Source organism: Nocardioides sp. YIM B13467, assembly GCF_042788075.1.
GTDB lineage: Bacteria > Actinomycetota > Actinomycetes > Propionibacteriales > Nocardioidaceae > Nocardioides.
Map to the genome: position 1 here is coordinate 1 of NZ_JBHZPJ010000007.1, position 114,788 is coordinate 114,788.

The 114,788-nt window shown below is 68.4% G+C and carries 102 protein-coding genes and 3 tRNA genes (1 of these 105 running past the window's edge); 50 read left to right on the forward strand and 55 right to left on the reverse strand.

Features of this window, described 5'->3' with window-relative positions; all coding sequences use genetic code 11:
- The 8 genes from ACFX43_RS01545 to ACFX43_RS01580 form a co-directional block, all read right to left on the reverse strand.
- The coding region (locus ACFX43_RS01545) for an alpha-hydroxy-acid oxidizing protein (protein ID WP_378816149.1) at positions 1-286 on the reverse strand (286 nt) is incomplete at its 3' end.
- Positions 283-1,515, reverse strand: a complete 1,233-nt coding sequence (gene mftC, locus ACFX43_RS01550; RefSeq protein WP_378816152.1) for a mycofactocin radical SAM maturase — start codon at positions 1,513-1,515, stop codon at positions 283-285. The genes ACFX43_RS01545 and mftC, both read right to left, overlap by 4 nt.
- Entirely contained in the window at positions 1,512-1,796 is a 285-nt protein-coding gene (mftB, locus tag ACFX43_RS01555; protein WP_378816155.1) for a mycofactocin biosynthesis chaperone MftB, read from the reverse strand. Before mftB ends, mftC begins: the two co-directional genes overlap by 4 nt.
- Entirely contained in the window at positions 1,796-1,900 is a 105-nt protein-coding gene (gene mftA, locus ACFX43_RS01560; protein ID WP_008355686.1) for a mycofactocin precursor MftA, read from the reverse strand. The genes mftB and mftA overlap by 1 nt, the downstream gene beginning before the upstream one ends.
- Before the next feature lie 89 nt (positions 1,901-1,989).
- Positions 1,990-2,919, reverse strand: coding sequence for a 2-hydroxyacid dehydrogenase (locus ACFX43_RS01565; RefSeq protein WP_378816159.1), 930 nt, complete (start codon positions 2,917-2,919; stop codon positions 1,990-1,992).
- Positions 2,920-2,942: 23 nt separating this feature from the next.
- Positions 2,943-3,908, reverse strand: coding sequence for a sugar kinase (locus ACFX43_RS01570; protein ID WP_378816161.1), 966 nt, complete (start codon positions 3,906-3,908; stop codon positions 2,943-2,945).
- The gene (locus ACFX43_RS01575) at positions 3,905-4,648 is read right to left on the reverse strand and encodes a fumarylacetoacetate hydrolase family protein (RefSeq protein WP_378816164.1); all 744 of its coding nucleotides are present in this window, start codon (positions 4,646-4,648) and stop codon (positions 3,905-3,907) included. The genes ACFX43_RS01570 and ACFX43_RS01575 overlap by 4 nt, the downstream gene beginning before the upstream one ends.
- Positions 4,645-5,931, reverse strand: a complete 1,287-nt coding sequence (locus ACFX43_RS01580) for an MFS transporter (RefSeq protein ID WP_378816167.1) — start codon at positions 5,929-5,931, stop codon at positions 4,645-4,647. Before ACFX43_RS01580 ends, ACFX43_RS01575 begins: the two co-directional genes overlap by 4 nt.
- Before the next feature lie 149 nt (positions 5,932-6,080).
- Here ACFX43_RS01580 and ACFX43_RS01585 point away from each other — a divergent pair, with 149 nt between their 5' ends.
- The gene (locus ACFX43_RS01585) at positions 6,081-6,872 is read left to right on the forward strand and encodes an IclR family transcriptional regulator (RefSeq protein WP_378816169.1); all 792 of its coding nucleotides are present in this window, start codon (positions 6,081-6,083) and stop codon (positions 6,870-6,872) included.
- Between the two features lie 10 nt (positions 6,873-6,882).
- Here the strand turns inward: ACFX43_RS01585 and ACFX43_RS01590 are convergent, their stop codons facing one another.
- Entirely contained in the window at positions 6,883-7,698 is an 816-nt protein-coding gene (locus ACFX43_RS01590) for an alpha/beta hydrolase (protein WP_378816172.1), read from the reverse strand.
- Between the two features lie 16 nt (positions 7,699-7,714).
- Between ACFX43_RS01590 and ACFX43_RS01595 the strand changes: the two genes are divergently transcribed.
- Positions 7,715-8,293, forward strand: coding sequence for a PadR family transcriptional regulator (locus tag ACFX43_RS01595; protein ID WP_378816175.1), 579 nt, complete (start codon positions 7,715-7,717; stop codon positions 8,291-8,293).
- A gap of 25 nt (positions 8,294-8,318) precedes the next feature.
- Here the strand turns inward: ACFX43_RS01595 and ACFX43_RS01600 are convergent, their stop codons facing one another.
- Entirely contained in the window at positions 8,319-8,867 is a 549-nt protein-coding gene (locus ACFX43_RS01600; RefSeq protein ID WP_378816176.1) for a TetR/AcrR family transcriptional regulator, read from the reverse strand.
- Entirely contained in the window at positions 8,867-10,057 is a 1,191-nt protein-coding gene (locus ACFX43_RS01605) for a cytochrome P450 (protein WP_378816179.1), read from the reverse strand. Before ACFX43_RS01605 ends, ACFX43_RS01600 begins: the two co-directional genes overlap by 1 nt.
- 186 nt (positions 10,058-10,243) lie before the next feature.
- On the opposite strand from ACFX43_RS01605, the gene ACFX43_RS01610 reads away from it, so the two are divergent.
- Together ACFX43_RS01610 and ACFX43_RS01615 are read left to right on the forward strand one after the other, a co-directional pair.
- Entirely contained in the window at positions 10,244-11,800 is a 1,557-nt protein-coding gene (locus ACFX43_RS01610) for a sodium-dependent transporter (RefSeq protein WP_378816181.1), read from the forward strand.
- Positions 11,797-11,928, forward strand: a complete 132-nt coding sequence (locus tag ACFX43_RS01615; protein WP_378816182.1) for a methionine/alanine import family NSS transporter small subunit — start codon at positions 11,797-11,799, stop codon at positions 11,926-11,928. Before ACFX43_RS01610 ends, ACFX43_RS01615 begins: the two co-directional genes overlap by 4 nt.
- A 93-nt stretch (positions 11,929-12,021) precedes the next feature.
- Here ACFX43_RS01615 and ACFX43_RS01620 read toward each other — a convergent pair whose 3' ends face one another.
- From ACFX43_RS01620 to ACFX43_RS01650, 7 genes are all read right to left on the reverse strand, one after another.
- Entirely contained in the window at positions 12,022-12,468 is a 447-nt protein-coding gene (locus ACFX43_RS01620; RefSeq protein WP_378816185.1) for a cupin domain-containing protein, read from the reverse strand.
- A 65-nt stretch (positions 12,469-12,533) separates the two neighbouring features.
- Positions 12,534-15,086 carry a LuxR C-terminal-related transcriptional regulator gene (locus ACFX43_RS01625; RefSeq protein WP_378816188.1) on the reverse strand — a complete coding sequence of 851 codons (2,553 nt, stop codon included), beginning with the start codon at positions 15,084-15,086 and terminating at the stop codon, positions 12,534-12,536.
- Between the two features lie 73 nt (positions 15,087-15,159).
- Positions 15,160-16,476 carry an erythromycin esterase family protein gene (locus ACFX43_RS01630; protein ID WP_378816190.1) on the reverse strand — a complete coding sequence of 439 codons (1,317 nt, stop codon included), beginning with the start codon at positions 16,474-16,476 and terminating at the stop codon, positions 15,160-15,162.
- The gene (locus ACFX43_RS01635) at positions 16,473-17,831 is read right to left on the reverse strand and encodes a phosphoribosyltransferase family protein (RefSeq protein WP_378816193.1); all 1,359 of its coding nucleotides are present in this window, start codon (positions 17,829-17,831) and stop codon (positions 16,473-16,475) included. The genes ACFX43_RS01630 and ACFX43_RS01635 overlap by 4 nt, the downstream gene beginning before the upstream one ends.
- 139 nt (positions 17,832-17,970) lie before the next feature.
- A complete protein-coding gene (locus ACFX43_RS01640; protein ID WP_378816195.1) occupies positions 17,971-18,342 on the reverse strand; it encodes a DoxX family protein in 372 nt (123 codons plus the stop codon).
- Positions 18,343-18,416: 74 nt separating this feature from the next.
- Complete coding sequence (locus ACFX43_RS01645; RefSeq protein WP_378816198.1) at positions 18,417-20,756, reverse strand: sulfatase-like hydrolase/transferase; 2,340 nt, start codon at positions 20,754-20,756, stop codon at positions 18,417-18,419.
- 196 nt (positions 20,757-20,952) lie between these two features.
- On the reverse strand, positions 20,953-23,964 hold the full coding sequence (locus tag ACFX43_RS01650) for a glycoside hydrolase family 3 C-terminal domain-containing protein (RefSeq protein ID WP_378816201.1): 3,012 nt from the start codon (positions 23,962-23,964) through the stop codon (positions 20,953-20,955).
- 231 nt (positions 23,965-24,195) lie between these two features.
- Between ACFX43_RS01650 and ACFX43_RS01655 the strand changes: the two genes are divergently transcribed.
- Positions 24,196-25,200: a LacI family DNA-binding transcriptional regulator gene (locus ACFX43_RS01655; RefSeq protein ID WP_378816204.1), complete on the forward strand. Its 1,005-nt coding sequence runs from the start codon at positions 24,196-24,198 to the stop codon at positions 25,198-25,200.
- A gap of 79 nt (positions 25,201-25,279) precedes the next feature.
- On the opposite strand, the gene ACFX43_RS01660 is transcribed toward ACFX43_RS01655, so the two are convergent.
- Positions 25,280-25,366, reverse strand: a tRNA-Leu gene (locus tag ACFX43_RS01660).
- Between the two features lie 244 nt (positions 25,367-25,610).
- Here ACFX43_RS01660 and ACFX43_RS01665 point away from each other — a divergent pair.
- Genes ACFX43_RS01665 through pknB form a run of 7 tightly spaced genes read left to right on the forward strand, consistent with a single transcriptional unit; the run spans position 25,611 to position 34,360 of the window.
- Positions 25,611-26,318: a DUF3662 and FHA domain-containing protein gene (locus ACFX43_RS01665; RefSeq protein WP_045550788.1), complete on the forward strand. Its 708-nt coding sequence runs from the start codon at positions 25,611-25,613 to the stop codon at positions 26,316-26,318.
- Complete coding sequence (locus ACFX43_RS01670; protein WP_141802030.1) at positions 26,315-26,797, forward strand: FHA domain-containing protein; 483 nt, start codon at positions 26,315-26,317, stop codon at positions 26,795-26,797. Before ACFX43_RS01665 ends, ACFX43_RS01670 begins: the two co-directional genes overlap by 4 nt.
- On the forward strand, positions 26,794-28,128 hold the full coding sequence (locus tag ACFX43_RS01675) for a PP2C family protein-serine/threonine phosphatase (protein ID WP_378816210.1): 1,335 nt from the start codon (positions 26,794-26,796) through the stop codon (positions 28,126-28,128). The genes ACFX43_RS01670 and ACFX43_RS01675 overlap by 4 nt, the downstream gene beginning before the upstream one ends.
- Positions 28,129-28,151: 23 nt before the next feature.
- Positions 28,152-29,555: an FtsW/RodA/SpoVE family cell cycle protein gene (locus ACFX43_RS01680; RefSeq protein WP_378816213.1), complete on the forward strand. Its 1,404-nt coding sequence runs from the start codon at positions 28,152-28,154 to the stop codon at positions 29,553-29,555.
- Complete coding sequence (locus tag ACFX43_RS01685; protein WP_378816215.1) at positions 29,552-31,018, forward strand: peptidoglycan D,D-transpeptidase FtsI family protein; 1,467 nt, start codon at positions 29,552-29,554, stop codon at positions 31,016-31,018. The genes ACFX43_RS01680 and ACFX43_RS01685 overlap by 4 nt, the downstream gene beginning before the upstream one ends.
- Positions 31,015-32,559 carry a serine/threonine protein kinase gene (locus tag ACFX43_RS01690; RefSeq protein WP_378816218.1) on the forward strand — a complete coding sequence of 515 codons (1,545 nt, stop codon included), beginning with the start codon at positions 31,015-31,017 and terminating at the stop codon, positions 32,557-32,559. Before ACFX43_RS01685 ends, ACFX43_RS01690 begins: the two co-directional genes overlap by 4 nt.
- Entirely contained in the window at positions 32,552-34,360 is a 1,809-nt protein-coding gene (pknB, locus tag ACFX43_RS01695) for a Stk1 family PASTA domain-containing Ser/Thr kinase (RefSeq protein WP_378816221.1), read from the forward strand. Before ACFX43_RS01690 ends, pknB begins: the two co-directional genes overlap by 8 nt.
- Before the next feature lie 26 nt (positions 34,361-34,386).
- Here pknB and ACFX43_RS01700 read toward each other — a convergent pair whose 3' ends face one another.
- The gene (locus ACFX43_RS01700; protein WP_378816224.1) at positions 34,387-35,115 is read right to left on the reverse strand and encodes a DUF881 domain-containing protein; all 729 of its coding nucleotides are present in this window, start codon (positions 35,113-35,115) and stop codon (positions 34,387-34,389) included.
- 103 nt (positions 35,116-35,218) lie between these two features.
- Between ACFX43_RS01700 and ACFX43_RS01705 the strand changes: the two genes are divergently transcribed.
- On the forward strand, positions 35,219-35,680 hold the full coding sequence (locus ACFX43_RS01705; protein ID WP_378816227.1) for a cell division protein CrgA: 462 nt from the start codon (positions 35,219-35,221) through the stop codon (positions 35,678-35,680).
- A gap of 144 nt (positions 35,681-35,824) precedes the next feature.
- Here the strand turns inward: ACFX43_RS01705 and ACFX43_RS01710 are convergent, their stop codons facing one another.
- From ACFX43_RS01710 to ACFX43_RS01735, 6 genes are all read right to left on the reverse strand, one after another.
- A complete protein-coding gene (locus tag ACFX43_RS01710) occupies positions 35,825-36,631 on the reverse strand; it encodes a rhomboid family intramembrane serine protease (RefSeq protein ID WP_378816229.1) in 807 nt (268 codons plus the stop codon).
- A gap of 105 nt (positions 36,632-36,736) precedes the next feature.
- A complete protein-coding gene (locus ACFX43_RS01715) occupies positions 36,737-37,246 on the reverse strand; it encodes a peptidylprolyl isomerase (RefSeq protein WP_378816232.1) in 510 nt (169 codons plus the stop codon).
- Between the two features lie 122 nt (positions 37,247-37,368).
- Positions 37,369-37,695 carry a DUF3817 domain-containing protein gene (locus ACFX43_RS01720; protein ID WP_378816235.1) on the reverse strand — a complete coding sequence of 109 codons (327 nt, stop codon included), beginning with the start codon at positions 37,693-37,695 and terminating at the stop codon, positions 37,369-37,371.
- Entirely contained in the window at positions 37,692-38,552 is an 861-nt protein-coding gene (locus ACFX43_RS01725; RefSeq protein WP_378816238.1) for an SURF1 family protein, read from the reverse strand. The genes ACFX43_RS01720 and ACFX43_RS01725 overlap by 4 nt, the downstream gene beginning before the upstream one ends.
- A gap of 22 nt (positions 38,553-38,574) precedes the next feature.
- Entirely contained in the window at positions 38,575-39,456 is an 882-nt protein-coding gene (locus ACFX43_RS01730; RefSeq protein ID WP_378816241.1) for a hypothetical protein, read from the reverse strand.
- A gap of 116 nt (positions 39,457-39,572) precedes the next feature.
- The gene (locus ACFX43_RS01735; protein WP_378816243.1) at positions 39,573-40,610 is read right to left on the reverse strand and encodes a TauD/TfdA family dioxygenase; all 1,038 of its coding nucleotides are present in this window, start codon (positions 40,608-40,610) and stop codon (positions 39,573-39,575) included.
- Positions 40,611-40,896: 286 nt separating this feature from the next.
- On the opposite strand from ACFX43_RS01735, the gene ACFX43_RS01740 reads away from it, so the two are divergent.
- Positions 40,897-41,268 (forward strand): hypothetical protein, encoded by a 372-nt coding sequence (locus tag ACFX43_RS01740; protein WP_378816246.1) that lies wholly within the window; start codon positions 40,897-40,899, stop codon positions 41,266-41,268.
- A gap of 3 nt (positions 41,269-41,271) precedes the next feature.
- On the opposite strand, the gene ACFX43_RS01745 is transcribed toward ACFX43_RS01740, so the two are convergent.
- The gene (locus ACFX43_RS01745) at positions 41,272-41,691 is read right to left on the reverse strand and encodes a MarR family winged helix-turn-helix transcriptional regulator (RefSeq protein WP_378816248.1); all 420 of its coding nucleotides are present in this window, start codon (positions 41,689-41,691) and stop codon (positions 41,272-41,274) included.
- Positions 41,692-41,860: 169 nt separating this feature from the next.
- On the opposite strand from ACFX43_RS01745, the gene ACFX43_RS01750 reads away from it, so the two are divergent.
- From ACFX43_RS01750 to ACFX43_RS01770, 5 genes are all read left to right on the forward strand, one after another.
- Complete coding sequence (locus ACFX43_RS01750) at positions 41,861-42,262, forward strand: DUF1304 family protein (RefSeq protein ID WP_378816250.1); 402 nt, start codon at positions 41,861-41,863, stop codon at positions 42,260-42,262.
- A 33-nt stretch (positions 42,263-42,295) separates the two neighbouring features.
- A complete protein-coding gene (locus ACFX43_RS01755) occupies positions 42,296-42,799 on the forward strand; it encodes a hypothetical protein (RefSeq protein WP_378816253.1) in 504 nt (167 codons plus the stop codon).
- 42 nt (positions 42,800-42,841) lie between these two features.
- Positions 42,842-43,174 (forward strand): ArsR/SmtB family transcription factor, encoded by a 333-nt coding sequence (locus ACFX43_RS01760; RefSeq protein WP_378816255.1) that lies wholly within the window; start codon positions 42,842-42,844, stop codon positions 43,172-43,174.
- Positions 43,175-43,176: 2 nt separating this feature from the next.
- Positions 43,177-43,773, forward strand: a complete 597-nt coding sequence (locus ACFX43_RS01765) for an SRPBCC domain-containing protein (RefSeq protein ID WP_378816258.1) — start codon at positions 43,177-43,179, stop codon at positions 43,771-43,773.
- Positions 43,774-44,032: 259 nt separating this feature from the next.
- Complete coding sequence (locus tag ACFX43_RS01770) at positions 44,033-44,740, forward strand: hypothetical protein (RefSeq protein ID WP_378816261.1); 708 nt, start codon at positions 44,033-44,035, stop codon at positions 44,738-44,740.
- Positions 44,741-44,884: 144 nt separating this feature from the next.
- On the opposite strand, the gene ACFX43_RS01775 is transcribed toward ACFX43_RS01770, so the two are convergent.
- The 3 genes from ACFX43_RS01775 to ACFX43_RS01785 all read right to left on the reverse strand — a co-directional run bounded on the left by ACFX43_RS01775 (position 44,885) and on the right by ACFX43_RS01785 (position 46,122).
- Positions 44,885-44,957: transfer RNA gene (locus tag ACFX43_RS01775), tRNA-Ala, on the reverse strand.
- 17 nt (positions 44,958-44,974) lie between these two features.
- A complete protein-coding gene (locus ACFX43_RS01780; protein ID WP_218131262.1) occupies positions 44,975-45,094 on the reverse strand; it encodes a DLW-39 family protein in 120 nt (39 codons plus the stop codon).
- An 80-nt stretch (positions 45,095-45,174) separates the two neighbouring features.
- On the reverse strand, positions 45,175-46,122 hold the full coding sequence (locus ACFX43_RS01785) for a hypothetical protein (RefSeq protein WP_378816264.1): 948 nt from the start codon (positions 46,120-46,122) through the stop codon (positions 45,175-45,177).
- 72 nt (positions 46,123-46,194) lie between these two features.
- Here ACFX43_RS01785 and ACFX43_RS01790 point away from each other — a divergent pair, with 72 nt between their 5' ends.
- Positions 46,195-47,124: an MBL fold metallo-hydrolase gene (locus tag ACFX43_RS01790; protein WP_378816267.1), complete on the forward strand. Its 930-nt coding sequence runs from the start codon at positions 46,195-46,197 to the stop codon at positions 47,122-47,124.
- Between the two features lie 340 nt (positions 47,125-47,464).
- Here ACFX43_RS01790 and ACFX43_RS01795 read toward each other — a convergent pair.
- Positions 47,465-47,538: transfer RNA gene (locus ACFX43_RS01795), tRNA-Ile, on the reverse strand.
- 109 nt (positions 47,539-47,647) lie between these two features.
- Between ACFX43_RS01795 and ACFX43_RS01800 the strand changes: the two genes are divergently transcribed.
- Positions 47,648-47,953 carry a hypothetical protein gene (locus ACFX43_RS01800; RefSeq protein ID WP_378816269.1) on the forward strand — a complete coding sequence of 102 codons (306 nt, stop codon included), beginning with the start codon at positions 47,648-47,650 and terminating at the stop codon, positions 47,951-47,953.
- Positions 47,954-48,130: 177 nt separating this feature from the next.
- On the opposite strand, the gene ACFX43_RS01805 is transcribed toward ACFX43_RS01800, so the two are convergent.
- The 6 genes from ACFX43_RS01805 to recF all read right to left on the reverse strand — a co-directional run bounded on the left by ACFX43_RS01805 (position 48,131) and on the right by recF (position 59,875).
- Positions 48,131-48,688 (reverse strand): DUF3566 domain-containing protein, encoded by a 558-nt coding sequence (locus ACFX43_RS01805; protein WP_378816272.1) that lies wholly within the window; start codon positions 48,686-48,688, stop codon positions 48,131-48,133.
- Positions 48,688-51,387 (reverse strand): DNA gyrase subunit A, encoded by a 2,700-nt coding sequence (gene gyrA, locus ACFX43_RS01810; protein WP_378816275.1) that lies wholly within the window; start codon positions 51,385-51,387, stop codon positions 48,688-48,690. Before gyrA ends, ACFX43_RS01805 begins: the two co-directional genes overlap by 1 nt.
- Positions 51,388-51,436: 49 nt before the next feature.
- A complete protein-coding gene (gyrB, locus tag ACFX43_RS01815; protein WP_378816416.1) occupies positions 51,437-53,500 on the reverse strand; it encodes a DNA topoisomerase (ATP-hydrolyzing) subunit B in 2,064 nt (687 codons plus the stop codon).
- Positions 53,501-53,840: 340 nt separating this feature from the next.
- Positions 53,841-58,064, reverse strand: a complete 4,224-nt coding sequence (locus ACFX43_RS01820; protein WP_378816278.1) for a hypothetical protein — start codon at positions 58,062-58,064, stop codon at positions 53,841-53,843.
- Positions 58,065-58,167: 103 nt separating this feature from the next.
- Positions 58,168-58,737, reverse strand: a complete 570-nt coding sequence (locus tag ACFX43_RS01825; RefSeq protein WP_378816280.1) for a DUF721 domain-containing protein — start codon at positions 58,735-58,737, stop codon at positions 58,168-58,170.
- On the reverse strand, positions 58,730-59,875 hold the full coding sequence (gene recF, locus ACFX43_RS01830) for a DNA replication/repair protein RecF (protein ID WP_378816283.1): 1,146 nt from the start codon (positions 59,873-59,875) through the stop codon (positions 58,730-58,732). Before recF ends, ACFX43_RS01825 begins: the two co-directional genes overlap by 8 nt.
- Positions 59,876-59,904: 29 nt before the next feature.
- Here recF and ACFX43_RS01835 point away from each other — a divergent pair, with 29 nt between their 5' ends.
- The gene (locus ACFX43_RS01835; RefSeq protein WP_378816286.1) at positions 59,905-60,327 is read left to right on the forward strand and encodes an NINE protein; all 423 of its coding nucleotides are present in this window, start codon (positions 59,905-59,907) and stop codon (positions 60,325-60,327) included.
- Positions 60,328-60,349: 22 nt separating this feature from the next.
- Positions 60,350-60,748, forward strand: a complete 399-nt coding sequence (locus ACFX43_RS01840; RefSeq protein ID WP_378816288.1) for a DUF2752 domain-containing protein — start codon at positions 60,350-60,352, stop codon at positions 60,746-60,748.
- Between the two features lie 52 nt (positions 60,749-60,800).
- On the opposite strand, the gene gnd is transcribed toward ACFX43_RS01840, so the two are convergent.
- The 3 genes from gnd to dnaA all read right to left on the reverse strand — a co-directional run bounded on the left by gnd (position 60,801) and on the right by dnaA (position 65,329).
- Positions 60,801-61,691 (reverse strand): phosphogluconate dehydrogenase (NAD(+)-dependent, decarboxylating), encoded by an 891-nt coding sequence (gnd, locus tag ACFX43_RS01845; RefSeq protein ID WP_355231285.1) that lies wholly within the window; start codon positions 61,689-61,691, stop codon positions 60,801-60,803.
- 83 nt (positions 61,692-61,774) lie between these two features.
- Entirely contained in the window at positions 61,775-62,914 is a 1,140-nt protein-coding gene (gene dnaN, locus ACFX43_RS01850; RefSeq protein ID WP_378816292.1) for a DNA polymerase III subunit beta, read from the reverse strand.
- A gap of 624 nt (positions 62,915-63,538) precedes the next feature.
- The gene (gene dnaA / locus ACFX43_RS01855; protein WP_378816294.1) at positions 63,539-65,329 is read right to left on the reverse strand and encodes a chromosomal replication initiator protein DnaA; all 1,791 of its coding nucleotides are present in this window, start codon (positions 65,327-65,329) and stop codon (positions 63,539-63,541) included.
- Positions 65,330-65,771: 442 nt separating this feature from the next.
- On the opposite strand from dnaA, the gene rpmH reads away from it, so the two are divergent.
- The 5 genes from rpmH (at position 65,772) to ACFX43_RS01880 (ending at position 68,123) form a co-directional block, all read left to right on the forward strand.
- Positions 65,772-65,909, forward strand: a complete 138-nt coding sequence (gene rpmH, locus ACFX43_RS01860) for a 50S ribosomal protein L34 (protein WP_091044043.1) — start codon at positions 65,772-65,774, stop codon at positions 65,907-65,909.
- Positions 65,910-65,934: 25 nt separating this feature from the next.
- Positions 65,935-66,288, forward strand: a complete 354-nt coding sequence (gene rnpA / locus ACFX43_RS01865) for a ribonuclease P protein component (protein WP_378816297.1) — start codon at positions 65,935-65,937, stop codon at positions 66,286-66,288.
- Positions 66,285-66,554, forward strand: a complete 270-nt coding sequence (gene yidD / locus ACFX43_RS01870; RefSeq protein WP_378816300.1) for a membrane protein insertion efficiency factor YidD — start codon at positions 66,285-66,287, stop codon at positions 66,552-66,554. The genes rnpA and yidD overlap by 4 nt, the downstream gene beginning before the upstream one ends.
- Positions 66,555-66,615: 61 nt before the next feature.
- Positions 66,616-67,605, forward strand: coding sequence for a membrane protein insertase YidC (gene yidC, locus ACFX43_RS01875; protein WP_378816303.1), 990 nt, complete (start codon positions 66,616-66,618; stop codon positions 67,603-67,605).
- 23 nt (positions 67,606-67,628) lie between these two features.
- Positions 67,629-68,123, forward strand: coding sequence for a protein jag (locus ACFX43_RS01880; protein ID WP_378816306.1), 495 nt, complete (start codon positions 67,629-67,631; stop codon positions 68,121-68,123).
- 113 nt (positions 68,124-68,236) lie between these two features.
- Here the strand turns inward: ACFX43_RS01880 and ACFX43_RS01885 are convergent, their stop codons facing one another.
- Positions 68,237-68,992: a L,D-transpeptidase family protein gene (locus ACFX43_RS01885; protein WP_378816309.1), complete on the reverse strand. Its 756-nt coding sequence runs from the start codon at positions 68,990-68,992 to the stop codon at positions 68,237-68,239.
- A 416-nt stretch (positions 68,993-69,408) separates the two neighbouring features.
- Positions 69,409-69,885 carry a GIY-YIG nuclease family protein gene (locus ACFX43_RS01890; protein ID WP_378816311.1) on the reverse strand — a complete coding sequence of 159 codons (477 nt, stop codon included), beginning with the start codon at positions 69,883-69,885 and terminating at the stop codon, positions 69,409-69,411.
- A gap of 178 nt (positions 69,886-70,063) precedes the next feature.
- Between ACFX43_RS01890 and rsmG the strand changes: the two genes are divergently transcribed.
- The 3 genes from rsmG (at position 70,064) to ACFX43_RS01905 (ending at position 73,050) form a co-directional block, all read left to right on the forward strand.
- A complete protein-coding gene (rsmG, locus tag ACFX43_RS01895; protein ID WP_378816312.1) occupies positions 70,064-70,804 on the forward strand; it encodes a 16S rRNA (guanine(527)-N(7))-methyltransferase RsmG in 741 nt (246 codons plus the stop codon).
- Positions 70,805-70,917: 113 nt separating this feature from the next.
- On the forward strand, positions 70,918-71,910 hold the full coding sequence (locus tag ACFX43_RS01900; protein WP_378816314.1) for a ParA family protein: 993 nt from the start codon (positions 70,918-70,920) through the stop codon (positions 71,908-71,910).
- Positions 71,911-72,009: 99 nt separating this feature from the next.
- Entirely contained in the window at positions 72,010-73,050 is a 1,041-nt protein-coding gene (locus ACFX43_RS01905) for a ParB/RepB/Spo0J family partition protein (RefSeq protein WP_378816316.1), read from the forward strand.
- Positions 73,051-73,210: 160 nt separating this feature from the next.
- Here the strand turns inward: ACFX43_RS01905 and ACFX43_RS01910 are convergent, their stop codons facing one another.
- Positions 73,211-74,527 carry a PLP-dependent aminotransferase family protein gene (locus tag ACFX43_RS01910; RefSeq protein ID WP_378816319.1) on the reverse strand — a complete coding sequence of 439 codons (1,317 nt, stop codon included), beginning with the start codon at positions 74,525-74,527 and terminating at the stop codon, positions 73,211-73,213.
- Positions 74,528-74,594: 67 nt separating this feature from the next.
- Here ACFX43_RS01910 and ACFX43_RS01915 point away from each other — a divergent pair, with 67 nt between their 5' ends.
- Positions 74,595-75,251 carry a GNAT family N-acetyltransferase gene (locus ACFX43_RS01915; protein WP_378816322.1) on the forward strand — a complete coding sequence of 219 codons (657 nt, stop codon included), beginning with the start codon at positions 74,595-74,597 and terminating at the stop codon, positions 75,249-75,251.
- Between the two features lie 201 nt (positions 75,252-75,452).
- On the opposite strand, the gene trxA is transcribed toward ACFX43_RS01915, so the two are convergent.
- From trxA to ACFX43_RS01940, 5 genes are all read right to left on the reverse strand, one after another.
- Positions 75,453-75,782 (reverse strand): thioredoxin, encoded by a 330-nt coding sequence (gene trxA, locus ACFX43_RS01920; RefSeq protein ID WP_141801993.1) that lies wholly within the window; start codon positions 75,780-75,782, stop codon positions 75,453-75,455.
- A gap of 115 nt (positions 75,783-75,897) precedes the next feature.
- Positions 75,898-76,872 (reverse strand): thioredoxin-disulfide reductase, encoded by a 975-nt coding sequence (gene trxB / locus ACFX43_RS01925; protein WP_378816325.1) that lies wholly within the window; start codon positions 76,870-76,872, stop codon positions 75,898-75,900.
- A 205-nt stretch (positions 76,873-77,077) separates the two neighbouring features.
- Positions 77,078-78,820, reverse strand: coding sequence for a hypothetical protein (locus ACFX43_RS01930; protein WP_378816326.1), 1,743 nt, complete (start codon positions 78,818-78,820; stop codon positions 77,078-77,080).
- Between the two features lie 69 nt (positions 78,821-78,889).
- Positions 78,890-80,527, reverse strand: a complete 1,638-nt coding sequence (murJ, locus tag ACFX43_RS01935; protein ID WP_378816328.1) for a murein biosynthesis integral membrane protein MurJ — start codon at positions 80,525-80,527, stop codon at positions 78,890-78,892.
- On the reverse strand, positions 80,524-82,713 hold the full coding sequence (locus ACFX43_RS01940; RefSeq protein WP_378816330.1) for a DUF6049 family protein: 2,190 nt from the start codon (positions 82,711-82,713) through the stop codon (positions 80,524-80,526). Before ACFX43_RS01940 ends, murJ begins: the two co-directional genes overlap by 4 nt.
- A 50-nt stretch (positions 82,714-82,763) precedes the next feature.
- Here ACFX43_RS01940 and ACFX43_RS01945 point away from each other — a divergent pair, with 50 nt between their 5' ends.
- The 3 genes from ACFX43_RS01945 (at position 82,764) to ACFX43_RS01955 (ending at position 87,921) form a co-directional block, all read left to right on the forward strand.
- Positions 82,764-84,215, forward strand: coding sequence for a CCA tRNA nucleotidyltransferase (locus ACFX43_RS01945; RefSeq protein ID WP_378816333.1), 1,452 nt, complete (start codon positions 82,764-82,766; stop codon positions 84,213-84,215).
- A gap of 116 nt (positions 84,216-84,331) precedes the next feature.
- Positions 84,332-87,403 carry a hypothetical protein gene (locus tag ACFX43_RS01950; RefSeq protein WP_378816335.1) on the forward strand — a complete coding sequence of 1,024 codons (3,072 nt, stop codon included), beginning with the start codon at positions 84,332-84,334 and terminating at the stop codon, positions 87,401-87,403.
- Between the two features lie 62 nt (positions 87,404-87,465).
- Positions 87,466-87,921 carry an SRPBCC family protein gene (locus tag ACFX43_RS01955; RefSeq protein ID WP_378816338.1) on the forward strand — a complete coding sequence of 152 codons (456 nt, stop codon included), beginning with the start codon at positions 87,466-87,468 and terminating at the stop codon, positions 87,919-87,921.
- Positions 87,922-87,928: 7 nt separating this feature from the next.
- Here ACFX43_RS01955 and ACFX43_RS01960 read toward each other — a convergent pair whose 3' ends face one another.
- Positions 87,929-89,227: a helix-turn-helix domain-containing protein gene (locus tag ACFX43_RS01960; RefSeq protein WP_378816341.1), complete on the reverse strand. Its 1,299-nt coding sequence runs from the start codon at positions 89,225-89,227 to the stop codon at positions 87,929-87,931.
- A 152-nt stretch (positions 89,228-89,379) separates the two neighbouring features.
- Between ACFX43_RS01960 and ACFX43_RS01965 the strand changes: the two genes are divergently transcribed.
- From ACFX43_RS01965 to ACFX43_RS01975, 3 genes are read left to right on the forward strand one after another with little or no spacing between them, the layout of a single operon-like run.
- On the forward strand, positions 89,380-90,501 hold the full coding sequence (locus tag ACFX43_RS01965; RefSeq protein WP_378816343.1) for an efflux RND transporter periplasmic adaptor subunit: 1,122 nt from the start codon (positions 89,380-89,382) through the stop codon (positions 90,499-90,501).
- On the forward strand, positions 90,498-91,205 hold the full coding sequence (locus ACFX43_RS01970) for an ABC transporter ATP-binding protein (protein WP_378816346.1): 708 nt from the start codon (positions 90,498-90,500) through the stop codon (positions 91,203-91,205). Before ACFX43_RS01965 ends, ACFX43_RS01970 begins: the two co-directional genes overlap by 4 nt.
- Positions 91,202-92,425 carry an ABC transporter permease gene (locus ACFX43_RS01975; protein ID WP_378816349.1) on the forward strand — a complete coding sequence of 408 codons (1,224 nt, stop codon included), beginning with the start codon at positions 91,202-91,204 and terminating at the stop codon, positions 92,423-92,425. Before ACFX43_RS01970 ends, ACFX43_RS01975 begins: the two co-directional genes overlap by 4 nt.
- A gap of 75 nt (positions 92,426-92,500) precedes the next feature.
- Here ACFX43_RS01975 and ACFX43_RS01980 read toward each other — a convergent pair whose 3' ends face one another.
- The gene (locus tag ACFX43_RS01980) at positions 92,501-93,583 is read right to left on the reverse strand and encodes an inositol-3-phosphate synthase (protein WP_160026126.1); all 1,083 of its coding nucleotides are present in this window, start codon (positions 93,581-93,583) and stop codon (positions 92,501-92,503) included.
- Positions 93,584-93,628: 45 nt separating this feature from the next.
- Positions 93,629-94,279, reverse strand: coding sequence for a PadR family transcriptional regulator (locus tag ACFX43_RS01985; protein ID WP_350665392.1), 651 nt, complete (start codon positions 94,277-94,279; stop codon positions 93,629-93,631).
- Positions 94,280-94,829: 550 nt separating this feature from the next.
- Between ACFX43_RS01985 and ACFX43_RS01990 the strand changes: the two genes are divergently transcribed.
- Together ACFX43_RS01990 and ACFX43_RS01995 are read left to right on the forward strand one after the other, a co-directional pair.
- Positions 94,830-97,385 (forward strand): transglycosylase domain-containing protein, encoded by a 2,556-nt coding sequence (locus ACFX43_RS01990; RefSeq protein ID WP_378816352.1) that lies wholly within the window; start codon positions 94,830-94,832, stop codon positions 97,383-97,385.
- Positions 97,382-98,818 carry a glycosyltransferase family 87 protein gene (locus ACFX43_RS01995; protein WP_378816355.1) on the forward strand — a complete coding sequence of 479 codons (1,437 nt, stop codon included), beginning with the start codon at positions 97,382-97,384 and terminating at the stop codon, positions 98,816-98,818. The genes ACFX43_RS01990 and ACFX43_RS01995 overlap by 4 nt, the downstream gene beginning before the upstream one ends.
- On the opposite strand, the gene ACFX43_RS02000 is transcribed toward ACFX43_RS01995, so the two are convergent.
- On the reverse strand, positions 98,776-99,828 hold the full coding sequence (locus tag ACFX43_RS02000) for an alanine racemase (RefSeq protein WP_378816358.1): 1,053 nt from the start codon (positions 99,826-99,828) through the stop codon (positions 98,776-98,778). The genes ACFX43_RS01995 and ACFX43_RS02000 overlap by 43 nt on opposite strands.
- Before the next feature lie 7 nt (positions 99,829-99,835).
- Positions 99,836-100,999 (reverse strand): lipid II:glycine glycyltransferase FemX, encoded by a 1,164-nt coding sequence (locus tag ACFX43_RS02005; RefSeq protein ID WP_378816361.1) that lies wholly within the window; start codon positions 100,997-100,999, stop codon positions 99,836-99,838.
- Between the two features lie 290 nt (positions 101,000-101,289).
- Between ACFX43_RS02005 and ACFX43_RS02010 the strand changes: the two genes are divergently transcribed.
- The 4 genes from ACFX43_RS02010 (at position 101,290) to ACFX43_RS02025 (ending at position 106,348) form a co-directional block, all read left to right on the forward strand.
- Positions 101,290-101,889 carry an RNA polymerase sigma factor gene (locus tag ACFX43_RS02010; protein WP_378816364.1) on the forward strand — a complete coding sequence of 200 codons (600 nt, stop codon included), beginning with the start codon at positions 101,290-101,292 and terminating at the stop codon, positions 101,887-101,889.
- Complete coding sequence (locus ACFX43_RS02015; protein WP_378816366.1) at positions 101,889-102,398, forward strand: hypothetical protein; 510 nt, start codon at positions 101,889-101,891, stop codon at positions 102,396-102,398. Before ACFX43_RS02010 ends, ACFX43_RS02015 begins: the two co-directional genes overlap by 1 nt.
- A 12-nt stretch (positions 102,399-102,410) precedes the next feature.
- A complete protein-coding gene (locus tag ACFX43_RS02020) occupies positions 102,411-103,925 on the forward strand; it encodes a S8 family serine peptidase (protein ID WP_378816369.1) in 1,515 nt (504 codons plus the stop codon).
- Between the two features lie 644 nt (positions 103,926-104,569).
- Positions 104,570-106,348 (forward strand): CHAT domain-containing protein, encoded by a 1,779-nt coding sequence (locus tag ACFX43_RS02025; RefSeq protein WP_378816372.1) that lies wholly within the window; start codon positions 104,570-104,572, stop codon positions 106,346-106,348.
- 366 nt (positions 106,349-106,714) lie between these two features.
- Here ACFX43_RS02025 and ACFX43_RS02030 read toward each other — a convergent pair whose 3' ends face one another.
- A complete protein-coding gene (locus tag ACFX43_RS02030; protein WP_378816375.1) occupies positions 106,715-108,772 on the reverse strand; it encodes an acyltransferase family protein in 2,058 nt (685 codons plus the stop codon).
- 203 nt (positions 108,773-108,975) lie between these two features.
- The gene (locus tag ACFX43_RS02035) at positions 108,976-109,770 is read right to left on the reverse strand and encodes a deoxyribonuclease IV (protein ID WP_378816377.1); all 795 of its coding nucleotides are present in this window, start codon (positions 109,768-109,770) and stop codon (positions 108,976-108,978) included.
- A 72-nt stretch (positions 109,771-109,842) separates the two neighbouring features.
- Between ACFX43_RS02035 and ACFX43_RS02040 the strand changes: the two genes are divergently transcribed.
- From ACFX43_RS02040 to rpsR, 6 genes are all read left to right on the forward strand, one after another.
- Positions 109,843-110,163 carry a metal-sensitive transcriptional regulator gene (locus ACFX43_RS02040; RefSeq protein WP_008355454.1) on the forward strand — a complete coding sequence of 107 codons (321 nt, stop codon included), beginning with the start codon at positions 109,843-109,845 and terminating at the stop codon, positions 110,161-110,163.
- A 33-nt stretch (positions 110,164-110,196) separates the two neighbouring features.
- A complete protein-coding gene (locus ACFX43_RS02045) occupies positions 110,197-110,400 on the forward strand; it encodes a heavy-metal-associated domain-containing protein (RefSeq protein WP_141801970.1) in 204 nt (67 codons plus the stop codon).
- Between the two features lie 5 nt (positions 110,401-110,405).
- Positions 110,406-113,564, forward strand: coding sequence for a heavy metal translocating P-type ATPase (locus tag ACFX43_RS02050; RefSeq protein ID WP_378816379.1), 3,159 nt, complete (start codon positions 110,406-110,408; stop codon positions 113,562-113,564).
- A gap of 103 nt (positions 113,565-113,667) precedes the next feature.
- Positions 113,668-113,955, forward strand: coding sequence for a 30S ribosomal protein S6 (rpsF, locus tag ACFX43_RS02055; RefSeq protein WP_091044123.1), 288 nt, complete (start codon positions 113,668-113,670; stop codon positions 113,953-113,955).
- 124 nt (positions 113,956-114,079) lie between these two features.
- Positions 114,080-114,679 carry a single-stranded DNA-binding protein gene (locus tag ACFX43_RS02060; RefSeq protein WP_378816382.1) on the forward strand — a complete coding sequence of 200 codons (600 nt, stop codon included), beginning with the start codon at positions 114,080-114,082 and terminating at the stop codon, positions 114,677-114,679.
- A gap of 97 nt (positions 114,680-114,776) precedes the next feature.
- A protein-coding gene (gene rpsR / locus ACFX43_RS02065; protein ID WP_008355445.1) for a 30S ribosomal protein S18 crosses the window boundary here: on the forward strand, positions 114,777-114,788 show its 5' end (the start). 225 nt of this gene lie beyond the right edge of the window; only the first 12 of its 237 coding nucleotides appear in the window; it begins with the start codon at positions 114,777-114,779; the stop codon falls past the right edge of the window.

Sequence of the window (114,788 nt, forward strand, 5' to 3'; positions counted from 1 at the left end):
CGGGATGTACGGCCTGGACCCCGGTCGGGCTGATCAGGACCGGCAGCGGGACGGAGTGGCCGAAGACGGTCGTTCCCAGGTCACGCTTGGCGTGCTGTCCGACGACATGGGGCGCCCAGCCGAGCTCGGCGAAGGCCGCCTGGTTGTCGGTCATGCTCTGGCCCCGCTCGGAGCCGGCGACCAGCGCGCCGTAGACCGGCTTGGGCAGCCGGCGCCGGGCTCGTTCCTGGGCCACCGCGACCGACTCGAACCACGGGTTCTTCTTCCAGGGGTTCTCGAGCTTCACGACAGGTCACCTCCGGCGAGCGGGTCTTCGTTGCAGGCGGAGACGGGGCGCCGCCTGGTGGCACCGAGATTGAGCAGCACCGGTGCGTTGCGGCTGGCCTGGCTGCGAGAGTGGTCCTGGCTCGCCGTCGGCACGAGTCGGTCGCCCGCGAGCGCCGCCTCGCCGTAGCCCTGGACGCACTCCGGGTCCGGGCCGTCCAGCGGCAGGCCGGTGAAGAACTTGGCCGCCATGCAGCCACCGCGGCACGCGTCGAAGTGCTGGCACTTCGTGCAGGCTCCGCCGGTCTGCGGCGAGCGCAGCTCGGTGAACAGCGGTGAGGACTGCCACACCTCGCCGAAGCCGCCCTCACCGAGCAGGTTGCCGGCCAGGAACTGGTCGTGGATCGCGAACGGGCAGGCGTAGACGTCGCCGATCGGGTCGATCAGGCACACCACCCGCCCGGCGCCGCACAGGTTGAGCCCCGGCAGGGACTCGCCGTAGGCGGCCAGGTGGAAGAAGGAGTCGCCGGTGAGGACGTCCTCTCCGTGCGCCATCAGCCAGTCGTAGAGCTCGCGCTGCTGCTCGGGCAGCGGGTGCAGCTCGTCCCAGACGTCCGCGCCACGACCCGACGGGCGCAGCCGGGTGAGGCGCAGGGTCGCGCCGTACTCGTCGGCGATGGCCTTGAAGTCGTCGAGCTGGCCGATGTTCTCCCGGGTGCAGACGACGGAGATCTTGGCGTCAGAGAAGCCGGCATCACGGAGATTCCGCAGCGCCTTGAGCGCGGTGTCGTACGAACCCGCTCCACGGACCCGGTCATTGACCTCCGCCGTCGCGCCGTCCAGGGAGATCTGTACGTCGACGTAGTCGGTCGAAGCCAGGAAGGCGGCGCGCTCGGGGGTGATTCGGAAGCCGTTGGTGGAGAACTTCACGCCGACCTGGTGGTCGACGGCGTACTCCACGAGCTCCCAGAAGTCGGGGCGGATCGTCGGCTCTCCGCCGCCGATGTTGACGTAGAAGATCTGCATGCGCTGCAGCTCGTCGATGACCGCCTTGCACTGCTCCGTGCTGAGCTCGCGCGGGTCGCGCCGGCCCGAGCTCGACAGGCAATGGGCGCACTCGAGGTTGCAGGCGTACGTCAGCTCCCAGGTCAGGCAGATCGGGGCGTCGAGGCCGAACTCGAACTGCTCGACGAGGCTGCCGCCTGCGGGACGGCCCGTGGGAGTGGTGGGGCGTTCTGGTGCGAGGGTCACACTGCCTCCTCATGGCGGGGGCGGATCATGTCGGTCTCGGCGAGGGCGCGGAGCGCCGCTGCGTAGGCGTCGTGCTGATCCGGCGGGATGCCGGCGGCGTCGAGCGCGCTGCCGAGACGAGGGTGCTGCTCGAGGAGCCGGACCACCTCGACCAGCTCCGGCCGCTTGAGGAAGGTCAGCTTCCGGTTGCCGAAGTGGTAGGCGAGGGCACCGAAGGGCTCAGGACGCAGCGCCACCGAGGGCGAGAGTGTCCACGGCTCCTCGAGCATGCGATCGGGCATCAGTAGACGCCGCACATTCCGTCGATCGAGACCTCCTCGATGAGGTCCTCGGTGGCGACGTCGCTGGCGATGTCCACCGGGTTCGACTCGTTCTGGGGTTCCATCTGCTGCTCCTCTCACGGGGTGACCGTTCGCACGTTAATCACGGCGTGAGCGGAGCAACCTCCCCGATCGGAGAGTCTTGCGGGCAGGATCAGGGAGGTGTGGCCGGGCCCGGGCGGGGCACGACGTTGAGCAGCCGGCGACCTTCGGCGAAGCGCCGCAGCTGCTCGGCCACCAGGCGCTCGGCCCGCGGGTAGAAGGTCGCCGCACCGCCGCCGACGTGAGGTGTGACGATCGCGCCCGCGATCGACCACAGCGGGTGATCGGCGGGGAGCGGCTCGGGATCGACGACGTCGAGCGCCGCTCGCAACCGCCCGGTGGCGAGCTCGGCGAGGAGCGCGCCGGTGTCGAGCGTGCGGCCCCGGCCGATGTTGACCACGAGCGCGCCGTCGGGCATCAGGGCGAGCTGCTCGGCGCCGATCAGACCGATGGTGCCGGGCTTCTCGGGGAGCGTGAGCACGACGATGTCGGCGGTGGGCAGCAGGCTCGGCAGCTCGCCCACACCGTGGACGTCGCGCGCCGGATCAGCCCTCGACGCGACCCGCACCACCTCGGCCTCGCAGGCGAGCAGGCGCTGCTCGAGCGCGGTGCCGATCGAGCCGTACCCGACGATCACCACCCGCGAGTCGGCCAGCGACCTGGTGTGCTCCGGCAGCCAGCGGGCGGCATCCTGATCGCGCACCCAGCGGGGCAGCTCCCGTTGGGCGGCGAGGATCAGGCCGAGCCCGTGCTCGGCGGCGCTGGCGTCGTGCAGGCCACGCCCGTTGCACAGGGTGACCTCGGGGCCGATGAGCGGGAGCACCTTCTCCACGCCCGCACTCAGGCTCTGTACGGCACGGAGCGCAGGCATCCTCGGCAGCAGGTCTCGCCCGGCGCTCCGGCCGTACGGCAGCACGTAGAACGCCACGTCGGAGACGTCGGCCGGCGGGGAGCCGGTGCCATCGAACACCTCCACCTCCAGGCCGTCGGGCCAGCCGCCCATCTGGCCCTCCAGGTGGGCCCACGGCACGAGTACGCGCATCGAGTCGTTTCCTTTCGCTGATGTCATGCGGCCACCGAGCTGGTCGCCAGGAAGCGCTCCAGCTGTTCTCGGTCGGGAAGGCCGTCCTTGTCGCCCACGGATGTGGTGGCCAACGCACCCACCGCAGCGGCCCGCTCGAGCGCCGGCCCGAGCTCCAGACCGTCAAGATGGGCACTGATCAGCCCGGCGGCGAAGCCGTCGCCTGCGCCGACGGTGTCCACCGCCTCGACCTGGAACGCACGCTGCCGGACGGTGCCTTCCGGACCGAATGCGACGGCGCCGGCACAGCCGTTCTTGACGACCACGCGCGCGACGCCCGCGGCGAGATAGTGCTCGGCGATGCGAGCAGGGTCGCTGTGCCCGGTCAGCACCCGCCCCTCCTCGACGCCCGGGAGCACCCAGTCGGCGAGCGCCGCCACTTCGTTCACGACGGAGACCATCTCCTGCTCGCTGGCCCACAGCGACGGCCGCAGGTTCGGATCGAACGAGACGCTCGCACCGCTCGCCCGAGCCGCGGCCACCGCCCGGAACGCGAAGTCGCGCGCCGTCTCGGAGATCGCCAGCGGGATGCCGGTCAGGTGGAGATGACGGGCAGAGGAGACGTACGCCCCCATCGCATCGCTCCACGCCAGCCGGCTCCCCGCGGACCCACGCCGGAAGTAGACCACCTCCGGGTCGCCGCCGTCGGCCCGCGACTTCAGCTGGAAACCGGTCGGCGCTTCACGGTCGATCTCGACCCGCGACAGGTCGATGCCGCAGCGGCCGAGCTCCTCCTCGATGAACAGGCCCAGCGGGTCCTTGCCCAGGCGTCCGATCCAGCCGGAGCGATGGCCCAGCCGGGCCAGCCCGGTCGCCACGTTGGTCTCGGCCCCGGCCGTCGCCTGCGCGAAGGTCGACGCCCGATGCAGCGGTCCGCTCTCCTGGGCCACGAACATGGCCATCGCCTCTCCGAAGGTGACCGCGTCGATTCCGGTGTCGATGCCGGTCATGCCACACCCCTCTCCGTACGCCTCTCCCGATTGCCCTCAGCCACCGGACTGACCAGCTCTCCGATACCCGCGACGCTCGCGGTGACCTGCTGTCCCGGCCGGATCGGAAGGCTGGCCCCCGGGGCGCCGGTCAGGATCACGTCGCCCGGGCCCAGCGGGAGGAACTCGCTGACCCATGCGACCACCTCGGCGACGCTTCGGGCCAGCTGATCAGTGCCCGCCCGCGGCGCGGTCGCGTCGTCGACCGCGAGTCCGACCATCGCACGGGCCGGGTCGAGATCGGTCTCGATCCAGGGACCGATCGGGGTGAACCCGCGCTGTCCCTTTGCCCGGGTCCACAGCGGGTCCTCGGTCTGCAGGTCGCGCCCGGTGACGTCGTTGGCGACCGTGTAGCCCAGCACCGTGCCCGAGCGTCCGATCACGACCGCGAGCTCGGCCTCGGCATGGACCAGTCCGAGGTCGGCCGGCACCGGCACCGGCTCGCCGGGTCCGATCACGGACCTGGCCGGCTTGAGGAACGCCTGCGGCGGCAGGAGCCGGTCTCCCGGCCCGGTGTTGTGGGCCATCCCGACCACCGTGCGCGGCTCGACCGGAGCGAGCAGGCGGGCGTCGGCGAGCGCCACCCACCGGTCCCGGCACCGGATCTCGTCAGCGAACAGGTCCTCGATCAGCCGGTAGCCGTCGGTCTCGACGACCGCATGGTCGATCCCGTGCGGATGCTCGATCCGGGCGATCCTCATCGAGCCGTCTCCGCGGCCGGCGCCTTGACCAGCAGCATGACCACTGCGGCCAGCGCCAGGCAGCCCGCCATCAGCAGGAACGACGCGTCGGTGCTCCCGGTCGTGCCGTTCAGCCAGCCGACGAGGTAGCTGCCGGCGAACCCGCCGAGCGCACCGAAAGAGTTGATCAGCGCGATCGCCGCTCCGGCCACGTTGCGTGGCAGGAACTCCGGGATCTGCGCGAAGTACGGCCCGTACGGCGCGTACATGGCACCGCCGGCGGCGGCGAGCAGGGCGAAGGAGAGCCAGAACTGGTCGGGCCCGAGCAGGTAGGAGCCGTAGAACGCCACCGCGCCGAGCAGCAGCCATGGCCACACGAACCGGCCACGCGTCCCGGCGCGGTCGGAGGCGCGGCTGTTGAGGATCATCAGCACGACCGCGAGGACGTACGGGATCCCCGAGATGAGCCCGGACATCCCGATGCCCTGGCCCGAGGCCGCCTTCACCATCGAGGGAAGCCAGAACACGAAGCCGTAGACCCCGACGCTCCACAGGAAGTACTGCAGCGAGAGCAGGATGACGTTGCGCGACCGGAACGCCTCGCCGTAGCCCTTCATCGGGGTCAGCGCGCGCTGCTCCTGGTTGAGCTGGTCGACGACGGCGTCGCGCTCGGCCGGGTTGAGCCACTTCGCCTGCTCGGGGTGGTCGCTGACCATCGCCCGGAACACGAACGCCCAGGCGACCGCGGGCAGGCCCTCGATGATGAACATCCACCGCCAGCTGGTGGCCTCGATGAGGAAGCCGGAGACGACCGTCAGCCACAGCACCGTGACCGGGTTGCCGAGGATGAGGAACGTGTTGGCACGGCCGCGCTCGCGGCTGGTGAACCAGTGGCTGAGGAAGATCACCATCGCCGGCAGCACCGCCGCTTCGACGACGCCGATCAGGAAGCGTACGACGATCAGCGCGGTCGCCGAGCTGAGCAGCCCCTGCACCGAGGCGAGCACGCCCCAGGCGAGGAGGCTCCAGAAGATCAGCGACCGTACGCTGCGCCGCTCGGCGTAGATCGCTCCCGGGATCTGGAAGGCGAAGTAGCCCAGGAAGAACGCCGCGCCGATAAGCGCGGAGACCGCCGGCGTGATGGCGAGCTCCTCCTCCATCCCGCCGGCGATGCCGATGGAGAAGTTGGAGCGATCGAGATAGGCGAGGCTGTAGGTGATGAAGACGATCGGCAGCAGGCGCGCCCAGCGCTGCGTGCCCATCGTCGCCGCGCCGGAGTCGGCACGGAGGTCGGAGGTGCTCATCAGGGGTTTCCTTTCGCTCCACTCCCGCGTGGCGGAAGTCACTTTCACCATGCGAGTGTGGCGGCGGCCACATCGGCCCGTCAACGAGTTCCTTCCATCTTTCAGATATCGCTTCCACGATATGGAAGGATCTATGGAAGAATGGCGCCATGGATGACACGACGGATGCGGCGGCGAAGCGCGACATGGTCGGCAAGGCGCTGCTCCTGCTGGACCACCTCGCCGCCTACCCCTCCGGCGTACCGCTCTCCACCCTCAGCCGGGAGACCGGCTTCCCGCTCAGCACCTGCCACCGGCTCGCGGCGGCGCTGATCCGCGACGGCTTCGCAACCTTCGATGAGGACAGCAAGCGCTACTCCCTCGGGCTCAAGGTCTTCTCGCTGGCCCAGTACGTCGCGCACCGCCGCGGCTTCGCCGGCTCAGCCCTGCCCGCGCTGGAGGAGCTCACCGAGCAGACCCGCGAGACCTCGCTGATGTCGGTCCGCTCGGCCCACAACCAGCTCTACGTCCACCACGTCCAGGGCCCGCAGCAGGTCAGTGTGATCGGCACCCCGGGCGGTCTCGGCCCGCTGCACTGCACCTCGATGGGCAAGGTGCTGGTGGCGTACGCCCCCGACGCCGAGCGGAAACAGCTGGTCGACGACCTCGACCTGGTCGCCAAGACTCCTCATACGATCTCGGACCGCGCCGCGTTCGCGGGGATGATCGACCAGGTGCGCGAGCAGGGGTACGCCGTCGCGGACGAGGAGCACGAGATCGGCATCCGCGCGCTCGGTGTCCCCGTCCTCAGCCCTGATGGCCACGCCGTGGCCGCGGTCTCGATCGCGGCCCCGTCCTATCGGATGGAGATGGCCCGGATGGTCGACCTGCTCCCTCACCTACGGGCTGCCGCAGAGCGACTCTCGATCGTCCTGCCGATCGCGACCTTCCCCGGGCGATAGCGGGCCGAGATCACCTCGTGGCGTACGTGATGACCTGCTGACCGAGCGGCGAGAACCGGCCCTCCTCGACCACCAGCTCCCAGCCGTGCCCCGCCTCGGCGGGCACGAACTCCGACGACGTGACCTGCGCCAGCGCCTGGGCGGCGTCGGCCTCCTCGGCGCCGTCGGTGTCCTCGGCGATGGCGATCAGACCCGGCGTCGTGATCGAGTCGGCGACCGAGGCCAGGTCGACGCCGGCCCAGCTCGATGGCCCCGACAGGTCGACCCAGCCGTCGACGTCCACGCCGGCGGCGACGGCCCGCACGGTCTGGCTTCCTCCCATCGAGGCACCGACCAGCACGACCGGCGCATCCGGCCACTGCTTCTCGACCTCGCTCAGCGCGGCCCGCACCTGCGGCACCGGGTCGTCGGGATCCTTGATCCCGCACTCGGCATCGCCGTAGCCACACTGGTCGTACGAGAGGCCGGCGACGCCCTGGAGAGCCGCCAGGATCGCGAAGTCACCCCAGCCGCAGCGGTCGCCGTCGGTCTGGTGGAGCATCACCAGCACCGCCGACGGTTCCCGGCCGTCCGGAGGAGAGAAGCGGATGGCCGGCAGCTCGAGCCCCTTGCCGGCGACCTGCGTCGGCTCCACCCCGGCGTCGGTCTCCGGCAGGAAGCAGCCGCCGAGCTCACCTTGGATGTACGGCCCGTCCGTCGGCAGCGCGCTGCCCGACGCCTTCGCCTGACCCGCACCGTCCCCCTCGGCACCGTTCTCAGCACCGCACCCAGCCAGCACCAAGCCGAGGATCGCCGCCTCGGCCGCTACGCCCTTCACGCTCCGCATATGTCAATATTGACATATGAATGATCCCGGGGCGACCGCATCCAACCTCGGCTTCGCGATCCTCGGCCTGCTGGCACGGCGGGCGAGCACCGGCTACGAGGTCGCGCAGCGGATGCGGCAGCCGATCGGCTACTTCTGGACCGCCCGCCACTCCCAGATCTACCCGGAGCTGAACCGTCTCGACGCCGCTGGGCTGGTCGAGCACGAGGTCATCGAAGGAGCCGGCCCCAGACCGACGAAGCGCTACCGGATCACCGAGACCGGTCGGGCCGCTCTGGCCGCATGGGTCATCGGCGACCTCGAGCCGCAGCCGGTCCGTGACCTGGAGATCCTCCGGCTGTGGTCGATCTGGACCGTCGAGCCTGACGCCGCCACCGAGCTGGTCGGCCGGCTCGAGGCGGTCCACCAGGGCGTACTCGACCGCTATCTCGAGGAGCTGGCCGAGATCGCCGACCGCCCCGGCATCCGTGACCCGTCGAACCCGCTGTTCGCCACGCGGATCACCCTCGAAGGAGGCATCCGGTCACGGCGTACGGCACTGGAGTGGTGCGCCTGGATGCGCGCGGAGTTCGCAGCCGCCGAGCGCCGCGGCTAGTGGCACGTGAGCTTTCAGCCTTGGTCTACCTGGTGCCCGGCGGCACCACGAGGAACCGCTCCACCAAGCGGCGCTCTGCCTCTTCGTCGTCGCCGGGGCTGGTGAGGAACGACAGGATGATGCGCAGGACCCAGTCGGCGAGGTCGGGATCGGTGGCGTCCGGGTCGGCGGCGAGATAGCTCTGCGCGACTCCGCGGATGACCGGGGAGTCGTGGAGGACCTCGCGCAGCAGGGTGCTGTCACCGGCGTACCAGGCGGCGAGGTGGGGGCGCTCGCGCACGGCGGCGAGGCAGGCGACGACGGCCTCGACCACGCGACTGCGGGGGTCGGACACGTCGGTCGTGGCCCGGGCGACCTGCTTGGTGATGAGCCGCGCTTCGCGGTGGGCGAAGGCGTAGATCAGCGCCTGCCGGTTCTCGAAGTAGCGATACAGGGTCGCGCGCGAGCAACCGGCCGCGCGGGCCACCTCGTCCATGCCCGGCTTGTCGACGCCTCGCTCCACGAAGAGCTCGCCCGCGGCGTCGAGGATCCGCTCGGCGGCGAGCTCGGTCCGCTCCGCCTCGAGCCAGCTCATCAGACGACCTCGACGTGGAGGCTGACGGGCCTGCGTACGTAGCTCCCCGGTGCCCACCGCAGGGAGTCGTGGTCGACGGTGAAGGATGGCATCCGGGTGAGTATCTCGGTGAGCGTCACCCGGCCCATCATCCGGGCGGCCGCGGCACCCAGGCAGTGATGCGCCCCGTGGGCGAAGGTGAGGATCTGGCGGGGCCGGCGGGTGACGTCGAGCTCCTCGGCGTCGGCGCCGAAGGCGCGCGGGTCCCGGTTCGCGGCCGCGTAGCAGAGCAGGACCTTCTTCCCCGAGGGGATGGTGACGTCGTGGATCGTGACGTCGCGGGTGGTGGTCCGGGCGAGCCCCTGCACGGGCGAGGTGAGCCGTAGCAGCTCCTCGACGGCGGCGGGGACGTCCTGCAGAGCGAGCTCGCGCTGGTCGGGGCGGTCCGCCAGCAGCGGCAGTCCGCCACCCAGCAGCCCCGTCGTCGTGTCGTTGCCGCCGGCCACCATCGTGAAGGCGAACGCGAGCACCCGCAGCAGCCCGGCGTCGTCGTCGGCCTCCCCGGCGGCGACGAGATGGGAGACGGTGTCGTCACCGGGCTCCCGCCGGCGCCGCTCGATCAGCTCGGCGAAGTAGCCCATCAGCTCGGCGGCGGCACCGGCTCCGATGCTCTCGTCCTGCGCCGCGTTGGCCGTCACGATCGCATCCGTCCACACGTCGAACCGATCCCAGTCCACCTCGGGAACGCCGAGGTAGTGGGCCACCACCATGCTCGGCAGCGGCTTGAACAGCTCCGTGACGATGTCGCCGCCGCCCGCTGCCCTGAGCTGCTCGACCCGCTCGACGACGAACTGTATGACCCGGGGAGTCACGTCCTCGACCTGCTTCGGCGTGAACCCGCGGTTCACCAGCTTCCGGAATGCCGTGTGGGCCGGCGGATCGGTCATCACCATCGGCGGGTTGTCGACCAGCCCGATCCGCTCGAGCTCGTCGTGTGCTGTCGTCAGCCCGCCGGTCGAGCTGTACGTCTCGTGGTCACGCACCGCCGCGAAGACATCGTCGTGCCTGGTCAGGACCCAGTAGTCACCCCGAGCGACGTGGTGGACCGGGTCATGCTCGCGCAGCGCGGCGTACATCGGCCACGGGTCGGCCCACGACTCCCCGGACAACGGGGTGTACGCAACCCAGTTGTGAGACAGATCTGAGTTCATGTCTCATACACATCGACAAGTATCTGAACATTGTCAATGGGTCGCCACCACTGCGACAGCTGTCGAAACCCCGAAGTCGCCCGTCAGCAGGCGGATGACTATTGTCTGTGATCGGCGTCACAAGCGCCGTCCAGCAGTACGTTCGGCGCCACAAGCGCCACGCACATATCGAGCAAGGAGGCGGATATGAGCACGACACCTGAGGGCGTGCAGGAAGCGGCCGCGGCAAAACGCGGCGCGTTCTCATCGCGACAGGTCTTCATCTTCGCGGCGATCGGCTCCGCGGTGGGCCTGGGAAACATCTGGCGTTTCCCCTACGTCGCCTACGACAACGGAGGTGGCGCGTTCGTCATCCCCTACATCGTGGCGTTGCTGACAGCCGGAATCCCGTTCCTGTTCCTCGACTACGCACTGGGCCACCGCTACCGCGGCTCCGCGCCGCTGTCGTTCGCGCGCCTGCGCCGCGGCACCGAGGGCCTGGGCTGGTGGCAGGTCGGCATCTGCTTCATGATCGCCGTCTACTACGCAGCCGTGATGGCGTGGGCTGTGCGCTACACGATCTTCAGCTTCACCAAGGCCTGGGGTGACGACCCGGAGGGGTTCTTCTTCGGCAAGTTCCTCCAGGTCGGTGCCACCCCGGGCGTCGACGCCACCCCGGTGTGGGGTGTCCTGATCCCGCTGCTGTTGGTGTGGGCGGCGATCCTGGCCGTGATGCTGCTCGGCGTGCAGAAGGGCATCGGCGCGACCTCCGTCATCTTCATCCCGATCCTCGTGGTCGCCTTCGGGATCCTCGTGGTGCGGTCGCTCTTCCTGCCCGGTGCGGCCGAAGGGCTGAACGCCCTCTTCACCCCGGACTGGGGCGCACTGACCGACGCGACGGTGTGGGCTGCGGCGTACGGCCAGATCTTCTTCTCGCTGTCCATCGGCTTCGGCATCATGATCACCTACTCCTCCTACGTCCACAAGCACACCGACATGCCGGGCTCGGGGCTCGTGGTCGGCTTCGCCAACTCCAGCTTCGAGCTGCTCGCCGGCATCGGCGTCTTCGCCGCCCTCGGCTTCATGGCTCAGGCCAGTGGTGTCGCCGTCAACGAGGTCGCCACCTCTGGCGTCGGTCTGGCGTTCGTGGCCTTCCCTGCGATCATCAGCGAGGCGCCGGCGGGTGCGCTGATCGGCGTGCTCTTCTTCCTGTCGCTCGTCGTCGCCGGCTTCACGTCGCTGGTGTCCGTGATCGAGGTCGTGATCTCCGCCGTACGTGACAAGTTCGAGATGACCCGCACCGGTGCCACCGTCGCGGTCACCGTGCCGATGGCCGTGATCAGCCTGGTGTTCTTCTCGACCACGAGCGGGCTCTACGTGCTCGACATCCTCGACCACTTCATCAACCAGTTCGGCATCCTCCTGGTCGCCGTGATCTCGATGCTGGTCCTGAGCTGGGGGCTGCGCGTGCTGCCGACCTTCAGCGCTCACCTGTCCGACGGCAGCTCGATCGTCGTCGGTGCCTGGTGGCGGATCCTGGTCAGCATCGTCGCCCCGATCGGCCTGATCCTCGTCCTCGGGCTCGCCTTCTGGGAAGACGCGAAGACCCCGTACGGCGGATACCCGGGCTGGATGCTCGCCGTCTTCGGCTGGGGCGCGGCCGGCGCCGTCGTCGTCTTCGGCTTCCTGGCCGCCCAGGCCAAGTGGCGAGACCCTGAAGCTCTGTCCCAGGTTCACTTCAACGAGAAGGGAGCACAGTCATGAGTGGCTCCGCCATCGTCATGATGCTCGTCGCGATGCTGGTCATCTGGGGAGGCCTGGCGCTGGCCGTCGTCAACCTGCGACGCAGCCCCGACCTTCCGCACGAGGACGAGATCCGGCGCGACCTCTGACGGGTCACCGACCCGACCAGACACAGGGGCCTGTCCCGGAACGCGGCGTGAGTCGCGTCTCGGGACAGGCCCCCTGTCGTTGAGACGCGCGGATCATCCGCCCGCGAGCGCGACGCCATGGCGCTCGGTGACCGACAGGATCGCGGCCATCGATTCCGCGGCCGGCCGGTCCGCGGGAACGGAGCTGGCGAAGTCGGCGAAGAACCGGCCGGCGCCGTCGCCGGTGGTGATCGCCAGGGCTCGGGCGGAGTCGCCGACGACCTCGAAGGTGCCGGGCGTGCCGGCCGGGAAGACGACCAGGCCGCCGGGCTCGACGTGGTAGACCCTCCCGTCGACGTACGCCGTGATGCGCCCCTCGAGCAGGTACAGCACCCCGCTCCACGGCGAGACGTGCGGCGGCGCCATCGGGGCGGCGGGTGCGAAGACCTCGAAGACCTCGAAGGCCCCCTGGGCGTCCTTGACGGCGGCCTTCGCGACATGGTCCCCGTCGATCATCGGGCTGTGCTGGCCCTCGTCGGGCCGTACGTAGGTGGTGCTCATGACTCCTCCTCCTGTCGGGTGCGTTCAGCATCCGCCGCTGGAGCCGGAGCGGTGCGAGTAGTGCGCTACTCGACTCCGAGAGGGTCGGCCAGAGCGGCTCGTTCGGAGACGCCGAGCTTGTGGCCGGCCCGATAGAGGTGCCCCTCGACGGTGCGCACCGACAGGGTCAGTCGCGCCGCGATGTCCTTGTTCGTCAACCCTCGGGCGGCCAGGGCGGCGATCTCCCGCTCACGGGCGGTCAGCGGCAGCGGCCGGGCCGCGACCACCAGCGCCGGGGTGCGGGCACCCGACCTCTCGGCCAGCTTCGCCGCGGTGGCCGCCGCGGTCAGGGCCGACCCCTGCCGCCCCGCGCGGCGCTGCACGTCGGCGGCCTGCGCGGCCGCGTCGCCCGCGGCGACGAGGTCACCGAGCCGGGCCCACGCATGCGCCACCCGGAGCAGCGCGTCGCCGTCCTCGTCGGCCCACGCTCGGGCATGGGCCAGGGCCGCGTCGGCGCGAGGGCCGAGTCCGGCCAGCGGGGCGAGCCGGCGGGCCGGCGCCACGGTCGTGTCGCCGAGCTGGACCGCGGTCTGCCAGGCGAGGACCTCGTACGCCGGCGAACCCGCCTCGCGAGCGAGATCCGCCGCGGCGACCGCGTGGCCGATCGCCTCCGTCGTCCACCCCTCGGCCGCGGCACCCCACGCCAGCGCGAGGCGATCGTCGGGCAGATAGAGCCGGTACGCCGGATGGTGCCCGGCAGCCACGCCAGACAGCAGCGGCGCGGCGCCCTCCGGTCGACCCGCCTGCGCCAGGGCGGTCGCCAGCAACGTACGGCACCGGAACCGGAACTCGTGGCCGGAGCCCTCCAGCGCGGCCCAGGCCTCGCGCAGCGAGAGCAGCGCATCGAGCAGGCGGCCCTCGGCAAGGGCCGCGTGACCTGCGACGACGAGCCCCATGAGCCTGGCGGGCCCGGGGAGGTCGGCCGATGCGGCCCGCATCCTCCGGGCCAGGTCCGCACCCCGGTCCGGTGTGCCGGCAAGACGGTGTCCGAGCACCTGGAAGTCGGCGAGCCCGAAGCCAGGGATGACGGTCGGCACCCGGTCGGCGGTCAGTCCGCCCACGACGGCGGCCTCGTCGAGGAGCTCGCGGCCACCGGTGACGGCGGCCGCCGCGGACGCAGATGTGGCGACCAGGATCCCGGCCAGGTCGTCGGGAATCTCGCTCCGGAGCAGCTGCGGCGCCCGGGCGAGCACGGCAGAGATCTCGCCGTCCACCAGGCGCAGGACGAGCGCCATGGCGGCGACGTGGACCGGGGCTGCCCCGGTGGCCTCGGCTGCGGCCAGCGCCTGGTGGGCCTCGTCGGGCCGGGCCATCGTGAAGAGCAGGTTGCCGGTGCGGTGCAGCTGCACCATCGCGAGCAGCCCCGGGTCGGACGCGGTGGCGACGATGTCCTCATGGATCGCCTCGGCCTCCTCGCCGCGGCTGAGCCACGAGAGCGCCGCGCCGTGCACGACCCTGGCGGCGATGTCGCCGGTGGCAGCGGCCGCGCGTGCCAGCCGCTCGGCCAGCGGCAGGTCGTACATCCGGGTCGCGGCCTCGGCGGCCCGCAGGAACAGCGCCGGTTCCGGTGGCAGGTCGGAGTCGAGGGTCAGTACGGCGCGGGGGATCGGGTCGGGCTCCGGGTCCAGGGTGAGCGCCACCCGGCCGCGGAGGCGGCGGGCGCGCAGCGTGCCCATCGCGGCGCGGCGTACCTCGCCGTAGAGGGGGTGTGCCAGCCGGGCGACCACCCCGTCGGTACGCACCAGCCCACGCTCCTCCGCCTCCTCGAGGTCGGCGGCCGAGGTCAGCGCGGACAGCGTCGGGACCGCCACCGGCTCGGCCAGGGCGACCAGGTCGACGACGTCACGCACCCCGGCCGCGAGATCCCCGATCTCCCGCTCCAGGAGACCGGCGAGCTCCGGCGAGATCGCCGGTTCGCTGGTCCACCGCCAGATCCCGGACGCCGCCGTGAACCGCCCCGCCGCGACCTCCCCGGCCAGCAGGTGCCGCAGGAACAGCGGGCTGCCCTCGGTCATCGTCCACAACCGGTGCGCGGAGTCCGTGTCGACCGGACCGCCGAGCACCCGGGCGATCAGCCGAGTGCTCTCCTCGGCATCCAGCGGCGCCAGGTCCAGGCGCGGCAGATGTTCGTCCTTCCACAGCGACGTCACGACGTCGGGGGCGGGCTCCCCGGTGCGGAGCGTGATCAGCACCGGCGCCATCCGCCGGACGACGACGCGATGTACGACGATCGCGGAGTGCTCGTCGAGCAGATGAGCGTCGTCGACCGTCAGCACGAGCGGCAGCTTCCGGGTGATCTGGTCCAGCGCCCGGCCGATGGTCTCGGCGGCCTGTCCGGGCGGGTCGTCGAGCAGCCCGGCGAACGCACCGAGCGGGAACGGTCGAGCGGCCGTGCTCCCCTGGGCGAAGACGACGGATCCCCCGTGACCGGCGGCGGCCGCCAACGCCTCACGGGCGAGCCGGGTCTTCCCCACCCCCGCCGGACCCGCAACGATGACGCCCGCCGCACCGGGCCGGATCGCCGCCGCCACCCTGCGCAGCTCGTCGTCCCGGCCGGTCAGCGGCCACGGCCGCTCCATGGCGTCAGGCTAGCGACCCGGTTCCGCGGGAGCATCACTCAAAAGGCGGCATCTTGCCTGCCGCGGCCCCCGATCAGAGTCCTGACGGCTCGGTTTCGTACTCGGGCTCGCGTGGTGGTGCCTCATGGTGGAGTGGCCGCAGTGCAGTTGTCTGCTCGAGCCAGATCAGCGCGTCGTACCGCTGGCCGATCACGGTGGAGACGTAGTTCCCCGCTTCGCGACGGGGTTCGTAGACCACCCCGATCGCGCGATGCCCTCGCGGAACGGTGAGCCAGCCGCCGGCGCGGTCCGGGGGGAAGATCAAGCAGGCTGGTTCGCCCAGCACGCGATGGAGGAGGTCCTCGTGGCTGCCCCAAAGGGCCGCGGGGACATCGAACACGACCTCGGGCTCCCCCCAACCGGAGGCGGCCAGGACCGTTCCCCGGTGTGCGGCGAAGCCGACCAGCGCCACACCGTCACCGGCATGCCGTTCCCTCATCAGCTGCCCCACATTGACCATCCCGGCCCGCACCATATCGGTGGCCCGGGCATCTCCGATGTGGGTGTTGTGTTCCCACAACATTCCCTTGGCGCCCGGCCCGAGATGTTGTGCGATCCGAGCGGCCGTGCCGGCCATGTGGTGGTCACGGATGTTCCAGGACATGCGGTCGCCACGGACCATGGTCCGGTAGTAGCGCTCGGCGTTCGTTGCGACCTCGGCGTTCTGCCACGCGTCGAAGGCGCCTTCGTCGTCCGGTGAACCCGACGCAGGTGCCGCACGCCGGCGGACCTCTGCGAGCACGGCTACGACCTCGTCCTCACAGGACTCCGGCACCAGGCGCGTGGCCCACGCGTACTGGTGCGGGTCCTCGCCGTAGGGCACGAAGCACTTCCAGGCCTGGAGCGCTTGCGCCACGGCAGCGGGGGCGTGCTCGTCCAGCCAGGCGATGAGCTCCCGCAGGGAATCCCACAGCGAGTACACGTCGAGACCGTAGAACCCGACTCGTTGATCAGCAGGTCGGGCGAGGTTCCAGGCGCGCAGCCAGTCCAGGAAGTCGGCGACGTCGCTGTTCGCCCACATCCAGGTCGGCCAGCGTTCGAACCCGGCCAGGACCTGCCGGGCGCTGAGGTCGGGGGCGGTCACGCCGCGGACCCAGCGGTTGATCCGCCAGCAGTCCGGCCAGTCACCCTCCACCCCGATCCACGTGAAGCCCTTCTCTTCGATCAGCCGGCGGCTCAGGTCCGCCCGCCACCGGTAGAACTCGTGGGTGCCATGCGAGGCCTCGCCCAGGCAAGCGAAGTGCATCGGGCCCAGCCGCTCGACCAACGGGTCGAGATCGGGGAGGCCTGTCAGTGGAAGAGCCAGATCCCGGATCTGTGCCGAGAACGCGTCGTCGGGCCATTCCCTCATCGGGACCCCGCTGGTGTCGTCCCGCGACGGTGGTCCTTCGCCGCGGTGAGGTGGTGGCGGAACCAGTCCCGGGCGAGCAGAGCGGCCTCAGCCAGGGCGCCTGGCTCCTCGAACAGATGGGTCGCGCCGGGTACGACGCTCACGCGACTCGGGCCGGCCAGCTCAGCGGCCGCCTTCTTGTTGAGCCGCAGGACCGCGGTGTCGGCTCCGCCGACGATCAGCAGGGTCGGCACCGTCACCGACCCCAGCCGCGGGGCGGCGAGATCGGGTCGCCCGCCACGAGATACGACGGCGGCGATATCCAGGTCCGAGTCGGCTGCCGCCCACAGGGCAGCCCCCGCCCCGGTGCTGGCACCGAAGAGACCGACCGACGCGCCACCTACGTCCGGCCTCCGCCGCACCCAGCGGACCGCCGCGCTGAGCCGGTCGGCCAGCAGCTGGATGTCGAACACGTTGGCGCGGTCGCGCTCCTCAGCCGGAGTGAGCAGGTCCAGCAGCAAGGTGCCCAGGCCCGCGTCGTACAACACCGAAGCGACGTACCTGTTGCGGGGGCTGTGCCGGCTGCTGCCGCTGCCGTGCGCGAACACCACCACGCCCATGGGCTGGTCCGGCAGGTGCAGATGCCCCTGGAGTACGACCCGCCCGGCCGGGATCTCCACGTCGATGTCACAGTCGGCCGCAGCCTCGACCGCGCGTCGCCGGTCGCGCCTCGCCGCCTCGGCGAGCAGAGCGACCACTTCCTCGTCACTGGTCGGGGCAAAGTCTCGATAGTGATAACCCACCGCCAGGAACGGATCCGGAGTCTCCAGCACCACTACTTCGTCGGCACCGGCGACCCCGTGGCGTACCTCGGGCGGACCGACCGGAACGGCGAGAACCACGCGTCGAGCGCCCTTGTGGCGCACCGCTTCACACGCGACCCGCGCCGTGGCCCCGGTGGCGATGCCGTCATCCACGATGACCGCGACGCGTCCGGTGAGATCGAGCGGATCACGCCCCCGACGCAGCCTCCTCACCCGGGACTCCAGCTCGGATCGTTCACGGGCCTCGACCAGATGCAGCTCCTGATCAGTCACACCCGCGTGAGCGATCAGTGGCCGGTCGACCACCTCGTACCCACCTTCGCCTATCGCCCCCATGGCCAGCTCGGGCTGGAACGGCAACCCGAGCTTGCGAACCACGATCACGTCCAGCGGCGCGTGCAGCTCCTGCGCGACCTCGAACGCGACCGGCACGCCTCCCCGCGGAAGGCCCAGGACCACCGCACCTTCGCCGCGCAGATGCGCCAGCCGCTTACCCAGCCGACGGCCGGCGTCGACGCGATCCTCGAACACCCGCCCTGCGAGGTGAACCATGGCGAACCTCCCACCGCATGTTGCCTCTCCACCGATCGTGGCTCCCTTCGGGCTCCGCCAGGCAGAGACCTTCGGCCTACTCGTCAGGGACGGATGGCCACTCGCCCGAGGCGGAATGGCCGAGGAGTCCACCCGGCCGCTAGAACGGCTCGATCGCGAAGCGCCCCCAGGCGACGAAGATCATCGCGGCCAGGAAGAGCAGGTCACCGAGCAGCTCCTTGTACTCACCGCGCCGGAGCCGTTCGGTGATCGCTCCGGCCATGTAGAGCGCCATGCACGATGCGGCGATCGGCACCAGGACCGGCGCAACGCCGACCAGGCCCGGAAGGACCAGGCCGACGCCACCCAGAACCTCCACGGCGCCCATGAACCGCACGTTGCCGGGCGTGAAATCCTCCGGCCAGTGCAGCTTCGCCGCGTACTTCTCATACGGCATCGTCAGCTTCACGATGCCGCCGGCGACGTAGGCGACGCCGAATACCCCGGCGACGATCCAGAGGGCGATGTTCATGATGTCTCCAGGTGTCCAGTTGATTCCCGATGTTCACCCCCTCAGACGGGACACGCGGTGTATCTGTGACATCGCTACTGACGTGCCATCGCGATCCTGAACCGCTCCTCCGGGTCGATGTAGTGGTCGTGGACGTCGTCGCCGAGGTCGATCTGGACCCACGCGATCTTGCCGCTGAACCGGCTGGTCCGGCTCGTGTAGTCCGAGGAGACCGTCGTACCGGACTCGTAGCCGATGTCGGTGGTCTCGTCGGCCGAGAAGACCATCGGCTGGGTCACCTCCACCCGACCCGACCCGACCGGCTTGCCGTCGTCGTAGAGCGTGACGTCGCCTCCCTTGGCGAGGCCACCGCCGTCGTACGCGAACTCGACCCGAACCTGGCGGGTCCCCGACGCGAGCAGGGATTCGGAGACGACGGGGAACTCCTGGATGCCGAGCACGTTGTAGACGAACTTGAGCCGTCCGTCGCGGGCGAAGAACGTCCAGCCGCCGAACCGGCCGCCCTGGGCGATGATCACGCCCTCGGCGCCGGTGTCGGGGATCGTCACCTCGGCGGTGACGGAGAACGACTTGTTCTTGATGCTGACCACGCTGTTCTCCGACAGCCGGCCCATGCCGGGGAAGAAGACCTGGCTCGTCCCATGGACGAGCGTCGGCCTGCCGGCCATCGCGGGCTCGATCCGCTCGGCCGTGCGGTCGTCCATCGGTAGCACCCCGTACTTCACGGCCTCGATCAGCCAGAGCCGCTGCAGCTGGGCGAGCTTCTCGGGCTGCTCCGCCGAGAGGTCCCTCGCCTGGCTGAAGTCGGTGTTTCCGTCGTACAGCTCCCACACGTCGTCGTCGAACGCCGGCAGGTCTCCGCCGACCATCACCCACGGGGTGCGGTGCTTGGTGACCGCGCTCCAGCCCTTGTGGTAGATGCCGCGGTTGGCGAACATCTCGAAGTACTGCAGGTCGTGCCGCTCCGGCTCGTCCGCGCCGCGGAACGAGTAGAGCATGCTCGTCCCCTCCATCGGCGACTGCTGGACGCCGTTGACCATTGCGGGCTCGGGCAGTCCGGCCGCTTCGAGGACGGTCGGCGCGATGTCGATGACGTGGGTGAACTGGGCACGCACCGAGCCCGGGTCGTCGATCCCGTCGGGCCAGTGCACGATGGTGCCGTTGCGGGTGCCGCCCCAGTGCGACGCGACCTGCTTGGTCCACTGCAGCGGCGAGTTCATCGCCCACGCCCAACCGACCGAGTAGTGGTTGTAGGAGCTGGGCGAGCCGAACTCGTCCATCTTCGCCCGCATGAAGTCGGGGGTCTCCAGCGCGGCCATGCCGTTGAAGTTGGCCATCTCGTTGAAGGCCCCGTTGACGGTGCCCTCGGCGGAGGCTCCGTTGTCGCCGACGATGTAGTAGACGATGGTGTTGTCGAGTACGCCGAGGTCGGCGATGGTGTCGATCACGCGGCCGACGTGGTGGTCGGTGTGCTCGAGGAAGCCGGCATACACCTCCATCTGACGGGCGAGCACAGGCTTGAGCTCGTCCGGCATGTCGTCCCACGCGGGGATCTCGTCGTGGCGGGCGGTCAGCTCGGCGTCGGCGGGGACGACCCCGAGCTCCTTCTGCCGCGCGAAGGTACGCTCCCGCTGGACGTCCCAGCCGTCGTCGAACTTCCCGGCGTACTTGTCGATCCACTCCTGGGGGACGTGGTGGGGAGCGTGGGTCGCGCCCGGCGCGAAGTAGGCGAAGAACGGCCGGTCCGGCATCAAGGCCTTCTGCTGGCGGATCCAGGCACACGCGTGGTCGGCCAGGTCCTCGGTGAGGTGATAGCCCTCCTCGGCCGTCGCCGGAGCCTCGATCGGGGTGGTGCCTTCATAGAGCGCGGGGTCCCACTGGTTGTTCTCGCCGCCGATGAAACCGTAGAACGTCTCGAACCCTCCGCCGGCCGACGGCCACGCGTCGAACGGGCCGAGCGGCGATGACTGCCACACCGGGACCTCATGGCACTTTCCGAACTGTGCCGTCGAGTACCCGTTGAGCTTGAGCGTCATCGCGAGCGGGGCCTTGGTGTTGGGCCGCACCGAGCTGTTGCCGGGTGCCGAGGTCGCCGTCTCGGTGATGCTGCCCATCCCGACAGAGTGGTGGTTGCGGCCGGTCAGCAGCGCCTGCCGCGTCGGGGCGCACAGCGCCGTTGTGTGGAACCGGTTGTAGCGCAGACCGTTGCCAGCCAGCCGCTCGGCGACCGGCGTGGCGCAGGGCCCTCCGAACGCGCTCGAGGCTCCGAAACCGACGTCGTCGAGGAGGACGACGAGCACGTTGGGTGCGCCATCCGGCGGGAGCAGCGGCTCGATCGGCGGGTAGGCGGTGTCGGGATCCTTGGCGTCGTACGTCGTGAGCCCCGAGGCTGGTCGGTCCGGGATCGGCAACATGGTCCGAGCGTGAGGGTCGGGGCGGTTCGGCATCGCAATGGCTCCAGACTTCGATGGGGTACACACCGAGCGTCGCAATCAACCGCGCGCGACACGTCACCCTTACTGGGTGAACGTCTACGGTCGCACCGCGACGAGAACCGCCCGACCCCGCCAGCGGAGGGGCCGGGCGGTCGCCCGAACGTCGGGAGCCGACTCAGGAGACGGAGAACGTGGCGACCCGGACACCCGGGCTGAGCACGAGGTAGACGTCGCGCACACCCGAGACATCTGCGCGCAGCGTGTCGACGCTCACCTCGGTGTAGTCGTACTCTCCCCCGGTCGCGGCTACCGACGCGCTCGCCAGCAGCTGCCCGGTCGGCGAGCCGAGCCGCACCTGGAGCGTGCCGGCACCCTGGGTCTCCTTCGCCACTGAGGCCGTGAACTTCGTCGGCCGGTCGAGCCCGGAGGCTGCGAACTTCACCCAGGCCTGCTGGTCTCCAGCCGCGACGGAGGTGCCACGCTCCTTGGTGGTAGGGACCAGCAGCGCGTCGTCGTAGTCGTCGAAGTTCTCGGCGTTCGTCGCGACCGCCAGGTCCCGGGGCGGGATCACCTCACCGGTCACGCGCACGGCGGTGGTCTGCCGGATGTCCTCCGCGGAGGATCCCACCATCAGGTCGTAGGTCGACCGCTCGACCGCCCACCGTTCCCGAGTGACGTCCCAGTGCGCCAGCTGGTCGGCGTCGATCCGGAAGCGGACTGTGCGTGTCCGGCCCGGTGCCAGTGTCACCCGGCTGAAGTCCTCGAGCTCTTGCAGCGGGCGGGCCGTCCGGGACGTCCGCTGGTGGCTGTAGAGCTGGACGACCTCCGCGCCCGCTCGGGACCCGGTGTTCTTGACGTCCACGGTCACCGTGACCTTCCCGTTCTTGCCGACCCGCTTCGAGTCGACCCGCAGGTTGGAGTAGCGGAAGTCGGTGTAGGACAGGCCGTGCCCGAACGGATATCCCGGCTCCCCGTCGAAGTAGAGGTAGGTCTGGCCGGTCTTGACGATGTCGTAGTCGAAGACGTCCTGGGGGAGGTCTGCGTCGGAGCCGTACCACGTCTGGGTGAGGCGGCCCGAAGGGTTGCTGTCACCGAAGAGGGTGGCAGCGACCGCGTTGCCCGTCTCCGAGCCGGCGTGCGTGGTCCACAGGAATGCGCCCGGGTCTTCCTCCACCGTCACGGGATAGCTGGACTCCAGGACCACGGCGGTCCGGGGGTTGGCCTGCTGCACCGCGTCGAGGAGGTCCTGCTGGCTACCGCCGAGCGCCATGCTGGCCCGGTCGTGGATCTCCCGTCCGTAGACGAACGGGTTGCTGCCCACCACGGCCACGACGACGTCAGCCTCGGCGGCTGCCTCGGCGGCCTCCGCGGCGCCGTCGCGAATGACCTCCCTCTCGAACCGGGCGGCCTGGTCCTTGGTGCCGGTGCCGACGGTGCCGTCCGCGGCGACGGTGACGTAGTTGCCGAGTGACCACCAGCTCTCATCGGTCTCGTAGCCGACGTACCGGAGCAGGACGGTTCCGTCGGGCTGCTCCTCGAACTCGAACTGCTGCGGGACGTACCAGCCGGTCGGGGTGGTGGCACTCGTGTTGAACGGCCCGAAGTTGCCGGTGAGGTAGCGGCCGTTGCCCGCATTGCGCAGGGTGGCCACGTCGGCCATCCACTCGTTCACATCCCACTGGGCGGCTTCACCGGGCTCACCCTGGGTCCCGACGACCTCGTCCGTGCTGCCGGTTCCGGTGGCGCTGAGGTAGCGCCCGCTGGTCATGTCACGCAGGGCGACCCGGTCGAGGCCCTCCACGCCGGTGACGACCGCGCGATCGCCGAGGCGTTCCCGGATCCCGTCGAGCGGCGTCACTTCGTAGGGCAGTGTGCCGCCGTACCAGTCGGTGAACAGCGTGTCTGCGAGCGGGCCGACGACGGCCACCTTCTTCGTCTTCTTCGGGTTGAGCGGGAGCAGGTCGTCGTCGTTGCGGAGCAGCACGACCGCCTCCTCGGCAGCCTGCCTGTTGAGGCGCCGGTGGGCCGGGCTGTTGAGGACGTCCGGCGAGGTTCCGGCGTACGGGCCGCCATCGGGGTCGAAGTGGCCGAGCCGGCAGCGGATCGTCAGCACGCGAGTGACCGCCCGATCGACGTCGGCTTCGGTGATCAGGTCCCGAGCGAGGGCGTCCTTGAGCGTCGCGATCATCGGGTTGGTGTCGCTGCTGTCGACGACGAAGGAGTCGAGGCCCGCCTTGAGCACGTTGGCGTAGGCCACCGTCTCATCGTCGTAGAAGTGCTGGGTCTGGGTCACCGCGTGAGGTCCCCACGCGTCACTCATGTTGTAGAGCGTCTCGTCGGTCCAGGAGCGCACGTCCTCGTTGAGGGCGCGGTCCACGTGTGTGGGGCGGCCGTTGACCTCGTTGTACGAGGCCATCACGCCGGTCGCCGCGTCGGCTTCGATGGCCGGTTTGAAGGCGGCGTACTCGTACTCGTGACGAAGCTGCGCACGGACGTTGGACGAGCTGGCGCTGCGGTCGGTCTCGTTGTTGTAGGCGTAGAAGTGCTTGAGCAACGGCGCGGTCTTGAGGTAGGTCGGGTCGTCGCCGGAGAGGCCCTTGCCGTACGCCGTCGCCATCTCGCTGGTGAGGGTCGGGTCCTCGGAGTAGCCCTCCTCGTTACGGCCCCAGCGAGGGTCGCGGAGCAGGTTGACCACCGGCGCCCAGAGCTGGAGCCCCCAAAGCCTGGGGTTCAGTGTGTTGTAGGCGCGGGCCTCGTCACCGACAGCCGAGCCGACACGGCGCATGAGGCTGGGGTTCCACGTGCTGGCAAGGCCGACGGCCTGAGGGAAGACGGTCGCGCGATCCGCGAGCACCTGGTTCCAGCCGTTGTCGATGTCGTTGGACCAGGCGACCCCGTGCAGCGCCTCGGTGCCGGCCTTGAAGTAGGGGATGTCCAGGCGCGGGATGGCGACCTGGGACTGGTGGAGCAGTGACAGCTTCTCGTCCAGCGTCAGCCGGCCCAGCAGGTCGTCGACCCGCTGGTCGACCGGAAGATCCGGGTTGCGGAAGGGCATGTCGTCGAGGTCCTGGCTCGCCACCATGGGGGCAGCGGCGGTGGGCGCAGGCGTGGTCATCACAGGAAGCAGGATCAGGGAGGCTGCGAGGACGGCTATCAGGCACCGGCGACGGGGCGTCAGTCGACTCATTTTCTCTCCTTGGGGGAATGCGCCGACGCCCGGTGCGACGACACTGCTCATCGAAACGCTTCGACGATTCAAAGGTAGAGAACGGCTTTGAGTGTGTCAACGGTCACATTTGCCCTTCCCTGGCAGTCCCGACGGTCGAAGGCATCTGGCACGATGAAGGAGCAGAATTCGACGAAGCGGTTCGACGAGCGATTCGATGACCCGGCGGAATGAGGCTCAGGAGGAGGCGCCATGACCACGATCGTCGACGTCGCGAAGGCAGCCGGCGTCTCGGTCAGCACCGTGTCGTACGCGCTGAGCGGCAGGCGGCCCATCTCCGCCGCGACCCGTGAGCGGATCCAGGCCGCGATCGATGAGCTCGGATACCGCCCGCACGCGGGCGCGCGCTCACTCGCCAGCCGGCAGACACGAGTGATGGCACTGGCTGCGCCGCTGCGCACCGATCTCTACGTGCCCGTGATCATGGAGTTCGTTGCGGCCGTGGCCACAGCCGCACGCGCCCATGACCACGACGTCCTGCTGCTGATGAACGACGAGGGCCCGGCTGGGCTCGAGCGGGTCGCCGGCGGTTCGATGGTCGACGCCTTCGTGGTGATGGACGTCGCCACGAACGACCCCCGGTTGTCCGTCCTGCGTCGGCTCAGCGAGCCCACCGTGCTCATCGGGCTGCCGGCCCGGGCCGACGGCCTCAGCTGTGTCGACCTCGACTGGGAGGCGACCGGCCGGCTGGCGGTGCAGCACTTGGTGGACCACGGTCACGCCGCCGTCGCGCTCGTCGGACCGCCGCCGGCCGCCTACGAGCGGGGAACGACCTACGCGCATCGATTTCGCACCGGCTTCGAGGTTGCTGCAGCCGAGGCCGGGATCCGCAGTCTTGCCGTCCCCTGCGAGCCGAGCCATGACGGGCTCACGGCCAGCCTGGCGCGGATCGACACCGAACAGCCGGACACCACGGGCTTCGTGGTGCACAACGAACCTGTCGTGGGGACCTTGCTCCACGCTCTTAGCGCTTCAGGACGCGAAGTGCCGGACGACGTGTCGGTCGTCGCGGTCGGACCGCACGAGCTGGCCGAGGGTCCGGCGGTCAGGCTCACCTCGATCGGCATCCCGGCCGACGAGATCGGCGCACTGGCCGTGGAGATGGCGGCCGATCTCCTCGCCGGCCGCAGCCCACATACCAGGCTCGTGGCCCCGCGCCTGGTCGAGCGCGACAGCTGCGGACCCGCGCGGGCGTGACACCTGCAGTCAAGCATCCAGTCGAGCCGTCCGAAAACGACTGAGCCCCGGATCCGAGGAACCGGGGCTTCGTCTGTGGTGGTGCGCGAGGGGGGAGTTGAACCCCCACGTCCTTTCGGACACACGGACCTGAACCGTGCGCGTCTGCCTATTCCGCCACTCGCGCGTGCAGCAGAGGAAACGTTAGCCCACGGGCGCCCGCCGACCCAAAACGACGGCACCCCGCTCGCCTTGACGCTGGTGGTCACCCGATCGTGGGAGGATCGAAACCACGCAGAATGCGGGAAGTGGCAGATCCCCTAGGGTGCACCGATACGATCGGGCCGAATCCCGGGGACCACTATGCCCGTACGCGACTGACCACCCACCCCGACCGGCCCACCCCCGGCACCTGAGAGGAGCGCAACAACGTGAGCGGCCTGCAGAAGTTCGAGCAGAAGTTGGAGCAGCTCATCTCAGGCGCTTTCGCCAAGGCGTTCCGGTCCGAGGTGAAGTCGGTGGAGATCGTCGCCGCGCTCCAGCGCGAGATCGACAACAACGCCCAGGTACTCAGCCGCCAGCGGCGCCTGGTCCCCAACGACTTCTTCGTGGAGCTGTCCTCCAGCGACCTGAGCAAGCTGGAGTCCTACGGACCCCACCTCAAGGAAGAGCTGAAGCGCCAGCTGATGGACCACGCCGAGGCGCAGGGTTTCGTCTTCCCAGGCCGCGTGAGCATCGAGTTCGGCGAGGCGAAGGACCTGACGATCGGCCGGTTCCGGGTGCGCAGCCGCGCCCAGGCGGCCGTCTCAGGCGCCGACATGAGCGACACCCAGGTCAGCCGCGCGCAGGCCTACCTGGAGATCAACGGCACCCGGCACCCGCTCCACGGCAACCTCGTCGTCGGACGGGGCACCGACGCCGACCTGCGCATCAACGACCCGGGCATCAGCCGCCGCCACATCGAGTTCCGCTCGAAGCAGGCCGGCGACCGTGTGCGCGTCGAGGTCTATGACCTCGGCTCGACCAACGGCATGCTGGTCAACGGGCAGAAGATGGCGAGTGCCACCTTGGACGACGGCTCTCAGGTGCGCATCGGCACCACCGTCATCACCGCGCATATCGTGGAGGAGCGCCGTTGAGCGAGCTGACTCTGTTTCTGATCCGGGTCGCTTATCTGGCGATCCTGTGGATCTTCGTGCTGGCCGCGTTGTCGGTGATCCGCTCCGACATGTTCGGCGCGCGGGTCACCAACGCCTCGGCGGGCGGCCAGCCCGCGGCCCCGCCTGCCCGCGGCAAGGCTGCCGCGGCGAGGGCACCGCGGCGCGGCGTACCCACGCATGTGGCCGTCACCACCGGCTCCAACGCCGGTGTGACCGTGCCTCTCTCGCAGGCCCCCATCGTCATCGGCCGCGGCAGCGATGCCGCGATCATCCTCGATGACGACTACGCCTCTACCCGCCACGCCCGGATCGCCGTCTCCGGCGACCAGTGGTTCGTGGAGGACCTCGGATCGACCAATGGCACCTACATCGGGTCCGTCCGGATCAATCAGCCGACCGCCATCTCTCTCGGGACCCAGGTGCGGATCGGTAAAACAATCCTGGAGCTGCGCAAGTGACCGCTGCGACCGACCCCACCCCCGACCCCTCTCCTAGCCCCGGCTCTGCCGACGGACGACCCTTCCGCCTCGAGTTCGCGGCGGTCTCGGACGTCGGCCGAGTGCGCAAGGACAACCAGGACAGCGGGTACGCCGGACCCTGGCTGCTGACCGTATGCGACGGTGTCGGCGGCGCTGCCCGCGGCGACATCGCCTCCAGCACCGCCGTCCAGCAGCTGCGCAAGCTCGACGAGGAGCCGGCCCTCGGGCTGGTCGACGACGACCTGATCGGCCTGGTCTCCCACGCGCTGCACATGGCCCACGACGAGATCGGCCACCTGGTCGACCACGACCCGACGCTCAACGGCACCAGCACGACCTCGACCGTCGGTCTCTTCGACGGCTCCAAGCTGACTGTCGGCCACGTGGGCGACAGCCGCGCCTATCTACTCCGCAACGGCGCGATCCACCAGGTCACCCACGACCACACCTTCGTGCAGACGCTTCTCGACGAGGGGAGGATCACGGAGGAGGAGGCCAAGACCCACCCCCACCGCAACCTGATCCTCAAGGCCCTCGACGGCACCCGCGAGCTCGAGCCCGACCTGTTCATCGTCGACCTCGCCGCCGGCGACCGGCTGATGTTCTGCAGCGACGGTGTCTGCGGCTACGTGGACGACCCGCGGATAGCCGACATCCTGGCCACCGGCACGCCCGAGTACGCAGCCGTCGAGCTGGTCCGGGTCTCCCTCGACTCCGGCAGCACCGACAACGTGACCTGCGTGGTCGCCGACGTGGTGCCCAGCGACACCATCCCGTCCCCGGGCCTCGAGGCCCAGATGGTGGGTGCAGCGGCCGAGCTCAAGCGGAAGACCACCAAGACAGGCCAGATGACCGCCCTGTTCCGCGGTCACCGGATGGGCGACACCGGCGAGCTGGACCCGATCGACGAGGAGATCCCCGACGGCGCGATCGCCGCCGATCCGGAGGAGATGCGCTACGCGCTCCAGGCCCCGGTCAAGTATCTGAAGCTGCGCTGGGCCTTCGGGCTGCTGACCCTGCTCGGTGTCGTCTGGATCGCCGCCGCGACCGCGTTCGTCTGGTCGCAGAACCAGTGGTACATCGGCGAGCAGGAGGGCAACGTCACGATCTTCCGTGGCGTACCCACCACGATGATCGGCCTCGATCTCTCCGAGCCCTACCAGACCTCCAACCTGAAGGTCGAGGACCTGGCCGAGACGTACCAGAACCAGCTCGAGGACGGCATCCACAGCAAGGACCTGGCCGGCGCCCAGGAGAAGGTGCAGTCTCTGGCTGACCAGAGCGCCGCAGATGCAGGAAGCGGGTCATGAGCGGATTCACTCCGGCTAGCTCCATGCCCGTTTTCGTCCACCGGTCGCGGCGGGGAGCGGAGCTGGTCCTGCTGATCCTTGCCCTGGCGGTCGGGATCGGTGCGTACGCGGCGGTCGGCCTCGGCGTGCAGGAGAAGATCCCGGTCGACATCGTCGGCTACGGCACCTGGCTGGTCGCGCTCCTGGTGGCCGCCCACATCGGCGTACGTCTGCTGGCTCCGTACGCCGACCCCGTGCTGCTTCCGCTGGTGGCGATGCTCAACGGGTTCGGTCTGGCCGTCATCCACCGGCTCGACCTGGCCGCGGGGGCGAGCGAGACCGACGCCTTCGCCCGCCAGCAGCTGACCTGGATGACGATCGGCGTGGTGCTGTTCCTGATCACGCTCTTCGTGGTCCCCGACCACCGGATGCTGCAGCGGTTCACCTACACCGCCGGCCTCGGCGCGGTGGTCATGCTGATCCTGCCGATGCTCCCGATCATCGGTAAGCAGATCAACGGCGCGCGGATCTGGATCAACCTCGGGCCGGTCAGCTTCCAGCCCGGCGAGGTCGCCAAGGTGCTGCTGGTGATCTGCTTCGCCGGCTACCTGGCGGTCCACCGCGACGCCCTCGCCCTGGCGGGGCGCCGGTTCGCCGGCATCGACCTGCCCCGCGGCCGCGACCTCGGCCCGTTGCTGATGATGTGGGTGGTCAGCCTCGCGATCCTGGTGCTGCAGCGCGACCTCGGCTCCAGCCTGCTCTTCTACGGCCTCTTCGTGGTGACGCTCTACGTCGCGACCGAACGCAAGGGCTGGATCGTCGTCGGCGGGCTGCTCTTCGCGGGTGGCGTCTTCGCCGCGATCAGCCTGTTCAGCCATGTCCGCGTCCGCGTGCTGACCTGGCTGAACCCGTTCGAGTACTTCCCGGCGGACGCCAACGGCACCTCCTCGGAGCAGCTGGTCCAGGGCCTGTTCGGGATGGCCTGGGGCGGCATGATCGGACGTGGCTTCGGCTCCGGCCAGCCCTGGCGGATCCCCTACGCCAACTCCGACTTCATCATCCCGGCGATCGGCGAGGAGCTCGGTCTGACCGCGCTCCTGGCGCTGCTGCTCTGCTACGGCCTGATCGTCGAGCGCGGCCTGCGCACGGCGATCGTCGCCCGCGACGACTTCGGCAAGCTGCTCTCCGTCGGCCTGGCCACCTCGATCGCTCTGCAGACCTTCGTGGTCGTCGGCGGCGTGACCGGGCTCATCCCGCTGACTGGTCTGACCACACCGTTCCTCTCGTATGGTGGATCTTCGCTGGTCGCCAACTGGGTGATCGTGGCCCTGCTGTTGCGCGTCTCGGACCAGTCCCGCCGTCCATTGCCGACGGCGCCGTCCGATGAAGATCTCGCCGCTGAGGAGACCCAGATCGTCAAGCTCGACAAAGGGGCGATGAACAAGTGAACCGCCCCATCCGCACTCTGAGTGTCGGCTGCCTGATCCTGTTCGTGGCGCTGATGCTCAACGTGACATACGTCCAGTTCTTCAAGGCCAGCTGGTACAACAACCGAGCCGACAACCGGCGGGTCACCGAAGAGGCCTACTCGCAGCAGCGCGGCGACATCCTGGTCGGCAAGCGGGCGATCGCCACCAGCAAGCCGAGCGACGACACGTTCGAGTGGCAGCGCACCTACCCCGGCGGCAAGAAGTACGCCCCGATCACGGGTTTCATGTCCTTCTCCTTCGGCCAGACCGGGATCGAGAGATCCCAGGACTCGGTGCTGTCGGGCAAGGACAACAAGCTCTTCACCAACCGCCTGGTCGACCTGGTCACCAACTCCGAGCCGGCCGGCGGCAACGTCGAGCTGACCATCGACCCGAAGGTCCAGGACGCTGCGTACGAGGGCCTGACCGCCCTCGGCGAGGACGTCCAGGCGGCGGCGGTGGCGATCGAGCCGAAGACCGGCCGGATCCTTGCGATGGCCTCCACCCCGACCTTCAACCCGGATCGGGTGGCGACCAACGACATCGGCGCCGCGCAGAAGGCCTACAACCAGCTCTCGAAGGACGACGACGAGCCGCTGCTCAACCGCTCCATCCAGACCGCGCTGCCGCCGGGATCGACCTTCAAGCTGGTCACCGCCGCGGCCGCGATCGAGAACCTCGGCATGGACGGCAACAGCAAGGTCTACGGCGGCGCCTCGCTCGACCTACCCGGCACCGACACCGACCTGCCCAACCTCAACGGCACCAGCTGCGGCGGCGAGGAGATCACCCTCACCCGCGCTCTCGAGGTCTCCTGCAACACCGCCTTCGGTTCGCTCGGGATGCAGCTCTCCGACGAGGAGATGCAGGAGCAGGCCGAGGGGTTCGGGTTCGGCCAGGACTACCTCGACGACATCGGCCCGTTGGCGAAGAGCCAGTACCCCGCCAACGACGGCAAGGCCGAGCAGGCCCGTGCCGCGATCGGTCAGCAGAGCGTGATCGCGACCCCGCTGCAGATGGCGATGGTCTCGGCAGGCATCGCGAACGGGGGCGAGGTCATGAAGCCCTACCTCGTCGACCGGGTCACGTCCTCATCGCTCGACGTCATCGACCAGGGCAACCCGACCACGATCGACAACCAGCCTGCGGTCTCGCAGGACACCGCCGAGATCCTGACCCAGATGATGGTCAGCACCGTCGACAACGGCACCGCCGAGGCGGCGGCCATCGACGGCGTGAGCGTCGCCGGCAAGACCGGCACCGCACAGACCACGCCGGACAAGCCGCCGTACGCCTGGTTCACCTCGTTCGCCCCGGCGGAGAACCCGTCCATCGCGGTCGCCGTGATGGTCCAGAAGAGCGGCACCGAACGCAGCGAGATCGCCGGCGGACGGCTGGGCGGCCCAATCGCGAAGGCCATGATGGAGGCAGCGATCTCATGAGTCGTTACGTATTCCACGAGCTCATCGGCACCGGCGGGATGGGCGAGGTGTGGCGGGCGACTGACACGACCCTCAACCGCGAGGTCGCGATCAAGCTCCTCAAGCCCGAGCACGCCGAGGACCCGATCGGCCGCTCCCGGTTCGAGTCCGAGGCGAAGCATGCCGCGGCGCTCCACCACCCCAACGTGGTGGCCGTCTACGACGTCGGCGAGATGCCGACCGCCTCCGGCCTGATGCGACCGTTCCTGGTGATGGAGCTGGTCGACCACAAGCCGCTCTCCGAGCTGCTCCGTGACGGCCGTCCGCTGGCCCCCGAGGTCGTACGCGACCTCCTCGGTCAGGCCGGCGACGCGCTGGCCGCCGCACACCGAGCCGGCATCGTCCACCGCGACGTCAAACCCGCCAACCTCCTGGTCACCCCGCAGCGCAAGGTGAAGGTCACCGACTTCGGCATCGCCCGAGCCCAGGCGTCGACCGGCATCACCGGCACCGGCCAGGTGATGGGCACGCCTCAGTACCTCAGCCCCGAGCAGGCGCGCGGCGAGAAGGCCACCCCGGCCTCCGACGTCTACTCCCTCGGCGTGGTCGCCTTCGAGTGCCTGGCTGGCTACCGGCCGTTCCAGAAGGAGACCCCGGTCGCGACCGCGATCGCCCACCTGCACGACCCGGTCCCGCCGCTGCCCGACCACGTCCCGGCCGATCTGGCCGCGATCGTGATGCGGAGCCTGCAGAAGGACCCGTCCCTCCGCTACGCCGACGCGGCCGCGTTCACCAGCGCGATGATCGGTCACGGTGCCACCGACCCGGACGCGGATGCCACCACCGTGGTCGCCGCGGCGCCCGGCGACGCGACCGCGACCTCGGTCATGGACCCGGTGCCCTCGCCCACTCAGAACTACGTCGGCATGCAGGGCGCCGCAGGCGGTCCCGAGGGCCCGCCGCCGCCTCGCTACCAGGACCCGTACGACCGTTACGACGAGGACGACGAGCAGAAGCCCTGGTACAAGAAGCCGTTCAACATCGTCGTCATCCTGATGCTCGTGGCCGTCATCGTCGCGATCATCTGGATCATCTCGACCCTCGCGGCGGATCCGAAGACCCCGCCGGCCAACGACACGTCCACCACTCCTTCGGCCTCTCCCACTCCCACGCCGTCGGAGGAGCCGGAGGAGGAGCCGAAGGCCGTCGAGATCAACGAGGACGACTACGTCGGCCGCAACGTCGATGAGGTGCGCTCCGAGCTGGACGACCTCGGTCTGAAGGTCAAAGTGGCCGTCCAGGACAACGACGGCAGCAACGAGCCCGACACGGTCGCCGGCCTCGACCCGACCCGCAACCTCTACGAGGGCGACCCCATCACCATCCGCTACTACGGCGAGCGCCCCGTGGTCGAGCAGCCTCCCGCCCAGGAGGAGCCCGACGAGGAAGAGCCCGACGTGGAGGAGCCGACCGACGGAGAATCCTCCGACTGGGGCATCCCGGAGCTCCCCGGCGACGAGACTGGCGGCGGCGGCAACGGCAACGGGGGCGGCAATGGCTGAGGGAGCTCTCCTGGCCGGTCGCTACGAGGTCGGCGAGCTGCTCGGCCGCGGCGGCATGGCGGAGGTCCGCAAGGGCACCGACCACCGGCTCGGCCGGGTGGTCGCGATCAAGCGCCTGCGGGTCGATCTCGCCAGCGACGCGACCTTCCAGGCGCGTTTCCGGCGCGAGGCGCAGTCCTCGGCCAAGCTCAACCACCCCTCGATCGTGTCGGTCTACGACACCGGCGAGGAGAAGTCCGACGACGGCGTCGCCCAGCCCTACATCGTGATGGAGTACGTCGCCGGCCGCACGCTGCGCGACGTACTCCGTGAGGGTCGCAAGATCCTGCCCGAGCGGGCGCTGGAGATCAGCTCCGACGTACTCAACGCTCTCGACTACAGCCACCGCAACGGGATCATCCACCGCGACATCAAGCCGGGCAACGTCATGCTGACGCCGGCCGGTGACGTGAAGGTCATGGACTTCGGCATCGCCCGGGCGCTCAACGACGCCCAGTCCACGATGACCCAGACCGCGGCCGTGGTCGGCACCGCGCAATACCTGAGCCCCGAGCAGGCCCGTGGCGAGCAGGTCGACGCCCGCTCCGACGTCTACTCGGCCGGCTGCCTCCTCTACGAGCTGCTCACCGGCCGTCCGCCGTTCGTCGGCGACTCTCCGGTCTCGGTGGCCTACCAGCACGTCCGCGAGCAGGCCCAGCCTCCCTCGGCCCACGACCCGACGCTGACCCGTGAGCTCGACGCGATCGTGATGAAGTCGCTGGCCAAGCGGGTCGAGGATCGCTACCAGTCCGCGCAGGCGATGCGCACCGACATCGAGCGCTACCTCGCCGGGCGTCCGGTCCAGGCGACCGTGCCGCCGAGCATGGACCAGACCCAGGTCGCCCAGAACCGCGCTGTTGGCGCCTATGGTGGCGACCCCACCAACGGTGGCTACTACCCGCCCCAGGACGACCGGCCCCAGGGCCCGCGCCCGTGGGTGCTCGTACTGCTCGGCCTGGTCATCATCGGCCTGATCGGGTTGGGTGCCTACTACCTGCCTGCGGCCCTCGGCCCGCAGACCACCCCGGCACCCGACGTCACCGGCCTGACCGAGCAGAAGGCGATGACCGAGCTGAGCACGGCCAAGCTGAAGGGTGAGGTCAAGCGGGAGTCGAGCGACACGGTCGCGGTCGGCGTCGTGATCTCCCAGGACCCGCCCGCCGGCCAGGACGTCGAGGAGGGCAGCACCGTCACCCTGACGGTCTCCACCGGTCCACCCAACCGGGAGATGCCCAACGTGGTCGGGATGCCGCAGAAGACGGCCAAGGACCTGCTCGAGGGCGATCCCTACAGCTTCACGGTGAAGATCGAGACGAAGGAATCCGACCAGGACAAGGGCACCGTGATCGAGTCCGACCCGGTGGACGGCGAGAGCGTGACCACCGGCAAGTCCACCGTCGTCACCCTCACCGTCTCCAAGGGCCCGAACAAGGTCCCCAACGTCGTCGGCAAGACGGCCGAGCAGGCCGAGGAGATCCTCCGCAACGCCGGCTTCAAGCCCGTACGCAAGGACGAGCCCAACACCGAGGAGCCCAAGGGCACCGTCGTCGAGCAGACGCCGGCCAAGGGCACCCCGCTCGCGCAGGACGGCGAGGTGATCATCTTCGTCTCGACGAAGGAGGAGGCCCTGCCGAGCTGTCAGACCCTGGTGCCCGGGACGGACCCGGCCAACCCGTCCGCCTCGGCCACCCAGACCGCCGAGCCGGGTGACCCGCCCACGTGTGACCCGGCGCTCCCGCCGAGCACCCCGGCAGCGCCGTAGCCCGGACGCCCGCCGAAGTCCCTGTCTCAGTCCTCCTGAGGCAGGGGCTTCGCGTATTTCACGTCGAGCAGGCCGTCGTACGCCGGAGCGGTGAGGTACGTCAGCGGCTTGAGGAACCAGCCGATCTGGACGTTGGGGTCCCGGGCGTCGGCCCGGTAGTTCTGCACGTGGTTGTCGCGGTCGATCGCGGCCTGCAGCCGGTCGGGGTCGCCGACCGCCTCGATGACGTACGGCTGGGGGTAGGGGACACCGTCGAGCTGCACCGTGCTGCCCGAGCACTTGATCCCGGTGGTGGTGATGATCCGCTTGCCGGCGATCGTGATCGCCTCGGCGCCACCTGCCCAGAGCGCGTTGACGACGGCCTGGATGTCCTGCTGGTGCACGACGAGCGAGTTCGGGTCGTCACCCGTGTAGCTCTCCTGGACCTCCGAGGGCGCGTCACCCAGCACGATCTGCATACCGGGACCGCTGTGGTCGGACGTACCGGCGGGGTCGGCCAGCCGCGCCGACTGGTGCTGCAGCTTCTTGACGTCCTTGCCGGAGACCCCACTGGTGAGCTGGTCCACCTCGCTCTGCAGGTCGGCCAGCTGGGCCTCGAGCCGGTTGTAGCGGAACCGCTCGCCGTCGACGAGCGTCGCCAGGTCCTCATAGCGGCCCGGACGCAGGTCGGTGCCGTCGGCGTTGACGAAACTCACCGCGAGCAGGCCGCCGCAGAGCAGCACCACGATGGGCGTACCAAGCCTCCAAGAGGTCACGCGGGACCAGCGCTTTGGTTTAGAGGTGGGGTTAGCCTGGGTTCCGGAGCTCACGACCATTAGGGTATGCGCAGCAATCACATTTGTCTGAGGAGCATCACCCGTGGCCAAGCTCAAGCTCTCGAAGAAGAGTGTTCTCGACCTTCCCAAGGAGCCGATCTTCACTCCGCGCTTCGGGGTCGCCCTGCTGCTGATCGCCCTCGGCATCGGCTGGATCGCCTACTACTACGTCGGGGTCCGCCCCAACGAGGTCGGTGGCGACTTCACCGGGCCGAAGCCGGTGCAGAAGCTCGAGGGGTGGAACTACCTGATCGGCTTCGTCCTGCTCTTCCTGGGCCTGGCCGTCGCCGCCCACCCGAAGACCCCGCTGGGCCGCGGCCGCGGCGTCGTGGTCGGCATGCTCGGCTGCTTCGTGATCGGCCTGATCTGGATCTGCGTCTTCTACGTCTTCGCCAACGACCACCTGGACAAGATCTGGGTCTTCAACGACCTGGGTCAGAAGAACCTGCTGGTCGGCATCGGCTTCATGGCGGTGGGCTTCACCTTCGCCACGAAGTGGGAGTGACCCTCTCGTTAGGCGGCGAAAGCGGCGCAAACCTTTGGTTTGCGCCGCTTTGCGTTACACGGATGTAGTTCTCCACAGGGCCATCCACACCTGTGGATTTGTCCACGCGGTGAAAACGCCCCGAAAACACCTACCGCGAAGGCGTCAGAACACCAGGATCCGTACGCCGATCATGGCAAGCAAGGCCAACGTGAAGGCACCCAGGGCAGCCCATTGCAACGGGGCCTTCCGGTCGGCCCGGAGCGAGGTGTAGATCCACGCGACGACGAGACCGCCGAAGAAGCCGCCGACGTGCCCCTGCCAGGAGATGCCGTTGCCGAAGAAGGTGATGCCCGCGTTGATCAGGAGCACCGGCAGCAGCGGGGCGAGCGACTGCCCGGCCCTGACGAAGAGCACCACCAGCACACCCAGGAGGCCGAAGATCGCGCCGGAGGCACCGACGGTCGACCCGGCGGGCGCCGACGCCCAGACCACCAGGGCGGAGCCTGCCAGGCCGGAGATCAGGTAGAAGACCAAGAACCGCAGCCGGCCCACGATCGGCTCGAGGAACGAGCCGAGCATGTAGAGCGACAGCATGTTCACGGCCAGGTGGATGATCGAGACGTGGGTGAACATCGAGGTCAGCACCTGCCAGACCGCGCCGTCGTCCACTCCTGGCATCCAGGTGTAGCCGCTCGCCCGGCAGACATCGTTCGGCACTGCGAACCCACCGTCAGGCGTGAGGCAGTAGCCCTGCAGCCTGATCGCGATGAAGTCGGCGACCCTCGACCCGGATCCACCGGTCAGGATGATGCTCAGCCAGACCAGGACGTTGACGCCGATGAGCGAGAAGGTCACCGGGAGTGCCCGGAACCCGACCCGCGCGCCGGTGAAGCGCTTGGGCTGGCGTACGGACTTGTGGCCCTCACGCACGCACTCGGGGCACTGGAAGCCGACCGAGGCGGGCGTCATGCAGTCGGGGCAGATAGGCCTGCTGCAGCGCTGACAGCGAATATGCGTCTCACGGTCGGGGTGGCGGTAGCAGACCGGCACCCCGACCGGGGTCGAGTCGGACAACTAGACGATCTCGACCGTCTCGATGACGACCGGCTCGACCGGGCGGTCCATCGCACCCGTCTTGGTGCCGGAGATCGAGTCGACGGCCTTCTTCGACTCCTCGTCGGCGACCTCACCGAAGATGGTGTGCTTGAAGTTCAGCCACGGCGCCTGGCCGGTGGTGATGAAGAACTGCGAGCCGTTGGTGCCGGGGCCGGCGTTGGCCATCGCGAGCAGGTAGGGCTTGTCGAAGGTGAGCTCGGGGTGCGGCTCGTCCTTGAAGGTGTAGCCCGGGCCGCCCGTACCGGTGCCCAGAGGGCAACCGCCCTGGATCATGAACCCTTCGATGACCCGGTGGAAGCCGAGACCGTCGTAGTAGGGAACGCCGGAGCGGCCGGCGTCGTCCGTGTACTCCTTGGTCCCCGTCGCGAGGCCGACGAAGTTGGCGACCGTCTCCGGAGCGTGGTTGGGGAACAAGGTGATCGTGATGTCACCGTGATTGGTGTGGAGGATGGCCTTCTGGTCAGCCATGACCTGCCCTTCCGACATTGGGATTGGTACGGGATGTAACTCCCCGATCCTCCCACAGTGCCGGTCGTGGGCCAGACGTCAGGAGGCCGCGCCCTGCCGCCGGTCGCTTCGCTCCCCGGCCGCTACGCGTCGGCGAGCTTGGGGGCGATCCGGGCGGCGACGCGGCGCTCCACCCAGAAGATCAGACCGGGGATCAGGCCGGCGATCATCATCAGCAGGAACTCGGGGATCGTCCAGCGGGCCTTCTGCGTCAGCAGGAAGGCGACGATCACGTAGATGATGAAGATCCAGCCGTGCGCGACCCACAGCGGCGTCATCGCTTCGCCGAAGGACTGCAGGGCGGTGCCCTCGGGGAGCAGATACTTGAACAGCGAGGAGATCGTGCCGACGAGCAGCAGCACACCCACGACGTACGCAAGCACCTTGTAGGTGCCGAACAGCTTGTTCACGCGTCTGAGCGTACGCGCAGATCCTGAGTGGTTTTCTCAGGGTCTTCTTCGCTGCCGTCGCCGGCCGCGTCTTCCTCGTCGTCGGGCCGGGGACGGAGCGTGTCGCGCACATAGCGCCACCACACGTAGATCCCGAAGACCCCGAACAGCCACCATTCGATCGCGTAGAGGAGGTTGCGCAGCCCGGTCGTGGCCTCCGGCTCGGGCAGCTGCGGTGCGGGCACGTCGGCGACGTCCGTGGCGCCGTCGTTGACCGGCATCGAGCTGGCCGGCCAGTTGCTCTCGACCGGCGAGCGCACCATGTAGGCGCTGTAGAGGTCGTAGCTGGTGCGCGAGATCAGGTCGGAGACGTCCAGCTGCGGGAAGACGTTGTCGGACTTGCGGTCGTCGGCGACGTCGGTCCAGTCGCTGGGCTGCAGCCAGCCGGTGACGGTGACGTGACCGCGCGGCGCGGGCGGTGCACTGCCGACCTCAGGGGTCCAGCCGCGAACGACGTAGACGGCCGACTCGGTGTCTTCGACGAGCACCGGTGTGACGGCCCAGAAGCCGACCTGAGAGCCTCGCTCCATCCCGTCGATGAAGATCGTCTCATCGGGCATCCAGATCCCGGAGACGGTCACGGGGCGGCCGATCTGCTCCCACGGGAAGGCGTCGTTGGGTCCGATCAGGTCGGTGAACGCCTTCGGCTTCGCGTGCACCAGCTCCGCGACCTCGTCCTGCTTGTCCTCCTGGCTGGACTGGTACTGCCACACCCCGAGCAGCACCGCGCCGGTCACGAAGATCATCACCAGCGCATGCGCACCCCACAACCTGGGGGAGAAGATGCTTCGCGGAGGGGGACTGGTCTGGGCGGCCATAGCACTCCCAGAGTACGGCCCCTCAGTCGCAGACCGCGAACGGGACGGGTTCGCTGGTGACCAGGGTGGCCGCGGTCACCGGGTTCGTCACCCGGAACCCGATCCGCCCCGTGGCCGGATCGGCGACACCGTTGGTGAAGACCTTCTGGTACGCCGCGGCCTGATCGCCCAGCTCGAGCCGGACGAACAGGTCGTCACGGTCCTCGCCGAGACGCAGGGTGGCCAGCCCGCCGCCGAACTCGACCGAGTAGGCCTCGACCGGAGCCAGCCGGGTCTTCTCCTTCGGCCCACCCTCGGCGCAGCCCTTGACGACGTACGTCGAGGTGGCGGGGCCTCCAGCGACGGCGACCATCACCTCCTGGGCCGCCCAGTTCTCCACGTCCGGGCCTGCGGTGTTCTTGGTGATCAGGTGGGTCTCCGGGTCGAACTTCGCGCCCTTCAGCGGGCCGACGCCCGCCTTGATCGCCGGTCCGGGCTTGACCCGGTCGGCGACCTTGATGACGTACCCATCCTTGCCGCCACCGGTGAACCTGGCCTCCCAGATGACATCGGCAGCGCCCCACTTGTAGTTGTCGCGCAGACGCTGGTCGACCTCACGCAACAGACCACCGCTGACCTGGGCGGCCTCCTTGTCGGCCCGGTTCCACAGGTCGCTCTGGTCCGCGGGGCTAGACCGGCTGCTGACGTCGTCGAGCCCGAAGAGGGACTTCACCTCGTCGTAGTCGGTCACCGCCAGTGTCTTGGCGCCGTCGGGCACGAACGTCATGGCTGCCTCGACGGGGCCCATGGTCGGGACGTACACAGGGTAGGTGTCCTCCGACGCCGCCGCTTCCGGCTTCTTCGGCTCGCTGTCGTCCCCGCAGCCGACCAGCGCAAGGGCCAGCCCAACGGACAGCACGCACATGCCCCATCGCCTCACGTTCACCCCAACGAGTATTCCCGATCCCTGTCACGGTGTGCGTCACGAAATAGATGGAGGCCGCAGGCGGAACGCGCCTGCGGCCTCCTTGATCCCGAGCGTCAGCGACCAGCGCCTGTGAGCTCAAGGGATGCGGGAAGAGGCTCGAGCACCGGGTCGATGATCCGCGAGGAGGCCTCGGACCGAGCGACCCGACTGCGGCGCAGGTCCTTGACGGTCGTGAGGCGGCGGAGCCAACGGTCGGTGCCGTCGTAGCGAGCCGTGAAGGGCTTACGGCCGTGCAGAGCACGGTGGTTGTCGACGATGAGGATCTCGCCGGGCGCCAGCGCGACGTCCTCGACGTTCGCGGAGAGCTCCATGATGAGCAGCTGGAGGGCCCGGTCGGCCTCGACGTCACCCGGCAGAGCCGCCATGTAGGGCGGGTCGAGCCGGACATCGGGAGCCTGGGGCGAGCCGGAGAGAACGGCGGTCGGCGCGGCGAGCAGCTCGCCCTCGTTGACGCCGGCCTCGCGGAGGTTGCGCAGGTGCTCGTCGTCGGGGTGGATGACGTAGCGCGGCTCGAACAGCGGAGCGTACTCAGGGCCGGTCACGTCGATCGAGCTGATGCCGACCGCCGTGGTCGGGATCATGTCCTCGTTGCGCAGCGAGATCAGCCCGAGGTGGTCGCAGCGAAGGTTGCTGAACGCGTCCTCGATGTGCAGGTCGAGCACGACGTCGCTGCTGTGTCCGGTCTGCAGGCTCTCCTGCTTCTGGATCGGCAGGATGTTGTTGACCAGCTGGCCACCCTGCAGCGAGGACCAGGAGACGGCGTCGCCGAGCTGGGCCATGATCAGGGCGAGCCAGAAGTCGGCCATGTGCGGGGCCTGGGCGTCGGGGTGGTTCCAGTGCGGCGGGGTCGGGCCGGCAGTCACCGGGAGCCCACTGACCACCAGAGCGTCGGTCGCGTCGCCGTAGCGGAAGGCGCGGATCGCCTTGGCGACGCTGTCGGGAAGCTCGCCACCGAGGAAGGGCGCGGTCTCGAGGAACTCCGAGGAGACCGGGCTCCCGAACCGGGCGAGCAAGGACTCCGACAGCTCGGCTGCGGCCTGGGACTCTGCTGGGGTCATCTCGACCCGGGTGACTACGGACTCTGCGCCCACGACATTGACCTCTCGGACTTTGCGGTGGAGGGGTTCGTCAGAAGCGTTTTCTGGCGCCCGCACCAAAGGGTTTCCTAAGTTCGAGACCACTTTGTTCCGCCGTACGGAATTCAAACGAGTGATAGGTCCAAATATCGAGACGATAGGTATTAGGCCCCTTGCGTAATCGCCGCGAACCTGTTTAGGGAATGTATCTCCCTTGCGGTCCGCCAGTTACCGGAAATTGCCCGTCTGGCGGGGGTTCCGGAGGCCGTACGCATCCCGTCCGGGCCCTATCCTGAGCCCCATGACAGCGACGACTCCGCCGGGACCACCTCCGAGGGCAACGGCAGGATTCGGCGGCTCGACGGCCGACCAGGTGCTGACCGTCATCCTGATCATGCTCGGTTTCGGCGGATGCGTCATGGGGAGCTTCTTCGGCGCCTTCTCCATCATGGCCAGCAACGGGTGCTCCGAGACCTGCAACGACACGATGATCAACGCCGGCGTCGCGGTGATGGTCTTCACCCCGTGGATCTGCTGGCTCGTCTCCGGCATCTGGGGGATCGTCCGCCTGGCCCGCAAGAAGCTCGCCGTCCTGGTCGTGGTCGCCGGGGGCGTACTCGCGGTTGCCCTCTACATCCTCGGACTCGTCCTCCTGCTGGCCACCATCGACTGAGCATCACTGGTACGGATCGACGAGCTCGCGCAGCGAGGTGAGCGCCTCCCGCAGAGCTGACGCCAGACGCGGGCCGAGATGGTCGTTCCACTCCTGCTCGACGCTCATCACCACCTCCCGAGCGCGGTCGGCGGCATCCTGCCCCGCCGCCGTGAACCTGATCAGGCGCGCCCGGCCGTCGACCGGGTCCGGGACCCGCTCGACGAGCCCCTGGCTCTCCAGCGCCGCGACCAGCACGCTCGCGGTCTGCTTGGTGACCTGGGCCTGCTCGGCCAGGTCGACCAGGCGCGAGCCGTCCTCAGCGATCCGCTGGGCCAGCCGTGCCTGCGCGACGGTGATGTCGTAGCCGGCGTCCCGCATCGCGGAGATGACCCGTTCGTCCATCGCCCGGTAGGCGATGAGCATGAGCGTTGCGACGTCCATCGAACCCCTTGACACTGTGCGGCACCCTGGTCAATATAGTCAGTAAGACTGACTATATCGCTCTCCGGTGTCCAGACACAGCGGTCTGTTCACGGGGCTCCGCCGGACGCGTGTTGCTTCCACGATTCTCCACAGCCTCGCCCTCCGAGGCCCGTCCCGAGCAGGTCCCATGAACGCAGTCGCGCAGCTCAGTGCCGGCATCTCCGCCCTGATCCTCATCGCCGTCTTTCCTTTCGAGGCCTTCCTCATCCACCGCCCCGAGGTCCAGCGGTTCCTCGGGATCGAGCCGAACGGCATCCGCAACGTCCACCTGTGGTCCTTCTGCATCGGCGCCCGCAACGCCCTCGCCGGCGTCGGCACGCTCGCCGGTCTCTGGATGGTGAACTTCGGCGACGAGTCCACCGGTGTCACCGTCGTGGTCGTGACCTCCATCTACATGCTGCTCGCGTCGTTGTTCATGGGGATCGCCGACGCCCTCGGATACTGGCTCCCACGCGGCGGCAGCGTCAGAGGCACCATCGCGTCCGCCGTCCTGCCCGCGGTCGCGCTGATCGCGATCGCAGTTGGATAGCGGGATGCACTCCCGGCCACTACGCTCCGACCCATGGGCGCAGCGGTCATCTCGGGACTCTTCGCGGTGGCACTCGCGTGCCTCGCCTGGATATTCAAGAACGGCAGTCGCCGAGCCCGTCTCCTCAGCCGGATCGAGCGATACGTCCAGCTCCTCAAAGACCTTCCCGAGGGCCATCCGGCGCGTGTTCACCTGGACGCGGCGCTCGCCGCCGATACCGAGCAGCTGCTTGCCCTGACGGGACGGAAGGCACCCGCGGCTGCTCAGGGCCTCCAGGAGCCTTGGCCCCGCCCCTCTTCGCGGCCGGCCGTGACGCCCGGCTCCGCCTACCCGGGCGGCGCTCCCGACAGAGACGAGCGGGATGACATCGACTGGGTGGGCGAAGAGCAGGAACGCCGGATCACACCTCCCGCTTCCGTCACCCAGCCGCCCCGGCGCGCCCTGCTGTCCGGACACGGGTCGACCGTTCTCTGGGTGCTCGCGGCCCTGTCCGCCGTTGTGACAGTCGGCCTGGTGGTCAACGATCTGCTCTTTTAACATGCCTTGACAGGCATATTCCCTTCAAGGCATATTAGGGGTGTGCCCACCCGCGACGTCTTCAGCGTGATCGCCGACCCGACCCGTCGGCAGATCCTCGACCTGCTCTGTCAGCGCGAGATGGGGGTGGGCGAGCTGGTGGAGACCCTCGGGCTCGCCCAGCCGAACGTGTCCAAGCACCTGCGGACACTCGGTGAGGCGGATCTGGTTCACGTACGCATCGACGGACCGCGTCGTCACTACCGGCTGCGCCCCGAGCGGCTCCGCGAGCTGGAGGAGTGGCTGGCGCCGTACCGCCGGATGTGGGCGGATCGTCTCGATGCGCTCGAGCGTCACCTGGACCAGCTCGACGACGCTGACCACAAGGAGGACTGAAGATGACCACGACGACCGGACCCATGGGCGAGGTGCTCCTCGACGGCGAGCGGAGGGGTCTTCGCTACGTACGCGTGCTCCGCCACTCACCCGAGAAGGTGTGGCGAGCCCTGACCGAGACGGACGGCCTGCGGCACTGGTTCCCGACCGACATCGTCGGTGAGCGTGCTGCCGGAGCGCGCTTGAGCCTCCCGTTCTGGCCCGAGGGCCTGGAGCTGGCGAGCACCACCGAGGCGATCGAGGAGATGGGCGTCGACCCGGAGAGCTACGTCTCGGAAGGGGAGCTGCGGGTCTGGGACCCGCCTCGGACCTTCGAGTTCACGTGGGGGATGGACGGTCGCGAAGACCTGACCGACCTGCTCCGCTTCGACCTCGAGCCCATCGACGACGGCACCCGCCTCACCTTCACCACCTGGCTCGCCGGACCCACCGGAAACACCGACACCGCCGTCGGCTGGCACGTCTGCCTGGACGAGCTCGCCGACCTCCTCGACAAGGGCCCGTCGCCCATGACCGAGGAGGCCTCTGCCCACGTCGTCCAGCACGTCATGGACCGCACCGACGAGCTGCGACCGACGTACGCCGCCCTGCTTTCGTAGCCGGCGCGGGTGACCGGGCGTACGAACGAATTTTCGTTCTTACGCCGTCAGGGGATGTCGCCGTCGACGAGGTGACACAGCACGGCGGTCGCATCGTCGTGCCGCTTCCCCTGAAACTCGGTCCGCGTGGGTCCGCGGAACCTGCTCTACGAGCGCTGTTGGGGTTCTGTGTGCCGAATTCACTGACGGATGCCCGCAGGGGTGTTTTAATGCAAACGCGCCGCATGTCGCAGCGCCTCGACTTCGAAAGAAGACCCCCATGCTCCGCAAGTTCACGCTTGCTGCCGCGGCCCTTGCGCTCGGCGCAGCGACCCTGTCACTCGGTGGTTCCGCGCAGGCTGCGACCACCCCATCGGTCAATGTCACAAGCGCCTGCCAGGGCGGCGCTGGTGTCATCACCGTCGGCGCCCGGCGCTCGCCCACCGGTGGCACCATCGGAACGACCGTGATTCGTGACGTGAAGAGGTCCAATTGGTCCGGATTGACGATGGTCGGCAACAGCGAGCCATCCGATCCGTCGACTGAGCCAGCGATGCTCCACCCGGTCGACGGCGTCGTACGCGACACCACGAAGTCCACCCTCGCCTGGCCGAAGCCGGTCATGGGCATGTACTTCTCGGGTGACTACTCGGTCTTCTGCGTCGGACGTGTCGACCAGAACCCCTACCGAGTCATCGGTATGGGCCCGTCCTCCCAGATCACCGTACGCCGCGACTCCGGCGTTGTCCGGGTCGAGGGCGAGGCGAACCGGCTCGGCAAGTACCGCCTCACCGTACGCCTGTGGACTCCGGCCGGCTTCCAGGAGAAGTCGACGGTCGTCAACGTGGGTGTTGACACGAACATCGGCGAGTTCCGGCACCGCTTCACCGGCTTCAAGCGGACCAACAAGTTCACCAAGGCCGTACTGATCGCAAAGAACATCCGAAGCGGCAAGACCACCACGGTCACAGTGCGACGCACGTTCTGATCTTCAATACTGCTCGTGGCCCCGTCGATCCGGCGGGGCCACGATGTCTGAGAAGGCTCAGACGCGGCGGGCGAGATCAGGATTTAGCCCTCTGGCCGCTGACCCCGGCTCACTCGCTTTCGCGTTTTGCCTGGTCATAGTGGGTGGAGCGTAGGGGACTCGAACCCCTAACCCCCTGCTTGCAAAGCAGGTGCGCTACCAATTGCGCCAACGCCCCGGACGGGTGTCCGTCGGTCAGTTCACCTTGTCAGTCGCCGCGGCCCAGTGACCCTTCTCGGGGTTGGACTGGTCGAGCTTCTTCTTGGCGAGGATGATGCCAGCCGCGGCCAGCAGTACGAGGACGATCTTCTTCATGTCTTCTCCTGCGAGTCGTGGTGGGCATCGCTGCCCGTTAGACCAGGAAAGCGTACCGGCCCGCCATGAAGCGTACGAAATCAACCGGCCTCGGGGTCTGGGGCGAGGCCCAGGGAGGCGATCGGGGTGCAGGTCATGTGGGTGCTCGCCCACATCCGGCCGGTCAGGATGCCGAACCCGTACGCCGAGGGCCGGCTGTAGGGCGAGGCGCCGGACTCGTAGGTGGCGATGAGCTCGCCCGAGACCTCGACGATCGCCTCGGCCATGTTGGGGAACTTGTACTTCCGCCGGACCGCGCCGACGCCGCCGTCGGGCTTCCGTTCGCAGACGAAGATCGTGCTCGGGCGGTGCCGGCCGAACGAGGAGGAGAAGACGTACTCGTCGCGGCGCACGACGACGCCCTGGACCTTGGGCGGGGTCTTGGTCGAGATGACCGGCTCGGAGAAGTCCCACTCACCGTTCGCCCCCTTCTCATAGGCGAACAGCGTTTGGTTCCCGAAGCCGCCCACGTAGAGGCGGTCTCCCCGGATCCGGCAGTAGGAGCCGGCCGCCACCTTCGCAGGTGCCTCGATCGGCTCGACCTCGGCACCCTTCGCCGCCTCCCGGATGGCCGAGAGCGAGTAGCGGTAGAGCCGGCCGGTGCCGCCGCCGGCCCCCTTGGAGACCCAGACGTCGTCACCGTCGATCGCGACTCCGCCGGCGTGACCGGGACCGGCCTTGCCGTTGTGACCCACGAGCAGCACCTCGGCGGCGGTCTTCCCGCTCTTCAGGTCGACCAGCACCAGCGCCGAACCCTTGTCGTGGGAGTAGTAGCTCTGGGCCAGCATGTTGGTGTCCGGGCCGTAGCCCAGCCCCTGCGGCGTCCAGTCATCGGTGCCACCGGTGGCGAGCGTGTTGGGGATGAGCGGGCCGACGCGACCACCCAGCCGCTGCCCCCACCTCTCGGTGCGCTTCATCCCGCCCTTGACCCACCGGCGAGTACGTCCCGGGATGGAGTCGAGGTCGAACGGAAGGTCGATCTTCGTCATGACGGTGATATTCGCATGCGGTTCCTACCGCGGTCGGATGGCGTACCGTGCCATGGTCGCTAGGTTCTTCGTGTGACGAGCGACCCCGCTGCTTCCCCTGCCACGCCGACAGCTCGAGAGCTGATCGGCGCCTTGACCGGATTCGGGCGCGGCATGCTGCGTCCCCGCCGCCCTGACCAACGGCTTCTCTCCTCGATCACCGACGCCGGCCTGCCCCCGGGCGACCGAACGGTGACGGTCAGCACGATGCCTCAGGTCCCGCGTTCGCTGCCCGCCGGTGGCCTCATCGAGGGCGCGGGCCTCCGCCGGCGCGTACGCAACGCGATGACCTGCTTCGTGATCAGTCATCCCGAGGCGACGTTCGTCGTCGATCCGTCCTACTGCCGGGATGCCCCCGAACGAGCCCTGAGCGAGCTCCCGGCCATGCTGCGACGCCTGGTCACGCCGCCGGCGGACACCATCGCCACCGTCGACTCACTGCAGACGGCGCTGGTCAAGCCGGACTTCGCCCTCCCGACCCACGCACACTGGGACCACGTCTGCGGCCTCCTGGACCTCCCCGGCCTGCCGGTACGCCTGCGGACCACCGAGCGCGACTGGATCCTCGGCCCCGGTCAGCCGCCCGTCGGCGGCGTGCGCCCGGCCCTGACCGATGGCCGACCCGTGGAGACGTACGACCTCGACGGCCCGCCCGTCGCGACCTTCACCGCCTCCCACGACATGTTCGGCGACAGCTCCGTCCTGCTCGTCGAGCTCGCCGGCCATACGCCAGGCAGCATCGGCGTCCTCGCCCGAACCCCGTCGGGCTGGGTCCTGATCGCCGGCGACGCCGCCTGGCACTACGACCAGGTCGATCTGATCAGGCAGAAGCCGGCCTTCCCCGGAGACCTCGTCGACGAGGACCGAGACGCCGCCTTCGCCACCCTCCACCGCCTGCACCTGGCTCGCCACCTGATGCGGGTCGTCCCCACCCACGACCACGACGCGTCCAGCCGTCTCTGAGACCGAGACGCCCCCTCGTCATCGGCCGATTTCCTGGAGCCGGGGATCGTCTGGATATCGCGGAGTGGACGCAGCCACGTGCATCCGTGGCGCGTGACTGGTTACCGTGTTTGGTACCAACGGAGCCATCTGGGTGACTTCTCCTACGTGGAGTCTGACACCACGACGTGTGCCGTTGGTGCCGTGGTCTCGGGCACCGACTCGGGACCGCGGTCTAGTTATCGAGCCTTCGACGGGTGTGCGCGGCGGGCTCGAGGGCACCCCCGGCATCTGATGAGAATGACAGCCCTGAAACGAGGAAGAGGCCCCCGAAGGAGCCTCTGACCTGGCGAAACTGCTGTGCGCTTAGGAGGACTTGAACCTCCGACCCCCACATTATCAGTGTGGTGCTCTAACCGTCTGAGCTATAAGCGCAGGCGCCAACTGGAGGGTGGAAGCCCCGACCAGCAGGCGAGAGGAAACATTACCCGGCCGCTGCCCGGCGCACCAAAACGATGAGCCCCCATCGACCCTGGGGACCTAAATGTCCGACTCGAAGGACCTGCAGGCGGCCTTCGCGCGCGAGGATGCGGCCCGGATGCTGATTGCTCAGCGACGGATGCAGGACCGCGTCACGAGCTATGCCCAGCTCACCGTCGGCGGCCTCAGCCGGATCGACATCGAGCGGGCCGTACGCCGCAACGAGCTCCGCCGGGGACGTGACGACGGCCGACCGATCCACGTCGCCATCGACCATTCCCGCAAGCTGATGCCCCAGCCCGGCATCGTCGTCCACCGGATGCGCGACCTCGAGCGCAAGGCGTACGGAGGCACTCCGCCACACACCTGAATGTTTGGCCGCAGGTCTTCATCGTCCCTCGCCAGCCGTTTCTGGTGAGGATCCGTCCCACGCGGGCTGCTGTGTGACACAAGGTGCCGAACACCTCCCCCTGAACGAATGAACCTGGGGAGGGTCATCCGAACGATGTTCGGACAACCCTCCCCAGGTTGCGGGTTCGAGCGGGGCTCAGTTCTCGGTGAGCTCTACTTCCACGCCACCCAGAAGCGCGGCGGCCATGTTGTAGAGGAACGCGGCGAGGGTGGCGACGGCCGTCATCAGGACGATGTTGACGACCGAGACGACCATGGTGAAGCCCATGATGCGGGGGAGGCCGAGGTAGTCCTGCACGTTCCAGCCGGCGCTGGAGTCACCGACGACGTCCTGGACCGCCTGGTTGATCGAGTCCCACACACCGGCGGCACCGAGCACCGACCAGATGACGAAGACGGCGACGATCACCACGACGCTGAGCGCGATCGAGAGCAGGAAGGCCATCTTCATGACCGACCACGGGTCGATGCGGCTCAGGCTCAGACGGGCCCGGCGAGCCGAGCCACTGACCGCGTCCCGCTCCGCTCCGGCGGGGCCGGAGGTGCGGGCGGTCGAGGCGACCGCCGAGGTGGTACGCCTGGCCGCGTTGGCGACCGTGTCCGTGATCCGCTGGGTCACCGGCTGTGCTGCGGTCTCGTTCCGCTCGGTCATCGCGACTCCCCCAGTCGTGCGGTCGGCGGTGCGGTCCGTCATCAGGATTCATCTTCCGTCGTGGTCTCGGACGACGCTCCGTGCTCGTCGTCTCCACCGATTGTTACATCATCCGCAACCTCTGTCCCGGTGACGATGTCATCGTCGACCTCACGGGCCTCTACGGAGCGTGCGACGACGGCGACCGAGTCACCCTTCTTGGGCGAGACGAACTTGACGCCCTGGGTGGAGCGACCGGTTGCCCTGAAGTCGGCGTTGATCGGGCTGCGTACGACCTGACCGGTCGCGGTGATCGAGAGGATCTCGTCGCCGTCGACCACGATGAACGCACCGACCAGACCGCCGCGGTCGGCGTTGGCGAGGGCCATCGTCTTGATGCCCAGACCGCCGCGGGACTGCAGCCGGTATTCGGAGATCTTCGTACGCTTCGCGAACCCACCGTCGGTGATGGTGAAGACGAACTGCTCCTTGACCTCGTCCGGCGACTCGGCGCCGGAGACAGGAGCCGCGACGTCCGCGGTGTCCTCGTTGGCCTCGGAGAGCCCGGCCGCGATCTCGGCGGCGACGTGCTCTGCCCGGATGACCGACATCGACAGCAGCGAGTCGCTCTCCCGGAACTTCATGCCGGTGACACCCGAGGTCGCCCGGCCCATCGGCCGCAGCTGGTTGTCGTCGGCGCGGAACCGGATCGCCTGACCCTTGCGGGAGACCAGCAGGATGTCGTCCTCGGAGTTGACCAGCTCGGCGCCGATCAGCTCGTCGTCGTCCTCGCGGAAGTTGATCGCGATGACGCCGGCCTGACGCGGCGAGTTGTAGTCCCCGAGCCGCGTCTTCTTGATCAGACCGGAGCGGGTGGCCAGCACGAGGTAGGGCGCCTGCTCGTAGTCACGGATCGCGAGCACCTGGGCGATCGACTCGTCCGGCTGGAACGAGAGCAGCCCGGCCACGTGACCGCCCTTGGCGTCACGCGCCGCCTCGGGCAGGTTGTAGGCCTTGATCCGGTAGACCCGGCCGGCGGTGGTGAAGAAGAGCAGCCAGTGGTGGTTGGTGGTCGAGATGAAGTGCTCGACCACGTCGTCGCCGCGCAAGGTGGCGCCGCGTACGCCCTTTCCACCGCGCTTCTGGGTGCGGTATTCACCCGCGAGGGTGCGCTTGGCGTAGCCACCGCGGGTGATCGAGACGACCAGCTCCTCATCGGGGATGAGGTCCTCCATGGAGAGGTCGCCGTCGGCCGCGATGATCTGGGTGCGGCGGTCGTCGCCGTACTTCGCGACGATCTCGTCGAGCTCGTCGCCGACGATCTGACGCTGGCGGGCGACGTTGGCGAGGATGTCCTCGAGGTCGGCGATGATGACCTCGAGCTCGGCCAGACGGTCGACGATCTTCTGCCGCTCCAGCGCCGCGAGGCGACGCAGCTGCATGTCGAGGATCGCGTTGGCCTGGACCTCGTCGATCTCGAGCAGCCGGATCAGACCCTGGCGGGCGTCGTCGACCTCGGGGGAGGAGCGGATCAGCGCGATCACCGCGTCGAGCTGGTCGAGCGCCTTGACCAGGCCGCGCCAGATGTGCGCGTCCTCCTCGGCCTTGCGCAGCCGGAATGCCGTACGCCTCCGGATGACGTCGATCTGGTGCTCGACCCAGTTGGAGATGAACTGGTCGAGGGCCAGGGTGCGCGGCACACCGTCGACCAGCGCCAGCATGTTGGCGGAGAAGTTGGTCTGCAGCTCGGTGTGCTTGAGCAGGTTGTTGAGTACGACACGGGCGACCGCGTCGCGCTTGAGCACGACCACGAGCTGCTGCCCGGTGCGGGAGGAGGTGTTGTCCTTGACGTCCGCGATGCCCTGCACCTTGCCGGTGTCGGCCAGGTCGGCGATCTTCTGGGCGAGGTTGTCCGGGTTCACCATGTAGGGGAGCTCGGTGATCACCAGGTTGGTGCGGCCCTTGGCGTCCTCGTCGACCTCGATGACCGCACGCTGGGTGATCGAGCCGCGGCCGGTGCGGTAGGCCTGCTCGATGCCCTCGCGGCCGACGATCAGCGCGCCGTTGGGGAAGTCGGGGCCCTTGATCCGCTCGAGCAGCGCGTCCTGGAGCTCCTCGCGCGTCGCGTCGGGGTGCTCGAGCGACCACTTGGCGCCGGAGGCGACCTCACGCAGGTTGTGCGGCGGGATGTTGGTCGCCATGCCGACCGCGATGCCGGCCGAGCCGTTGACCAGCAGGTTCGGGAACCGCGCCGGCAGGATTGCCGGCTCCTGGGAGCGGCCGTCGTAGTTGGGCCCGAAGTCGACGGTGTCCTCGGTGATGTCGCGGACCATCTCCAGCGCCAGCGGCGCCATCCGGCACTCGGTGTAACGCATGGCCGCGGCCGGGTCGTTACCGGGCGAGCCGAAGTTGCCCTGGCCGTGGATGAGCGGGTTGCGCAGCACCCACGGCTGCGCGAGCCGGACCAGGGTGTCGTAGATCGCGGAGTCGCCGTGCGGGTGGTAGTTACCCATCACCTCACCGACGACACGGGCGCACTTGGAGAACCCGCGGTCGGGGCGGTAGCCACCGTCGTACATCGCGTAGAGCACCCGGCGGTGGACGGGCTTCAGGCCGTCGCGTACGTCCGGCAGCGCTCGGCCGACGATGACGGCCATCGCGTAGTCGATGTAGCTGGCCTGCATCGAGGACTGCAGCTCGACGGTCTCGATCCGGCCGCCGGCAGCGGTCTGCCCGGGGCCTTCCGGAGGAGTCTCGGTCACGATTTCACTTTCTGCATGCGTCTATCGGTATCTAGGGCCTCGGCGAGACTCAGATATCGAGGAATCGGACGTCCTTGGCGTTGCGCTGGATGAACGAGCGTCGCTCGGCGACGTCCTCACCCATGAGGATGGAGAAGATCTCGTCGGCGTGGGCGGCGTCCTCGAGGGTGACCTGCAGCAGCAGCCGCTGCGAGGGGTCCATCGTGGTCTCCCACAACTCGTCGGCGTTCATCTCGCCCAGACCCTTGTAGCGCTGGACCGGGTTCTCCTTGGGCAGCTTCTTGCCCTGCTCGAGGCCGTCACGCATGAGGGCGTCGCGCTCGGCGTCGGAGTAGACGAACTCGTGCTCGGCCGGCTTGTTCCAGCGCAGGCGGTAGAGCGGCGGCTGGGCGAGGTAGACGTACCCCTGCTCGATCAGCGGCTTCATGAACCGGAACAGCAGCGTCAGCAGCAGCGTGTTGATGTGGTGGCCGTCGACGTCGGCGTCGGCCATCATCACGATCTTGTGGTAGCGCAGCCGGTTGATGTCGAAGTCGTCGTGCACGCCGGTGCCCAGCGCGGAGATGATCGACTGGACCTCCTGGTTGGCGAGCACCTTGTCGATCCGGGCCTTCTCGACGTTGAGGATCTTGCCTCGGATCGGGAGGATCGCCTGGATGCGCGGGTCGCGGCCGGACTTGGCCGAGCCACCCGCGGAGTCACCCTCGACGACGAAGATCTCGCACTCTTCGGGGTTGGTCGACTGGCAGTCGGCGAGCTTGCCGGGCAGACCGCCGCCGCCGCCGATGCCCTTGCGGTTGCGGGCCAGGTCACGGGCCTTGCGGGCGGCGATCCGGGCCGAGGCGGCAGCCATCGACTTGCGGATGATCTCCTTGCCCTCGGCCGGGTTCTGCTCCAGCCAGGCACCGAGCTGGTCGTTGACCGCGCCCTGCACGAAGCCCTTGACCTCGGTGTTGCCGAGCTTGTCCTTGGTCTGGCCCTCGAACTGCGGCTCGCTGATCTTCACCGAGATGATCGCGGTGAGACCCTCGCGGATGTCGTCACCGGTGAGCCGGTCCTCCTTCTTCTTGATCTGGCCCCACTCCTCGCCCCAGCGGTTGATCAGGGTGGTGAGCGCGGCGCGGAAACCCTCTTCATGGGTGCCGCCGCCGGGGGTGTTGACCGTGTTGGCGAAGGTGTGGACCGACTCGTTGTAGGAGGACGCCTGCCACTGCATGGCGATCTCGACGCTCATCGGGTTCGGCGCCTTGTCATCGGTCTCGGTCTCGAAGGCGATGATGCTGGACACCGGGGTCTTGCGCTTGTTCAGGTGGTCGACGTAGTCGGCCAGACCGCGCTCGTAGTAGAAGGACTGCTCCAGCACCCGCTCGCCGTTGCCGGAGCTGTGCAGCTCGTCGGCGCTGTCGGTGTCGGACTCGATCGTGCCGTCCTCGACGGCCTCGGCGAGGGCGGAGGCCTCCGGACGCTCGTCGCGCAGCTCGATCCGCAGCCCCTTGTTGAGGAACGCGGTCTCGCGGAAGTGACTCGAGATGGTCTCGAGGTTGTAGTCGGTCGACTCGAAGATGTCGCTGGAGGCGTTCCAGGAGATCGTGGTGCCGGTGCGCTCGCCCTCCTCGAGCTCGCGCACCTCACGGAGGTCGTAGTTCGGTACGCCGCTGGTGAACTCCTGCTCCCACAGGCGGCCCCGGTTCTTGATCTCCATGTGGAGGTTGGTCGAGAGCGCGTTCACCACAGAGGAGCCGACGCCGTGCAGACCGCCGGAGACCTTGTAGCCGCCGCCGCCGAACTTGCCGCCGGCGTGCAGCACGGTCAGCGCCAGGGTCGCGGCGGGAATCTCCTGGCCGGCCGCGGTGTCGGTCGGGATGCCTCGGCCGTTGTCGGAGACGCTCACCCAGCCGTCCTCACGCAGCGTCACCTTGATGGTGTCGCAGTAGCCGGCGAGCGCCTCGTCGACCGCGTTGTCCACGATCTCCCAGATCAGGTGGTGCAGGCCGCGGGCTCCGGTCGAGCCGATGTACATACCCGGTCGTTTGCGGACCGCTTCGAGCCCTTCGAGGACCTGGATGGCAGACGCGTCGTATTCGACTCCGTCTGTGGTCTTGTCGTCCGGCATAGGAGTCGTCTGGTCGGCAGCGGTCACCGGTGCGATCCACCTGTCATTTCGGTCCGGATTCGGACATGGTGTCGGTCGGGCATGCAACGGGCCGACCAGCGCCGGGAGGTTAAAACCTAGGACGATCGACCCAAACCCCATATTACCCCGTAGAACCCCGGATTCCACGCACGCCGCCGTTCCTGAGGGGGAACTGTGATCGAAATGAGCGTCTGTGCGTCTCCTGACGGTGTCTCTGCGCCCCCAGCAGGGGGCTCGGTGAGTCCCTATACGTCCGCGGGGCGCTTAGAGCGGCAGATCGCGGTCCGCGCGGTAGGCCTCGAACATGTGTCCACCATCGCTACGGTCGGCGCTCGATGCTGTGTAGATGATCCGCACCGGGACCACCATCGCCGTAGTCCCGACCGACGCCTCCGTACAAGTAGTCATAACCGGTGCCGCCGAAAAGCCGATCGTCACCCGAGTCGCCATACAGCTTGTCGTGTCCAACCCCACCATCGACGTAGTCGTTGCCGCCACCGCCACGGATCGTGTCGTTGCCCGCACCACCTGAGAGGACGTTTGCAGCAGAGCTCCCGATCAGCGTGTCCGAGTACGAGCTGCCGGTGAGACTCTCGATCGACGAGATCCGCTCGGTGCCACTTCCTCCTGTGCCCTGGGCCGCGGTGGTGTTCAGTCGCACGGTGATCCTCGATGTGGCACTGGCGTACGTCAGCTTGTCGGTGCCACCTCCGCCCGAGATCGAGTCGTTTCCCGTGCCGGGATCGATCACGTCATTGCCGTCACCGCCCGAGATCGAGTCGTTGCCACTCTTGCCGTAGATCGTGTCGTTGCCAGCACCGCCTTGGATGTAGTTGGCACCGCTGTTTCCGACGATCCGGTCTGCGTATCTGGTCCCGGTGACCTTCTCAATTCCCGTGGGAATGGCGAGGTATGCGCCCGTGCCGCGCTGGCTGAGATCGATGTGATCACTGCCCGAGGTGTCGCTCATCGTCGGAGTCGTGTTCCCGACGATCCGGAAGGTGTCGTTGCCGCTATCGCCAGAGAGCCGGTCGCTGCCGTGGCCACCGACCAACGTGTCGTCGCCGGCTCCGCCTGCCAACGTGTCGGCGCCGCTCCCACCGGTCAACGTGTCCGAGTACATGCTGCCGGTCAGTGCCTCGACCGATGTCATCGAGTCAGTGCCAGCTCCGCCGGATGCTGATGTCATGTTCGCCCGGACCGCGCTGGTCGCCGTGCTGAAAGACGCCCTGTCGATGCCGTTCCCGCCGGTGACGCGATCGTTCCCGGAATCACCACGCAGGGCGTCATCACCGTCGCCACCGGACAGGTCGTCGTCACCCGCTCCTCCGAGGACGACGTCGGAGCTGCCCATGCCGGCGAGAGTGTCATTCCCACCGCCTCCCAAGAGGGTGTTGCTCCCGCCATCACCCGTGAGCTTGTCGTCGTAGGCACTTCCCTCGAGATCCTCGATCGAGACGATCTCGTCGTCGCCCGCACCACGTGCCACCGACACGTGCGTCGCGGCTGAAGCCGTCACACCGGCAGTGGCGCTCGCGAAGGAAGCAGTGTCTCGTCCTTCGTCCCCAGCGATCACGTCGTCGCCTGCGCGACCGTCGATGGCATCGTCACCGCGTCCGCCACGGAGCGCGTTCGCGCCGCTGTCACCGATGAGCGTGTCGTCGTAGCTCGACCCGATGACGCCCTCGAGCCCGGAAAGAGTGTCCGGCGCTGCTGGTCCGCCGACCTCGGACAGGTCGACCCGGACCGGGCCCGGCTCGGTGTGGTACGACACCGTGTCGGTGCCTTCGCCCCCGTCCAGGGAGTCACGGCCACCGGCTCCGGCCAGGTCGTCGTCACCACTACCACCGTCGATGCGATTGACTCCTGCGTCACCCGTCAGGTCGTCGCGCCCGGAGGTTCCGATCACGTTCTCCGTGGTCGAGGCACCCACTTTCGTCATCTGGTAGCCGAGCGCTTTGACTGGTCCGTTGACGACATAGCGGACGCCCTTCGGAGCCGAAGCCTGGGTTTCGGCAAAGGAGACGGTGTCGATCCCGGGACCCCCGCGCACCTCGACCTGAGTCCTGTCCGTGAGATCCGGGTCGATGACGAACGTGTCATCACCGTCACCACCAACAAGGTCCCAGTGCTCGTCGCAATGGTTCCAGCTGCTCATCACCACCAGGCGGTCAGAGCCCCGGCCTCCGTCAGCACCGCACGCGATCGACCCGAGCTCGATGTCATCGTCATGGTTCGTGCCGACGATCCGGCGATAGTTACCGACGTAGTCGTTGCCATGACCCGTGGCGGAGTTGACCGACACGACGACGGGCCCGTCAGCCGCCTCGAACGATACGACGGAGGTCGTGTCGGAGAACCAGTCGTCGCCCGGTCCGCTCTTCAGCAGGTCCATTCCGTCGCCGCCGTCAAGGCTGCTGCCTGTGGCTAGGGCGGTGAGAGTGTCGTCGTACGGCGACCCAGTCACATTCTCGACGCGGACGATCTCATCGGTGCCACCTCCCACGGTGTCGATCGGGCCATCGAGGTTCAGATCGACAGTGACCGCTGCGGGCGCGGACTCGTAGCTCACCCCGTCCTTCGCGGTGCCAGGACCGCCGTCGACGTGGTCATCGCCGGCGCCGCCATCCAGCCGGTCCGTGCCGTATCCACCGTCGAGGGTGTCATTCCCGGCCTCGCCGCGGAGAACGTCATCCCCATGGTTGCCCTTGATGGTGTCGTCCCCGGCCCCGCCGGTCAGCGTCTCGCGCATCGAGGTTCCGACGATCACGTCAGCAGCGGGCGATCCGGTGAACGCGCTGAGGTCGGGACTCCAGTCGCGGACGTCGCTCGTGATCACGTCATCGCCGGCCCCGGACACGGCGATCGACCCGGTGGAACCGGCCAGATCCACGCTCACCGGGCCGGCGACATCGGCGTACGAGACCTCTCCGACCCAGCCCTCACCGTACTCGATGTGCACTACGTCAGCTCCCGCCCCGGGGAGGGCGAGCTTGCTCGACCACATCTGGTCGTCGCCGTCTCCGCCGATCAATGTGTCGGCGGTCGGCACCACGGACCCGAGCAGATCCGCCCCTGGCCCGCCCGCGACGTGGTCGCCGCCCACGGTGGTGCCACGGCCCTCGTACGCCGTCAGCCCCTGCGGCAGGGCATCCGGATGATCGAGCACATCGTCACCATCGCGTCCGTCGATGGTGTCCTGGCCGGACCCACCGAAAAGGGTGTCGGCACCGTCGGAGCCGTTGAGGACATCATCGAAGGTCGATCCGACGACACTTTCGAACCCGGGGACATGCTGGGATCGATCACCGGCCGACACCATCGTGGTGCCGGCGTCATACCTGATCGCGAGCTCGGAGTCTGCGAAGTCGACGACGTCGTTCCCCGACTCGTCGCTGATGGCGTCGGCGACCTCGCCGATGACCACGTCGTCACCGACGCCTCCTGCGATCTGATCCGCTCCTCCATGGCCACGCACCATGTCGTTGCCATCGCCACCGATCAGATCGTCCTCGCCGTCATCTCCGTGGATGACATCAGCACCACCGCTGCCCGTGATCTGATCGCGGCCGGCACCACCGTGCAAGGCCTCGTCCGCGGCCGTTCCGATCAGCACGTCGTCGTAGGCGGAGCCGAGGACCTCGTCGACGCCCGTCACCGTCGCCACGGTGCCGCCGATGTCCAGGACATCCGTTGCCAAGTCGACCTTCGCGGGGGTGTCGATCGGTCTCAGGTCGAGAGTGTCCACGGAGCCGGCCCCATGGATCAGATCCGCACCCGCAGCCGGCTCGATGACGATCCGGTCACGCCCTGATCCACCGCTGACGGTGTCGTCGCCCGACCCGCCGTAGAGGTGGCTTCCACTTGCATGCGCCGTGAGCGCATCCGCCCCCGGCCCACCGCGAAGGTCCCCACCACCGGTGAGGACGTCGTCGTCCCCGTCGCCGTAGAGCACAGCCTGGTAGCTTCCCGAGCAGTCGAACCGATCACTGCCTGCACCACCACGGAACCACGACGTCGTCCCCTCGGCGTCACAGTAGATCGAGTCGTTGCCCTCATCGCCCCACGTACTGGCTCCCTGGGCATGGATGGCGTCATCACCCTCGCCACCGAAGATCATGTAGGTCGAGGAGGTTCCCGTGATCTGATCGGCTCCGCCCTCACCATAGACCTTGGTCTCGCCACCGTTGATCGTGTCGTTTCCGGGCCCGCCATGGACATCGCGGCCATGTCCACTCTCGATGGCATCGTCACCATCCCCGCCGTAGATCACGGCGGACGAAATGCCGTGCGTGCCGTCGGGCCCGCAGATGGTGTCGTTTCCACCGAGGCCGTCGATCGTTCCACTCACGACCGCGACAGCCGAGATCACATCGTCGCCTTCTGTGGCGGCCTGGCCGGCGGACAGATCGACGCTCACGACCTTGCCCTGGCAGGTGACGGGTTCCTCCACCGCAACTGCCGGCGGGCTCTGAAGACAGAGCAACGCGGCGGCGGAGATCGAGGACAGCGACAGCACAACGCCAGGGGCACGCAACAACACGACGACACCTTCGGATCCGAGCGGAGAAGTGGGCCGCTGAACCCGATGTATTGCGGCGATCGGGAGGTTAGCAGTTCGCCATCGCCGTCACTCGCACTGTGGATCAACCGTAGGTGTCGCGTGGCCCGCGGCCGTCGCGTACGCCTCGGGGACCCTTCTTCCACGAGGGAAGATGCGGGCCGAGCACCTCGATGAGGAGGACGGTTCCGTGACCGAGCTCCTCGTTGAGACGCTTCACCAGGGTGGGTGCCAGCAGCTTGAGCTGGGTGGCCCAGGCGGTGGAGTCGGTGCGTACGGAGAGCTTGCCGTCGGCGTACGACTCCGGGGTGGTGTGGTCGGCGATCTCCTCGCCGACGATGTCGGGCCAGCGGGCCATCACGCCGTGGACGCGCAGTGAGGTGTCCCAGCCGTGGTCGTTGACCATCCGGCTCACCACCGAGTCGATGAGCTGGGGGTCGCGGTCATCGGGCCGGGCGCCGGAGACCGTGCCGCGTCGGGTGGCGTTGTCCGGCGTACGCCGCTTCTTCCGCATCCCTGCCTTGGGCGCGGGCATCTTGGCGGTGGCTCGGGTGAGGGAGCGGGCCAGGTCGAGTCCGTCGGCTCGCTTCTCCGGCTCCTCTTCTTCTGGGGTGGTCTCGACAGGCTCGACCACCTCGGGGTCCTCGTCACTCATCGCGGGTCACCTCGCCTGCCTTGACGTGGTAGCGCGCGCCGGCGAGAGCAGCAGGTACGTCCTCGGGGACCGCCGCGGTGACCAGAACCTGCTCGGCGTCTGCGACCAGCTCGGCCAGCTGGACCCGGCGCTGGCTGTCGAGCTCGGCGAAGACGTCGTCGAGGATCAGGATCGGGTCGTCGCCGTCGGCCCGCAGCAGGTCGTACGCCGCCAGCCGGAGCGCCAGCGCGAAGGACCAGGACTCGCCATGGCTGGCGTAGCCCTTGACCGGGAGGCGCTCGGCGCCGGCGCTGATGTGCAGGAGGAGATCGTCACGATGGGGGCCGACCAGGCTGATGCCGCGGTCGAGCTCGTCCTTCTGGCGTCTCGCCAGCTCTTCGAGGATCGCTTGGCGGAGGGTCTCGACGCTGGGAGTGGTCTCGACAGGCTCGACCACCGGTTTGTAGGTGATCTCGGCGTCGTCGCGGCTCGCGCCGCGGGCGACCGTCTCATAGGACTTGCCGACGTACGGCCTCAAGGCCTCCACCAGGGCGAGCCGCTGGGCGAGGATCTCCGCGCCGATGGCGGCGAGGTGGTCGTCCCAGACCGCCAAGGTGGCGAGGGCACCCTCGCGGGCGGAGCCGCGCGCGAGGCCGGCGGTCTTCAGCAGCGAGTTGCGCTGCTTGAGGACGCGGTCGTAGTCGCTGCGTACGCCTGCCAGGCGGGGTGCACGCAGGATCATCAGGTCGTCGAGGAAGCGCCGCCGGTCGGACGGATCCCCCTTGACGAGAGTCAGGTCCTCGGGGGAGAAGACGACGGTGCGGACCAGGCCGACCAGGTCGCGGGTGCGGGGGAGCGGGCTCTTGTTGATCCGGGCCTTGTTGGCGCGGCCGGCGTTGATCTCGACCTCGAGCGTCGCGGTGCGACCGTCGCGTACGACGGCGGCGCGCACGACCGCCTGCTCGGCGCCGGCCCGGACCAGCGGCGCATCGGTGGCGACCCGGTGGGACTGCAGGCGGGAGAGGTAGTCGATCGCCTCGACCAGGTTGGTCTTGCCCTGGCCGTTTCGCCCGACGAAGGCGGTCACGCCCGCCTCGAGCGGGACCTCGACGCTCGGATAGGAGCGGAAGTCGTGGAGAGAGAGGTGTGAGACGTACATCGGGTTTCCTCTCTCGTTAAGGTGCCTGCATGACCCAGTCTCCCAACCCTTACGGCCCGCCTCCAGGGCAACCCGCCCATAGCGAGCCGGCCGGACCTTTCTATCTGTCGGTGATGGGCCAGGTCCATGGGCCCTACCCGGTCCAGCAGCTCGCCCAGATGGCTGCCGCCGGGCAGATCAAGTCGGACACCCCGGCCAGTCTCGGCACCGACCAGCAGTGGTTTCCCGTGAAACAGATCCCGGGTGTCTTCTCCAGCCGCGAATGGCTCGTCACCCTGCTGCTCTCGATCTTCCTGGGTTCCCTCGGCGTCGACCGGTTCTACGTCGGACAGATCGGCCTCGGCATCCTCAAGCTGATCACCTGTGGTGGCTTCGGGATCTGGACGATCATCGACATCATCCTCATCATCGTGCGAAAGTTCCCGGATGCCGACGGCAAACCCCTCGCCTGACCTGCATCAGCGCATCGCGGCGGTGAGCTCCACGGAGGTCACCGCCGCCATCGGCGCCGGCGGGATCGTGATCGCGGCGCTCCTGCCGGCCGGTGGCATCGAGGACGGCCCGGTGCTCTGCCCGTTCCGTGCCCTCACCGGGCTTCCCTGCCCCGGCTGCGGTCTGACCCGGTCGTGGGTCTACCTGATGCACGGCGACATCGGCTCGTCGCTGGCGAGCAACTGGTTCGGACCGGTCCTCATCGTGGCGATCCTCGTCCTGGCCGCGGTCTCCGTGCGCGCCCGGCTGCGCCGGAGACGCCCCGCCGACCTCGACAAGCTGGTGCGAAGCCCGATCATCCTGGGCTTCTTCGCCCTCTTCGTCGCCTACGGCGCCGTACGCCTGATCCTCACCATGACCGGAGCAATCCCCGCCATCTAGGTGGTCGAGCCGGTGGTCGAGCTTGTCGAGACCACCATCCCGTGCCGAAGACTCAGGCCTCCGACTCCGAAATGACGGCGTGCCCACCGAACCCGTTGCGCATCGCGGCGATCGCCTTCATGGCGTGGTCGTCCTCCTGGCGCGAGACGAACCGCGCGAACAGCGAGGCCGAGATCGCCGGCATCGGGACGGCGTTCTCGATCGCTGCCTCGACGGTCCAGCGACCCTCGCCCGAGTCGTCGGCGTAGCCCTTGATCTTGTCGAGGTGCTCGTCGGCGCGCAGCTGGTCGACGAGTAGATCGAGAAGCCAGGAACGTACGACGGTGCCCGTGCGCCACGAGGCGAAGATCTCGGGGACGTTGTCGACGATGTCGACCTTGTCGAGAAGCTCCCAGCCCTCGGCGTAGGCCTGCATCATCGCGTACTCGATGCCGTTGTGGACCATCTTGGAGAAGTGGCCGGCGCCGGGCGTGACGCCGCAGTGGACCAGGCCGTCCTCGGTGCCGGTCGGCTTGAGCGCCTCGAAGGCGGGCATCACCTTGGCGGCGTCCTCGTCGGAGCCGCCGTACATCAGCGCGTAGCCGTTCTGGAGGCCCCAGACGCCGCCGGAGACACCGCAGTCGACGAAGCCGATGCCGTTCTCGGCGAGGCTCGCAGCGTTCTTGGCGTCATCGGTGTACTTGGAGTTGCCGCCGTCGACCACCAGGTCGCCCTCGCCGAGGAGCTCCTTGAGCTCGGCGATCGTGGAACGCGTCGGGTCGCCCGCCGGCACCATCACCCAGACCACCTTGGGGCTGGGCAGCGCCTCGACCAGCTCCGCCAGGCTCGCCACGTCGGCTAGATCGGGGTTGCGGTCGTATCCGACGACGGTGTGACCAGCCTCCCGCAGCCGGGTGCGCATGTTGCCACCCATCTTGCCGAGGCCGACGAGTCCGATGTGCATGCAAGTTCCTATCAGGCGAAATCCGTGGTCGAGCTGACCATCGGTGGTCGAGCTTGTCGAGACCACCCTAGTTAGCGGGTGGATCAGGAGAGCAGGCGGCGCGGCATCAGCAGGTAGCGGAACCCCGGCTCCTCGCCACCCTCGGCCGGCTTGCCGCTGATCACCACGGGCTTCGGAGCCTGCGTGAAGGCGAGCTCGACGACCTGCTCGTCGATGGCCTGCAGCCCGTCGAGGAGGAACTGCGGGTTGAACCCGGTGGTCAGCCCCTCGCCCTCCATGGTCGCCTCGATCGACTCGGACGCCTGGGCCTCGTCGCCGGAGCCGGCGTCGAGGGTGAGCACGCCGTCATCGAAGACCATCTGGACCGCGGTGTTGCGCTCGGCGACCAGGGCCACGCGCTTGACCGACTCGACCAGGGAGGCTTTGTCGACCAGCGCGGTGGTGAGGTGCTCGGCCGGGAAGAGGCTGCGCACCTTCGGGAACTCACCGTCGAGCAGGCGCGTCGTGGTGCGACGTACGCCACCTGCGGCCGCGCCCTCGAAGCCGATGATGCCCTCGCCGGTGCCGGTGGTGGACAGCGCGAGGGTGACCTCGCTGCCGCTGGTCAGCGATTTGGCCGTGTCACCGAGGACCTTCGCCGGCACCAGGGCCGCCAGGCTCTCGTCGGGAGTCGCGGGGTTCCACTCGAGCTCGCGGTGGGAGAGCCGGAAGCGGTCCGTGGCGAGCAGCGAGATCGTGGAGCCCTCGATCTCGAGCCGCACGCCGGTCAGCACCGGGAGCATGTCGTCGCGACCGGCGGCGGTCACTGCCTGGGCCACGGCGTGGGCGAACAGCTCCGACTTCACCGTGCCGGCGGCGGTCGGCATCTCCGGCAGGGTCGGGTAGTCCTCGACCGGCATGGTCTGGAGGCTGAAGCGCGCGCTCCCGCAGGTGAGCGAGACGCGGGCACCATCGGTGACCATCTCGACCGGCTTGGCCGGAAGACTGCGACAGATGTCGGCGAGCAGCTTGCCGGAGACCAGTGCCTTGCCCTCGTCGGCGACCTCGGCCGAGAGCGTCGCCCGCGCGGAGGTCTCGTAGTCGAATGTCGAGAGCACCAGGCCCTCGTGACCCGCCTCGATCAGGAGACCTGAGAGCACCGGGGTGCTGGGGCGGACCGGAAGGCTGCGGGCAGCCCAGGCGACGGCATCCGCGAACACGTCGCGGTCGACGCGGAACTTCACGATGACCTGTCCTTCTTCTAACTCGACATCGGGGCGTTTGGGGACATGCGGTCCGGGCTGTGCTTGAACCTTGGGGGAAGACGACACCGGTTCGGAACGCCCCCGCGTTGACATGACCTGGAGTACGCATCCTGCCACGGACCGCCGACAACCGGTAAGCGCTCAGCTGTGTCGGGTCTGCACAGGCGTACCTGTGCACTCAGCTCGTCGAGCGGGTTGTCCCCAGGGAAGGGCGTTCGTGGAATTTCACGGAGGATCCATGGATCTAAATAGTTTCGTACGTCGTAAGAGCATCTGTGGGAAATGTGGATGAGCGGCGTCTTCCCTGGTCATGCCCGGAAATGTGATTCCACAGGGGATGTGGACGCCATGCTGAAATGACGCACGTCACTGTGGGCTGTGGAGAGTTGTCGGCCCGTTCGAGTGTTTTGTGCACAGGCCATCCCCTTTTCCATCCCATTTGAACGGCCGGTTCTCCACAGGTTCCACCCAGCCTGTGGGCTGTGGACAACCTGGGAAATCTCGTCCTGTGGGTTTTCGCCATCTCAAAACGCGGAATGGCCCAAAACGCGAAACGGCCGCCGGCCCGGAAGGGGCGGCGGCCGCGTACGACGGCTGGTTCGGCTAGGCCTGGCGCGCCTGCATCTTGACGCGGTTGGTGAGCTCGGAGACCTGGTTGAAGACGGCCCGGCGCTCGGCGAGCAGCTGGTTGATCTTGCGCTCGGCGTACATGACGGTGGTGTGATCGCGGCCGCCGAAGTGCTTGCCGATCTTGGGCAGGGAGTCCTCGGTGAGCTCCCGACACAGATACATGGCGATCTGGCGGGCCATGACGAGATGACGCCCACGCGAGGGCCCGGTGAGCTCGTCGATCGACAGCCCGAAGTACGCGGCGGTCTGGGCGATGATCAGGCCGGCGGTGATCTCGGGCTCGCCACCCTCGGGGATCAGGTCCTTGAGCACGATCTCGGCCAGGGTCAGGTCGACGTCCTGCCGGTTGAGGTTGGCGAACGCCGTCACCCGGATCAGCGCACCCTCGAGCTCGCGGATGTTGGTCTGGATCTTGCTCGCGATGAACTCGAGCACGTCCGGCGGCGCGGTGAGCCGCTCCATGGCGGCCTTCTTCCGAAGGATCGCGATGCGGGTCTCGATGTCAGGCGGCTGGACGTCGGTGATCAGACCCCACTCGAACCGGTTGCGCAGCCGGTCCTCCAGCGCCTCGAGCCGCTTGGGCGGCCGGTCGGAGGTGAGGACGATCTGCTTGTTGGCGTTGTGGAGCGTATTGAAGGTGTGGAAGAACTCCTCCTGCGTCTGGGTCTTCCCCTCCAAGAACTGGATGTCGTCGATCAGCAGGACGTCGACATCGCGGTAGCGCCGTTTGAACCGGTCCTGCCGGTCGTCGCGGATCGCGTTGATGAACTCGTTGGTGAACTCCTCCGAGCTGACGTAGCGCACCTTCGCCCCGGAGTAGAGACTCCGCACGTAGTGGCCGATCGCATGCAGCAGGTGGGTCTTGCCCAGACCCGACTCCCCGTAGACGAGCAGTGGGTTGTACGCCTTGCCCGGCGCCTCGCTGACCGCGACCGCGGCCGCGTGCGGGAATCGGTTGGAGGACCCGATGACGAACGTCTCGAAGGTGTACTTCGGGTTCAGGCGGGTCTCGAGGACGTTGTGGCTCGGCTCGCTCGGCCGCGTGGGCGGACCAGGGACGAGCGGCCGCGGCGGAACCGGCTCCGCGATGGGAGCCACCGGAGACGCCGGGGGATTTGTCGACATGTCGCCATATCCGGGACGTACGTCTTCATGCGCCGCGGGCGGAGCCGGCTGTTGCGCGGCCGGCGGGGCGGCGAGGGGAGCCTGCGGCGCCGAGTACGCAGCGGGCGCGCCCTGCTCGTCGTGCGGCGCGCTCGCCGGCGGGACGCCGGGGATCAGGCCGGGCGAGTTGGGCGGGTAGACCGACTGGTGCGGGAACGCCGACTGGTTGGGGGCTGCGCTGTTCGAGAATGGCGACTGCTGCTGCAGGGCAGCGGCGGCGGCAGCGTCCGCGGCGGCGATCTCCCGCTCGGAGATCATGATCGCCTGGGTGTCGGGATCCGGCGTGACGTCGAGATCGGGGTTCACGGTGACCGCGATGCGGATCTCACGATGGAAGATCTCGCCCAGCGACCTCTCGAGGGAGCCACGCAGGCGGCCCTCGATCTGGTTGCGGGTGAAGTCGTTGGGGACCTCGACGATCGCGGTCGACCCGTGCAGAGTGAGGGGTTCACTGTCCCGGAGCCAGGCCCGCTGGTTCGGCGGAAGCTCAGCGACCACCTTCGTCCATGCGGACTGGAGATCTGGCTGTGGTTCTGGCGCGAGGCCGGAGTGCTCCACAGGTTCCTGCCTTCCCTGATGGCTCGGGTGGGTGGTCTTCATTGATGCAGCCTGGATTCATGCAGCGGTCCGGTCTACATCCTCCACAGACTTTTCCACAAGCTGTGGAGCATCCCCGAATGTAGGCATCGGAGACCAACCGAGACACGTCGCCGTCCTCGAGAATCCGACCGTTTCGGCAGGTCAGGCGGGAAAACTAGTTCCCTGCGTGGCATCCCCCCGAATGCGGCCGATGCTCCTGACGATGTGCAGGGAAACCTCGGTAGAGGACGAAACTACCGGCTGGCGAGGGTCATGGGCAACCCGTCCTCCACAGGGAGAAGGCGAATCACAGGTGTGTGATAGGGCGCGAGTTTGACCGTGGTTTCGCCGTCCACGTACCGTTACTAGGTCGCCCGTTCCACGGGTGCGTGATTCTTGGTCCTAACAAGCAGGACAGCCGGAAGAGCGACCGGCCACCACACCACACACTAAGGAAGCACCCGTGAGCAAGCGTACTTACCAGCCGAACAACCGCCGCCGTCACAAGACGCACGGTTTCCGCCTGCGCATGCGCACCCGTGCCGGCCGCGCGATCCTCGCTGCGCGCCGCGGCAAGGGTCGCAAGAGCCTGACCGTCTGAGGCCGCGGCCTCAGCCACCACGCGCGTGTTGCCACGTCGCCACCGACTGGTCGATTCGTCGGGCTTCAAAGAAGCAGTACGACGAGGCAAGCGCGCGGGCTCGAAGAGCCTGGTGGTCCACCTGCTCGTCCCCGGCACCGGCCCAGCTGCCGACCGGGAGGGCGAGCCGCAGGTGGGCTTCGTGGTGAGCAAGGCCGTCGGTCCGGCCGTCGTCCGGAATCGCGTGAAGCGCAGACTGCGTCACCAGGCCCGGGAGTCCCTGAGCGGACTCCCGGGCTCTGCTGTGCTTGTGGTCCGTGCGCTTCCTGCTGCCGCCGACGCTTCGTATGTCGACCTCGGCACCGACCTGAAGCGATGTCTCGCGCGGGTGCTGTCATGAGTTTCGTGCGGGGTGGTCTCGACAAGCTCGACCACCTGGTCGCGGCCGTCCTGATCGGACTGCTTCACGTGTGGCGGACCCTGATCAGTCCGCTCTACGGCGATGTGTGCCGCTACTACCCGTCGTGCTCGGCGTACGGGCTCGAGGCCGTCAAGACGCACGGCCCCTGGCGCGGGAGCTGGCTGACGGCGCGCCGTCTGGCCCGTTGCGTCCCTTGGGCCAAGACCCGGGGCTTCGATCCCGTACCGGCCCCGAAGAAGATTTGAAGAGACCCTGAAGACCTGGTCCGTGTAAGTGCGGACTCCCCAAACCGAGGAGCCTGATTCCGTGGGAGCCATAGGCGATCTGTTCGGATGGATCGCAACACCGCTGTATTACGCCATCTCGGGCATCCTGCTCGTGTGGCAGAAGGCGTTCTCGTACGTCATCCCGTCTGAAGGTTGGCAGTGGGCCCTGGCCATCGTCGGCCTGACCGTGACCATCCGCGCGCTGCTGATCCCGCTGTTCGTGAAGCAGATCAACTCCAGCCGCAACATGCAGCTGCTGCAGCCGAAGGTCAAGGAGCTGCAGAAGAAGTACGGTCACGACCGCGAGAAGCTCGCCAACGAGACCATGAAGCTCTACAAGGACTCGGGCACCAACCCGTTCGCGTCCTGCCTGCCGCTGCTGCTGCAGATGCCGATCTTCTTCGTGCTGTTCCGCATGCTCGAGCACGCCTCGGACGGTGTCGGCAAGGGCTTCCTGAGCGACGAGGCGGCGCACGAGTTCGCGACGTCGACCTGGCTGGGCTCGCTGCTCTCGGACCAGTTCACGACGGCCGACCATATGAGCACGTACTTCCTCACCGGGTTCCTGGTCGTGGCGATGATCGCGACCACCTTCCTGACCCAGCGTCAGCTGATGTCGAAGAACATGCCGGCCGACGCCATGACCGGTCAGTACGCCCAGCAGCAGAAGCTGCTCCTCTACGTGCTGCCCGTCGTGTTCGCCGTCGGTGGTATCGCCTTCCCGGTCGGAACGATCCTCTACTGGACCTCATCCAACCTGTGGACGATGGGCCAGCAGTTCTACGTGATCCGCAACAACCCCGCACCGGGGACGCCGGCGTTCGACGCCAAGCAGGAGCGCGAGCGGGAGAAGCGCCGTAAGAAGGGTCTGCCCGACGCGGAGATCGACATCGCCGAGGCCAACGAGGCCGCGGCCGAGAAGCGTCCCACGCAGCGCACCCAGCCCAAGAGCCAGACCAGGAGCCAGCGGAAGAAGGCCGGCACGACCGCCGGTCGCTCCACGACCCAGAAGGACGGGGGAACCAAGTGACGACTCAGGATGTGAGCGAGACCGTGACTGAGCCTGTGGAGGACGTCAGCGACGAGACGCGCCTCAAGCAGCTCGAGCAGGAAGGTGACATCGCGGCGGACTACCTCGAGGAGCTCCTCGACATCGCCGACCTCGATGGAGACCTCGACATGGACGTCGAGGGCGACCGTGCCGCCGTCTCGATCGTCGGTGGCGACCTGCAGCAGCTGGTCGGCCGTCACGGCGAGGTCCTGGACGCGCTCCAGGAGCTGACCCGGCTCGCGGTCTACCGCGAGACCGGCGAGCGGTCCCGCCTGATGCTCGACGTCGGTGGCTACCGTGCCGACCGGCGCTCGACGCTCATGGCGCTCGCCGAGGAGACCGTCGCGAAGGTCAAGGAGTCCGGTGCTCCGGTCTCGCTCAAGCCGATGTCGCCCTTCGAGCGGAAGGTCGTCCACGACGCCGTCGCCGCCGCCGGGCTCACGTCCGAGTCCTCTGGTGTCGAGCCGCGGCGTTACGTGGTCGTCCTGCCTGAGTGACGCTTAGACAAAGAGATCGCCCCTCGTGCCTTGTGGCACGAGGGGCGATCTCTTTGTGTTTCACGTGGAACGGGTTGCTCGGTGGTCTCGACAAGCTCGACCACCGGGTGTGGCTAGGACCAGTAGACGACGACCCGGTCACCGATGCGGATCTGGTCGAAGACCCACGCGATGGACGACTTGTTGCGTACGTTCACGCAGCCGTGGGAGCAGCCGTTGTAGCCGCGGGCAGCGAAGTCGGACGAGTAGTGCACCGCCTGGCCGCCGTTGAAGAACATCGCGTACGGCATCGGCGTGTGGTAGATCGAGGAGACGTGGTTGCGGCTCTTCCGGTAGACCTTGAACGCGCCCTCGCGGGTCTTGGTGTCGGAGCAACCGAAGCGGGCGTCCATCGCCCGGACGATCTTGCCGCCGCGTACGTAGCGCATGCGGCGGTCGGTCTTGTCGACGCAGAGCACGCGGCCGGTGAGGCAGCGACGGTCGAGGTTGTAGAGCGCTGCGTCGGTCGGCGTGCTCGTAAGCGAGCGGAGCCGGTCGAGGGTGCGCTGGTTGACCTTGCCGGTGATGGTCAGACGCTGGTTGCGCTGGAAGACCTTCACGGCGCCGGTCGTCTTCGAGCCGTAGTTGCCGGTGACCCGGCCGCTGTAGATGCGACGCTCCTTGAGGCGCGCCTGGATCTTGCGCACCCCGAGGCCGGTCGACCCCTGCTGGTAGAGGACGGTGTACGCCGTGTGCAGGCCGATCTGCCCGACGGAGGCCGACGGTGCGGTGGCCTGGGCGCTGCTCGGCGCCGCGATCGAGCCGAGGGAGAATCCCAAGGCGAGGATGGTGGTGAGGAAGATCGCCACCGGGGTTCTACGGACGTTCACATCAGCTCCGTGGGTCATGGATGGTGGCCCGGTCGCACGGGCCGCTGGAGTCGCACCCCGAGTGCGACGTTCTACGACTAAGACGTTCGAGCAGCGTGCGCGGTTGCATCAGATTCGCGAGGCTGCTCGCGGACTTTAGCGCACCCGACGCCCCGACGACGCCTTTGGGAACGCTTCTGCGGATTCGTTGGGCAGACGTTCTTCCAGACGTCTCCAGCGAGGGGTGTTTCACGTGAAACGGGGTGGTCCTCAAGCCTGTCGAGATGACCGTGCGCGTGTACGGGACGTGGTCTCGACAAGCTCGACCACCGGGTCACCTACGACGCCGAGCGGGTACACATGTTGTGGTCTCGACAGGCTCGACCACCGGTCATCGAGCCCGTACGTGCGGTGGTCTCGACAGGCTCGACCACCGGTCATCGAGCTTGTCGAGATGACCGTTCCTGCGGAGTAGGTAAGGAGTGTGGGGTCGTCGATGTGTTGGCCAGGCGTGGGAGTTCCCTGAGTTCTCCTCTGATGAGCGCAAGCCGCTTGCCCCGACCCCAGTTCTGGATCTGTTTCTCCCGCATGAACGCATGCTCGACGTTGTCGTACTGCTCGTACCAGACGAGCTCCACGGGTAGGCGGTGTCGGGTGTACTCCGAACCGAGGCCGACTCGGTGCTCAGTCATGCGGCGTTCGAGGTCTGTCGTGCTGCCGACGTAGAGAGTCCGGTCGGCGCAGAGAAGCATGTATGTGTAAGCCATGTCCTCATCATGAGCGGCACCACCGACAGTCCCGAAGGTCGAGACCTCTGTTCGGCGGGGTGGTGGTCTCGACAGGCTCGACCACCGGTCATCGAGCTTGTCGAGATGACGCGGCGTACCTGTCGTGGTCTCGACAAGCTCGACCACCGGTCATCGAGCTTGTCGAGATGACGCGATGTACGTGTCATGGTCTCGACAGGCTCGACCACCGGGTTCGGTCATCGAGCTTGTCGAGATGACGTCTCGCGTACCAACACGTTGTGGTCTCGACAGGCTCGATCACCAAGAGTTCTTGGTTGTGCGTTTCACGTGAAACAGTTTGTGCGTGAGCGAGGAGCGTGGGGACTTGGGTGGTCTGGGCGAGGTGGACCCTCGGGCAGAGAAGGTCTTTCCGGTGGATCGGCTGGAGCTCGCGGAGAGGTACGCCGCCTGGCTGGCCGACGCGGGGGTCGTGCGCGGTCTGATCGGGCCGCGGGAGGTTCCGCGGCTGTGGGATCGGCACATCCTCAACTGCGCTGTGCTGGGGGAGGTGATCCCCGAGGGAGTCGCGGTGGCGGACATCGGGTCTGGTGCAGGACTCCCCGGTCTGGTCCTCGCGATCGCTCGCCCGGATCTGCACATCACGCTGATCGAGCCGCTGTTGCGGCGTACGACCTTTCTCGAGGAGGTCGCCGAGGATCTCGGACTCGAGAACGTGACGGTGTTGCGGGGGAGGGCGGATGCCTTCCACGGCGAGCTCGGGTTCGACGTGGTGACCTCGCGAGCCGTGGCCGGCTTGGGCAAGCTGCTCGACTGGTCGATGCCGTTGGTCGTCCCCACGGGCGCGCTCGTCGCGATGAAGGGGTCGAGCATCGAGGCGGAGATCGAGGAGGCCGACGCAGCGCTGAAGAAGTGGGGGTGCGCGCCGCCGACGGTCTCCGAGCTCGGTGTAGGCGTTTTGGAGACGACAACTGTCGCGGTTCGGGTGGTTTGGTCGGATCCCGCACGGGTAGATTGGCCGCCGGTCCCGAAGGGCGGCCAGAAGGGGCCCAAGGGCGGGTCCCGAAAGAAGAAGCGCCGCCGCTGAAGGTGGTCGAGCTTGTCGAGACCACGAGATTTCGGGCGTGAGACGTCATCTCGACAAGCTCGATACACCGCATCTCGACAAGCTCGATGACCGAACGATGAGGATGAGGAAACATGCCGTACGACGACGAGAGCGCTCAGAACGCCGTTTCACGTGAAACCGACGAACCGGTGTCGATCAGGCTCCGTACGGCCGGGGACATCGCGTCCTTCGAGAACGACTTCGACACGGAGGCGACGCCGCTGGCCGCCGCCGCCGAGCACACGCTCCTGGCGCGTGGTGCGGCGAGCAACCGCCCGCCACTGCCGCGCCCGGCGAGCACGCGCGTGATCGTCTCCGCCAACCAGAAGGGCGGTGTCGGCAAGACCACCTCGACGGTGAACATCGCCGCGGCTCTGGCGCAGCTCGGCCAGAAGGTTCTGGTCATCGACCTCGACCCGCAGGGCAATGCCTGCACCGCGTTCGACGTCGACCACTTCCAGGGCACCCAGGGCACGTACGAGGTCCTGGTCGAGGGGGCCAGCCTCGAGAACGTCGTGGTGCCGGTCCCGAAGCTCGAGGGTCTCGAGCTGGTGCCGGCGACCATCGACCTGGCCGGTGCCGAGGTCGAGCTCGTCGAGGAGAACGGGCGTGAGCAGCGCCTGAAGGAGGCGCTGGCCAGGTCTCCCCGTGTGGGTGACGCGGAGGACCGGTGGGACTACGTCCTCATCGACTGCCCGCCGTCGCTGGGCCTGCTCACGGTCAACGCGCTCGTCGCGAGCACCGAGGTGATGATCCCGATCCAGGCGGAGTACTACGCGCTGGAGGGTCTGGGCCAGCTCCTCAAGACCGTCGAGATGGTGCGCGCCGCGCTGAACCCGACGCTCAAGGTCTCCTCGATGCTGATCACGATGTACGACGCCCGCACCCGCCTCGCGTCGCAGGTCGCCGAGGAGGTGCGCGAGCACTTCGGCGACACGGTCATGCGCACGTTCATCCCCCGCGCCGTGCGCGTGTCCGAGGCGCCGTCGTTCGGGCAGACGGTGATGACGTACGACCCCGGCTCGCCGGGTGCGCTGAGCTATCTCGAGGCCGCCAAGGAGCTCGCCAAACAGGGCGACCAGTGACGATGAAGGACCGGGTGGTCGAGCCTGTCGAGACCACCACAATTGCGACATCAGACGTGGTCTCGACAAGCTCGACCACCGACAATGGGGGACACAGAAATGAGTAAGCAGCCGCCGAAGCGTGGTCTCGGACGAGGGCTTGGATCGCTGATCCCGACCGCTCCTCCCGCTGGCGGAAACGAGTCGGCGGACAGCGCTTCTGTCCAGCCGGACGTCCGTCATTCGGACCTTTCCGCTGGAGCGACTTCTGGCCCATCTGTGGACCCCAGGTCCACCGACTCGACGGAAGGCCGCCAGATCGAGAATTCGGATCTGGCGCCCGTCGACGGCGCATATTTCGCCGAGCTGCCGGTCAAGCAGATCCACCCCAACCACGTGCAGCCTCGTCAGGTCTTCGACGAGGACGCGATGGCCGAACTGGTCCATTCGATCAATGAAATCGGCCTTCTGCAGCCGATCGTCGTCCGGAAAGTGGCGGCCGACTCCTACGAGCTGGTCATGGGTGAGCGCCGGTGGCGCGCCACTCAGCAGGCCGGCCTCGATGTCATCCCGGCGATCGTCCGCGAGACCGACGACACCGACATGCTCCGGGACGCGCTCCTGGAGAACCTCCACCGCTCGCAGCTGAACCCCCTCGAAGAGGCGGCGGCCTACCAGCAGCTGCTCAACGACTTCGAGTGCACCCACGACGAGCTCGCCCAGCGGATCGGTCGGTCTCGGCCGCAGATCTCCAACACGATCCGACTCCTGAAGCTGTCCCCGTCGGTCCAGCGCCGGGTCGCCGCCGGCGTGCTCTCGGCCGGTCACGCCCGGGCGCTGCTCGCCGTCGACGGCGAGGCCCAGCAGGACAAGCTGGCTCAGAAGGTGGTCGCGGAGGGCATCTCCGTACGCGGCCTCGAGGAGATCGTCGCCCTGGGCGATCCTGACGGCGACGCCTTCGCCACGCCGCGCGTGCGGCGAGCCAAGCCGACTGCTCCTGGGCTCAAGGAGATCTCCGACAAGCTCTCGGACCGCTTCGACACTCGCGTCAAGGTCGATCTGGGCCGCTCCAAGGGAAAGATCACCGTCGAGTTCGCCACGCTCGACGACCTGCGCCGGATCGTCGAGCTGATGTCGCCCGCGCCCGACGAATCCATTTAGGAATTAAGCGCTAAAGCGTTTTGTCGACAAATAGATTTCTACCTGGTCGCCAAGCGCAGCCGCCCGGTCATCGAGCGCAGCCGTCCGGTCATCGAGCTTGTCGAGATGACCCTTGTGACGGGACGAGTGGTCTCGACAGGCTCGACCACCGGCGGCTGAGCTACTGCGTGTTCGTCGAGGGGTGCTCGGCGCCGCGGATGGGGAGCCCAGGGATCGGGCCGGTGGCACCGAACGTCTCCAGGAGCTCCATCTCGGCCTCGATGACACCCGCAAGGCGGCGTACGCCTTCCCGGATCCGCTCCGGGGTGGGGTAGCAGTAGGAGATCCGCATCGAGGAGGCGCCGAAGCCGTCGGCGAAGAAGCCGGTGCCGGGGACGAACGCGACTCGCGAGGTGACCGCGCGAGGCAGCATCGCCTTACTGTCGATGCCGGAAGGGAGCGTCAGCCATACGAAGAAGCCGCCGTCGGGCTTCGTCCACGTGCACGCCGCAGGCATGTAGGCCTCGAGCGCGTCGAGCATGGCGTCGCGGCGTTCGCGGTACATCTCCCGCATCTGCTTGATCTGGCCCTGCCAGTCGTGGTTCGAGAGGTAGGCGGAGACGGCCATCTGGTTGAACGGCGGCGGACAGAGCGTCGCGGACTCCTGGGCGAGGACCAGCTTCTCGCGGATCGCGGAGGGAGCCAGCGCCCAGCCGACCCGCAGGCCGGGGGAGAACGTCTTGGAGAAGGAGCCGAGGTAGATGACACCCGGGTCCTGGGCGCGCATCGCCGGGCGGGGCTCGTCGTCGAAGCCGAGGAGGCCGTAGGGGTTGTCCTCGAGGACCAGGATGTCGTGGCGCCGGCAGATCTCGAGGATCTCGGTGCGGCGCTCGGGCGTCATGGTGACGCCGGTCGGGTTCTGGAAGTTCGGGATCGTGTAGAGGAACTTCACCTTGCGGCCGGCGGACTTCGTGGAGACGATCGCCTGCTCGAGCGCGCTCGGGATCAGGCCGCTGGCGTCGACCTCGGCGTGCACGATGTCGCACTGGTAGCCCTTGAAGACACCGAGAGCACCGACGTACGAAGGGGCCTCGCAGATCACCACGTCGCCGGGGTCGCAGAAGACGCGGGTGACCAGGTCGACGGCCTGCTGGGAGCCGACGGTGACGACGACGTCGTCGGGGTGGGCCTCGATGCCCTCCAGGCGCATGACCTCGCAGATCTGCTCGCGCAGCACGGGATCGCCCTGGCCGCCGCCGTACTGCAGGGCGGTCGGGCCCTGGGTCAGGATGAGGTCCTTGATCGAGTCGCCGACCACGTCCAGCGGGAGGCTGGAGATGTTGGGCATGCCGCCTGCGAGCGAGACCACCTCCGGCCGGGCTGCCACGGCGAAGAGGGCCCGGACCTCCGAGACCGTCATGCCTGCTGTGCGCGCCGCATAGCGGTCCGCGTACGGGTCGAGGCGGGATGATGTTGCGCGCTGGGGAAGATCAGTCATGGTGTCACCATCATGAAGGATCGCATACGCTGGTAACAGACCCTTAACCGAGTATCAAGGGTGAGACATGGCACGCCGAATCCTGCCGCTGACGCTGGACCTCTTCGCCGAGGTACCAGCGCCGTGCCGCGCCTGCCTGTTCTGGGAGCGCGATCCTGTCGGTCATCGCCGTGTCGACTCCTCGCAGTCGATCGGGGTCAAGGAGGCGTGGATCTCCGAGGTGCTCCGTGAATGGGGATCCTGCGGGCGGGTGGCCGTGGTGGACGGTACGCCGGCGGGGTTCGTGCTCTACGCGCCGCCGGTCTTCGTTCCGCGGGTGGCCTCCTTCCCGTCCGGACCTGTCTCCGCCGACGCCGTCCTGATGACCACGGTGTGGATCGACCCGCGTCGAGCCGGCGGCGGGATCGGCCGGATGCTGGTGCAGGGAATGGCCCGTGACCTGGTCCAACGCGGTCAGTTCCGGGCGATCGAGGCGTTCGGCGATGTGGGGCCGATGAGCGGGATCCACGGTCGCCGCTGCGCTGCCCCGGCCGACTTCCTCGGACGGGTCGGGTTCAAGACCTACCGGGACCACCCCACCGTGCCGCGGATGCGGATGGACCTGAAGCAGACGGTCACCTGGATCGACGACTTCGAGTCCGCATGGGAGCGGCTGCGGGAGGTCGTACGTCCGCGCAGCCACCCGTCGCCGGCCTCCACCGAGCTGCACCGCGACAGCGAGTGAATGTTTCCCGTGAAACGGTGGTCGACCCGGTGGTCGAGCTTGTCGAGACCACTATCCACCCGCCACAACTGCCAACTCGCCCGCCACAACTGACGTCTCGCCCGCCACAACTGACGTCTCGATCGACGCAACTGACGTCTCGATGAAATGACGCTGGCCCGCCACCTCAACAGGTGGCGGGCCAGCGTGTGACGGCTCGTGTCAGCCGATGAACTCCTGCAGCTCCTTGAGGAGCGCGGCCTTCGGCTTGGCGCCCACGATGGACTTCACGACCTCGCCGCCCTGGTAGACGTTGATGGTCGGGATGCCGGTCACGCGGTAGGTGGAGGGGGTGACCGGGTTCTCGTCGACGTTCATCTTGGTGAAGGTGACCTTGTCACCGTGCTCGCCGGCGAGCTCCTCGAGGATCGGGGAGACCTGACGGCACGGGCCGCACCACTCGGCCCAGAAGTCGACCAGGACGGGCTTGTCGGACTTCAGGACCGTTGCGTCGAACTCGGCGTCGGTCACGGCGGAGATGTTGTCAGCCACGATGGGTTCCTTCTCGGGTAGGTACGTGTTTGGGGAGGTCTGTTGAATTGAACGCTTGGCCTATGTGCCGCATTCCCGGTGGTCGAGCTTGTCGAGACCACCGTAGAGGCACGGATCAGGCCGAGACGGCAGCCGCTTCGGCGTGGGCCTGGTGGGCGAGGAACTTCTCGGCGTCGAGCGCGGCCTGGCAACCGGTGCCGGCAGCGGTGATCGCCTGACGGTAGACGTGGTCGACGAGGTCACCGGCGGCGAAGACACCCTCGATGTTGGTGGCCGTGGTGCCGTCCTTGGTCAGGACGTAGCCGTCGTCGTCGAGGTCGACCTGGCCGGTGAGCAGCTCGGAGCGCGGGATGTGGCCGATCGCGATGAACAGGCCGGCGCACTCGAGGTCGCGCAGCTCGCCGGTCTTGGTGTCCTTGACGGTGATGCTCTCCACGGAGAGCTCGCCGTTGATGGACTCGACCACGGAGTTCCAGGCGATCTCGAGCTTCGGGTCGGCGAAGGCGCGCTCCTGCATGATCTTGGAGGCGCGCAGCTCGTCGCGGCGTACGAGCAGGGTGACCGAGGAGCCGAAGCGGGTCAGGAAGAGGGCCTCCTCGAGGGCGGAGTCGCCGCCACCGACCACCACGATGGGCTTCTGCCGGAAGAAGAAGCCGTCGCAGGTGGCACACCAGGAGACGCCCTTGCCGGAGAGCTCGTCCTCGCGAGGCAGGCCGAGCTTCTTGTAGCCCGAGCCGGTCGCGAGGATGACGGACTTCGCGTAGTGGGTGTCGGTCGCGGTCTTGATGACCTTCACCGGGCCGGTCAGGTCCATCTCGATCACGTCGTCGGGCTCGAGCTCGGCACCGAAGCGCTCCGCCTGGGCACGCATGTTGTCCATCAGCTCCGGACCCATGATGCCGTCACGGAAACCGGGGAAGTTCTCCACGTCGGTGGTGTTCATCAGGGCGCCGCCGGCGGTCACCGAGCCCTCGAAGACGAGCGGCTGCAGTCCGGCGCGGGCGCTGTAGACCGCTGCGGTGTAGCCCGACGGGCCGGAACCCACGACGATCACGTTGCGGGGGTCGGTCGGGGACGACGGGGTCGGCATCAATGGCTCCTCAGATGTGGCTGGCGAACTGCACAACAGATCGTAGGCCACATACATTCCAGGGCCCCGAACGCCGAGACGTCACCCGCGTCGGCCGAAGCGTCACGTACGTCGTGCGAGGTGGCGTCGCCGTGACTCCTCGAGCGACGGGAGTGACTTCTCGGCCGACGTAGCTGACGCCTCGGCAGACGGGAGCGACGTCTCGTCAGGAGACGGGGGTCCCGAGGACCTCGATCTCCTTGACCTCGGCGCGGTAGCCGCCGTCGCCGGTCGGGAGGCCGGTCAGCCAGACGAGCACGTAGCTGCCCTCGGGGGCGTCGCCGAGCTTGATCTCGCCTTCGGCACCGACGCTGCCCTTGGCCGCGGGTGCGCCGCTGGGGTCGTCGGTCCACGGTGAGTCGCCGACGTAGACGCTGATGTCGGTCGGCTCGCCGATCATCCGGAACTTCAGGGAGTCGACGGCGTAGTCGTCCTTGAGGTTGAGCACGACGCCGATGCCGGGCTTCAGCGAGCGCGGACCGTCACCGATCTGGTCGTTGTAGGTCGAGGTGCGCCAGTTGGTGACGGGGTCGTCCTTCCCGTCCACCACACCGGCGACCAGGTCGGGGTATTCGCTCGGCGGGTCACCGTGAGGGTCGAGGTCCTTGGCGGTGATGCCCTTGATGGGGGTCGGCTTGGCCTCGGTTGTGGTGTCGCCGCCGTTGTTGCCGGTGCCGGGGTTCTCGGCGGTCGTGTTGGGGTCGTCGCTGATGATGTTCCACGCGATCGAGCCGGCGATGAGGACCAGGACCACGAGGGCGACGCCCATCGCGATGCGGAGCCAGCTGGCGCCGGGCTTGTCGTTGTAGTCCGGCTCCTCGGCGATGGGTACGTTGGCGCCGGTCCACGGGCCCTGCCAGCCGTTGTAGGAGGCATCGGGGGCCACCGGCCGCCGGGCGGCGGGAGGAGCCTGCTGCGGGCGCTGCGGCGGCACGTAGCCCGGGGTCTCGTCGGCGAACAGCGGCTTCGACGGGGTCGGGTCCTGCATCGGCGGCGGGGAGGACGGGCGCTGGCGCTGAGGGCGTACGGCATCGGGAGCCACGCCGATGGCGTTCGACGCCGCCTGGGCCTCGGCCGGCTCGAGCTCGGTCGGCGGGGCCATCGCCTGGGTTTCCTCGTTGGCGGCCGAGGGCCGGTTGAGCGGCGCGGTCGGCTCCCCGGAGAAGCCGGCGAGCGCGGAGTGCAGCTCGGCCGCGGTCAGCGGCGGCATGTCGGCGCCGCTGCCCAGCACCCGGTCGCACAGGTCGTCGAGGGGACGCGGCACACCGGCGCGTACCTGCCGGGGACGGAGCACGCGGCCGTGGTCACGCGGCGCGGGAGGCATCGAAGAGAGGGTCTCGCCGGCCCACTTGCCGGTCAGGGCGGCGTAGAGGACGCCGACGGCGTCGACTCGGTCGCGTCGTTGGGAGTCACGGGTGTCGGGGTCGATCCCGTGCAGCGCGGCGTCGACGCCGAAGCCGATGACGCGCACCGCGCCGAGGTCGTCGAGCAGCACGGCCTCAGGGTTGAGCCGGCCGTGGGCGTGGCCCTGGTCGTGGGCCAGGACCAGCAGGTCGGCGACCTCGGAGGCGATCCAGGCGGCCTGCTGCGGCGGCAGCGGGCCACCGGCGGCCAGCGCGTTCTCCAGCGACGCGCCCTCGCCCCACTCGTTGACGACGTACGCCACCTGGTCGGTCTGGGCGGCGTCGAGGACGCGCAGCATCCGGGGGTCACCGACGGCGGCGGAGTTGCGGGCCGCGGCCATCAGGCGCGGCGCGCGCTCGTCGTGGGCGTCGAGGACGTGCACGGCAACCGGGCGGCCGAGCACCGCGTCCTGGGCGCGCCAGAAGCGTCCCTCGCGGGACTCGCTCAGCAGATCCGTCAGCTGGTATCTGCCGGCGAGGACGTCGCCTGATTGCGTGAACTCCATATCGGACCCATTCTTTCAGACCTTGCCAGACAGTGAGGAGGCTGTCCGATGGTGGTCAAGGACTGGTGCTCAACGGCCCAGCCGTCGGGCAACCTGTTGCACCATCGTGGTCAGCTCCTTGACCTGGGCAGCCTGCGCCCCGAGGAGCAGCATGCCGAGATGCAGCGCCCCGACGATAGCGGCACCGATCAAGGCCAGCACCATCGTCGGCTCGTCGTTGATCATGCCCAGTGCCGTGCGCAGCAGCCACGCGGCGGCCGCGGCGACCACTGTCACCATGACCAGGCGGGCGAGGAACCCGAGCAGCCCGCGACCGTCGAGGTCTCCGAGCGTGCGCTTGAGCACGACGTACGAGACGACGGAGCCGACCAGGTAGGACAGCGTGTAGGCGCCGGCGAGCGCGGGCGCGGTGTACTCCGCGGAGACGGCCCTGGTCAGCAGCAGCGCGGCGGCGATGTTGGTGCCGGCGACCGAACACTGGATGAAGAAGACGGTGCGGTTCTGCTCCAGCGAGTAGAAGCCGCGCAGCAGCAGGTAGTGGATCGTGAAGAAGACCAGCCCGGCGGCGAAGATCGACAGCGTCGGGGCGTACTCCTTGAACGCGTCGGCGCCGGCGCCGTAGCCGAACAGGATGTGGGCGATGTCCTCGGAGAGCACCGGGAGCAGCGCGGCGATCGGGATCACGATGGCGAGCGCGTTGCGCAGCTGCTGGGAGAGCGTACGTCCCAGCTCGGGCAGCTCGCCGGCGGCGCCGTAGCGCGACAGGAGCGGCAGGATCGCCGTCGCCAGCGAGACCGTGATGATCGAGTGCGGGACCTGGGTCACCAGGAAGCTGTTGGAGTAGACCGTGTATCCCGTGCCGCCCGCGGCCGAACCGGTCGAGGCGAGCCGCGTCACGATCGTGTACGCCACCTGGTTCACGACCACGAAGAGCACCGTCCACATGCCCAGCTTCGCGGTCTGCGAGAGCCCTGCTCCGCGGAAGTCGAAGCGCGGACGGAAGCGTACGCCCACCTTGTGCAGCACCGGCAGGAGCAGCAGGAACTGGAGAACGATGCCGAGGGTCGAGCCCAGACCCAGGAGAACCTCCTGGCCGGTGGTGAAGCCACCGACGTCGGAGGGGCCGAAGACGACCAGGTAGATGATCAGGGTCGAGATCGCGATGATGTTGTTGGCGATCGGTGCCCACATCATCGGGCCGAAGCTGCCGCGGGCGTTGAGCACCTGCCCGACCAGCACGAACATCCCGTAGAAGAAGACCTGCGGTAGGCACCAGCGGGCGAAGTCGATGGCCGATTCGAGCTGGGCCTCGTGATCGGCGTTGTACCAGTCGGCGCCGAGGTAGAGGCGCATCAGCAGCGGCGCACCGATCACCAGGAGGATCGTGACGACACCGAGGAAGAGCCCGGCGAGCGTGATGATCCGGTCGGTGTAGGCGGTCCCGCCGTCCTCGTCGTTCTTCTGCGCCTTCACCAGCTGCGGCACGAGCACCGCGTTGAAGACACCGCCCGCCAACAGGATGTAGAGCATGTTGGGCACGGTGTTGGCGATGTTGAAGACGTCGGCGTGCAGCCCGGAGCCCAGGGCCGCGACCAGGAGCGCGGAGCGGATGAACCCGCTGGCCCGCGAGAACAGCGTCCCCGCGGCCATCACCGCGCTGTTGGCCAGGACCGAGCTCCCGCCGGACTTCTGCTCGGTGGCTGTCACATCGCTCCTGACGTACGTGCTTTCTTGGCCTTCATGATGCGCCGGGTGAGGCGCACGGCGATCGCCGCGAACAGTAGCGCGCAGCCGGTCCCGACGAACCACCAGATCACCCCGCTCACCTGCGAGGGGCGGATCGGGACGGAGGCGTGGGCGCCCAGCGGGTTGCCCTTGGTGTCGGTGACGACGATCAGGGCGGTGTGGGTGCCGGTGTCGCGCATGCTCGCGGCGAGGTTGAAGCTGGCCTTGGAGTTGGCGTCGAGCTGGACGGGCTCGGAGGTCGCGACCCGCAGCGACTCGTCGGTGATCGCGTCCAGCCGCACCGTGACGGGCTCGTCGAGCTCGTTGCTCAGGGTGACCTGGAACTCGCCGCCCTTCATGCTGGAGAGGATCACCTTCGGCGGTACGGCCACAGTGATCGAGCGCAGCTCGGAGCTGACCTGGCTGAGCGCGTCGGCGGCCGGGTCGGCGTCGCCCTTGCGGGCGGAGTAGGAGGTCGAGGTCAGGGCCTCGTTGACGATGTCGGAGGCGACCTCGTCGTTGTGGGTCAGGATCCGCTGCAGCATCTCGCCGGCGCCGATGAGCTCGTTGGCCGTGTCGATCCGGTCGGTGGAGATCTCGGCCTTCATCTCACGGCGGGGGTAGCGGAGCTTGTCGGCGGTGATCGACGTCGGCTTGTGCCCGGCGACGGCCTCGTCCAGGGTTGAGGACGAGATCCAGGCGGCCTTGTTCCACGGGGTGACGAACGAGGCAGCGCTCTGGGGAGGGTGCCAGCCGTCGGGAAGGACCGCGATGAGCGGCTTGCCGGAGCCGCGGAGCAGGGCCGCCTCGGCGACGAGACGCTGGCGTACCGAGATCGCGTCGATGGGGTCGTTGGGACCGGGCCCGCCGGCGGAGGCACCGGAGGAGGTCACGATCATCTGGTGACCGTCGAGGTCGGCGATGACCGGGGTGGTGCCGCGGAGCATCCTGTCGCTGACCAGGTTGACCGCGCCCGGCTCGAGCAGGTTGACCGCGGCGCGGTCGAGGTAGCCGGTCGGCGGAGCGACGGCTGAGGTCGCCTTGATGCCGAGCTCGGCGAGCGCCTGGGCGGTCTGCTCACGCGCCGTGGCCAGCAGGTCGGGGTCGGTCGTGGCGAGCGCGGACAGGTCCGGATCGGCGTACGGGAGGGCGAGCAGGTTGTGACCGGCGAGCGCGTCCTCGAGGCGACCCAGCCAGACCGTCGCGGCCTTCTGCGCGGCCTCGGCCTCCTCGTCGAGCGCCTTCTCGGCGTCGGTGTCGGTGCTGGGCGAAGGGCTCGGCAGCAGCGCGGAGGCCGACGGCGAGGCACTCTGGCTGCCGTTCTCCTCCGGCTCCTCCTCACCCTCGTCCGTCGGCGCCAGGTTGCGGGCTGGGTTGCCCTCGGCGAGGTTGCGCACGGCATCGATCAGCGCGGGATCGATGGCCCAGGTCAGGTCGGGCATCTCGGCGCCGGTCTCGAGCATCCGGAAGAGGCGTCCGCCGGCGCCCAGGTCGCGGGTCCAGCCCGGAAGGTAGTTCACGCTGCCGTCGCCGTTGTAGACCACGCTGCGCCGCAGCGGCATGACCAGGGACACCTTCTCGGCCTTGGCCTTCTTGTTGGGCTCCTTGACCAGCGGAAGGAAGGTGCGTGCCCGACCGTCGGCGGTGTTCGGCGTGGTGGAGCCGAGCGCGTGGACCCCGAACCAGTAGACCCCGGGCTCGGTGACATCCAGGAGCCTTCGCGGCACCGAGAGCGACCACGAGTAGGTCTCGCCGGGCGCGAGGTCGGGGATCGCTGCGTACGTCCCCTCGGTCACGATCCGCTCGCCGACCAGGGCGTCCGCTGGCATCTCGGCGGCCTCGGCCAGCTCCTCGGAGGTGGTCATCGGCGTGTCGCCGACGAACGGGTAGACCTTGACGCCGTGCCACTCCTCCTCGGTGGTGTTGGTGACCTTGCCGCGGAGGGTGATCCGGCCCTTGGTGCGGCCGTCGAGGCTGACCGTGTCGAGCTCGTCGATGCTCATCGCCAGCGGGTCGGGCTCCGCCGTCTCCTCCGCGGCCCGGGCCGGAGCGGCCAGCGTGGTCGCGGACAGCATCAGCAGAAGGGGTGCCAGCAGCACCAGGACGAGTGCGGTGGCGACTCGCCCACGTGGCCGTGGCGGCCTCGCCTGATGCTGGCGGACTGGCATGACTTCGAGAATATCTTTCAGGGGGTGCGGTCCTCGTAGACTGCGGCGTTGTGTCCGACAGCCAGCTTCCCCCGATCAGCGTCGCCGATGTTCAGCGATCGGTGACTGCTGAACTGGACCGTATCGCACCGGTCATCGACTCCCTAGGTGAGGTCTTCGCTCGCTCGGGCTTCGAGCTGGCGCTGGTCGGCGGCCCCGTCCGCGACGCGATGCTCGGCCGTCCGCACAACGACCTCGACTTCGCCACCTCGGCCCGGCCCGAGGAGACCGAGAAGATCCTGCGTACGTGGGGCGAGGCGCTGTGGGACATGGGCCGCGACTTCGGCACCATCGGCACCCGCAAGGGCCCATGGCAGATCGAGGTCACCACCTACCGCTCCGAGGCCTACGCGGCCGACTCCCGCAAGCCCGCGGTGGCCTACGGCACGTCTCTGGCCGACGATCTCGTACGCCGCGACTTCACCGTCAACGCGATGGCGGTGCAGCTTCCTGGCCGAGAGGTCATCGACCTCTACGGCGGAGTCGTAGACCTGGCGACCCGGGTGCTGCGTACGCCGGGGACGCCGGAGGCGTCGTTCTCCGACGACCCGCTGCGGATGATGCGGGCGGCGCGGTTCGCCGCCCAGCTCGGTTTCACGGTCGCGCCCGAGGTCGTCGCCGCGATGAAGGACATGGCGTCGCGGATCTCGATCATCTCCGCCGAGCGGGTCCGCGACGAGCTGGTGAAGCTGATCTGCGCGCCCTACCCGCGGCGTGGCCTCTCGTTGCTGGTCGAGACCGGGCTGGCCGACCTGGTGCTGCCCGAGCTGACCGCGCTGCGGATGGAGCGCGACGAGCACAACCGGCACAAGGACGTCTACGAGCACACGCTGACAGTGCTCGAGCAGTCGATCGACCAGGAGGCGCGTCTGGGTGGCGGGCCCGACTTCGTGTCCCGGTTCGCGGCGCTGATGCACGACGTCGGCAAGCCGCGCACCCGAAAGTTCCACGATGACGGCACCGTCTCGTTCCACCATCACGATGTCGTCGGCGCCAAGATGACCCGCAAGCGGATGAAGGCGCTGCGCTTCTCCAACGACGAGATCGAGGCTGTCTCCTCGCTCGTCGAGCTGCACCTGCGCTTCCACGGCTACGGCGACGGTGAATGGACCGACTCCGCGGTCCGTCGTTATGTGAGGGATGCCGGAGACCAGCTCCAGCGGCTCCACGTGCTCACCCGCGCCGACTGCACCACCCGGAACCGCCGCAAGGCCGACCGCCTCGCCCGCACCTACGACGCCCTCGAGGCCCGAATCGAGCGGATCTCCGAGGAGGAGGAGCTCGCCGCCCTCCGTCCCGCGCTCGACGGCAACCAGATCATGTCGCTCCTCGGCATCCCTCCCGGGCGCGAGGTCGGGGCGGCGTACAAGTTCCTGATGGACCTGCGTCTCGACGAGGGAATCCTCTCCGAGGACGAGGCCGCCAAGCGGCTCCTCGAGTGGTGGTCCGAGCGCTCCGCATAGCCCGTTCGGGCTATGTCGCTCGACATGGTTCAGCCGTAACGTAAACCCGCGCGTCGTGAGGCTGTCCGGCGCTGCGTGAGCCCTTCGGCTCGCCCCACCGAGCTCGAAAGTCTCCCATGCGTCTTCTCTCCCCGGCGTGTGTCGTCGGCGGTCTCCTCCTGTCCGGCGTGATGACCGTCGGGCTTGCCTCGGCTGGTGCGGCAGACACGGAGGCCGTCGTCTGCAACGGTCTTCCGGTCACGATCGACCTCAACACCGCGGCGGACGCCGCTGCCACCGAGGGGGCAGACGTCATCCTCGGTACGCCCGGCGACGACACGATCAACGGGCTCGGCGGGGACGACACCATCTGCGGTGGCGAGGGTGACGACCGGCTGTTCGGCGAAGACGGCGACGACACGCTCGCCGGTGGTTCCGGGAACGACAGCATTGGCGACGGCGTGATCGAGGCCTGTGACGAGGACGAGAACGTCTACCTCGGCGGTGACGGCAACGACTCCCTGCACGTGAACTGTGCGAGCCTGAGCAACCACACGCGGATCATCCGGCCCGGCGACGGAAATGACGTCGTGACCTGGCCGTACGCCGGCGACGAGATCGGCTCCGACACCAACTATCTGTCATACGCGGATGTCGCCGGCCCGGTCGAGGTCGACCTGAACCCAGTCGAGATCGACGGCCGCATGGTCGTCAAGGTGACCGGTGGAGCCGGTACCGACATCATCCAGGCCGCGCGCGAGAGTGGCGCGCCTCGCGTACGTTTCGTGATCGGCAGCCAGGGCGATGACACGATCACCGGGACCGATCTGACGGAAGCGCCGGACTCGTGGAGGGCGGTCGAGGAGCTCAACGGAGGTCCTGGGGCGGACACCATCCACGGCGGGGCCGGCCGAGACTTCCTCAGCGGCGACGCCGGGGCCGATCGTCTCCACGGCGATGCCGGCCGTGACGTACTCAACGAGAACGGTCTGGGTGACGGGTACGCGTTCGACCGGGATGTGGCCGAGGACCGGCTCTTCGGTGGAGCGGGCGACGACAAGGTCTACGCAGGTATGGGCGATGACGTCATCGATCTCGGCGACGGCCAGGACGAGATCTCTTACGAGTACTCGCCCGTGGCCGCGACCGTCTCGTTTGCGACGACCACCGCTCAGGACACCGGTCTGGGACGCGACACGATCTCCGGCACGGAGACCGTGACCGGTTCCCGTTTCGCGGACACTCTCGCCGCCGGAATCGGTGCGTCGACCCTTGTCGGAGGCGACGGGACGGACCAGCTCGTCGGTGGACCTGGCGACGACATCTTCAAGGACAGCGACGCGTCGGTCTCGTACGCGGCCGCACCCGGGCCGATCACCATGACGCCGACTCGCACCACCGGGGGCGAGGTGACTGTCGTCGGCCAGGGCACGGACACGTTCGAGATGTGGCCCTCCTCCGGTCACGGGTGGAGTCTGATCGGGTCCGCCTATGGCGATGTCATCGAGGCTGGATTCTTCTGCGATGTGATCGCTGGAGCTGGCGACGATCGCGTCGTTCCCGGGGGACGTAGCCTCGAATGCGACGACTACGCCATCAGCGGTGGCGATGGCGACGACATCCTGGAGTTCCAGCGACTGGACGCTTACCTGGACTACTGGTCGGCACGTTTCGACGGTGGTGCCGGACTCGACATGGTGTCCTTCGCTCAGTGGTCGTCCGCCACCTACACGATCCCGGTGGGCGCGGACGGCGTCATCGGCTCGCCGGGTCCGGACCGCATCAGCGGGGATGCGCGCGCGAACCGCATCGACACCGGTGCGGGAGACGACGACGTCTTCGGCGGCGCCGGCAATGATGCGATCGACGCAGGCGCAGGTGACGACACCGTCGGCGGCGAAGCTGGAGACGACTCGATCAGCGGATCGGCCGGACTCGACGAGCTCGACGGCGGCGACGGCAGCGACCGTGTCGATGGCGGCGCGGATGCCGACACCGTACGCGGCGGCCTCGGCGACAACACTCTGATCGGTGGCCTCGGCGACGACCTCATCGAGGGCAGCACCACGAAGGACTCGATCTCCGGTGGTGACGGCAACGACACCGTGAAGGCCGACGCGGGCAACGACACCGTCGACCTGGGCGCGGGCAACGACACCGCCTACGCCGGGGACGGGTACGACACCGTCACGGCCGGCGCCGGTGCCGACGCCATCCACGGCGAGGCCGGTGACGACCGCCTCGATCCCGGCACGGGCGTGGACTCTGTGTTCGGCGACGCCGGCAACGACACGATCCTCGGTGCCGCCGCGGTTCCCGTCGGTGGGCAGGGTGACGAGATGTCCGGCGGCTCAGGGACGGACACGGTCACCTACTCCTCGGCCAAGGCCGGGGCACGCGCGTGGATGGAGGCCGACTACTACACCGCGGAGGCCGACTCCCTTGCCGAGGTCGAGTCGATGATCGGGAGCGCGTACTCCGACGACCTTCGGGGCGACCATCTGGCGAACCGGATCTCCGGAGGCTCCGGCAACGACCACATCGAGGCGTTCGGCGGCAAGGACGTGATCTCGGGCGGCGACGGCAACGACACCATCGACCCAGGTGCGGGCGACGACGTGGTCACTGGGTCGGACGGCACGGACACGGTCTCGTACGGCAGTGCCTCGAAGTCGGGGGTTCGAGTCACGCTCGCGACGACGGCGGCACAGAACACCGGCGGTTCCGGCTACGACCGGATCGGCACGATCGAGAACCTGACCGGCTCGTCGGTCAAGGATGTCCTCACCGGCTCGTCCGGCAACAACGTCATCAACGGTTCCTACGGCAACGACACGATCAGTGGTGGGCGCGGTTCCGACAGGCTGATCGGCGGCGCGGGCACGGACACCGTGACGTACGCCTCCGCGGGAGCGCGTGTGACCGCATCGCTGACGCGGGCGACGGGTGGCGCGGGCACCGACGTGATCAGCGGCTTCGAGAACCTGACCGGCAGCCGCTACGACGACAAGCTCGAGGGCAACGGCGCTAGGAACGTGCTCCAGGGCGGCGGCGGTCGCGACGTCCTCTATGGCTACGGCGCCGACGACCGCCTCTACGGTGGGAGCGGGCCGGACAGGCTCAACGGCGGATCAGGCAGGGACTACGGCAATGGCGGCACCGGATCTGACTCCGCCACGTCGATCGAGATCAAGGTCAGCGTCGGCTGAGGGCTCGTTGACATCTGGGCGCCTACTGTCCATCGAGCCATACTGACGGTACGGTTCCGCGTATGACGACGATCACAGATCTCGAGGCAACGACCGCCATCAACGCGACGCCGGCTCAGGTGTGGGCCGCGATCACGGACCTTCCGCGGATGGCTTCGTGGAGCCCGCAGGTGGTGAAGACTGTTGTGTTCGGCCAGGTCAAGAAGGGCACGCGCTTCTTCAACATCAACCGCCAGGGCTGGAAGCACTGGCCGACCAACGCCAAGGTCGTACGCTTCACGCCCCACTCCGACTTCGCGTTCCGGGTTGCCGAGAACACGACGATCTGGTCCTTCCAGATCGAGGAGACCGCTGAAGGGTCCGTGGTCACCCACCGCCGCGAGACCCCGGACGGCATCTCCGCTCTCTCCCGCTCGCTGACGAATGCGGTGCTCGGCGGTCAGGAGAAGTTCACCGAGGAGCTGCGTACGGGCATGGCCACGACGCTCGCCAAGCTCAAGGCCGATCTCGAGGGCTGACCACAGGTCAGGCGCCGGCCCTGGTCCAGCGGCGGACGGTGCTGGTGGAGACCCCCAGCTTGTCGGCCACCTTCGAGACCGGCGCGCCGGCTCGTACCAGGATCCGCGCGGCCTCCGGGCGTTCGGAGGGCAGGTTGCTGAGCAGGTCCTCCTCCTCGTCCGGGAAGGTGTCGGGGTAGTCCATCTCCGGCTCGGGGTCGGGAATGTTCTCCGGGAACGGGATCCGGTCCAGCAGGGCGCCGTCTGCGTCGACCGGCTTGGTGGCGGTGCGGCCGTTGCTGAACTCCGGGGCCATCCCGGCGCCCGGGGCGACCTCGGCGGCGGTGCGGGCGGCCTCGGTCACTCGGCTCGAGACCCGGGGGCGGGTGTCGGTGGTGGCGAGGGCTGAAGCCATCTCGCGGGTCCGGGTCTCGCGCGAGGGGGTCACGTCGCGAGGTACGTCGGTGACCGAGTCGGAGACCGCGTCGGTGGTCCTGTCGAAGGGGATGCCGACAGGCGCCTCGATGGCACGGTCGGCGCCGGGTGCGGGTGTGACGTGCGGAACCTGCTCCACCACCGGCACGCTGAGCGCCTCGTGCACGTCGGGCAGGGTGATCGGCAGCCGGTCGGCCTGGCGGGTGCCCTCGGCGACCGCGGCGAAGGCGTCGACCCACTGGGTGATCTGGTCGCGCATCGCGCCCGGCGCGACCGACCGTAGCGCCACCGCCTCGGCGCGCCAGTAGCGCTTCTGCGCGCGCTCCAGCTTCCGGCGGGAGGAGGCCGTACGCTTCCGCACCGCCGTGTCGCGAGCCCGGCGCCACTCGACGCGGGTGGCCAGGAGGGCGTGCATCCGGGCGCCCATCCGCAGGTCGGACCAGGAGCGTTCCATGGCGAGGTGGCGGTCACCGACGAGCGCGAGGTGCCACATCAGAGCCGCCAGGAGCGGCACGATGAACCGGAACGCGGCGGCGGTGGCGGCGTGACCGAGGTGGATCTCGTGCCAGCCGGCGAAGAACCCGGACGCGGCAGACAGCAGCCAGGTCAGGGTCAGCAGCGTCTGAGCCGGCCGGTCCTGCTGGGCCGCCTCGCGGGCCATCAGAGCGACGGTGACCAGCGAGAGCTCGAAGACGCCGGCGAAGGCGTAAGCGTTGATCGCGCCCATGGCGAGCACGTCCCGCCCGAAGCCGACCATGGCGACGTACGCGGCGGCCGTCGAGATCAGCGCGACCGAGACGGCGCCGAAGAGGATGAGGCCGCGGCCCCCTCCTGTCGAACTCCTGCCGGTCGGGGTCGTCCGTTCGCGGGTCGTGTCGTTGTCGGGACGCATCGTGGGGGTCTCCCGTGCCTGAGGCGATCGATCGTTCGGGTCCCGGAGTCTAGGGGATCAAACACGTGTTCGAGATGTACGTGGATGGAGTGTTGACAAACCCGGTGGAAATTAGGCCGCCGTGACCCGTGAGGCAGGGCTACAGTCCGCTCATGTCGAAGACGGCGGTGCGCCGCGTACTTTTCAAGTCGTTCTGGGCCGTGATCGGCCTGGCCATCGCGGTCAGCCTCTTCAAGCTGGCCTTCACCGGCTCGACGCAGGATGCCGACGGGGCGCCACTGACGCCGACCGGGAAGATCCCGCCGGAGGAGGTCGTCGTCGAGAAGGGCACCATCTCCAACTCGCTCACGGTCGACGGGACGATCGTGATCGACAAGCCGGTCTCAGCCACCAGCTCGGTCACCGGGGTACTGGCGCACAGGTTCGCCGAGACCGGCGCCAAGGTGAAGAAGGGCGACAAGCTCTTCCAGGTGCGCGCGGAGGAGGAGACCGCCGAGGCCGAGCCTGTCGAAGAGCCTGTCGAGGAAGAGCCCGGGAACGTCGATGACGCCGCCGGCGACGGCGATCGCGACGACGCACCGGTCGAGCCGCCGGCGCCGAAGCCGATCTATCACTGGTACACGGTCGTCGCGCCCGCCACGGGCATCGTCGGCAACTACGCCGCCGAGCTGATGGGCGAGGTGACCGAGGACGGAGTGGTCGTCTCGATCCGTCCCACGACCTTCCATGCGGTCGGCGCGATCTCTCCGCTGGACCGCTACCGGCTGGCCAGCAACCCGGACCGGGCCACGGTGACCATCGAGAGCGGCCCCAAGCCGTTCACCTGCACCGATCTGAGCATCGGCGACGCGGCGACAGAGACGATCACCAGCGACGAGCCCGAGGGCGAGATGATGGAAGGGGAGCCGGGGGCCGAGGGCGACTCGGGGGCAGGCGCCCGGATCAGCTGCCTGGTGCCGGAGAAGGTGACCGTCTTCGACGGGCTGACGATGACCATGGCCATCGACGCCGGCAAGAGCGACGGCGACGTCGTCACCATCCCCGTCACCGCGGTCACTGGTCTGGTCGGCGACGGCACCGTCTGGGTCGTCGGCGAGGACGGAACCCCGACCGAGCAGCCGGTCAAGCTCGGCGTCACCGACGGCAAGCTCGTCGAGGTCACCAGCGGGCTGAAGGCCGGCGACTCGGTCCTGCGGTACGTCCCGGGCTCGAAGGAGTCGGGCGGCGGGATGGGCGATGGGATGACCGAGGAGATGCCGGCGGGGGAGATGTGAGCGCGGAGGAGCTGCTGAGGCTCACCGGCGTGGCCCGCACGGTCGAGCTCCCCGACGGCGAGGACCTGCACATCCTTACCAGCGTCGACCTCGACGTGAGCCGAGGCGACCATGTCGGCATCGTCGGCCGCTCCGGCACCGGCAAGTCGACGCTGCTGAACCTGCTCGGCCTGCTGGACCGGCCCACCGGCGGCACCCTGGAGTGGGCAGGTCGCAACGTCACCGACATCAGCAACCACCAGGCGGCCCGGATCCGCGGCCGGGACGTCGGGTTCGTCTTCCAGCAGTTCAACCTGCTGCCGGGGCGTACGGCCCTGGAGAACGTGATGGCCCCGCTCCTGTACGCCTCGGGCAAGGAGTTCTGGCAGCGGCGCCGGATCGCGGCGACGATGCTCGACAAGGTCGGGCTCGGCGACCGGCTCGACGCGATGCCGCAGTTCCTCTCGGGCGGTGAGCAGCAGCGCATCGCGATCGCCCGCGCCCTGGTCCGGACGCCGTCGGTCGTGCTGGCCGACGAGCCGACCGGGGCGCTCGACGTCGAGACCGGCGCGATGGTGATGAAGCTGCTCGACCAGGCGACGTACGACTCCGGGGCCGCGCTGATCACGATCACCCACGACCAGAACGTCGCCGCCCTGGCCCGGCGGCGGTTCCGGCTCGCCGAGGGACGGCTCCACCCGCTGACCGAGGGGGCGGTGGCGTGAGGACGGCCCTGGCACGCCTCGTCACGGGCCTGGCCGCCTCGACCGTCGAGGCATGGCAGGAGCTGCGCATCCACCGGCTCCGGGTGCTGTTGTCGCTGGTCGGCGTGGCGGTGGCGGTCGCCTCGATCACCGCGACCGTCGCGGCCGGCCAGATCGCGAAGCAGATGTTCACCGAGTCCTACGAGGTCGACGGGCGGCCGGCGCACATCTCGGTCATGGCCTACGACCCCCAAAGCGGCATGCCGCTCTCCGTCGAGCGGGTCCGGCCCGCCTTCCAGACGGTCGCGGAGCGGTTCGACGTGAAGTACGCGTCGGCCAGGATCTCCGCCTACGACATCAAGGCGACCACCGCGAGCAGCAGCAAGCGGGTCGAGCTGATGGGGGTCGACCCTGCGTACGCTGCCATCCACCGGGTCGTGGTGCCGCAGGGCCGCTGGCTGCAGGCCTCCGACGAGGAGCGCCTCTCCCCGGCGCTCGTGGTCGACGAGACGTTCCTGAAGAAGCTCGGCCTGCGGGGCACACAGCTGCCGACGTCGGTGGACCTCAAGGGCCAGGGGATGTCGGTGACCGCCACGATCATCGGCGTGACGAGCCTGCGGGGCTACGGCACGCCACGCGCGTTCATGCTGGCCGACTCGCTGGAGCACTGGCAGGCCGGAGCCCCCACGGACGCCAGCTACGAGATGTGGGTGCCGATCGACGGCGCCGACGAGCTCGCCGGCGAGATCGGCATGGCGATGCGCGCCGAGCTTCCGGGACTCCAGGTCGACGCCCAGCGCGACGACTACATGGCGTGGGGCGGTGAGGACCCGATCGGCCCGATCAAGTGGGTGATCATCGGGATCGCCGGGATCATCCTGCTGCTCGGCGCCCTGAGCCTGCTCAACATCGCGCTGGTCACCATCCAGCAGCGGATCCGGGAGATCGGGATCCGGCGCAGCTTCGGGGCCACCACGGGACGGGTGTTCTTCTCGGTGCTGATGGAGAGCGTCGTGGCCACCGTCGTCGCGGGCGTGGTCGGCGTGCTCCTGGCCGTGGCCGCCATCAAGAACCCGCTGGTGGAGAAGTACGTCCTCCAGGGCATCGACGACGTCCCGCCCTTCCCGCTCTCGGCGGCGTTCCTCGGCCTCGCCGTAGCCCTCGCGGTCGGCGCGATCGCGGGCATCCTCCCGGCGATGATCGCCGCGCGGGTCAAGATCATCGACGCGATCCGCTTCTGAACCTGCGACGGAAGCTTCGACGGAAATGCGACTGCCCCGGGTGCCAGGCACCCGGGGCAGCTCGACGGCAGAGGGTCACTCGCCGCGGATGAACGCCTCCAGCTGAACGCGACCCTCGGTGTCCTCGATCTGAACCGGCGGGCTCTTCATGAGGTAGGCCGAGGCCGGGATGATCGGGCCGCCGATGCCGCGGTCCTTGGCGATCTTGGCGGCACGGACGGCGTCGATGATGATGCCGGCGGAGTTGGGGGAGTCCCAGACCTCGAGCTTGTACTCAAGGTTGAGCGGGACATCACCGAACGCGCGACCCTCGAGCCGGACGTACGCCCACTTGCGGTCGTCGAGCCACTGCACGTAGTCGGACGGGCCGATGTGCACGTTGCGGTCGTCGATCTTGTCGGCCAGCTCGCCCTTGAGGTTCGAGGTGACTGCCTGGGTCTTGGAGACCTTCTTGGACTCCAGGCGCTCGCGCTCGAGCATGTTCTTGAAGTCCATGTTGCCGCCGACGTTGAGCTGGTACGTACGGTCCAGCGCGACGCCGCGGTCCTCGAACAGCTTGGCCATGACGCGGTGGGTGATGGTGGCACCGACCTGCGACTTGATGTCGTCACCGACGATCGGGACGCCGGCGGCCTCGAACTTCGCGGCCCACTCGGGGTCGGAGGCGATGAAGACCGGCAGCGCGTTGACGAAGGCGACGCCCGCGTCGATCGCGCACTGCGCGTAGAACTTGTCCGCCTCCTCCGATCCGACCGGAAGGTAGGAGACGAGGACGTCCACCTCCTTCTCCCGAAGAACCGAGACCACGTCCACGGGGTCGAGGCCCGACTCGGAGATGGTCTGCCGGTAGTACTTGCCCAGACCGTCGAGCGTGGGACCACGCTGGACCTCGACGCCCTTGAACGGGACGTCGGCGATCTTGATGGTGTTGTTCTCGGAGGCGTTGATCGCCTCGGAGAGGTCCTTGCCGACCTTCTTGTCGTCGACGTCGAAGGCAGCGACGAACTCGACGTCAGAGACGTGATAGTCGCCGAACGTGACGTGCATCAGGCCCGGGACGCTGCCCGCCGGGTCGGCGTCCCTGTAGTACTCCACACCCTGGACCAGGGAGCTGGCGCAGTTGCCGACTCCCGCGATTGCTACACGAACCGAACCCATCGGGGCTCCTTCCAATACTCCAGGCCGACACCGGCCCAGAGGTCATCACTCGTTCTCTTGGCTGCTCTGCGCTGTGCGCGAGACGTCCGCTTCGTCGCGTACGCCATCGTCATCCCCCAGATCCCCCCGACCCGCTGCCTGCTCGTCGTTCGCAGGCCTTGGGTTGCGTTCGGCGTCGATCAGAGAGGAGAGCCATCGGACCTCCCGCTCGACCGACTCGACGCCGTGACGCTGAAGCTCGCGGGCGTAGGAGTCGACCTCTTTCTGGGTCATGGCAAGCTCACGTTGCACCCGGTCGAGCCGCTCCTGGAGCCGGCTGCGACGTCCTTCGAGGACGCGAAGCCTGATCTCCATGTCGGTGCGACCGAAGAACGCGAACCTGATGTCGAAGTTGTCGTCCTCCCAAGCCATCGGACCGACCTCGGACATGAGCTGGGTGAACTCACGCTCTCCGGCAGGCGTCAGCTGGTAGACGATCCGCGGCCGCCGGGTCACCGGCGTGACGGACTGCGCCTCCTCTTCGATGAGGTGCTTGCGCAGCATCTTCTTCAGAGCCGGGTAGAGCGAGCCGTACGACAGCACTCGCCCCCAGCCCAGCATCAGGTTGAGCCGCTTGCGCAGCTCGTAGCCATGCATAGGCGACTCGTGCAGCAGTCCAAGGACTGCCAACTCGATCGTCTCTGCGCGACGTGCCATACGACCTATCGTACCGATATATCCGCGATGGCAAATAGAGACCTAAGTCTTGTCTGATTACGTCTGAAGAGACCACTTCGATGCAACCGTCACCGAACTGTTGACGTCGGGTGACTTGAGGCGCGCTGGGCGTGGATGCGGGAGCGCTAGCGTCGATTGCGTACGCTGATGGCTGCCGTTCACCTACCCGAGGAACCACCCGGGGAAGTCAGGCAAGCGTCGCGCGTCAGGTTGATGGGATTCCCTCGGGGGGATTCAGCGACGTCGGGGGATTGTCAGTGTCAGCCCGTCCGGTCACGTGCCGGGCAGTCACAGGAGCAGTGCAACACCCGTGAGCGACCCATCCGGCGGCTTTTCTCAAAGGCCCAGCCCTCGTAGCGCCAGTCCCCGCAGGTCCAACCCCGGCGGGCAGCAAGGACGACCCCAGGGCGGACCGCGCCCACCGCAGGGTGGTCCGGGCGGTCGTCCGCCGGCACCGCGCCGCCCCCAGGGTTCTCCGCAGGGCCAGCCGTCCGGCGGCCGTCCTCAGCCCCGTGGCGCCCAGCGCCCGATGCCTCCCGGTGGTCCCCGTCCCGGGCAGCGCCAGCCCTACCCGGGCCCCCGTCGCCCCGGCGAGCCGCCGGTCGACCGCCTCGGCCAACGGCCCGCGCGTCCCGAACAGGGCGGTCCCGGTCGCCCGAGGCGTGACCCCAAGGCCGCCTTCGGTGGGGCGCTGGACCGATTCGGTGACCAGGAGCTCGACAAGAAGGCCCTGGCGGCCCGGATCGCCAAGATCGCGGCGATCGGCGCGCTGGTCCTGGCGCTGATCGGCAGCGGCGCGGTGATCATCTCCTACAACATGATCTCGATCCCCAGCGCCAACGCGGCGTTCGAGGCCGAGTCGAGCTTCGTCTACTACGCCGGCGGCAAGAAGGAGGTCGGCCGTTTCCAGGCGGGCGACCAGAACCGCGACGCGCTGAGCGTGGACGAGATGCCCGCGCTCGTGAAGGACGCGGCCGTGGCCGCCGAGGACCGCAGCTTCTACGAGAACAACGGCATCGACCTCAAGGGCATCGCGCGCACGCTCTTCTCCAACGCCACCACCGGCAGCCAGGGCGGCGCCTCGACGATCACCCAGCAGTACGTCAAGAACCTCTACCTGACCCAGGAGCGCACCTACTCGCGCAAGGTCAAGGAGGCGGTGATCTCGCTCAAGATCAGCCGCCAGAAGTCCAAGGACGAGATCCTCACCGGCTACCTCAACACCGTCTACTTCGGCCGTGGCGCCTACGGCGTCCAGGCCGCGGCGAAGACCTACTTCCGCAAGTCGGCCCAGGACCTCGACATCAAGGAGGCCGCGGCCCTCACCGCGATCCTCAACAACCCGAACGGGTTCGACCCCGAGAAGGCCGGCGCGGACGCCGGTGGCACCGAGCTGCTCGGCCGCTACCAGTACGTCCTCAAGGGCATGGGCGAGCTCAAGGCCCAGGGCAAGGCGCTCAGCGACTACGACGAGGCCACCCTCGAGAAGTCGAAGGCGGCGCTGCCCAAGTTCCCCAAGCCGAAGGCCGACAGCCGCCTCGGCGGCCAGAAGGGTCACGCCCTGACCCTGGTGAAGAACGAGCTGAAGTCCCTCAAGGACGAGAACGGCAACCCCCTCTTCACCGAGGAGGAGATCGACAGCAAGGGGCTGAAGGTCACCACCACGCTCAGCGCGAAGGCGATGAAGGCCGCGGAGGATGCTGTCAGGGACGTACGTCCTGAGGACAAGAAGGCGGTCAACGCCAAGCACCCGGAGAACGAGCTGCACGTTGGTGCCGCGACGGTCGATGTGAAGACCGGTGCGCTCAAGGGCTTCTACGGCGGTCAGGACTACCTCGACTCCCAGATCAACTGGGCGGCCTCGGGCGGCATGGCCGGTTCGACGATGAAGCCGTTCACCCTCGCCGCGGCACTCAAGGCGGGCTACTCGCTCAAGGACACTTGGACCGGTGAGGGTGGCCTGGAGATCCCCGGCACCGACCGGGTCGTCCGCAACTCGGGCCAGAGCGATGCCGACCCGACCGGTCACGGCTACGGCGAGCACATCACCGGCATCAAGGCGATGGAGGAGTCGGTCAACACCTCCTTCGTCCAGATGTCGACCGCGCTGCCCAACGGCAGCGAGGACGTCTACGACATGGCGGTCAAGGCCGGTCTGCCGCCGGACGAGCAGCACGCCGAGAACGCGCCTGCCGACTACCGCTCGATCCCGGCCTACTCGATCGACTTCGACCCGAAGAACTATCTGCTCACCCTGGGGCGTCAGGCGATCAGCCCGATCAACATGGCCAACGCCTACGCCACCATCGCCAACGGCGGCGTGCGCAACACCGTCCACCTCGTCTCGAAGGTGGTCAACGCGGAGGGCGAGGTCGTCTACGAGTGGGACCAGCGCGACGGCGAGGAGAGGGCGATGTCCGAGGACGCCGCCGACGACACCTCCTACGCTCTGCAGCAGGTCGTCAAGGACGGCACCGGCCGGACGGCCGGAGTGATCAACCAGCCCGCGGCAGGCAAGACCGGCACCGCGACCAACGCCAACGACGACGTCTCCTCGGCATGGTTCGCTGGCTACACGCCCCAACTGGCCACGGCGGTCATGTACGTCCGTGGCAAGGGCTCCGGCAAGCTCGACGGCTGGCTCGACTCCTACTTCGGAGCCGGCTATCCGGCCGAGACGTGGGCCCAGATCATGGGCACGCTGACCGACGACCTCGACCTCGAGGAGTTCCCGGAGCCGGCGTGGATGGATGGCGAGGCGCCCCAGGACGGTCACGAGCCGTCGCTGACCGCCACCCCGACGCCGACTCCGACGCCGTCGGAGAACTGCTCCAAGAAGGACGAGCGCAAGGGGCTCTGCATCCCGATCGAGGAGCCGGAGGAGAGCCAGAGTCCCACGGACGGTGCAACCGACGGCCAACCGGGCGGGGGCACGACCCCCGACCCGTCCGAGTCGACAGAGCCCAATCCCACCGAGACCGCCTGCGACTGGTTCGGCGACTGTGAGTCGTCCTCGCCGCCCGCCGATGGCAATAATGGCGGAGGCAACAACGACACAGGCACCGCGGAGGGCGCTACTCAGTGAGTGATGGTCCAGTGACCGCTCCCGCGGCGGAGGATCCGGTCGTCAGGACCGCCTCCACCGCGGTGGGCGGTCCTCTCGGCGGGCTCGCGCACGGCCGACGGCGCTGGTTCAGCGCAGTCGGCCTGTTGCTGCTCCTGACCTCGCTCACCTTCGCGATCGGGATGGTCTCCAAGCAGACCTGCTACAACGCGACCTGGACCAACGGCGACACCAGATACACCCACTTCTGCTACTCCGACCTGCCCTATCTCTACGTCGACCGGGGACTTGCCGAGCACGAGTGGCCCTACTCCTCCGATCCCGAGGTCCGGGCGCGCTACCAGCAGGTGATGGAGTATCCGGTCGGCATCTCCTACTACGCCTGGGCGACGTCCCACGTCACCGACTGGCTGACCGACACCCCCGACGAGGACGAGCGCCATCTTGTCGAGACCTCGAGCTTCTGGGGTCTGCCCGGCATGCACCACGAGATCCGGGTCTTCATCATCGTCAACGTGATCGGCTTCGCGGTGGCGGCGCTGCTCTCCGCCTGGTTTCTGGCACGTACGCACCGCCGACGGCCCTGGGACGCAGCCGCGTTCGCGCTCGCTCCGGTGCTGGCGGCGACCGGGATCATCAACTGGGACATGTTGGCGGTGGTCTTCGTGGCCGGCGCGCTGTGGGCGTGGTCGCGCGACCGGCCGCTGCTGACCGGCATCCTCATCGGGCTCGGCTGCGCGACCAAGCTCTACCCGCTCTTCCTGCTCGGCGGGCTGGTGGTGATCTGCATCCGGCGCCGCCGCTACTACGACCTGGCGGTCGCCGCCCTGGCGACGGTCCTCGCCTGGGTGCTCGCCAACCTTCCCGCGATGGCCACCGGCCTGGAGGAGTGGAAGGTCTTCTGGAGCTTCAACTCCGAGCGCGGCCCCGACCTCGGCTCGCTGTGGCTCGTGGTCCAGCAGGCCACCGACGCGACGATCTCGGCACAGACGGTCAACCTCGTCTCCTGGGCCTTCTTCATCGCCTGGTGCAGCGGCGTACTCATCATCGGTCTGACCGCCCATGAGACACCGCGGCTGGCGCAGCTCGGCTTCCTGATCGTCGCCGGGTTCCTGCTGGTCAACAAGGTGTATTCACCGCAGTACGTCCTGTGGCTGCTGCCGCTGGCCGTACTAGCCGTGCCGCGCTGGCGTGACCAGCTCATCTGGCAGGCCGGTGAGCTCTTCTACTTCGTCGCGGTCTGGTGGTATCTCGCGGACCTGCTGGCCAGCAGCGGTGGTGATCAGCCGGTCTACTGGTTCGCGATCATCGCCCGGGTCGCCGCCGAGATCTATCTGATCGCGGTCGTGGTCCGGGAGATCTACGAGCCGTGGCGCGACCCGGTCCGGTGGACCGAGGCCCGCGCGGAGACTCAGGAATCCAGGATGATCTCGTCGAACGAGGTCGCGGTGTAGCGCACCCGCACCTCGAGCTCCTCGCCGACCTCGGGCACACGCGCGCCGGAGGGAAGCATGAGCATCGACTCCTGCATGTGCGGCGGCTCGGCGAACCAGAGCGCCTTGCCGTCGAGCGTGTACGGCGAGCGCGACTGCCCCATGGCGTCGAGCCCACCGCGGGCGACCGCGAGGGCCCGGGAGCGCAGGTGGGTGTCGCCGAGCGGCGCCTCGAGCCCGATCCCGTGGGCGGTGCCGCCGGAGGCGACCACCAGGTGACCGGCGCGCATCGCGGTGCGGCCGCGGTAGCCGTAGGAGTAGCCCCGCTCGAGCGGGTGCACGTCCTCGACGGTCGCGGTCACGGTGAGCGCGCCGCGGTCACCGAGCCACAGCGCGGTGCCGACGCGGGGCCGGAAGGTGATGTCGCCGTAGGCCGCACGCAGCTGGGCGAGCTCGTTGGCGCTCAGGTGGGAGACCCACACCGTCTTCGCCTCGGCGCCGACGACGGCGTCCATCTGGGCGCGTACCTCGGCCAGCGAACCGCCGTCGAGGCCGAAGTGCATGGTGATGCCCTCGAAGCGGGCGTGCTCGCGGGCGAGGGCGGCGGTCGGCCACAGGTCGCTCGGCGTCATCCCGTGGCGGCGCATCGAGGTGACCAGTTCGAGGATCACCCGCGCGCCCGGCTGGCGCTCCAGCAGCAGCGGCAGGTCCTCGGGGCGGCTGATCGTGTGGATGATCCGGTCGGCGATCTCCGGGTTGATCTCCGGCGAGTAGGGCCGCCACGGGGTCAGGACGTAGATCGATCCGCTGAACCGGGTCGCGACCTCCCACACCTCGTTGTAGGTGCCGACCGCGAGCGTGTCGACGCCGGTGCCGAGGCTGGTGAGCCACTCGGTCTGGTGGGCGAGCTTGCGCAGGGTGAGGCCGTAGCCGTTGCCCTTCGCCACCGGGACCAGGCCAGGCGTCGCCTCGGCGAAGGTCTGGACGTGCTTGCGCCAGCGATCGGCGTCAACGGTCAGTTTCAGCGGCATACGGAGATCAGCGCCTCTTCATGTAGACATCGAAGGCCGTGTAGATCGGCTTGTTCAGCGGCAGGTCCCACTCCCCGGCGTACTCCACCGCCTGGCCACCGGTGCCGACCTTGAACTGGATCAGCCCCACGTGGGAGTCGTCGGTGGAGAGCGTCGGAGTGATGCCGCGCAGGTCGTAGGTGGTCGCGCCGGCGGCCATGGCGTCCTGGATCATCGCCCACTGGAGGGCGTTGGAGCCACGTACGTCTCGCTTCTCGGTCGAGGAGGCGCCGTAGGAGTACCAGGCGTACTGCCCGACGCGGACCATGATCGTGGCCGCGACCAGATCGCCCTCGTGCCGCGCCAGGAAGAGCTTGATCCGCTCCGGATCCTCGGTCGACATCGCCCAGAACATGGTGCTGAAGTAGCTCCGTTGCCGGGGCGTGAAGTGGTCGCGGGCCGCGGTGTGGACATAGAGATCGTGGAAGGCGCTCAGGTCACCCTCGAAGTCGCCGTCCGCCGGGTCGACGGGGGAGGCGACGGTCACCTCGACGCCCATCTTGGCGGCCTTCTTGATGTTGCGGCGCCAGAGCTGGTTCATCCCCTTGAGGACCTCGTCCTCGGTCTTCGGGGTGCCGTCCTCGTGGGCCAGCGGGATGACGAAGTTGTATTGCGGCTGCCCCGCGCCGAAGCCGTCCTCGGGGGACTGAAGCCTCCAGCCCGCCGCTCTGAGCTGCGAAACGACGCGCGCGCCGGTGGCGTCGCGATGCGTCGGGGTTAGCTGGTTGAGTCGTTGCACGGTGTCGTCGGCGATGCCGTCCTTCACCTGCGCCGCGCTCCAGGTCGCCGTGGTGACCGGCGGGCCGATCCGGATGCCGAAGGCACCGTTCTTCTTCAGGTACGCCGCCAGCGGGTCCAGCCACGGAGCGAGATCGCCTGACCAGTCGATGCTCGGGCCTTCCGGCAGGTAGGCGAGGGTGAACCGCTCCAGCTTCGGGACCGGCCGGTGCAGCACCAGCGCGGCGCCGACCAGGGCACCACCCTGCAGGCTGTCGAACCATCCGATCGACTCCGAGCGCCACTCGGTCTTGACCCGGGCCCACGACGGGGTCTGGAGGAAGCTCACGCTGGGTTGCTTCTCGATGAAGGCGAGATGCTCCGCAGCGGTGATGGGGCGCACGGTGAGACTCACCCGCAGAAGGCTACCCGCTCCGGCGGCAGGGCCGAATCCCGGTGGTCGAGCTCGTCGAGACCACTGTCCGTGAGCGTCTCACCGCCCCAATGTGGGGACAATCGCGCCGCTCCCTAGTGAGTCAGGGCCGCTGAGACGCTATTGTCTGCGACCAGATGTATCACGGCTGGGGCCTGGGCCTCCTTATAGTCGTGACAGCAACTATGACCACCACGATGGCGCGCCCGCGCGTCGTCTGGCCCCCCAACGGCTCGCCGCCGATCCGGAGGCCGCCGGTCGAGGAGGGGACTGTGACACGGGTACCACGGGGGATCGGTCATGCCGACGCACCCGTGACCGTGTGGTCCCGGGCCACGGCCGACTTCGACCGCTGGCTCAGCGGCGACTCCGCCGCCCTCGACGAGTTGGTCGCGACGATGACTCCGGTCCTGTGGCAGGTCGCCCGCTCCTACCGGCTCACCCAGGAGCAGGCTGAGGACGTCGTCCAGAACACCTGGCTCACCTTCGTACGCAAGCACTCCTCGATCCTCGACACCGCGGCCGTCGGCGCCTGGCTCACTCTGACCACGCGCCGCGAGGCCTGGCGGGTCGCGAAGCGATCCGGGCGTGACGTACCTGTGGAGGACGAGGCGCTCGAGTCGCGCGTCCCGACGCAGCGCTCGGCGGAGTCCCTGGTCGTCGAGGGCGACCGCAACTCCCTCATCTGGGCGGCCGTGGAGTCGCTCCCCGAGCGGTGCCGGCGGTTGCTGCGCGTGGTCGCCTTCTCCGACCGGCCCGACTACGCCAGCCTGGCCGAAGAGCTCCAGATGCCCATCGGCAGCATCGGCCCCACCCGCGGCCGCTGTCTCGGGAAGCTGCGGGACGCACTGCGTGAAGAGGGGGTGTCGTGATGGGTCGCTCGGAGGAGCCCACTCGCGAAGAGCTGTTGGGTCTGGTTCGACAGGCTTATGTTGCTGGTGATCCCGTCCCCGGGGGCCTGATCTCCCGGATGCAGGCGGCCGCCGCCGGCGCCGCCGAGGAGTCCGGCCTCGGTCTCGACCTGGAGCTGATGCTCCTGGTGGAGTCCTCGGGTGCCGAAGCGGCCGGAGTCCGCTCCACCGCCCCCGCCTCGGCCCGCTCGGCCTACACCCTGCGCTTCGCGCAGTCGGGCGTCGATGTCTTGGTCCGGGTCGCGTCCGACACCGACACCACCGCCCGCCTCGACGGCTGGGTCGTCCCCGGCTCACCCATGACCGTCCGCGCCATCCGCGCCGACGAAGTCCGTACGCCGATCGTCGCCGTCACCCTCGGAGCCTCGGGTCGCTTCGAGCTCACCTCGTTGCCCGCCGGCCTCATCCGGCTCCGCTTCGAGCCCGCCGACGGCTCTGCCGCCTTCCTCACCCCCACGTTCGAGATCTGACCAGGAGTAACAGTGCATTCCAAGCGTGAGCCCCGACTGTCGGCGCCATACAGATCCGACGCCCGCATCCTCGACCCGACCAATGCTGTGGCCGTGGACGGCGTCACCGCCGGCACTACGATCTACTCCTCGACCACGCTCCTGATCTCCAAGTCGGTGGACTTCGAAGACACGTTCCGGCGGATCAAGAACGTTGCTCGGTCTCTGCATTGGCGTGTCGAGGCCGAGCCCGAGCCTGCGCACGCCGTTGACCTCCGTTTCGGTGTCCGGCGAGTCAGTCTCGGCGTGGTTCCTGGAAAGGCAGTTGCGGCCCCGGACGCCTGGACGCTCCTTCAATTTCTGCGCGCTGAAGAAGGAGACGGTGCGCAAGGGGTGAGCTTGGAGCACGTTCTCGTGCCGGTGCCGCTCAATGACCCGCACCCGCTCAATGACCCGCACCCGCTGAACGACCCGCACCCGCTAAACGATCCCCACCCCCTCAATGACCCGCACCCGAGCTCCGGGTACGACCCGTTGGGAACGGGTGGTCGTCAACCGGTAGCGTACGTCGGTTCGGCTCCTTACCGACGAAGCGATGACGACCTTGACGGCCGGGCGCGACCCGTGGTGGCCGTCCTCGACACGGGGTGCGGTCAGCACCCGTGGCTCGACTTCGTCGATCGAGACGTACGCCTCGGCGATCACCCGATCGGATGGCCGTCAACTGTTCCGGACTCGGAGATCGACGGCGACCAGGTTGGTGCACTGGACGGCCTGATTGATCCGTTGTCGGGTCACGGCACCTTCATCGCAGGCCTGGTTCATCAGGCATGTCCCAACGCGGACATCTACGCGTGGCGAATTGTTCCGCCGGATGGCCCCGTTGCCGAGTACGGCTGGCTGACGGCCCTCGCTCAGATTGCCGATCTGGTGCACCTCTATCGCCAAGGGGATCCGCGCGGGCGTCGGATCGACGTGCTCAGCCTGTCGATCGGTTATTACCACGAGACCCCCGAGGATGCGCTCTTCGATCCGATGCTTCACGAGATCCTCGCCGATCTTGCGGCCAACGGGACGCTGGTCGTTTGCTCCGCCGGTAACGACGCGACATCGAGGCCGAACTTCCCGGCAGCGTTTGCGCCCTGGATTGAGGGCGAGGGTCCTTGTTCGGCATCGGACAAGGCGTTGCCGATCATCTCCGTAGGAGCCCTGAACCCCAACGGAACGGACGCGATCTTCAGCAACGCTGGGCCCTGGGTTCGTGCGTACGAGATTGGTGCCGGCGTCATGAGCACGGTCCCCACCAGTTTCGACGGTGGTTACCAAGCGACAGTCGCATCCGAGTTCGCTGGCCGAAAGCGGGAGACGTTGGATCCTGACGACTTCGGCGGCGGATTCGGAACCTGGAGCGGTACATCGTTTGCGGCACCGTTGCTCGCCGGCCGAATTGCTCAGCACCTCTTTGACAATGGTCATCCCGGGGATGTCACGCAGGACATCGATCGCGCCTGGGCCGCCGTCGAAGTTCTCACTACGCTCAAGCAATGACTTCCGACGATCCGGACGAGCTGCACAAGCAGGGCGTTGCGGCGCTCAGGTCAGGCGATTTCGACAGCGCGAGGGCGCTCTTGGGACGAGCCCTGAGCCTCGCAACCGCCCCTGAAGTCCTCGCTCGGATCGAGTCGTCGCTGGCATACCTCGAAGTCGATGAATCCAACCTGAGCGTGGCGTTGGAGAAGAATGGTCGAGCACTGGGGTTCGGGGTTGATGGCTCCACACGAGGTGTGCTTCTCGCACAACGTGCTCTGCTCTTACGGCGGGCAGGCCGTGCGGCAGAAGCATTGGAGACCTTTGGCGACGCCATCTCATCACTCGACGGTCTCGACCTCGCCAAGGCCTACCTCAACCGAGGCACAGTTCACCTTGACCGGAATGACATCGTGCGAGCCGTGGAGGACTTCAACTCTGCTGCAGATCAATACCGGTCAGTTGGCGAGCAGGTGTTGGCTGCGCAGGCTGATCACAACCGGGCGTACGCAATGTATCTCTCGGGCGACCTTCCCGGGGCGCTTGCCCTGATGGAGTCTGCCTATCGTCTCTTGGCCGACGCCGGATCTCTTGTGACCGCGGTGTGTAACGCGGACCGGGCCGAGGTGCTGATGGCGGCTGGGCTGACGCGGCAGGGTGGCGAAGTGCTTAGGCAAGCGGCCGAGGCGTACGGATCGAAGGGGCAGCGCCAGCGGCAGGGGGAGGCAGAGCTGGCGCTGGCGTCGCACCTGGTTGCGACCGATCCCGTCGAGGCGGTGCGGGTGGCGCGCTCGGCGCTGGGGTGGTTCGAAGAGGCCAAGGCGCCAGGGCTGGCGTTGCGGGCGCGCGCCGTGGCATTCGAGGCAGCGGTGACCGCCCGCGAGAATCCGAGCGAGGACGGCGAGGCGCTGGCCGGTCCACTCGAGGAGCAGGGCCTGAATTGGCCGGCGCTCCGCGTGCGTTTGCAGGCCCGCCTCGCGCGCATCCGTTCGGCAGAGAATGCGGGCCTGCCGACGAGACCGGCGAGTGGCAGGGTCATCGGCCCAGTCCCGCCCGAGGCGCCCATCGACGTCCGCCTGCTGGAGCGAGAGCTCCGCGCCGAGCTGGCTGTGGCCGCTGGCCGTGCCGTGACCGGGCGCCGCGAGCTCCGGGCCGGTCTCGACGACTTCCATCTGTGGCAGAGCTCGTTCGGCAGCCTGGACCTGCAGACCAACGTCGCCGGCCACGGCCGCACGTTGGCCAGACGTGGCCTGGAGCTGGCCGTCGAGTCCGGCGAGACCGACGCGCTCTTCGAGTGGTCGGAGCGCTCGCGGATGCTGGCCTCGCGGGTCCAGCCGGTGCGGCCGCCGTCCGATCCAGAGCTCGCTGCTGACCTGGCCGAGCTCCGCGGGGAGGTGACGCTCGAGCGTGAGACAGAGCTGCGCGAGCAGATCCGACAGCGGGCCTGGCGGGTGAAGGGATCCGGTCAGGTCTCGGAGCCGATCGCCCTTGCCGACCTGCGCGAACGCATCGGCAGCCATGCGCTCGTCGCGTATGTCGTGGCGGCCGGTCGCCTCGTGGCTGTCGTCGCGACCGACGATGCCGCCACCCGGATCGACCTCGGCGAGCAGGCCGCGCTCGGGCCACTCCTCGGTGGTCTGCTGCCGGATCTCGACGTCGCCGCGACTGACCTCCCAGGCCCGCTGGGCGTTGCCGTACGTGGTGACCTGACCGCCCGGCTCCAACAGCTCTCCGACCTGCTCGTCGCTCCGGTTCTCGAGCGGATCGGTGATCGCCCGGTCGTCCTGACCCCTTCGGCCGTGCTGGCGGCGGTGCCGTGGACGTTGCTGTCCGGCTTCACCGGCCGATCGGTGACGGTCGCCCAGAGTGCAACTGCCTGGCTGAGCCGCGCCGACACTCCACTGCGAGCAACGACGGCCGGATTCGTCGCAGGACCGCGGGTCATGCGAGCCGCCGACGAGGTCACCAAGAGCGCCACCGCATGGGCCACCGCGCACACGCTCATCGGCACCGACGCAACCGCGACGGCCGTCTCGGCCTTGGCAGCGAAGGTCGACGTACTCCATCTGGCCGCCCACGGCCACCACTCCGCCGACAACCCACTCTTCTCGGGCCTCGAGCTCGCAGACGGGACCTGGTACGGCTACGACATCGACGGCCTCTCCGCCGTCCCCGACGTCGTCATCCTCTCCGCCTGCGAGGTCGGACGATCGACGATCCGCTGGGGCGAGGAGTTGATCGGGCTGGTCGGAGCCTGGTTGCACGCCGGCGCCCGCGCCGTGATCGCCTCGCCCGCCGTCGTCGCCGATGAGGCTGCGTACGAGGTGTTCAGCCGTCTCCACGGCGCCCTCGCAAAGGGCCTGGCCCCTGCTGAGGCTCTCGCGGAGTCCCTCCCCGCACCGACCACGGACGCTCCGCCGGCGCCGTTCGTCTGCTTCTCCTGATCCTCTTCGAAAAAATCTGACGTCGGGTGTATCAGGCGGTCTGCCGCGTACTCCTTGGGGCTGTCCGGACCGAGATTCGGGGGAATTCGGTTCGGACGCTGGCGCCGCCGCCTTGGGGGAGGCAGGCGGTTTCGGGGCCGCGGCGTGGGTTGGGCACTAGGGGGATGCCCAACCTGCGTGAGGCGGCCCGAGACGTGGGCCGGGCGGGGCGGTGAGGGGATTGACTGCCCCGCCCGGCAACTTTCGATTCTCCCGCTCGGGAACTGCCACTGCAATGGTTGGCGAGCGCAGAACTGAAATGTGTTCTAGGCGGAACAGTCTGGTTGGGGAGCGGGTCTCGACAGGCTCGACCACCGGTGGCCGGTGCTAGGCGGAACGGTCGAGGCGGCCGAGGCGCTTCCCGAGCGCCGGGGTGACCCGGTCGACCCAGGTCGCGGTGATGTGGGAGTCGTCGTAGTAGGTGACGACGTCGCCGACGACGAGCGGGCAGCGCTCGGAGCAGACCAGGTCGACGATGTCGACGTACGTCGCATCGGTCCCCGCGAGCGCCTCCTGGGTCACCTCGTTGGAGTCGACCTCGGTGCCGTCGGCTTTCACGACGCAGTCCTCGAGGAGGTTGCGGGCGTCGGAGAGGCACTCGCCGGGGTCGTTGTCGACGGAGGGGACGTCGGCGAAGACGCGTACGTCCGGAGTGATCTTCTCGAAGGCACTGACGCCGTGGCGCACTCCCTCACGCCACTGCTCCTCGGTCGAGACGCCGTCGCGCTCCTCCATGTCGAGCATGCCGCGGGCGCCGACGACGATCGTGTCCGGGTTCAGCTCGGTGATCTGCTCGTTGGTCCATTTCCGGAAGTCCTCGCACTCGGCGACGGTCATCTTCGAGGACTTCTGCTTCACCCCGTACGCAGCGCAGCCGAGCTTCACGAACGGAACCAGCTTCACGTGCTGGCGCTCGGCGAGGGTGTCGAGGGCGGGCAGCCACATCCCGATGTGGGAGTCGCCGATGACCGCGACGGTGCGATCGGCCTTGCCGTCGCCGTAGATGCAGTCGCCGTCGAGCTTCGTCTCGCCGTAGCCCGCATAGCAGTAACCACCGCGCTCGGCCCACGAGTCGGTGGCGTCGAACTCGACCTCGGGCGGCAACGGAGCACCCTCCTCGGCGGCCTCGACGGTGGTCTTCAGTACGCCGGTGACTGGCTTGTCGTCGGTCTCGAGGACGTCGGGGTTCTCCTGGAACCACTCCTCGGCGTTGGCCTTGGCGACGTCGACCTGGTAGCCGGCGTACGCCTGCGAGCTCGTGCCTGCGACCAGGGCGAGGGCTGCTGCGGCGGGCCAGAGGGCGAGCGCGCGACGGCCCTTGGTGAGATGCGGGATCCTGTGGCGCTGGAAGGGCATCTCGATCCAGTGGTAGCTCGCCGCGGAGGCGGCCAGGATGAGTGCCAGCATGATCAGCAGCTGGCGTACGCCGCCGCCGGGGATCGCCTCGGGGGCGAGGATCAGGATCGGCCAGTGCCACAGGTAGAGGCTGAACGAGATGTCACCCAGGTAGCGCAGCGGCTGCTTCGAGAGCAGCCAGCCGGTCGGGGTGGCGGGCCCGGCGACCAGGAGCGCGACGGTGGCGAGCACCGGGACTAGGGCGTGCCAGCCCGGGAAGTGAGTGGCCTCGCTGAAGTTGGCGGTGGCGTAGACGAGGGTGCCGACGCCGACGATGCCGAGGCCTGCCGCGGCGAGACGACCGGTCCGCGTCGCGCTCGTCGCGACCTGCAGGCGCCCCGCGAGGCAGGCGAGCAGGGCGCCGGCGGCGAGCTCGAACGCCCGGGCGGGGGTGGAGAAGTAGGCCGTGGTCGGGTCGACGCTGGTGGCGTGCAGCGACCAGGCGAGGCTGACCACCGCGACGAGCGCGGCGAGCGCGGTGATCGCGCGACGGCGGTGGTGCTTCGGGATCCAGAGGGCGACGGCGAGCACCAGCAGCGGCCAGACGACGTAGAACTGCTCCTCGACCGAGAGTGACCAGTAGTGCTGGAACGGCGAAGGTGCGGCGTTGTTGAAGTAGTCGACGGCTTCCTTGGCGAAGTGGACGTTGGCCAGGAAGACCGCCGCCCAGCCTGCGTCGCCCGCGATCTGGTCGGTCCGGGTCTGGGGCAGGACGATCGCGCTGTAGGTGAGTACGACCAGCATCGTCGCGGTCGCCGCAGGCAGGATTCGGCGGGCGCGGCGGGCGTAGAACTGGCTGATGCTGACCGTGCCGCTGCGGTCGGTCTCACGCAGCAGCAGGGTGGTGATCAGGAACCCGGAGAGGACGAAGAAGACGTCGACTCCGACGAACCCTCCCTCGAATCCGGAGAGTCCCGCGTGTCCTGCGATCACCAGACCGACAGCGACGGCACGGAGACCTTGAACATCGGCGCGCCAGTTCGAACTCATTCGGAGGACGATATGTCAATGGCCCTGTTGGGTCATAGCCGACGGTCCCACTGGGCGGTCCGATTCTCAGCCGAATCTTCACCTCTGGCGAGCGAAACTGCAGCTGTGGCGAACGAATCTTCGGTTGTGGTGGACCAATGTGCGGTTTCGTCCGCCAGAACTCAAGACTCGGCTGACAGAAGTGAAGATTCGGTGAGAATCGGTCAAAGCCGCTCGCGGAGCCAGGCGAAGTCGCTCGTGTGCTCCTCGGCGCCGCCCGGGGTCTCGCAGATCACCGGGGCTCCGGCGTCGCGGACCACGCCGGCGAGCAGGTCGGGGTCGATGCGGCCGGCGCCGAAGTTGGCGTGGCGGTCGGCGCCGGAGTCGAACTCGTCGCGGGAGTCGTTGCAGTGGACCAGGTCGATGCGGCCGGTGATCTTGCGGACGTCCTCGACCACCGTCTCCAGCGGGTTGCCACCGGCGTGGGCGTGGCAGGTGTCGAGGCAGAAGCCGACGTTCTCCGCGCCTTCGGCGGTGGAGATGGCCTCCCAGACGCCGGCGATCCGGTCGAGGTAGCGCGCCATCGCGTTGTCGCCGCCCGCGGTGTTCTCGATCAGGAGCGGGACCTTGATGTCGGTCACCTCGATCGCCTTGCGCCAGTTGTCGAAGCCCTTCGCGGGGTCGTCGTCCTTGTTGACGTGGCCGCCGTGGACGATCAGGCCCTTGGCGCCGACCTCGGCCGCGGTGTCCATGTGCTGCTGGAGGAGCTTGCGGCTCGGGATCCGGATCCGGTTGTTCGTCGTGGCGACGTTGATGATGTACGGCGCGTGGACGTAGAGATCGACACCCTGCTCCTCCGCGCGGGCCTTGAGAGCGGCTGCGCCGTCGGCGTACGTCACCACCGGGCCCTTGTAGGACTGTGGATCGCCCAGGAAGAACTGCACCAGGCTCGCGCCGCGCGCGGTCGCCTCGGCGACGGGGTCGGTCTGGTCTACGTGGGCACCGATCGCAACAGCCATAGGGCCAGTCTAGGACGCGGCACCGACATTCTTCGGCTTGACTTCATACCTTACGGGGGTATGGTAGGCGGCATGGACGAGCACACCGGGCCCGAAGGCCACGCGGATCACGGATACCTCCACAACAAGAACAAAGAGGCCTATCTGAAGCGCCTCAAGCGCATCGAAGGTCAGGTGCGCGGGCTGCAGCGGATGGTCGAGGACGAGGCCTACTGCATCGACATCCTCACCCAGGTCTCCGCCTCGACCAAGGCGCTCCAGGCGGTCGCTCTCGGGCTGCTCGACGAGCACCTCGGTCACTGCGTCGCCGGCGCGGTCCAGAACGGTGGCGCCGAGGCCGACGAGAAGCTCGCCGAGGCCTCTGCCGCCATCGCCCGCCTCGTCCGGTCCTGATTGTCAACAATCCAACAACCCAGAGAGATTCTCATGAGCACCCAGAACTTCACCGTCGTCGGTATGACCTGCGGACACTGCGCCTCCTCCGTCACCGAAGAGGTCACCGAGATCGCCGGCGTGAGCAACGTCGACGTCGACCTGGCCTCGGGCAACGTCACCGTCACCGCCGCTGAGCCGATCTCGGACGACGCCATTCGCGCGGCCGTCGAGGAGGCCGGCTACTCGCTGGCCTGATCATGATGACCCCCACCGCCGCGAACCCGACCGAGCAACAGCTCGAGATCGAGGGCATGACCTGCGCGAGCTGCGTGCGCCGCGTCACCAAGGCCATCAGCCGTGTCGAGGGTGTCGAGGACGCCAACGTCAACCTCGCCACCGAGACCGCCCTCGTTCACTTCGACCCCGCCCGCACCGACCTCGCCGAGATCAGCGCCGCCATCGAGAAGGCGGGCTATCAGGCTGTCCTGCGATCGTCGACTGTCGACAATCCACAGGAGCCTGAGGTCGAGGACGTTCGGGACGTACGCCGCGAGACAGAGCTCGTCCAGCTCAAGCGGCGGTGGGTCACGGCCCTGGCGGTGGGGCTCGGCCTGATGGCGTTGATGTACGTCCCGCTTCCCGTCGATGCCATGGAGCCGGTCATGTCGATCGTGCTCGTGGTCGCCGCGGTCACGCAGTGGTGGGCGGGTCGTGACATCTACCTCGCGGCGGTCCGAGGCGCACGCCACGGATCGGTCGACATGAACACCCTGGTCACGCTCGGCACCGGCATCGCCTTCGCCTATAGCGCCTTCGTGACCCTGTGGATGGGGCAGGCCGAGGCGTGGGGCCTACCCCTCCACCTCTACTTCGAGACCGCCCTGGTCATCGTCGCGCTGGTGCTGATGGGCCGCTGGCTCGAGGCACGGGCCAAGTCGCGTACGGCCGACGCGGTCAAGGCCCTCGTCGGCCTCATGCCGGAGACGGCCACGGTCATCCGCAACGGTCGCGATGTCACGGTCCCGGTCGCGAACCTGCAGGTCAACGACCGGATCCGCGTACGCGCCGGGGAGAAGATCCCGGTCGACGGCCGCATCGTCGCAGGGGCGTCCTACGTCGACGAGTCCATGCTCACCGGTGAGAGCGACCCGGTGCGGAAGGCCGAGGGCGACATCGTCATCGGCGCGACGATCAACCAGACTGGCTCGTTCGAGATCGAGGCGACCGCGGTCGGTGCCGAGACCACGCTGGCGCAGATCATCGCGATGGTCGAGTCGGCCCAGGGCTCCGGCACCAAGCTGCAGCGTCTGGCCGACCGGGTCTCGGCGGTGTTCGTGCCCGCCGTCCTCGTCGTGGCAGCGCTGACCTTCATCGGTTGGCTGGTCCTCGGCCCCGACGCCGAGCGACTCACCAGCGCCGTCACCGCGGCCATCGCGGTCCTCATCATCGCCTGCCCGTGCGCCCTCGGCCTGGCCACGCCGGCCGCCGTCATGGTCGGCGCCGGGCGCGCCGCCGAGCTCGGCGTACTCGTCGGCTCGGGCGAGACCCTCGAGCGCGCCCGCTCCGTCACCGCCATCGTCTTCGACAAGACCGGCACGATCACCCACGGCAAGCCCGAGGTCTCCGACATCACCCCGGCTCCGGGCTGGACCCGCGACGAGCTGGTCCGGATCGCCGCCGCTGCCGAGACCGGCAGCGACCACCCCCTCGCCACCGCCCTTCGAGCGCGTGCCGAGGCCTCGGCCGACGCCGTGGACGTGCAGGTCTCGGCGTTCGAGGCCCATCCGGGCCGCGGGATCAGCGCGTACGTCGACGGGCGTCGGGTCGTCGTCGGCAACTCGGCGATGCTGGCCGAGGAGGGCATCGACGCCACCGACAACGGCTCCGTCCTGGTTGCGGTCGACGGTGCGTACGCCGGCTCGATCCGGGTCGCGGACCAGGTCCGCGACGAAGCCAAGGAGACCGTGCGCCTGCTCGAGGACTCGGGCGTCGAGGTGCACATCCTCAGTGGCGACGCCGCTGCGACGGTGGCGAAGGTGGCCGACGAGGTCGGCGTCCGCCACGCCGCCGGCGGCCTGCTGCCCGAGCAGAAGCTCGCCCGGATCCAGCAGCTCCAGGACGAGGGCAAGGTCGTCGCGATGGTCGGCGACGGGATCAACGACGCCCCGGCGCTGGCCCAGGCCGACGTCGGGATCGCGATCGGCACTGGCACCGACGTCGCCCTGGCGGCCTCCGACATCACCCTGGTCGGCAGCGACCTCCGCGGTGTGGTGACCGCGCTGGCGCTCTCCCGCCGCACCGTCGCGACGATCAAGCAGGGCCTGTTCTGGGCGTTCGCCTACAACGTGCTCCTCATCCCCGTCGCCGCGCTCGCCCTTCTCGACCCGGTCCTCGCCGGCGCCGCGATGGCGATGAGCTCGGTCAGCGTCGTCACCAACGCGCTGCGACTGCGCGGCTTCCGCCGTCCCGAGACGCCCGAGGCGTACGCCGGCCGGGGTTTCGTCACTCGCGTCCGCGACGGTGGATATCTCCTGGTCACGGCCGTGATCGCGATCTCGATCGGGGCCGGCCTGACGTATCTGTCGCGCACCGAGCCGGCGCAGCGCGGGATGAACGGCATCCTTGAGTGGGCGCAGGGGATGAGCCCGATGCGGCCGTCGATGACGGAGATGCATGAGGTCGACATCGCTCCCGTCGCCTCCGCCGAGTCGGGCATCGACGTTGCGATCACGCGGCGCGAGGGCGGGCTCCGGTTCCTCGTCACGGACGCCGCGACCGGTGACCCGGTGACCGACCTCGGTCGCACCCACCAGGCCTGGATGCACGTCATCGTGACCAGCCAGGACCTCTCCTGGTTCCGCCACCTCCACGCCGAGCCGACCGGCCGTCCGGGCGAGCTCGAGACCGACGTGACCTTCCCCGCCGGAGGCACCTACCGCGTGGACACCGAGTTCCGCCGCCGGGCCGACATGGCCGACGTGCTCGACCGGCAGCAGGTCACCGTCGAAGGTACGCAGCCCCCGGCCGTCCCGCTGGAGGCGAGCCCGAGATCGTCGACTGTCGACAATCTCACCGTCACGCTCGAGGGAACGCCGGTCGCCGACCAGCAGAGCGACCTGCACTTCAGGTTCGAGGACAGCACCGGGAAGGTTGTCGACGATCTCCAGCCCTACCTCGGCGCGGCCGGCCACGTCGTGGTCATGAGCGCGGACGGCGAGACGTTCGTGCACGGCCACGCCGAAGGCGACGAGCTGGCCGTCCCCGGCGCCTCGTTCGGGCCCGAGCTCGGGCTGCACCTGGACGTACCGAAGGCTGGTCTCTACCGCCTGTGGGCCCAGTTCCGCCTCGGCGACGGCGAGGTGATCACGGTGCCGTTCACGGTCGAGGCCGTGGATTCGGCCACGCAAACCGCTGGTTGATACCCTGACTCGTCCCTCTCCACAGACGGAGATGGGACATCGCATCAGCCCTCCTGCCATGGAGAGACCATGGCCGCCGAGTCCGTAGGAGGTGGAGAACGCTATGCGCGCCTATGAAGTAATGGTGATCCTCGAGCCCAGCCTCGATGAGCGCACCGTCGCCCCGACCCTTGACAAGTTCCTGAAGGTCGTCACCACTGATGGTGGCACCGTCGAGAACGTTGACGTCTGGGGCCGCCGTCGTCTGGCCTATGAGGTCAACAAGAACGCCGAGGGCATCTACGCCGTCGTCAACCTGACCGCCGAGCCCAAGACCGTTCTGGAGCTCGACCGCCAGCTTGGCCTCAACGAGCAGATCCTGCGTACGAAGGTCATCCGTCCGTCCAAGTGACGCGGATGTCACCGTCGGTAATTGTCGGTGCCGGGTCCTATGTTTGAACCCACACGGCCAGTTCACATTTATTTGGAACTCCTGAACCGACACCGACACCCAGATCAGACTCAAGGGAGATCTCATGGCAGGCGACACCGTCATCACCGTGATCGGCAACCTCACCGACGACCCGGAGCTTCGCTTCACGCCGTCGGGTGCAGCCGTTGCCAACTTCACGATTGCTTCGACGCCCAGCAGCTTCAACCGCCAGACCAACGCGTGGGAGGACGGGGAGACCCTCTTCCTGCGCTGCTCGATCTGGCGCCAGGCTGCTGAGAACGTCGCCGAGTCCCTGCAGCGCGGCATGCGTGTCGTCGCTCAGGGTCGCCTGAAGTCGAGGTCCTACGAGACGCGTGAGGGCGAGAAGCGCACTGTCTTCGAGCTCGAGTGCGACGAGATCGGTCCCTCGCTCCGCTACGCGACCGCCAAGGTCACCAAGGCCAGCCGGCAGTCCGGCGGCCAGGGTGGCGGCGGCGGTTACAACCAGGGTGGCGGCGGTGGCTACAACCAGGGTGGTGGCTACGGCGGCCCCCAGGGTGGTGGCGGCCAGCAGGCTCCGGCCGGTGGCAACGACCCGTGGGCCTCGCCGGCTCCGCAGCAGCCCGCCAACGCGGGCGGCGGCGCGCCGGCCAACGACCCGTGGGCGACCCCGGGCGTGGGCAACGACGAGCCTCCCTTCTGATCAACAGATCCACATTCCGAATCCCTCAACCATTCCGGTACTCAACCCATATGCCGCTCCGCGGCTGGGGCCGGGCTTCTAGAAAGGAAGCACCACAATGGCCAAGGCA

Bases quoted from the DNA above. Each gene is read 5' to 3' on its own strand.
- mftB (WP_378816155.1), bottom strand. From the start codon at position 1,796: ATGCCCGATCGCATGCTCGAGGAGCCGTGGACACTCTCGCCCTCGGTG.
- mftA (WP_008355686.1), bottom strand. From the start codon at position 1,900: ATGGAACCCCAGAACGAGTCGAACCCGGTGGACATCGCCAGCGACGTC.
- ACFX43_RS01565 (WP_378816159.1), bottom strand. From the start codon at position 2,919: ATGCGCGTACTCGTGCCGTGGGCCCACCTGGAGGGCCAGATGGGCGGC.
- ACFX43_RS01570 (WP_378816161.1), bottom strand. From the start codon at position 3,908: ATGACCGGCATCGACACCGGAATCGACGCGGTCACCTTCGGAGAGGCG.
- ACFX43_RS01575 (WP_378816164.1), bottom strand. From the start codon at position 4,648: ATGAGGATCGCCCGGATCGAGCATCCGCACGGGATCGACCATGCGGTC.
- ACFX43_RS01580 (WP_378816167.1), bottom strand. From the start codon at position 5,931: ATGAGCACCTCCGACCTCCGTGCCGACTCCGGCGCGGCGACGATGGGC.
- ACFX43_RS01585 (WP_378816169.1), top strand. From the start codon at position 6,081: ATGGATGACACGACGGATGCGGCGGCGAAGCGCGACATGGTCGGCAAG.
- ACFX43_RS01590 (WP_378816172.1), bottom strand. From the start codon at position 7,698: ATGCGGAGCGTGAAGGGCGTAGCGGCCGAGGCGGCGATCCTCGGCTTG.
- ACFX43_RS01595 (WP_378816175.1), top strand. From the start codon at position 7,715: ATGAATGATCCCGGGGCGACCGCATCCAACCTCGGCTTCGCGATCCTC.
- ACFX43_RS01600 (WP_378816176.1), bottom strand. From the start codon at position 8,867: ATGAGCTGGCTCGAGGCGGAGCGGACCGAGCTCGCCGCCGAGCGGATC.
- ACFX43_RS01605 (WP_378816179.1), bottom strand. From the start codon at position 10,057: ATGAACTCAGATCTGTCTCACAACTGGGTTGCGTACACCCCGTTGTCC.
- ACFX43_RS01610 (WP_378816181.1), top strand. From the start codon at position 10,244: ATGAGCACGACACCTGAGGGCGTGCAGGAAGCGGCCGCGGCAAAACGC.
- ACFX43_RS01615 (WP_378816182.1), top strand. From the start codon at position 11,797: ATGAGTGGCTCCGCCATCGTCATGATGCTCGTCGCGATGCTGGTCATC.
- ACFX43_RS01620 (WP_378816185.1), bottom strand. From the start codon at position 12,468: ATGAGCACCACCTACGTACGGCCCGACGAGGGCCAGCACAGCCCGATG.
- ACFX43_RS01625 (WP_378816188.1), bottom strand. From the start codon at position 15,086: ATGGAGCGGCCGTGGCCGCTGACCGGCCGGGACGACGAGCTGCGCAGG.
- ACFX43_RS01630 (WP_378816190.1), bottom strand. From the start codon at position 16,476: ATGAGGGAATGGCCCGACGACGCGTTCTCGGCACAGATCCGGGATCTG.
- ACFX43_RS01635 (WP_378816193.1), bottom strand. From the start codon at position 17,831: ATGGTTCACCTCGCAGGGCGGGTGTTCGAGGATCGCGTCGACGCCGGC.
- ACFX43_RS01640 (WP_378816195.1), bottom strand. From the start codon at position 18,342: ATGAACATCGCCCTCTGGATCGTCGCCGGGGTATTCGGCGTCGCCTAC.
- ACFX43_RS01645 (WP_378816198.1), bottom strand. From the start codon at position 20,756: ATGTTGCCGATCCCGGACCGACCAGCCTCGGGGCTCACGACGTACGAC.
- ACFX43_RS01650 (WP_378816201.1), bottom strand. From the start codon at position 23,964: ATGAGTCGACTGACGCCCCGTCGCCGGTGCCTGATAGCCGTCCTCGCA.
- ACFX43_RS01655 (WP_378816204.1), top strand. From the start codon at position 24,196: ATGACCACGATCGTCGACGTCGCGAAGGCAGCCGGCGTCTCGGTCAGC.
- ACFX43_RS01680 (WP_378816213.1), top strand. From the start codon at position 28,152: ATGCCCGTTTTCGTCCACCGGTCGCGGCGGGGAGCGGAGCTGGTCCTG.
- ACFX43_RS01690 (WP_378816218.1), top strand. From the start codon at position 31,015: ATGAGTCGTTACGTATTCCACGAGCTCATCGGCACCGGCGGGATGGGC.
- pknB (WP_378816221.1), top strand. From the start codon at position 32,552: ATGGCTGAGGGAGCTCTCCTGGCCGGTCGCTACGAGGTCGGCGAGCTG.
- ACFX43_RS01710 (WP_378816229.1), bottom strand. From the start codon at position 36,631: ATGACGCCCGCCTCGGTCGGCTTCCAGTGCCCCGAGTGCGTGCGTGAG.
- ACFX43_RS01715 (WP_378816232.1), bottom strand. From the start codon at position 37,246: ATGGCTGACCAGAAGGCCATCCTCCACACCAATCACGGTGACATCACG.
- ACFX43_RS01725 (WP_378816238.1), bottom strand. From the start codon at position 38,552: ATGGCCGCCCAGACCAGTCCCCCTCCGCGAAGCATCTTCTCCCCCAGG.
- ACFX43_RS01730 (WP_378816241.1), bottom strand. From the start codon at position 39,456: ATGTGCGTGCTGTCCGTTGGGCTGGCCCTTGCGCTGGTCGGCTGCGGG.
- ACFX43_RS01740 (WP_378816246.1), top strand. From the start codon at position 40,897: ATGACAGCGACGACTCCGCCGGGACCACCTCCGAGGGCAACGGCAGGA.
- ACFX43_RS01745 (WP_378816248.1), bottom strand. From the start codon at position 41,691: ATGGACGTCGCAACGCTCATGCTCATCGCCTACCGGGCGATGGACGAA.
- ACFX43_RS01750 (WP_378816250.1), top strand. From the start codon at position 41,861: ATGAACGCAGTCGCGCAGCTCAGTGCCGGCATCTCCGCCCTGATCCTC.
- ACFX43_RS01755 (WP_378816253.1), top strand. From the start codon at position 42,296: ATGGGCGCAGCGGTCATCTCGGGACTCTTCGCGGTGGCACTCGCGTGC.
- ACFX43_RS01765 (WP_378816258.1), top strand. From the start codon at position 43,177: ATGACCACGACGACCGGACCCATGGGCGAGGTGCTCCTCGACGGCGAG.
- ACFX43_RS01770 (WP_378816261.1), top strand. From the start codon at position 44,033: ATGCTCCGCAAGTTCACGCTTGCTGCCGCGGCCCTTGCGCTCGGCGCA.
- ACFX43_RS01780 (WP_218131262.1), bottom strand. From the start codon at position 45,094: ATGAAGAAGATCGTCCTCGTACTGCTGGCCGCGGCTGGCATCATCCTC.
- ACFX43_RS01785 (WP_378816264.1), bottom strand. From the start codon at position 46,122: ATGACGAAGATCGACCTTCCGTTCGACCTCGACTCCATCCCGGGACGT.
- ACFX43_RS01800 (WP_378816269.1), top strand. From the start codon at position 47,648: ATGTCCGACTCGAAGGACCTGCAGGCGGCCTTCGCGCGCGAGGATGCG.
- ACFX43_RS01805 (WP_378816272.1), bottom strand. From the start codon at position 48,688: ATGACGGACCGCACCGCCGACCGCACGACTGGGGGAGTCGCGATGACC.
- gyrB (WP_378816416.1), bottom strand. From the start codon at position 53,500: ATGCCGGACGACAAGACCACAGACGGAGTCGAATACGACGCGTCTGCC.
- ACFX43_RS01825 (WP_378816280.1), bottom strand. From the start codon at position 58,737: ATGAGTGACGAGGACCCCGAGGTGGTCGAGCCTGTCGAGACCACCCCA.
- recF (WP_378816283.1), bottom strand. From the start codon at position 59,875: ATGTACGTCTCACACCTCTCTCTCCACGACTTCCGCTCCTATCCGAGC.
- ACFX43_RS01835 (WP_378816286.1), top strand. From the start codon at position 59,905: ATGACCCAGTCTCCCAACCCTTACGGCCCGCCTCCAGGGCAACCCGCC.
- gnd (WP_355231285.1), bottom strand. From the start codon at position 61,691: ATGCACATCGGACTCGTCGGCCTCGGCAAGATGGGTGGCAACATGCGC.
- dnaA (WP_378816294.1), bottom strand. From the start codon at position 65,329: ATGAAGACCACCCACCCGAGCCATCAGGGAAGGCAGGAACCTGTGGAG.
- yidD (WP_378816300.1), top strand. From the start codon at position 66,285: ATGAGTTTCGTGCGGGGTGGTCTCGACAAGCTCGACCACCTGGTCGCG.
- ACFX43_RS01900 (WP_378816314.1), top strand. From the start codon at position 70,918: ATGCCGTACGACGACGAGAGCGCTCAGAACGCCGTTTCACGTGAAACC.
- ACFX43_RS01905 (WP_378816316.1), top strand. From the start codon at position 72,010: ATGAGTAAGCAGCCGCCGAAGCGTGGTCTCGGACGAGGGCTTGGATCG.
- ACFX43_RS01910 (WP_378816319.1), bottom strand. From the start codon at position 74,527: ATGACTGATCTTCCCCAGCGCGCAACATCATCCCGCCTCGACCCGTAC.
- ACFX43_RS01915 (WP_378816322.1), top strand. From the start codon at position 74,595: ATGGCACGCCGAATCCTGCCGCTGACGCTGGACCTCTTCGCCGAGGTA.
- trxB (WP_378816325.1), bottom strand. From the start codon at position 76,872: ATGCCGACCCCGTCGTCCCCGACCGACCCCCGCAACGTGATCGTCGTG.
- ACFX43_RS01930 (WP_378816326.1), bottom strand. From the start codon at position 78,820: ATGGAGTTCACGCAATCAGGCGACGTCCTCGCCGGCAGATACCAGCTG.
- ACFX43_RS01940 (WP_378816330.1), bottom strand. From the start codon at position 82,713: ATGCCAGTCCGCCAGCATCAGGCGAGGCCGCCACGGCCACGTGGGCGA.
- ACFX43_RS01950 (WP_378816335.1), top strand. From the start codon at position 84,332: ATGCGTCTTCTCTCCCCGGCGTGTGTCGTCGGCGGTCTCCTCCTGTCC.
- ACFX43_RS01955 (WP_378816338.1), top strand. From the start codon at position 87,466: ATGACGACGATCACAGATCTCGAGGCAACGACCGCCATCAACGCGACG.
- ACFX43_RS01960 (WP_378816341.1), bottom strand. From the start codon at position 89,227: ATGCGTCCCGACAACGACACGACCCGCGAACGGACGACCCCGACCGGC.
- ACFX43_RS01965 (WP_378816343.1), top strand. From the start codon at position 89,380: ATGTCGAAGACGGCGGTGCGCCGCGTACTTTTCAAGTCGTTCTGGGCC.
- ACFX43_RS01980 (WP_160026126.1), bottom strand. From the start codon at position 93,583: ATGGGTTCGGTTCGTGTAGCAATCGCGGGAGTCGGCAACTGCGCCAGC.
- ACFX43_RS01985 (WP_350665392.1), bottom strand. From the start codon at position 94,279: ATGGCACGTCGCGCAGAGACGATCGAGTTGGCAGTCCTTGGACTGCTG.
- ACFX43_RS01990 (WP_378816352.1), top strand. From the start codon at position 94,830: ATGCCTCCCGGTGGTCCCCGTCCCGGGCAGCGCCAGCCCTACCCGGGC.
- ACFX43_RS02000 (WP_378816358.1), bottom strand. From the start codon at position 99,828: ATGCCGCTGAAACTGACCGTTGACGCCGATCGCTGGCGCAAGCACGTC.
- ACFX43_RS02015 (WP_378816366.1), top strand. From the start codon at position 101,889: ATGGGTCGCTCGGAGGAGCCCACTCGCGAAGAGCTGTTGGGTCTGGTT.
- ACFX43_RS02030 (WP_378816375.1), bottom strand. From the start codon at position 108,772: ATGAGTTCGAACTGGCGCGCCGATGTTCAAGGTCTCCGTGCCGTCGCT.
- ACFX43_RS02035 (WP_378816377.1), bottom strand. From the start codon at position 109,770: ATGGCTGTTGCGATCGGTGCCCACGTAGACCAGACCGACCCCGTCGCC.
- ACFX43_RS02040 (WP_008355454.1), top strand. From the start codon at position 109,843: ATGGACGAGCACACCGGGCCCGAAGGCCACGCGGATCACGGATACCTC.
- ACFX43_RS02045 (WP_141801970.1), top strand. From the start codon at position 110,197: ATGAGCACCCAGAACTTCACCGTCGTCGGTATGACCTGCGGACACTGC.
- ACFX43_RS02050 (WP_378816379.1), top strand. From the start codon at position 110,406: ATGACCCCCACCGCCGCGAACCCGACCGAGCAACAGCTCGAGATCGAG.
- rpsF (WP_091044123.1), top strand. From the start codon at position 113,668: ATGCGCGCCTATGAAGTAATGGTGATCCTCGAGCCCAGCCTCGATGAG.
- ACFX43_RS02060 (WP_378816382.1), top strand. From the start codon at position 114,080: ATGGCAGGCGACACCGTCATCACCGTGATCGGCAACCTCACCGACGAC.